The sequence below is a fragment of the Streptomyces sp. YGL11-2 genome (assembly GCF_050054615.1).
Taxonomy (GTDB): Bacteria; Actinomycetota; Actinomycetes; order Streptomycetales; family Streptomycetaceae; genus Streptomyces.
This window is the reverse complement of record NZ_JBNHIN010000016.1, coordinates 1-113,154: the sequence shown is the minus strand read 5'-3', so window position 1 is coordinate 113,154 and position 113,154 is coordinate 1. Positions and strand designations below refer to the sequence as shown.

Annotated in this window: 102 protein-coding genes, 1 tRNA gene and 5 pseudogenes (1 of these 108 only partly in view); 33 read left to right on the top strand and 75 right to left on the bottom strand. The window is 71.2% G+C overall.

Annotation, left to right across the window (positions count from 1 at the left end; genetic code table 11):
- Positions 1-66, top strand: the 3' end of a protein-coding gene (locus tag ACO1BR_RS19970; RefSeq protein WP_426796428.1) for a hypothetical protein. It extends 123 nt beyond the left edge of the window; only the last 66 of its 189 coding nucleotides appear in the window; its start codon lies off the left edge, out of view; the stop codon is at positions 64-66.
- 88 nt (positions 67-154) lie between these two features.
- Here the strand turns inward: ACO1BR_RS19970 and ACO1BR_RS19965 are convergent, their stop codons facing one another.
- Complete coding sequence (locus ACO1BR_RS19965; RefSeq protein WP_426796427.1) at positions 155-487, bottom strand: hypothetical protein; 333 nt, start codon at positions 485-487, stop codon at positions 155-157.
- Between the two features lie 258 nt (positions 488-745).
- Between ACO1BR_RS19965 and ACO1BR_RS19960 the strand changes: the two genes are divergently transcribed.
- Together ACO1BR_RS19960 and ACO1BR_RS19955 are read left to right on the top strand one after the other, a co-directional pair.
- Entirely contained in the window at positions 746-943 is a 198-nt protein-coding gene (locus tag ACO1BR_RS19960; RefSeq protein WP_426796426.1) for a hypothetical protein, read from the top strand.
- Positions 944-956: 13 nt separating this feature from the next.
- Positions 957-1,703 (top strand): hypothetical protein, encoded by a 747-nt coding sequence (locus ACO1BR_RS19955; RefSeq protein ID WP_426796425.1) that lies wholly within the window; start codon positions 957-959, stop codon positions 1,701-1,703.
- A gap of 57 nt (positions 1,704-1,760) precedes the next feature.
- Here ACO1BR_RS19955 and ACO1BR_RS19950 read toward each other — a convergent pair whose 3' ends face one another.
- Both ACO1BR_RS19950 and ACO1BR_RS19945 read right to left on the bottom strand, forming a co-directional pair.
- Entirely contained in the window at positions 1,761-2,354 is a 594-nt protein-coding gene (locus tag ACO1BR_RS19950; RefSeq protein ID WP_426796424.1) for a hypothetical protein, read from the bottom strand.
- 266 nt (positions 2,355-2,620) lie between these two features.
- Positions 2,621-2,767: a hypothetical protein gene (locus tag ACO1BR_RS19945; RefSeq protein WP_426796423.1), complete on the bottom strand. Its 147-nt coding sequence runs from the start codon at positions 2,765-2,767 to the stop codon at positions 2,621-2,623.
- A 177-nt stretch (positions 2,768-2,944) separates the two neighbouring features.
- Between ACO1BR_RS19945 and ACO1BR_RS19940 the strand changes: the two genes are divergently transcribed.
- The gene (locus ACO1BR_RS19940; RefSeq protein ID WP_426796422.1) at positions 2,945-3,148 is read left to right on the top strand and encodes a hypothetical protein; all 204 of its coding nucleotides are present in this window, start codon (positions 2,945-2,947) and stop codon (positions 3,146-3,148) included.
- A 294-nt stretch (positions 3,149-3,442) separates the two neighbouring features.
- Positions 3,443-5,128, top strand: coding sequence for a B12-binding domain-containing radical SAM protein (locus tag ACO1BR_RS19935; RefSeq protein ID WP_426796421.1), 1,686 nt, complete (start codon positions 3,443-3,445; stop codon positions 5,126-5,128).
- Between the two features lie 67 nt (positions 5,129-5,195).
- Here ACO1BR_RS19935 and ACO1BR_RS19930 read toward each other — a convergent pair.
- The 4 genes and pseudogenes from ACO1BR_RS19930 to ACO1BR_RS19915 form a co-directional block, all read right to left on the bottom strand.
- Positions 5,196-6,406 (bottom strand): IS3 family transposase gene (locus ACO1BR_RS19930; protein WP_426796420.1). Its coding sequence is split into 2 segments (ribosomal slippage): positions 5,196-6,160 and positions 6,160-6,406, totalling 1,212 coding nucleotides; the frame shifts between segments, so codons are not numbered across the junction.
- A 63-nt stretch (positions 6,407-6,469) separates the two neighbouring features.
- Positions 6,470-6,556, bottom strand: a pseudogene (locus ACO1BR_RS19925) (phosphohydrolase); the annotation flags it as partial.
- A gap of 379 nt (positions 6,557-6,935) precedes the next feature.
- Positions 6,936-7,379, bottom strand: coding sequence for a glycoside hydrolase family 11 protein (locus tag ACO1BR_RS19920; RefSeq protein WP_426796419.1), 444 nt, complete (start codon positions 7,377-7,379; stop codon positions 6,936-6,938).
- Between the two features lie 338 nt (positions 7,380-7,717).
- Positions 7,718-8,542, bottom strand: coding sequence for a GH12 family glycosyl hydrolase domain-containing protein (locus tag ACO1BR_RS19915; RefSeq protein ID WP_426796418.1), 825 nt, complete (start codon positions 8,540-8,542; stop codon positions 7,718-7,720).
- A 494-nt stretch (positions 8,543-9,036) separates the two neighbouring features.
- Here ACO1BR_RS19915 and ACO1BR_RS19910 point away from each other — a divergent pair.
- The 3 genes and pseudogenes from ACO1BR_RS19910 to ACO1BR_RS19900 form a co-directional block, all read left to right on the top strand.
- A pseudogene (locus tag ACO1BR_RS19910) lies at positions 9,037-9,152 on the top strand (IS5-like element ISAs34 family transposase); the annotation flags it as partial.
- 1,467 nt (positions 9,153-10,619) lie between these two features.
- The gene (locus ACO1BR_RS19905; RefSeq protein ID WP_426796417.1) at positions 10,620-11,543 is read left to right on the top strand and encodes a C1 family peptidase; all 924 of its coding nucleotides are present in this window, start codon (positions 10,620-10,622) and stop codon (positions 11,541-11,543) included.
- Between the two features lie 110 nt (positions 11,544-11,653).
- A pseudogene (locus tag ACO1BR_RS19900) lies at positions 11,654-11,995 on the top strand (transposase); the annotation flags it as partial.
- Positions 11,996-12,305: 310 nt separating this feature from the next.
- On the opposite strand, the gene ACO1BR_RS19895 reads toward ACO1BR_RS19900, so the two are convergent.
- Entirely contained in the window at positions 12,306-12,521 is a 216-nt protein-coding gene (locus ACO1BR_RS19895) for a DUF6243 family protein (protein ID WP_243627090.1), read from the bottom strand.
- Between the two features lie 832 nt (positions 12,522-13,353).
- Here ACO1BR_RS19895 and ACO1BR_RS19890 point away from each other — a divergent pair.
- On the top strand, positions 13,354-13,722 hold the full coding sequence (locus ACO1BR_RS19890) for an effector-associated constant component EACC1 (protein WP_426796416.1): 369 nt from the start codon (positions 13,354-13,356) through the stop codon (positions 13,720-13,722).
- The gene (locus ACO1BR_RS19885; RefSeq protein WP_426796415.1) at positions 13,719-15,383 is read left to right on the top strand and encodes a caspase, EACC1-associated type; all 1,665 of its coding nucleotides are present in this window, start codon (positions 13,719-13,721) and stop codon (positions 15,381-15,383) included. Before ACO1BR_RS19890 ends, ACO1BR_RS19885 begins: the two co-directional genes overlap by 4 nt.
- 413 nt (positions 15,384-15,796) lie before the next feature.
- On the opposite strand, the gene ACO1BR_RS19880 is transcribed toward ACO1BR_RS19885, so the two are convergent.
- The 5 genes from ACO1BR_RS19880 to ACO1BR_RS19860 all read right to left on the bottom strand — a co-directional run bounded on the left by ACO1BR_RS19880 (position 15,797) and on the right by ACO1BR_RS19860 (position 24,650).
- On the bottom strand, positions 15,797-16,687 hold the full coding sequence (locus tag ACO1BR_RS19880; protein WP_426796414.1) for a TrmH family RNA methyltransferase: 891 nt from the start codon (positions 16,685-16,687) through the stop codon (positions 15,797-15,799).
- A 53-nt stretch (positions 16,688-16,740) separates the two neighbouring features.
- The gene (cobA, locus tag ACO1BR_RS19875; RefSeq protein WP_426796413.1) at positions 16,741-17,979 is read right to left on the bottom strand and encodes a uroporphyrinogen-III C-methyltransferase; all 1,239 of its coding nucleotides are present in this window, start codon (positions 17,977-17,979) and stop codon (positions 16,741-16,743) included.
- A 240-nt stretch (positions 17,980-18,219) separates the two neighbouring features.
- The gene (cobT, locus tag ACO1BR_RS19870) at positions 18,220-22,368 is read right to left on the bottom strand and encodes a nicotinate-nucleotide--dimethylbenzimidazole phosphoribosyltransferase (RefSeq protein ID WP_426796412.1); all 4,149 of its coding nucleotides are present in this window, start codon (positions 22,366-22,368) and stop codon (positions 18,220-18,222) included.
- Positions 22,369-22,604: 236 nt separating this feature from the next.
- The gene (gene cbiE, locus ACO1BR_RS19865) at positions 22,605-23,834 is read right to left on the bottom strand and encodes a precorrin-6y C5,15-methyltransferase (decarboxylating) subunit CbiE (protein WP_426796411.1); all 1,230 of its coding nucleotides are present in this window, start codon (positions 23,832-23,834) and stop codon (positions 22,605-22,607) included.
- Between the two features lie 180 nt (positions 23,835-24,014).
- The gene (locus ACO1BR_RS19860) at positions 24,015-24,650 is read right to left on the bottom strand and encodes a GNAT family N-acetyltransferase (RefSeq protein WP_426796410.1); all 636 of its coding nucleotides are present in this window, start codon (positions 24,648-24,650) and stop codon (positions 24,015-24,017) included.
- A 514-nt stretch (positions 24,651-25,164) separates the two neighbouring features.
- On the opposite strand from ACO1BR_RS19860, the gene ACO1BR_RS19855 reads away from it, so the two are divergent.
- Complete coding sequence (locus tag ACO1BR_RS19855) at positions 25,165-25,299, top strand: hypothetical protein (RefSeq protein WP_426796409.1); 135 nt, start codon at positions 25,165-25,167, stop codon at positions 25,297-25,299.
- A gap of 80 nt (positions 25,300-25,379) precedes the next feature.
- On the opposite strand, the gene ACO1BR_RS19850 is transcribed toward ACO1BR_RS19855, so the two are convergent.
- The 3 genes from ACO1BR_RS19850 to ACO1BR_RS19840 all read right to left on the bottom strand — a co-directional run bounded on the left by ACO1BR_RS19850 (position 25,380) and on the right by ACO1BR_RS19840 (position 28,121).
- The gene (locus tag ACO1BR_RS19850; protein WP_426796408.1) at positions 25,380-26,237 is read right to left on the bottom strand and encodes a MetQ/NlpA family ABC transporter substrate-binding protein; all 858 of its coding nucleotides are present in this window, start codon (positions 26,235-26,237) and stop codon (positions 25,380-25,382) included.
- Positions 26,238-26,328: 91 nt separating this feature from the next.
- Complete coding sequence (locus tag ACO1BR_RS19845; RefSeq protein ID WP_426796407.1) at positions 26,329-27,063, bottom strand: methionine ABC transporter permease; 735 nt, start codon at positions 27,061-27,063, stop codon at positions 26,329-26,331.
- The gene (locus ACO1BR_RS19840) at positions 27,060-28,121 is read right to left on the bottom strand and encodes a methionine ABC transporter ATP-binding protein (protein WP_426796406.1); all 1,062 of its coding nucleotides are present in this window, start codon (positions 28,119-28,121) and stop codon (positions 27,060-27,062) included. The genes ACO1BR_RS19845 and ACO1BR_RS19840 overlap by 4 nt, the downstream gene beginning before the upstream one ends.
- 619 nt (positions 28,122-28,740) lie before the next feature.
- Here ACO1BR_RS19840 and ACO1BR_RS19835 point away from each other — a divergent pair.
- Positions 28,741-29,109, top strand: coding sequence for a hypothetical protein (locus ACO1BR_RS19835; RefSeq protein ID WP_426796405.1), 369 nt, complete (start codon positions 28,741-28,743; stop codon positions 29,107-29,109).
- 4 nt (positions 29,110-29,113) lie between these two features.
- Positions 29,114-29,572 (top strand): hypothetical protein, encoded by a 459-nt coding sequence (locus ACO1BR_RS19830; RefSeq protein ID WP_426796495.1) that lies wholly within the window; start codon positions 29,114-29,116, stop codon positions 29,570-29,572.
- A 61-nt stretch (positions 29,573-29,633) separates the two neighbouring features.
- Here ACO1BR_RS19830 and ACO1BR_RS19825 read toward each other — a convergent pair whose 3' ends face one another.
- Entirely contained in the window at positions 29,634-30,119 is a 486-nt protein-coding gene (locus ACO1BR_RS19825) for a GNAT family N-acetyltransferase (protein ID WP_426796404.1), read from the bottom strand.
- 204 nt (positions 30,120-30,323) lie between these two features.
- On the bottom strand, positions 30,324-31,499 hold the full coding sequence (locus ACO1BR_RS19820) for a glycerophosphodiester phosphodiesterase (protein WP_426796403.1): 1,176 nt from the start codon (positions 31,497-31,499) through the stop codon (positions 30,324-30,326).
- 301 nt (positions 31,500-31,800) lie between these two features.
- Here ACO1BR_RS19820 and ACO1BR_RS19815 point away from each other — a divergent pair, with 301 nt between their 5' ends.
- A complete protein-coding gene (locus ACO1BR_RS19815; RefSeq protein WP_426796494.1) occupies positions 31,801-32,469 on the top strand; it encodes a lysophospholipid acyltransferase family protein in 669 nt (222 codons plus the stop codon).
- A gap of 89 nt (positions 32,470-32,558) precedes the next feature.
- Here ACO1BR_RS19815 and ACO1BR_RS19810 read toward each other — a convergent pair whose 3' ends face one another.
- The 6 genes from ACO1BR_RS19810 to ACO1BR_RS19785 form a co-directional block, all read right to left on the bottom strand.
- Positions 32,559-34,529, bottom strand: coding sequence for a bifunctional metallophosphatase/5'-nucleotidase (locus ACO1BR_RS19810; RefSeq protein ID WP_426796402.1), 1,971 nt, complete (start codon positions 34,527-34,529; stop codon positions 32,559-32,561).
- A gap of 254 nt (positions 34,530-34,783) precedes the next feature.
- The gene (locus ACO1BR_RS19805; protein ID WP_426796401.1) at positions 34,784-36,412 is read right to left on the bottom strand and encodes an MFS transporter; all 1,629 of its coding nucleotides are present in this window, start codon (positions 36,410-36,412) and stop codon (positions 34,784-34,786) included.
- On the bottom strand, positions 36,409-36,960 hold the full coding sequence (locus ACO1BR_RS19800; RefSeq protein WP_426796400.1) for a TetR/AcrR family transcriptional regulator: 552 nt from the start codon (positions 36,958-36,960) through the stop codon (positions 36,409-36,411). The genes ACO1BR_RS19805 and ACO1BR_RS19800 overlap by 4 nt, the downstream gene beginning before the upstream one ends.
- Positions 36,961-37,147: 187 nt before the next feature.
- The gene (gene argH, locus ACO1BR_RS19795) at positions 37,148-38,581 is read right to left on the bottom strand and encodes an argininosuccinate lyase (protein ID WP_426796399.1); all 1,434 of its coding nucleotides are present in this window, start codon (positions 38,579-38,581) and stop codon (positions 37,148-37,150) included.
- Positions 38,582-38,712: 131 nt separating this feature from the next.
- Positions 38,713-39,915: an argininosuccinate synthase gene (locus ACO1BR_RS19790; protein ID WP_426796398.1), complete on the bottom strand. Its 1,203-nt coding sequence runs from the start codon at positions 39,913-39,915 to the stop codon at positions 38,713-38,715.
- A gap of 140 nt (positions 39,916-40,055) precedes the next feature.
- The gene (locus ACO1BR_RS19785; RefSeq protein WP_426796397.1) at positions 40,056-40,451 is read right to left on the bottom strand and encodes a DUF488 domain-containing protein; all 396 of its coding nucleotides are present in this window, start codon (positions 40,449-40,451) and stop codon (positions 40,056-40,058) included.
- A gap of 153 nt (positions 40,452-40,604) precedes the next feature.
- Between ACO1BR_RS19785 and ACO1BR_RS19780 the strand changes: the two genes are divergently transcribed.
- Positions 40,605-40,678, top strand: a tRNA-Pro gene (locus ACO1BR_RS19780).
- Between the two features lie 118 nt (positions 40,679-40,796).
- Here ACO1BR_RS19780 and pstS read toward each other — a convergent pair.
- From pstS to ACO1BR_RS19730, 10 genes are all read right to left on the bottom strand, one after another.
- Positions 40,797-41,948 (bottom strand): phosphate ABC transporter substrate-binding protein PstS, encoded by a 1,152-nt coding sequence (pstS, locus tag ACO1BR_RS19775; RefSeq protein WP_426796396.1) that lies wholly within the window; start codon positions 41,946-41,948, stop codon positions 40,797-40,799.
- Between the two features lie 117 nt (positions 41,949-42,065).
- Complete coding sequence (locus tag ACO1BR_RS19770) at positions 42,066-42,608, bottom strand: arginine repressor (protein WP_426796395.1); 543 nt, start codon at positions 42,606-42,608, stop codon at positions 42,066-42,068.
- 7 nt (positions 42,609-42,615) lie between these two features.
- Positions 42,616-43,860 carry an acetylornithine transaminase gene (locus tag ACO1BR_RS19765; RefSeq protein ID WP_426796394.1) on the bottom strand — a complete coding sequence of 415 codons (1,245 nt, stop codon included), beginning with the start codon at positions 43,858-43,860 and terminating at the stop codon, positions 42,616-42,618.
- The gene (argB, locus tag ACO1BR_RS19760) at positions 43,857-44,795 is read right to left on the bottom strand and encodes an acetylglutamate kinase (RefSeq protein WP_426796393.1); all 939 of its coding nucleotides are present in this window, start codon (positions 44,793-44,795) and stop codon (positions 43,857-43,859) included. The genes ACO1BR_RS19765 and argB overlap by 4 nt, the downstream gene beginning before the upstream one ends.
- Entirely contained in the window at positions 44,792-45,946 is a 1,155-nt protein-coding gene (gene argJ / locus ACO1BR_RS19755; RefSeq protein WP_426796392.1) for a bifunctional glutamate N-acetyltransferase/amino-acid acetyltransferase ArgJ, read from the bottom strand. Before argJ ends, argB begins: the two co-directional genes overlap by 4 nt.
- A gap of 180 nt (positions 45,947-46,126) precedes the next feature.
- Complete coding sequence (argC, locus tag ACO1BR_RS19750) at positions 46,127-47,155, bottom strand: N-acetyl-gamma-glutamyl-phosphate reductase (protein ID WP_426796391.1); 1,029 nt, start codon at positions 47,153-47,155, stop codon at positions 46,127-46,129.
- Between the two features lie 174 nt (positions 47,156-47,329).
- Entirely contained in the window at positions 47,330-48,070 is a 741-nt protein-coding gene (locus tag ACO1BR_RS19745) for a VOC family protein (protein ID WP_426796390.1), read from the bottom strand.
- Positions 48,071-48,292: 222 nt separating this feature from the next.
- On the bottom strand, positions 48,293-48,709 hold the full coding sequence (locus tag ACO1BR_RS19740) for a VOC family protein (RefSeq protein WP_426796389.1): 417 nt from the start codon (positions 48,707-48,709) through the stop codon (positions 48,293-48,295).
- Positions 48,710-48,719: 10 nt separating this feature from the next.
- Positions 48,720-49,175 (bottom strand): helix-turn-helix domain-containing protein, encoded by a 456-nt coding sequence (locus tag ACO1BR_RS19735; RefSeq protein ID WP_426796388.1) that lies wholly within the window; start codon positions 49,173-49,175, stop codon positions 48,720-48,722.
- Positions 49,176-49,239: 64 nt separating this feature from the next.
- The gene (locus tag ACO1BR_RS19730; protein WP_426796387.1) at positions 49,240-50,082 is read right to left on the bottom strand and encodes an SDR family oxidoreductase; all 843 of its coding nucleotides are present in this window, start codon (positions 50,080-50,082) and stop codon (positions 49,240-49,242) included.
- 141 nt (positions 50,083-50,223) lie between these two features.
- Here ACO1BR_RS19730 and ACO1BR_RS19725 point away from each other — a divergent pair, with 141 nt between their 5' ends.
- On the top strand, positions 50,224-50,829 hold the full coding sequence (locus ACO1BR_RS19725; RefSeq protein ID WP_426796386.1) for a GOLPH3/VPS74 family protein: 606 nt from the start codon (positions 50,224-50,226) through the stop codon (positions 50,827-50,829).
- Positions 50,830-50,871: 42 nt separating this feature from the next.
- On the opposite strand, the gene ACO1BR_RS19720 is transcribed toward ACO1BR_RS19725, so the two are convergent.
- Positions 50,872-52,419 (bottom strand): N,N-dimethylformamidase beta subunit family domain-containing protein, encoded by a 1,548-nt coding sequence (locus ACO1BR_RS19720; protein ID WP_426796385.1) that lies wholly within the window; start codon positions 52,417-52,419, stop codon positions 50,872-50,874.
- Positions 52,420-52,664: 245 nt separating this feature from the next.
- Positions 52,665-52,856 (bottom strand): DUF1059 domain-containing protein, encoded by a 192-nt coding sequence (locus ACO1BR_RS19715; RefSeq protein WP_159504762.1) that lies wholly within the window; start codon positions 52,854-52,856, stop codon positions 52,665-52,667.
- Positions 52,857-52,981: 125 nt separating this feature from the next.
- On the opposite strand from ACO1BR_RS19715, the gene ACO1BR_RS19710 reads away from it, so the two are divergent.
- Both ACO1BR_RS19710 and ACO1BR_RS19705 read left to right on the top strand, forming a co-directional pair.
- Entirely contained in the window at positions 52,982-54,085 is a 1,104-nt protein-coding gene (locus ACO1BR_RS19710; protein ID WP_426796384.1) for a class I SAM-dependent methyltransferase, read from the top strand.
- Positions 54,086-54,208: 123 nt separating this feature from the next.
- Positions 54,209-55,012, top strand: coding sequence for a LuxR C-terminal-related transcriptional regulator (locus tag ACO1BR_RS19705; RefSeq protein WP_426796383.1), 804 nt, complete (start codon positions 54,209-54,211; stop codon positions 55,010-55,012).
- A 356-nt stretch (positions 55,013-55,368) separates the two neighbouring features.
- Here the strand turns inward: ACO1BR_RS19705 and ACO1BR_RS19700 are convergent, their stop codons facing one another.
- Positions 55,369-55,821, bottom strand: a complete 453-nt coding sequence (locus ACO1BR_RS19700) for a GNAT family N-acetyltransferase (protein ID WP_426796382.1) — start codon at positions 55,819-55,821, stop codon at positions 55,369-55,371.
- 76 nt (positions 55,822-55,897) lie between these two features.
- A complete protein-coding gene (locus ACO1BR_RS19695; protein WP_426796381.1) occupies positions 55,898-57,364 on the bottom strand; it encodes a PLP-dependent aminotransferase family protein in 1,467 nt (488 codons plus the stop codon).
- Between ACO1BR_RS19695 and ACO1BR_RS19690 the strand changes: the two genes are divergently transcribed.
- Positions 57,363-58,310, top strand: a complete 948-nt coding sequence (locus ACO1BR_RS19690; protein WP_426796380.1) for a DMT family transporter — start codon at positions 57,363-57,365, stop codon at positions 58,308-58,310. The two genes, ACO1BR_RS19695 and ACO1BR_RS19690, sit on opposite strands and share 2 nt — an antisense overlap.
- A 187-nt stretch (positions 58,311-58,497) precedes the next feature.
- A complete protein-coding gene (locus ACO1BR_RS19685) occupies positions 58,498-58,707 on the top strand; it encodes a DUF1918 domain-containing protein (RefSeq protein ID WP_426796379.1) in 210 nt (69 codons plus the stop codon).
- Between the two features lie 39 nt (positions 58,708-58,746).
- Here ACO1BR_RS19685 and ACO1BR_RS19680 read toward each other — a convergent pair whose 3' ends face one another.
- A complete protein-coding gene (locus ACO1BR_RS19680; protein ID WP_426796378.1) occupies positions 58,747-59,946 on the bottom strand; it encodes a glycoside hydrolase family 10 protein in 1,200 nt (399 codons plus the stop codon).
- A gap of 143 nt (positions 59,947-60,089) precedes the next feature.
- Here ACO1BR_RS19680 and ACO1BR_RS19675 point away from each other — a divergent pair, with 143 nt between their 5' ends.
- Positions 60,090-60,983, top strand: a complete 894-nt coding sequence (locus ACO1BR_RS19675) for a 3-hydroxybutyryl-CoA dehydrogenase (protein ID WP_426796493.1) — start codon at positions 60,090-60,092, stop codon at positions 60,981-60,983.
- A gap of 486 nt (positions 60,984-61,469) precedes the next feature.
- Here ACO1BR_RS19675 and ACO1BR_RS19670 read toward each other — a convergent pair whose 3' ends face one another.
- The 16 genes from ACO1BR_RS19670 to ACO1BR_RS19595 form a co-directional block, all read right to left on the bottom strand.
- Positions 61,470-62,813, bottom strand: a complete 1,344-nt coding sequence (locus tag ACO1BR_RS19670; RefSeq protein WP_426796492.1) for a benzoate/H(+) symporter BenE family transporter — start codon at positions 62,811-62,813, stop codon at positions 61,470-61,472.
- A 2-nt stretch (positions 62,814-62,815) separates the two neighbouring features.
- Entirely contained in the window at positions 62,816-63,775 is a 960-nt protein-coding gene (locus ACO1BR_RS19665; RefSeq protein ID WP_426796377.1) for a hypothetical protein, read from the bottom strand.
- A 1-nt stretch (position 63,776) separates the two neighbouring features.
- The gene (locus tag ACO1BR_RS19660) at positions 63,777-65,015 is read right to left on the bottom strand and encodes an ATP-grasp domain-containing protein (protein WP_426796376.1); all 1,239 of its coding nucleotides are present in this window, start codon (positions 65,013-65,015) and stop codon (positions 63,777-63,779) included.
- Positions 65,016-65,046: 31 nt separating this feature from the next.
- Positions 65,047-66,498 carry an FAD/NAD(P)-binding protein gene (locus ACO1BR_RS19655; protein WP_426796375.1) on the bottom strand — a complete coding sequence of 484 codons (1,452 nt, stop codon included), beginning with the start codon at positions 66,496-66,498 and terminating at the stop codon, positions 65,047-65,049.
- Positions 66,495-67,985: a cation:proton antiporter gene (locus ACO1BR_RS19650; RefSeq protein WP_426796374.1), complete on the bottom strand. Its 1,491-nt coding sequence runs from the start codon at positions 67,983-67,985 to the stop codon at positions 66,495-66,497. The genes ACO1BR_RS19655 and ACO1BR_RS19650 overlap by 4 nt, the downstream gene beginning before the upstream one ends.
- 1 nt (position 67,986) lies before the next feature.
- On the bottom strand, positions 67,987-69,138 hold the full coding sequence (locus tag ACO1BR_RS19645) for an acyl-CoA dehydrogenase family protein (RefSeq protein ID WP_426796373.1): 1,152 nt from the start codon (positions 69,136-69,138) through the stop codon (positions 67,987-67,989).
- Positions 69,135-69,608, bottom strand: coding sequence for a YbaK/EbsC family protein (locus ACO1BR_RS19640; protein WP_426796372.1), 474 nt, complete (start codon positions 69,606-69,608; stop codon positions 69,135-69,137). Before ACO1BR_RS19640 ends, ACO1BR_RS19645 begins: the two co-directional genes overlap by 4 nt.
- Entirely contained in the window at positions 69,595-71,193 is a 1,599-nt protein-coding gene (locus ACO1BR_RS19635) for an amino acid adenylation domain-containing protein (protein WP_426796371.1), read from the bottom strand. The genes ACO1BR_RS19640 and ACO1BR_RS19635 overlap by 14 nt, the downstream gene beginning before the upstream one ends.
- A complete protein-coding gene (locus ACO1BR_RS19630) occupies positions 71,190-71,948 on the bottom strand; it encodes a thioesterase II family protein (RefSeq protein ID WP_426796370.1) in 759 nt (252 codons plus the stop codon). Before ACO1BR_RS19630 ends, ACO1BR_RS19635 begins: the two co-directional genes overlap by 4 nt.
- 6 nt (positions 71,949-71,954) lie before the next feature.
- Positions 71,955-72,215 carry an acyl carrier protein gene (locus tag ACO1BR_RS19625; protein ID WP_426796369.1) on the bottom strand — a complete coding sequence of 87 codons (261 nt, stop codon included), beginning with the start codon at positions 72,213-72,215 and terminating at the stop codon, positions 71,955-71,957.
- A gap of 14 nt (positions 72,216-72,229) precedes the next feature.
- Entirely contained in the window at positions 72,230-73,183 is a 954-nt protein-coding gene (locus tag ACO1BR_RS19620) for a chlorinating enzyme (RefSeq protein WP_426796368.1), read from the bottom strand.
- 291 nt (positions 73,184-73,474) lie between these two features.
- Complete coding sequence (locus ACO1BR_RS19615; RefSeq protein WP_426796367.1) at positions 73,475-74,554, bottom strand: pyridoxal phosphate-dependent aminotransferase; 1,080 nt, start codon at positions 74,552-74,554, stop codon at positions 73,475-73,477.
- A gap of 64 nt (positions 74,555-74,618) precedes the next feature.
- On the bottom strand, positions 74,619-76,196 hold the full coding sequence (locus tag ACO1BR_RS19610; RefSeq protein WP_426796366.1) for an amino acid permease: 1,578 nt from the start codon (positions 76,194-76,196) through the stop codon (positions 74,619-74,621).
- Positions 76,197-76,230: 34 nt separating this feature from the next.
- Positions 76,231-76,554, bottom strand: coding sequence for a branched-chain amino acid transporter permease (locus ACO1BR_RS19605; protein ID WP_426796365.1), 324 nt, complete (start codon positions 76,552-76,554; stop codon positions 76,231-76,233).
- Positions 76,551-77,294 (bottom strand): AzlC family ABC transporter permease, encoded by a 744-nt coding sequence (locus ACO1BR_RS19600; protein ID WP_426796364.1) that lies wholly within the window; start codon positions 77,292-77,294, stop codon positions 76,551-76,553. The genes ACO1BR_RS19605 and ACO1BR_RS19600 overlap by 4 nt, the downstream gene beginning before the upstream one ends.
- The gene (locus tag ACO1BR_RS19595; RefSeq protein ID WP_426796363.1) at positions 77,287-77,916 is read right to left on the bottom strand and encodes a 2OG-Fe dioxygenase family protein; all 630 of its coding nucleotides are present in this window, start codon (positions 77,914-77,916) and stop codon (positions 77,287-77,289) included. Before ACO1BR_RS19595 ends, ACO1BR_RS19600 begins: the two co-directional genes overlap by 8 nt.
- Before the next feature lie 1,008 nt (positions 77,917-78,924).
- Between ACO1BR_RS19595 and ACO1BR_RS19590 the strand changes: the two are divergent.
- Positions 78,925-79,185: pseudogene (locus ACO1BR_RS19590) on the top strand (IS110 family transposase); the annotation flags it as partial.
- A 735-nt stretch (positions 79,186-79,920) separates the two neighbouring features.
- Here the strand turns inward: ACO1BR_RS19590 and ACO1BR_RS19585 are convergent.
- Positions 79,921-80,826 carry an EamA family transporter gene (locus ACO1BR_RS19585; protein ID WP_426796362.1) on the bottom strand — a complete coding sequence of 302 codons (906 nt, stop codon included), beginning with the start codon at positions 80,824-80,826 and terminating at the stop codon, positions 79,921-79,923.
- 105 nt (positions 80,827-80,931) lie between these two features.
- On the opposite strand from ACO1BR_RS19585, the gene ACO1BR_RS19580 reads away from it, so the two are divergent.
- Positions 80,932-81,861, top strand: a complete 930-nt coding sequence (locus tag ACO1BR_RS19580) for a LysR family transcriptional regulator (protein WP_426796361.1) — start codon at positions 80,932-80,934, stop codon at positions 81,859-81,861.
- A 412-nt stretch (positions 81,862-82,273) separates the two neighbouring features.
- On the top strand, positions 82,274-82,531 hold the full coding sequence (locus ACO1BR_RS19575; protein ID WP_426796360.1) for a hypothetical protein: 258 nt from the start codon (positions 82,274-82,276) through the stop codon (positions 82,529-82,531).
- 21 nt (positions 82,532-82,552) lie between these two features.
- Here the strand turns inward: ACO1BR_RS19575 and ACO1BR_RS19570 are convergent, their stop codons facing one another.
- From ACO1BR_RS19570 to infC, 9 genes are all read right to left on the bottom strand, one after another.
- On the bottom strand, positions 82,553-83,083 hold the full coding sequence (locus ACO1BR_RS19570) for an NUDIX domain-containing protein (protein WP_426796359.1): 531 nt from the start codon (positions 83,081-83,083) through the stop codon (positions 82,553-82,555).
- A gap of 48 nt (positions 83,084-83,131) precedes the next feature.
- On the bottom strand, positions 83,132-84,469 hold the full coding sequence (locus tag ACO1BR_RS19565) for a transcriptional regulator (protein ID WP_426796358.1): 1,338 nt from the start codon (positions 84,467-84,469) through the stop codon (positions 83,132-83,134).
- Between the two features lie 443 nt (positions 84,470-84,912).
- Positions 84,913-87,438 carry a phenylalanine--tRNA ligase subunit beta gene (gene pheT / locus ACO1BR_RS19560; RefSeq protein ID WP_426796357.1) on the bottom strand — a complete coding sequence of 842 codons (2,526 nt, stop codon included), beginning with the start codon at positions 87,436-87,438 and terminating at the stop codon, positions 84,913-84,915.
- A complete protein-coding gene (gene pheS / locus ACO1BR_RS19555; RefSeq protein WP_426796356.1) occupies positions 87,438-88,562 on the bottom strand; it encodes a phenylalanine--tRNA ligase subunit alpha in 1,125 nt (374 codons plus the stop codon). The genes pheT and pheS overlap by 1 nt, the downstream gene beginning before the upstream one ends.
- A 148-nt stretch (positions 88,563-88,710) precedes the next feature.
- Positions 88,711-89,883: an ATP-binding protein gene (locus ACO1BR_RS19550; protein ID WP_426796355.1), complete on the bottom strand. Its 1,173-nt coding sequence runs from the start codon at positions 89,881-89,883 to the stop codon at positions 88,711-88,713.
- 83 nt (positions 89,884-89,966) lie between these two features.
- The gene (locus tag ACO1BR_RS19545; protein WP_426796354.1) at positions 89,967-90,821 is read right to left on the bottom strand and encodes a TrmH family RNA methyltransferase; all 855 of its coding nucleotides are present in this window, start codon (positions 90,819-90,821) and stop codon (positions 89,967-89,969) included.
- Positions 90,822-91,005: 184 nt separating this feature from the next.
- Entirely contained in the window at positions 91,006-91,389 is a 384-nt protein-coding gene (rplT, locus tag ACO1BR_RS19540) for a 50S ribosomal protein L20 (RefSeq protein ID WP_426796353.1), read from the bottom strand.
- 107 nt (positions 91,390-91,496) lie between these two features.
- The gene (rpmI, locus tag ACO1BR_RS19535; protein ID WP_016576627.1) at positions 91,497-91,691 is read right to left on the bottom strand and encodes a 50S ribosomal protein L35; all 195 of its coding nucleotides are present in this window, start codon (positions 91,689-91,691) and stop codon (positions 91,497-91,499) included.
- Positions 91,692-91,813: 122 nt separating this feature from the next.
- The gene (gene infC / locus ACO1BR_RS19530; protein WP_159504726.1) at positions 91,814-92,497 is read right to left on the bottom strand and encodes a translation initiation factor IF-3; all 684 of its coding nucleotides are present in this window, start codon (positions 92,495-92,497) and stop codon (positions 91,814-91,816) included.
- Positions 92,498-92,852: 355 nt separating this feature from the next.
- Between infC and ACO1BR_RS19525 the strand changes: the two genes are divergently transcribed.
- Entirely contained in the window at positions 92,853-93,236 is a 384-nt protein-coding gene (locus ACO1BR_RS19525; RefSeq protein WP_426796352.1) for a DUF1844 domain-containing protein, read from the top strand.
- Between the two features lie 75 nt (positions 93,237-93,311).
- On the opposite strand, the gene ACO1BR_RS19520 is transcribed toward ACO1BR_RS19525, so the two are convergent.
- The 4 genes from ACO1BR_RS19520 to ACO1BR_RS19505 all read right to left on the bottom strand — a co-directional run bounded on the left by ACO1BR_RS19520 (position 93,312) and on the right by ACO1BR_RS19505 (position 97,449).
- Positions 93,312-94,073 carry an aquaporin gene (locus ACO1BR_RS19520; RefSeq protein WP_426796351.1) on the bottom strand — a complete coding sequence of 254 codons (762 nt, stop codon included), beginning with the start codon at positions 94,071-94,073 and terminating at the stop codon, positions 93,312-93,314.
- Between the two features lie 102 nt (positions 94,074-94,175).
- Entirely contained in the window at positions 94,176-94,916 is a 741-nt protein-coding gene (locus tag ACO1BR_RS19515; protein ID WP_426796350.1) for an SseB family protein, read from the bottom strand.
- Between the two features lie 59 nt (positions 94,917-94,975).
- Positions 94,976-96,142 (bottom strand): type VII secretion-associated serine protease mycosin, encoded by a 1,167-nt coding sequence (gene mycP / locus ACO1BR_RS19510; protein WP_426796349.1) that lies wholly within the window; start codon positions 96,140-96,142, stop codon positions 94,976-94,978.
- Complete coding sequence (locus ACO1BR_RS19505) at positions 96,139-97,449, bottom strand: hypothetical protein (protein ID WP_426796348.1); 1,311 nt, start codon at positions 97,447-97,449, stop codon at positions 96,139-96,141. The genes mycP and ACO1BR_RS19505 overlap by 4 nt, the downstream gene beginning before the upstream one ends.
- A 272-nt stretch (positions 97,450-97,721) precedes the next feature.
- Between ACO1BR_RS19505 and ACO1BR_RS19500 the strand changes: the two genes are divergently transcribed.
- Positions 97,722-99,041 (top strand): amino acid deaminase/aldolase, encoded by a 1,320-nt coding sequence (locus tag ACO1BR_RS19500; protein ID WP_426796347.1) that lies wholly within the window; start codon positions 97,722-97,724, stop codon positions 99,039-99,041.
- Positions 99,042-99,172: 131 nt separating this feature from the next.
- Here ACO1BR_RS19500 and ACO1BR_RS19495 read toward each other — a convergent pair whose 3' ends face one another.
- The 4 genes from ACO1BR_RS19495 to ACO1BR_RS19480 form a co-directional block, all read right to left on the bottom strand.
- Complete coding sequence (locus ACO1BR_RS19495; protein ID WP_426796346.1) at positions 99,173-100,459, bottom strand: haloacid dehalogenase-like hydrolase; 1,287 nt, start codon at positions 100,457-100,459, stop codon at positions 99,173-99,175.
- 77 nt (positions 100,460-100,536) lie between these two features.
- The gene (locus tag ACO1BR_RS19490; RefSeq protein ID WP_426796345.1) at positions 100,537-101,337 is read right to left on the bottom strand and encodes a 3-oxoacyl-ACP reductase; all 801 of its coding nucleotides are present in this window, start codon (positions 101,335-101,337) and stop codon (positions 100,537-100,539) included.
- Between the two features lie 73 nt (positions 101,338-101,410).
- Positions 101,411-102,790 carry an aldehyde dehydrogenase family protein gene (locus tag ACO1BR_RS19485; RefSeq protein ID WP_426796344.1) on the bottom strand — a complete coding sequence of 460 codons (1,380 nt, stop codon included), beginning with the start codon at positions 102,788-102,790 and terminating at the stop codon, positions 101,411-101,413.
- 9 nt (positions 102,791-102,799) lie between these two features.
- Complete coding sequence (locus ACO1BR_RS19480; RefSeq protein ID WP_426796343.1) at positions 102,800-104,167, bottom strand: glutamine synthetase family protein; 1,368 nt, start codon at positions 104,165-104,167, stop codon at positions 102,800-102,802.
- Positions 104,168-104,240: 73 nt separating this feature from the next.
- Between ACO1BR_RS19480 and ACO1BR_RS19475 the strand changes: the two genes are divergently transcribed.
- The 3 genes from ACO1BR_RS19475 (at position 104,241) to ACO1BR_RS19465 (ending at position 107,410) form a co-directional block, all read left to right on the top strand.
- Positions 104,241-104,960 carry a FadR/GntR family transcriptional regulator gene (locus ACO1BR_RS19475; protein WP_426796342.1) on the top strand — a complete coding sequence of 240 codons (720 nt, stop codon included), beginning with the start codon at positions 104,241-104,243 and terminating at the stop codon, positions 104,958-104,960.
- Between the two features lie 157 nt (positions 104,961-105,117).
- A complete protein-coding gene (locus ACO1BR_RS19470; RefSeq protein ID WP_426796341.1) occupies positions 105,118-106,671 on the top strand; it encodes an amino acid permease in 1,554 nt (517 codons plus the stop codon).
- Between the two features lie 40 nt (positions 106,672-106,711).
- Positions 106,712-107,410, top strand: coding sequence for a gamma-glutamyl-gamma-aminobutyrate hydrolase family protein (locus ACO1BR_RS19465; RefSeq protein WP_426796340.1), 699 nt, complete (start codon positions 106,712-106,714; stop codon positions 107,408-107,410).
- 74 nt (positions 107,411-107,484) lie between these two features.
- Here the strand turns inward: ACO1BR_RS19465 and ACO1BR_RS19460 are convergent, their stop codons facing one another.
- Positions 107,485-108,048: a helix-turn-helix domain-containing protein gene (locus ACO1BR_RS19460; RefSeq protein WP_426796339.1), complete on the bottom strand. Its 564-nt coding sequence runs from the start codon at positions 108,046-108,048 to the stop codon at positions 107,485-107,487.
- A gap of 139 nt (positions 108,049-108,187) precedes the next feature.
- Here ACO1BR_RS19460 and ACO1BR_RS19455 point away from each other — a divergent pair, with 139 nt between their 5' ends.
- The 3 genes and pseudogenes from ACO1BR_RS19455 (at position 108,188) to ACO1BR_RS19445 (ending at position 110,840) form a co-directional block, all read left to right on the top strand.
- Complete coding sequence (locus tag ACO1BR_RS19455) at positions 108,188-109,312, top strand: aryl-sulfate sulfotransferase (protein ID WP_426796338.1); 1,125 nt, start codon at positions 108,188-108,190, stop codon at positions 109,310-109,312.
- A gap of 3 nt (positions 109,313-109,315) precedes the next feature.
- Positions 109,316-110,044, top strand: a pseudogene (locus ACO1BR_RS19450) (solute carrier family 23 protein); the annotation flags it as partial.
- A gap of 85 nt (positions 110,045-110,129) precedes the next feature.
- Positions 110,130-110,840: a solute carrier family 23 protein gene (locus ACO1BR_RS19445; protein ID WP_426796491.1), complete on the top strand. Its 711-nt coding sequence runs from the start codon at positions 110,130-110,132 to the stop codon at positions 110,838-110,840.
- Here ACO1BR_RS19445 and ACO1BR_RS19440 read toward each other — a convergent pair.
- The gene (locus tag ACO1BR_RS19440) at positions 110,837-111,706 is read right to left on the bottom strand and encodes a LysR family transcriptional regulator (RefSeq protein ID WP_426796490.1); all 870 of its coding nucleotides are present in this window, start codon (positions 111,704-111,706) and stop codon (positions 110,837-110,839) included. The genes ACO1BR_RS19445 and ACO1BR_RS19440 overlap by 4 nt on opposite strands.
- Before the next feature lie 166 nt (positions 111,707-111,872).
- Between ACO1BR_RS19440 and ACO1BR_RS19435 the strand changes: the two genes are divergently transcribed.
- Entirely contained in the window at positions 111,873-112,997 is a 1,125-nt protein-coding gene (locus ACO1BR_RS19435) for a TDT family transporter (RefSeq protein ID WP_426796337.1), read from the top strand.
- The last annotated feature ends 157 nt before the right edge of the window (positions 112,998-113,154 follow it).

Genomic DNA, 113,154 nt, shown 5'->3' with positions numbered 1-113,154 from the left:
ACCAGCATCGACGAACTGCTCGTCAAAGCGACGAATTTGGCTGACAGCCGACATGCAGGGTTGTGACGGGTTCCCCGCTTCTTCCCATACACGCACGCGTAGAGAGATTCGGAAAACCCAGCACAACCCTGCACTCCCACCCCCTCAGGCTTATTCAGGCCGGCTTAAGGGCGTTCTGTTGGATCGTGAACATCACGTACTCCGCGGGGCGGGTCGGGGCGATAGCAATGTCGCACGTCACGATGCCCTTGGCCTGGGCGGCCGGCGGGTTGTTCTTCTCGTCGCACTGCACCGCGAACGCTTCCTCGGGAGAGCTGCCCTTCAGCACCCCCTGCTGCCACTTGCCGTGCAGGAAACCGCCCACGCTCTCCTTATGAGCCGCCAGCGTCTCCGGCGTCACCTCGGAGCCTTCAAAGGGGACCGACTCCTCGATTCCCTCCTTCAGTCCCTCCACCACGACGTCATGTCCTCCCGGGATATCCACCATGCCTTGCCCTCCTCCGTCTCGACACACCACTCGACTGGAGCGATACCTCCCCTCAAGGCGAAACGAGCGAACGAAGACCACCCGACTGTGTGACGCAGGTCTCCGCCTTGACGCCGTCCCCCTCACAGAGACATCCCTCCCCCGCCGAATGTCGTTCCGCGTCGTTCCGCGTCTCGCGCGCGAGGCCGTATCCGCCCCGCCCGCGCGACCGGTCGCGCCATACCCCGCGCGCGGGAGACCGATTGGAGTCCAAAGACCGTGACCAGTAGGAACCGCCCCGCCGCCGTTCTCGCCCTCGCCCAGGGACGCACGAACGGACAAGCCCCCAAAGCCGCCGGAGTCTCCGGCCGCACCATCCTGCGATGGCTCGACGACCCCGCGTTTCAGAACGAAGTCGCCGACACCCGCACCGAGTTGCTTCGCCTCGCTGTCGGCCGCCTCGACGAAAGCCGTTGACCCACTTGCACCCATGCCCGCGCTTACCGGCCCCGATCACACCGCCGCCAACACCGCCACCCACCGACTCACCCAGACCCGCAAGACCGAGCTTGTCGAGCTGGGCCGCCGCCTGTCCGACGACCTCGCAAAGGCACACACCTTCCGCGACCCCGACCTGACCGACGAAGCCAACCAGCGCCGCCGCGCCGAAATGGAGCGCGCCGCCCGCAAGCAGGCCGCCGCCGACCTCGACCGCATCCAGCGCGAAACCGACGCCGCCGCCACCCTGGTACGCACCGTCGCCAACAATGCCACCGCCACCCCGGCGGCCGGCGCGGCCGAACAGCTCCTCACCGAGACCCAGCAGGCCCGCGCGTGGGACCGCGCCCGCGCACTGCTCACCGCCGGCCGCACCCTGTCCGAGGTCATCAAGGGCGCCGACCGCGACACCCTGAACGCGCTCCGCGCCGAACTGCCGACCTACCTCGCCACGCAGCGCACCAAGCCGCAGGGTCTTGCCAGCGCCGACTTCACCGAACCGGACCCCAGCCGCGCCGTGCCCGCCGTCGAGCGCTCCCTCGTCGACCGCCTGCCCAAGCCGCAGGGTGCCGCGCTGCGGGCTCGCCTCGACCTCGACGCCCTCGAACCCGGCCTACGTGAAACCCCCGCCGGCCTGCGCCGCGAAGTCGACGGCACCACCGACCCAAGCAACGGCCTCCGCAGCGCCATCGCGGCCCGCCTCGCCGACCAGCAGGCGGCCCCGTTCCCCAGCACGTAGGCCACCTCGACACCACCCCGCGGGCCGGCACGGCCCCCGCCGACCCCGGCGCGGCCACTACTCGACGATGTCCTGGATGCTGATGATCCCCCGTGCGAGCAGAACCCGTCGGATGCGCTCAGCGATGTTGAGGCCCAGACGGTTATCGAGGGTTTTGTACGTCTCGAGCAGATAGAGCCCCTCCTCTTTGTTCGCCACGAGAGATTCGGCGCCCGGAAACGTGATGGCCCGGAACTCCTCCTTCAGAGTGGAGAATTTCTTCCACAGATACGGGGCAATATCCGGGTTCTGCAGGAGGTACTCGTTGATCTGGACACGGTAGAAGCGCTGCAAACGGCGCGGCGTCAGCTCACCAGGGTCGATTTTCGACTGCAGGCTCAGGTCGTCGCGGACGTCGAACTCCTTGTAGATTTGCTCAACGTTGATCTTCTCGCCGTTCATCACGAACTCGCCGAAGACTTTGTTGCCGGAGCCGACGACGGCGGTCTGGATGGCGCAGAACAAAAGGATCTTCATGCCCCCCTTGGCCATGATGGTCTTGAGGATCTCCGAGTCCGAGTAGCTGTCCGTGGAGACGGGCTGGAAGCCCCGGAAGTCGCTGATGGCGACCAGATCCTTCAACTGCTCCTTGTCAAAGTATTGCTGTGTCATGGCTGGGTGACTCCCTGTCCTCGTCCCTCGGTGTGCACGCTTCGGCTCGTCGGCGAGGCCGATTCCTCGCGGCCTACCCGGGGGCCCGGCCGGGTAGGCCGAGCCGAGGGTGGATTCAACCAGTGGGGGGAACGGTGGCTTGACCTCGCCTGCCTCGGACTAGACGACGGGACCGTGGGCAACACCCCGGCCGGGCACATCCGCATCGGCTACACCCGCGCCAGGGACGACAAAACCCCGCCCAGGACCCCGTGGGTGACGCCCGCTCAGCCCCGGCCGCCGACGGAGAAGTCGCGGGCGTCCATGAGGACGGGGGCGTGTCCAGTCAGGAGTGATACGGCGTCGGCCAGCACCCTGCGGCTGCCCTCCCGCGAGCTGTGGTCGGTTAGCAGCACGATCTCGTGAGCTGTCATGCCCTCATCCAACGAGTCGTCCAGCCAGCGATCAAGACGCTCGGTGTCGCGGGCCGGCCCAGCCTCGGCGCGCAGGCGTCAGAAACTCGGCGCCGGCTACCGCAAAGCCGCATTGTGGGTGGGAGGCAGTGGGTAGGAAAGACCGTGCAGGGATCACATCTCCCGGAAGGAGCGAGCATGACGGCATTCGGGAATGCACAGCAACCGGCGGAGGAGACAACGGCGCAGCTTGGTGAGCTCACCGCTCCCGACACCGCTCGGTCCACGGCAGGCGACGACCTCGCCGAGGGAGGGCTCGTCGGCGGAGGGTTCGATGCTCCCGAGGCCGAGGTGGTAAGCCTGGGCGACGCCAGCTACACCAAGATGGGCGCATGGCTCTAGGGAAATTAGCGGGGTGCAGGCACAGTGGGGCCTCCACCACGCCACCTCGTCTGATGCGCTGGAGGGTGCAATGGTATTGCGCTGCGCGCGTCCCGTACTCGACGAATGCGGGCAGGTGTATATCGCCGGGGGCGGGCCGGAAGGCGAGTGTCTACGACTGAATGCATCGGCGTCCCGGCTCTGGCGCAGCGTGGTCGGTTCCCTGAAGGACACTGAGATGGCGCGCCTGCCCGAGTCGTCCCGGCGGTTGCTCCAGACGCTGCTGGATCGGGGCGTCCTCGTCTGGAGGAATGCATGACGAACGCCATGTGGTCGGCCGCCACGACGGCTGCGAGGGACGGCATCGCCCTCGTCAACCCATCCATCGGTTATGCCGGCCGCCGAAAGTCCCGGCCTGTCGGACTCGCCTATATCGGCGCATATCTGCATCGACACGGCTTCGAGGCAACCGGATTCGACTTCGGCGACAGCCTTGAGGACCCGGCCGACCTATCCGAGCGACACAGCCTTGACCAGTTCTCCCTCGTCGGATTCTCCGTCTACAACGAGTCGTTCGCCGCCGCACTGGAGCACGCGGCTTGGATCAAGCGCCGCAATCCTGGGGCGCGCATCGTGCTCGGCGGCCCGCATGCCACCGCCATGCACACCGAGATCATGCGGGATTGCCCGGACGTCGACGCCGTAGTCCGTCGCGAGGGAGAAAAGCCCCTGCTCGACCTCGCTCGCAAGGGAACTGACGCTCCCTGGTGGGACGTTCCGGGGACCACCGTACGGCTGCCCTCCGAAGAGATCCGAGCCAATCCGGACTCGCCGTTCCTCGACGATCTCGATGGCTTGCCCTTTCCGGACTTCCCGTTCGTCCACGACTCCGGCTATCCGCCACTGACTTATTTCAACCCCGCGCAGGGGACACTCCTTCCGGCGATCGCCATGAACTCCAGCCGCAGTTGCCCGTACAACTGCTCCTTCTGCGGCGTACTGATCATCGGCCGCAAGTACCGGGTGCGGTCCGGCGAGTCCGTGGTAGCCGAAATGGCCCACTTCCGGGCCGTCGACGGCATCGACTACAAACACGTCTACTTCACCGACGCCAACTTCTTCGTCCGTCCCCAGCGAGCCCTGCAGATCGCCCAGGCCCTGCATTCCTACGACCCGGAGATCACCTTCAGTTTCGCCACCCGCGTCAACCAGTTAATCAAGCACCAGGATTCGCTGCCGGATCTCAAGGAGCGGGGTCTGCGCTTTGTCGAACTGGGTATCGAGAGCGCCTCGCCCCACGTCCTCAACCGACTCGCCAAGGGAGTCGAGCCGGCGGACAACCTGGCCGCGGTGAAACTGCTGAACCGCCACGGACTCGGAGTGGTCCTGGACTTCATCATGATCGACCCACAGACCACGGTCGAGGACCTGCGCGCCAACCAGCGATTCCTGCGCGCAGGCGGATTCTACGACTACGCGCCACACGACCACCTGTACACCAGTCTGGCACTCCACGCCGGCACGCCGATGCGGAACCACTACGAGCAGCGACGTGGTACTGCCTTCGGCCTATCAGAGTTGCCGCCCATCGCCACGCTCATCGAGGACCCGGCCACCGCACGGTTCCACCAGGCCCTCGAATGGTTTCGGATCACCTACCAGCCGGCCGTCGACCTCGTGCTGGCAAAGGCCGAGGCACTCCTGCAGACCCGGACTCGCCGCCGCGTCGACCATCCGGTAACACCGGACGAACTCGCCCTGCAACTGGACGTCGTAGCCATCCGTCACGCACCCAACCTATTCTTCGACAACGCTCTCGACGACTGCGAGCGCCACAGCAACAGCGGCACCACCGATTTCACCACCCTGCTACCACACTCAGGAACCGGCTCCCCCTCCCTGCGCGAACTGCTACTACGCGGCGCCCGGCACATCGACGCCCTCGCCCCAGAGTCCGGCGATGCCACGGCTCGCACGCACACGCTCCTGACGGAACTGTGAAGTCGAGTGACCGCCGGCAGTACCACCACTGCGGATGAGGTTGATCCCCGGTAGTGGACACCGGGTTTCATGCGAGGAGTGACAGCGTACGTGACGTGATCATTTGCTGTTCGAACTCGGCTGGTGTGAGGTAGCCGAGCGCGGAATGCCGGCGGCGCTGGTTGTAGTACGACAGCCAGCGGAACAGCTCCAGCCGAGTCTGCGCCTTGGAGATCCAGCGCCTGCCGTGGAGCAACTCGCGCTTGAGGCCCTGGAAGAACGACTCGGCCAGGGCATTGTCGTAGCTCGAACCGACCCGGCCCATGCTGCGCCGGATGCCATGCCGACGGCACACCTCGGCGAAGGCGGCCGCACTGTATTGGGTGCCCCTGTCGGTGTGAAAGACGACGCCGTCCACCTGACCGTCGCGGGTGGTCACGGCCATCTCGATCGCGTCGGTGACCAGGCTGGTGCGTATGTGGTCGGCGATCGACCAGCCCGCCACCTTCCTTGAGCAAATGTCAATCACCGTGGCGAGGTAGAGCCAGGCCGATCCGACGGCTATGTAAGTGATGTCGCCGCACCACCTGGTGTTCAGTGTGTCCGCGGTGAAGTCGCGCATCACCAGGTCCGGCACGGGCGGCGCGGCCCTGTCCGCGATCGTCGTCCGCTTCTTTTTCCGCAGATGTCGCCCGGCGATGTGGTTGATCCGCATCAGCCGGGTGACGCGCTTGCGGTTGATCCGATGCCCACGGGCGCGGAGTTCGGCGTGGATGCGCGGGGCGCCATAGGCGCCTCGGTGCTCGGCGTGGATGGCGCGGATCTTGCTCACGGTCCGTTCCTCCTCGGCCTGGCGCTCGGCACGGGACTGCGCGGTGGCCAGGTGCCCGTAGTAGCCGGAGCGGGAGACTCCGAGCACCCGGCAGATCCGCTTGACGCCGAAGTCGGCGCAGTGGTCGGAGATGAAGTCCCAGCGGCGGGGGTTCACTTCACCTCCCGAGCGAAATAGGCAGCTGCTCGACGCAGGATCTCGCGCTCCAGCTGCCACTCCTTCTCCGCCTTCATTAGCCGGGGGTTCTCGGCCCTCAGCCGGGCCAGCTCCTCCGCCTCGCTTGTGGCGGGATCGCGGCGTCCGGGCGCAGCCTGGGCCTCGTCCTTGCGGACCCACGTCCGCAGCGACTCCGCGGTGATGCCGAGATCCGCGGCCACCGCCGCGTACGTCCGCTTCCCGGCCGCGGCGCGGTAGAGCGCGACGGCGTCCTTCCTGAACTCCTCCGGATGCGGAGACTTGCGTCCCACCTGGACATCCCTCCCTGGACCATCAAGATCCATTGTCAGGCTGTCCACTCCAAAGGATCAGCCTCAGAACCGCTCCTCAACCCGATCCACGACAGCATGAATCTCGGGGGCAGCTCGCTGAATGAAGCGACCGACGACCGTATCGGGCCCGACTGCTACCGCCTCGTCGGCGAAGAAAAGCTTGCGCGCACGCTCGCCGACGAAGTGCTAAGGGCGGGAACGGACTTCGACGGCACCGAGCGCTCGCCGATGCTCAAGGCCGAAGCCCGCGTCATGCTGGGCGTCACGGCGGCGCGTGAGGGCGACTTGTAACAGGCACTCATCATGAGCGAACGGGCCCTTGAAGGGGACCGGCAATCGGTGCCGTCGCTCATCATGGCCAGCCGTGAACTCGCTGCCGAGATGCGGCGGTGCAGCTCAGAGCCAGCGGCGCAGGACCACCTAGCGCGGCTTCACTCGCTGGCTGAATATAAGCCAGGCTTCATGCCTCACTAAAGAAAGTGAAGCGGTAGCACTCATCCTCGACTTGTCACTGTGCCCATATATGCTCCTTCCGTGGGCCTATAAGCCCCCAGTTGTCAGTGATGTAGTACTCCACGAGTGGGTCTGTCGTCCACCCATAGAAAGACAGGTATGCGTTGCCGGACAGGCTGAAGCTGCCTGAGTAGTTCACACTCATGCGTCCGCCGGTGCTCCAGCCCGTACCGGAGGTGAAATTGCCGCAGTTGGTCCATGAGGTGCTGTAATTGCCGCCGTATCGCAAGGACATGGAGGTCGCCCCGCCACCATCGGTCCAGAATGAGTAGTAGTGGCCGTCGTTGGTGCCGGTTTGATTGGACGTGATGGTGGTGTCGGCGTTGGCGGTGCCGGAGAGCATCGTCGCCGACGCCCCCACGACCAGCGCCAGCGCGCTGGCACGGCCGATGAAACTCCTGCGGTTGATCGGGTTGGCGAGGGTGTCGTGCTCGTCCATGCTTCCTCCGCGATAGGGCTCGCCGGGCCCGTCGGTGGCCAGGACGCCGTCGACCGCGCGTCCGCGTCACGCAAGTGGCAGGGTTTGACCGGTAGTTCCGCTATCGACGACCGGAGGATCAGGTCGCGCGGGTAACCCGGATCGATAGTGGTTGAGGTCTGTCAACGGGGCACCGTTACCGGAGCCGTCGGTGTCCAGGCATCTGCCCGTATGAGGGTTGGTAACGGTGCCGTTAGCTGCAGTCCATTTCTGTTTCAGCCGCCGCAGCAGTCCCACGGCTGGACGGGTGTGCCGTCCGTCGTGCCGGAGCCGCTGACGTCTGGGGAGCGTCCGCTGCTCTATCTCACGTGCGCGCTGGATGTATCGCTGCCGTTAGGGGTGTAGGAGAAGTTGTTCACGGCCAGGCCGGGGCCGCCGACCCATGGTTCGAAGCCGAACTGCACGCTGGTCATGTACCAGGAGGGCTGCATGTAGCCCCGTGTGATCGAGTCGTTGGTGAAGTCTTTGATGTTCACCGTGAGGTCGTTGGTGGGCTGTTGGCGGACGTAGGAGACGGTGTTCCAGGCGGGGTTGCTGCCCTGGCGGGCATACCACACATCCCAGTTGGCGCCCGCCAGCTTGACGGTGCCGACCTTTGAGCCGAACGGCTGTGGAGGCCCGGAGTGGTTGGCCCAGATCATCAGCTCCTCACCGTTGTTCTGGCCGGTGGGGTTGGAGTTGGTGTCGAACCAGATGTCGTAGGAGGCGTCCCACTGGCCGCTGTTGGGGGTGGTGAAGTTCACGCTGGACTGCGGGGCGGTGAAGGACGACACCTGTTGCGGCAGGCCGTTGCCGCTGGAGCATTTGCCGAAGTGGCAGCCTGCGTAGATCGACGGATAGGCCGCCGGCGCACCGCTGCCCGCCAGGTTGTGGTCGCCCGTGGTGACGTTGAAACCGGCGTCGGAGACGCCGATGCACTGCGGGACCGAGTCGCCCCACTCGTCGTTCTGGACGATGTACTTTCCGCCCGACACCGCCATGCTGCCGAACATGTCGCAGAGGGTGGTGGTGCCGGCCGACGCCGACGGCGCCACCACCAGCCACGTCGCGGACAGCAGCGCAGCAGCCAGCAGGGCCATCAACACCCCGACCCTGTGCCGCCGACGGATGAGTAACCTTTTCACGGTGGTCCTTTCGAAACCTGAATGCAGCTATCGCATCTATGCCGCTGAAGGTTCAAGGAAGAGAGCCATAGGGGCACTCCCGTTGAGCCGCGACAAGGTCCAGCGCAGGCAAGACAGACAGCTGCACGTCGCGGCCTGACGCGAACTGCCAGGGAACAAAAGCCAGTCGCGTGGTGTCCAGGAGCGGTCCCCTTGGCGCTGCACCTCATCAAGCCAGCACTTGCTTCCAGGTGTCAACAAGCCTGCATTATTCACTCCTTAAATGGCCCTTAAGCGAATCATCGGGGTTGCCGTCCCGGTTGAGGGCTTGCAGTTGGTCGGGGCTGCGGTCTGCTGGTAGGAGCGGCTGGGCGACGGCCGCGCCCGAGGGATCTGCCGGTTGAGGCATGGGAGTTGATCTGAACGATCGTTGCGGCGCGGAAGGGGCGGCATCTGGGTCGGTCGGTGGGCACGAGGCCGGTACGAGATGTGGGTGGCTGAAGGCCGCCGCACTGGGGCGGTCGCGCACACGCCCCGGTGCGTCGCCGCCGATAAGACGTATTCCTCCCGGGCGAACCGTGCCTACCTGCGCAGACGCCCCATCAAGGCCGTCATCCCGGAGAAGCCCGACTTAGGCGAACGCCACGCCCCCGCCCTCCTGGCACAAGCCGCCAAGATCCACAGCAGCCGTGGGTCGCAGCCGTGTCCCACTCCTCCGCGGCCTCGGGCTGTGGCCAACGAGGCCACGCCCCTCCATCGTCCTCCGCGCCGCTGAGCTCGTCGACTGCTGCAACCTGAGGAGTCCTCCCTCCTTGCGTCTCGCCGTCCGCACGTGGACCGGCGCACTGCCGCGCGCCGGCGCTCGGCGCTGGTGCGTACGTCTTCGACTGGGCTGCCGAGACTGTCGGGGGCGGTTCCGCGGTGAGGATCGTGTCCTGTTCGAGGACGTACCGGACGTCGTAGCCGTGCGCGTCCAGGCTGACCACGATGGCATCGACGTCGCCCGCCCCCAGCAGGCGGTACATCTGGCACGTCCGCCCTCGGTGTAAGTCAAGCGCCTGGAGCGGACCTTGGTGGCGAGCGCCGCGTCGGCGTCCTTCATGCGCATGCCCAACCCCATGAATGAGAAAAGGGAAGGAAAAAAGAAGGAAGCTCAGCCAGCTCTGGGCGCGCTTTCCAGCGGGCCAGTCCCGCACCTCGATCCCGTCCTCTTCCGACGGCGGCGTCCACCCTGCCCAACCGGTCACCCCGACCGCGTCTTCCCTGGTCACGGAATTGAACCCACAGCCGGCGCCACCCCCCACGCCGCCAGCACCGCCCTGTCGACGAGAGCGAACACCCCCAACCCCACTACCTCACACCAACACACTTGAAATCTTTGGAACATTCACGTCGTCCGGGTACCAACTGCCCGCTGCCCGAAGACTTTCGGCCATTGACACCCGATGCGTGAGCCGCATAACTTCCTGCCCCAATCGGCCTGCCGAACAGAAGTTCCACCGGCATCACCGCCGGACTCTCCAAGATCGGCAGTCCGTCGCTTCAGGCTCCTTACCCCCACACCCATGGGAGCCGCCCAAGCACCACGACCGCCCCCGGCGGCCGTCAGGCACGGGCTGCTGCCATACGCAAGGAGACTCCATTGCGGACCTCGCCTGGATCCCCACCGCGCCACCCCGGCGCACCCGCCGCCGCACCCCTGCCCCTGGCCGCGGCCACCCCTGGTGCCGTCCCAGAGATCTGCCGCCCCGCGCGATAGCCACGCGCTCCCCCGGCCCACCGCTCCGCAGCCGGGCTACGTACCGCCGACCGGATCACCTGCTGAACTCGCCCTCTGCGCAAGGTCATTGAAAAGCGGCTCCGTGCCGCAGGACAGCAGCTCCGGCGGGTCCGCCTCAGCCACCGCGGTGCGACACGCATCGCAACGGTTTCGTACGAACCCCAACCTCCGCGACCCCGTACTCCCGCGCCCGGCACGGCCGGATCCCAGGCGTACCCAGCCGCCCCGCCCATCCAAGCTCCGCCGGCCGGACCCGGCTGGCGGCTCATGACCCGCACCGGGTCACAGAACCTCCGTCCCTGAGGAGACACCCCCCACATGACCCCCTCGCACAAGAAGAGAACGACCACGAAAGCCCGCACCGCCATCGCCATGGCCGCCGCCGGCGCCATCGCCGCCCTGTCCGCCGGCATCGCCTCGGCCTCAGGCACGTTCGACACCCCCGCCGACACACACCACCACTACGCGCTCGGCGCCAAGCTGCCCTCCGGCGGCAAGGCCAGCGCACTCGCCACGCACACCTCGGTCGTCTCCCGCCTCGCCGCCCTCTCGCCACACAAGGGCGGCGCGCCCCAGGACGTGCGGGACAGCGTGGACCTGAGCCAGTACGCGATCGCCCCAGGCAATCAAGGCAGGGTCGGCTCCTGCGTGTCCTGGGCCATCGACTACTCCGGCTACAGCATCCAGGAGAAGCAGCAGGGCATCTCCGGCGGCCCGCAGGCACCCATGTACACCTATGCCCAGATAGCCAAGGGCAACGACCAGGGCAGCACCCCGGACGACACGTTCAGCATCGCCGAGTCGCAGGGAGTCGACTCGAAGTCGGACTACACCCAGGGCGACTTCGACTTCACCACCCAGCCGACCGACGCCGAGCGCCAGAACGCCGCGCACTGGAAGCTGTCGGGCCACACCCAATTGCACACCGGCAACCAGATCCAGGCCGACGTGAAGCAGGCCCTCGCCGACGGCGAGCCGGTCGCCATCTCCCTCCAAGTGCACCAGAGCTTCCAGGACATCACCCAGCAGACGGCGGCCGACTACTCCTACCAGCCCGGCGGCGCCGAGGACCCCGTCCTCGGCGGCCACGAGATCACCATCGTCGGCTACAACAACCAGGGCGTCCGCGTCGAGAACTCCTGGGGCAGCAACTGGGGCGACGGCGGCTACATCAACCTGTCGTGGGACTTCCTGGCCAACCAGGTCCAAGAGGCCAACGCCATCGGCAAACTCGTCAAGTAGCCCCGGCAGTTCCAGGCCGACGCCCATGCGAACGTGACCGATCCCTCACCTGCCTATCCCTGGCATACGGAGCCCGCGGTGGTGTAGGCGGGCCCCGTACTGCTTCCGCGATCGTCGTGGTCAGGTGCCCCCTTCCCGGCAACCGCAACGACTGCAAAGCATGGGAAGAATCCGGAGCCAAGGCCGCCGTCGGCAACACCATGACGATCGCTGACGGCGGCTACCCGGGCACCGGCCTTGTGATGCCCCACAGGCGCCGCAAAGGCGAGGAGTTGCCCAGCTGGAAGCAGGTGCACAACAAGTCCCACAAGCAGGTCCGCGCCCGCGTCGAGCACGTCTTCGCCCGCATGAAGACCTGGAAGATCCTCCGCGACTGCCGCCTCAAAGGCGACGGCGTCCACCACGCCATGCTCGGCATCGCACGACTGCACAATCTTGCCCTCACCGGATAGACAAACGGGCGGATCAGCAACCGACCTCGCCCGCACCGGTTCGAAGATCAGTTACGGGACAACCCATAGCTGCGGTGTCGCCCGGGCTGGGCACGGGGAACGCGCTGGTGGTGACGCTCCTGGTGCAGCTCGGGGTGGTGGCGGTGACGGGGCTGCTGAATCTGCGGCTGCCCCGGGTGGTCGGCTGAGACACGGGTGGTCGGCCGAGAGTTGATCGGGGCCGGCCGCGCCCGGTACGGCAGCAGGGCCCGGACCGCGCGTCGCGGTCCGGGCCCTGCCCCGTGCGGTGCCGCCCTGCTGCGGCGGTGCGTCAGCTCTGTGCGGTGTCGTCGCCCGCCTGCCCGGCGCCCTCAGCTGCGCCTGCCTTCTCGCGCATCTTGCGCACCAGCTCCGCCTTCTGGTCGGCTGCACCCTGGCGGTCGAGGTTGCGGTGCGGACCGTTGTTCTGCCGTTCGGCGCGGGACAGCTTCTTGCGCTGGCCGCCGCCCATGCCCACGGGGTTGTTGATGTTCTTGCTCACGGTCACGGGTTCTCCCGGTAGTGATGTGAAGTGGTCTACGGATTCATCGGTGGGGGACGGGCGGCGACGTCGAAGGACGTCAGCAGGGGCCCATCACGCTCTCACTCGTAAATCGGCGTCTGGAAGAACATGACAAAGACGTTACCTGGTTCCGCCGGCCCCGCACACCAACCTTTTCGCCGCCCCGGCGTCGGCTGGGCCTTCGGCGGGCGCCCGGGGTCAGCCGTTTCCTTCCGGGAATCTCAGCACAGCCAGCACCCGCCGGTGGTCGCCGCCCGCCTGGGGCAGGTCCAGATGGGCGTTACTGGGCCCCCGTGGGCGTTGTCAGTGGTCGCGAGCATACTGACGGCATGAGAGATCATCTCACTTGCGCCCCGCCGTTACGGGACAACCTTTAGGCAGCCACTTTGGGGCGAGCCTCTAAGATCATGGCCCCAACATCGTGCTTTACCGGGCAGGTCCGCAGACTGCCCGGAACTGCCGACGCCAGCCGAGCGCCGGCGCGCAGGGCGGGCGCAGAAGCCGAACCGAACTCCTAAAGCGGATGTCGCAGGTTCGAATCCTGCCGAGGGCATCAGCGAAGAGGCCACCTAGAGACGTCGCTAGGTGGCCTTTTGCGTTCACGGGCCTGGCGACGGCGCGGGGCAGTCACTGGCCATTGGGGACGCCCTTCGACGCCAAGCCAGCCAGCCCGGGGGACACCGAAGACCTCTAGACCTGCCTCCCGGGGAATACAGTTCGCATGCGCTTAACAACGCAGAGTCATCGGCGCTGCCCATTTCGGGCGGTCTATGTGCAAGCTGATGCGCGTTCAATTCATACCCGGCAAGATACCTCTGTGGTGAATCCAGACTCTCAACTGCTGTGGATCCGTACTGACAACGGAGCTGACGAACTGCGCTCCCTGCTGGCTTGGTTGCAGTGGGACGATGCCTTGCGCGGGCGGGTCCGGCTCGAACACGCGCCAGTTGGTTCCGGCGAGATGGGCGGGCTAGTCGATGCGCTCACAGTAGTTCTTGGCTCCGGCGGGATCGGAGTGGCGTTGACGAGCTCATTGACCGCATGGATCTCGCAGCGACGTTCGGATGTCAAGTTGACAGTAACTGCACGCGACGGGCGGAGTGTTGAAGTCGACGCCAAGCGGGTCGACGCCCAAGCACTAGCGAGAGGCATAGAACGAATTTTGCGTGCGGAGGAAGGGTCGTGACCCGTTTCCCTGATCCGGCCCGTTCGCGAGCCGTGTTGATCGGCGCCAGCACGTTTTCGGAGGCGGGTGGGTTGCCCTCCATACCGGCCGTTTCAGCCAACCTAGATGGCCTTCGTGCGGCGCTCACCAGCTCAACAACCGGATCCCTCGCTGCCGAGTACTGCACACTCCTCAGAGATCCCGCAGCGACGTCAGTGATCGGTCAAGCCCTCGCGCAAGGCTCGGAAGCCACAGACGTGCTCTTCGTGTACTACAGCGGGCATGGGCTGGTCGATGAGCGCGGCAGACTGTACCTCTCGCTGTCCTCCACGAAGCCCGATCAATTGCGCTGGACAGCGCTCCCCTTCGACTTCCTCCGGGAGGAGCTCGCAGCCAGCCGGGCAGAAATTCGGGTACTCATTTTGGATTGTTGTTTTTCAGGTCGCGCGGTCGAGGCAATGTCGGATCCCGACCGAGCGATAACCGGGCAGATCGACATCGCTGGCACCTACACGATGACCTCGACGACGGCGAATGCAACCGCCTACGCGCCGGCGGGCGCAAAATACACAGCCTTCACTGACGCCTTTCTAAGGGCGTTGCGTAGCGAAGAATACGAAGAATCGTTCAAGGACGAAAAATACAAAGAATCGCTCACGTTGGATGAGATCTTCCGGGAGATGGATATTCACCTCCTTGAGCGTGGGCATCCTCGCCCTCAGCGCCGCGCAATCAATTCCGCGGGAAGCCTGATACTGACCAAGAGTCGCCAAGTCGACGCACCTCTGAATAATATCTATCCTGGGCGCCGATTCAGCACACGGCGTCAGGCACACGAGGCGGGGGTGCATCGCCCACTACATTCCGGAATCGGTGGAACCAGAAAGACCGGCGCAGAATCCATCATCCTCTCCGGCGGCTATAAAGACGACGAGGACCATGGTGATGTCATCATCTACACCGGTCACGGCGGATTAGACCAGGCCGGAAACCAGGTTAGAGGTCAATCCCTGGACGACTCCGGCAACGCCGCCCTGGTGACCAGTTACCTCGAAGGGCTCCCGGTCCGGGTTATCCGCGGCTGGCAGATCGCGTCACGCTATGCGCCCAGTAAGGGCTACCGGTACGACGGCCTCTACCGTGTGACCAGCTACGGCAGCAAGACCAGCCTCGATGGATTCTTGATTTGGCAGTTTCGGCTAGAAGCATGCGAGGGCACTCCGCTCCCGAAGATGAAACAACAGGGCGACCTTAACGATATGGTGGAGCCCAAGATTGAACGCGTAACCGCGCGAAAAAAATTGGAAGGCATCGATCAGCCCGAACGAGTTGTGCAGCGAATCGTTCATAGCAACTCGACGCATCGCCAGGTCAAGGAATGGCACGATAACCGATGCCAGGTCTGTAGTGTGCGTATCGAAGTGCCTGGCGGGAGCTACAGCGAAGGCGCACACCTTCAGGCTTTGGAAAGTCCGCACAACGGTCCGGACACAGCTGGCAATGTGCTCTGCCTCTGCTCAAACTGTCATGTGATGTTGGATGCCGGCGCCATCGTCATTAACGATGATCTCAGCGTCATCCGGGCTGGCGAGGAGGTGGGCACCCTGAATACGCACCCTCAGCACACCATCGACCTGGAGTGTGTGAAGCAGCACCGCAACCGATGGAGTGACATGGAGTGACGCAGTTAGACGGATGCCCACACTCGACGTCAACGGGGCGGGACGTCAGCACATCTCGACGGAGTCCGGCACACGAGCCGACGCCATGTAGACGGATCCGCGCGGTCTGACAACGGGCACTGGCGCGCACTTCTAAAGTGGTAATCACCGTGCCGATGCCATACGTCGCGGGAGTGCCGACAGGAGTGCCCGCGAACTGGCTTCGTGGGGCTCCCTGTCGAATACGTGTCGAAGTTGGTCTGGCATGCAGCGCTCGCCTTAAGAAAGAGCCAGGTCAAAGCGGTGCGATCGGTGAACTGCACCGGTCTCTTCTAAGGCCGAGGCACTGGCTGGGCAGACGGCTGGTTGCCTCACCCGTAGCCAGCACACAAACACCGACGATCTTTTGAGGCTCGTTTTGCGGCGGTGGGGGCTTACTGAAGCCTCGTCGCGTAGAAGGCCACAGCGGAGGCTGCGGCGACATTGAGGGAGTCCACTCCTGCGGCCATCGGGATCCGGACCCATTCATCGGCCGCGCGCAGGGCGTCGACCGACAGTCCCTCGCCTTCTGTGCCAAGCATCAGGGCCAGCTTCTCGTACCGGCGGGCGGCCAGTTCGTCAATCGTGATCGACTTCTCACCGAGGCACAAGGCAGCCGTCACGAAGCCGTGCCGGCGGAACAGCTCGATGTCCTTCGGCCAAGAGGTCAGCCGGGTCCAGGGAACGTGGAAGACAGCGCCCATCGACACCTTCACGGCCCGCCGGTAGAGAGGGTCGGCGCAGCGCGGCGTGAGGAAAACAGCGTCCACACCCAGAGCAGCTGCGTTGCGGAAGGCAGCCCCCAGATTCGCGTGATCAACGATGTCCTCGAAGATGGCGACGCGCTGACCTGCACTCCTTTGGAGACCCAAAGGCAACATGGCGCCGATGTTGGTGTGGTCGTTGACGGCTTCCATGACCACGATGCGGCGGGTGGCGCGCAGCAGTTCGGTGGCGTCCGGCAGCGGTTTGCGCTGCATCGAGGCGAGCGCCCCGCGGTGGACGTGATAGCCCGTCACCCGCTCGGCGAGGTCGGGGCTGACCGCGTAGACCGGGGCCGGGACCTCGTCGATGACATCTCGCATGACGTCGACCCACTTGGCCGAGAGCAGCATGGAGCGCATCTCGTACCCGGCGTGCCGGGCGCGACGGATGACCTTCTCGCCCTCGGCGATGAAGAGCCCTTCGGCGGGCTCGCGCCGGCGCCGCAGCTCGACGTCGGTGAGACCGGTGTAGTCGCGCAGCCGCGGGTCGTCCGGGTCCTCGACGGTGATGATTTCTGCCACGGGGAGATAGTGCCTTGTCGGTCTCGGGATTCCCACGCCGGGGAGCGGATCGGTCAGCTGAGGGAGGTGGGGCCGGCGACGGTGACGACGTCTCCGATGACGATGACGGCCGGCGGGCGGACGCCTTCGGCCCGCACGGTCTCGCCGAGGGTCGCCAGGGTGGCGTCGACGCGGCGCTGGGAGGCAGTGGTGCCTTCCTGGATGACCGCGGCGGGGGTGTCGGCGGCGCGGCCGTGCTCCACGAGCTTGGCGGCGATGGCGCCGCTGTTCTCCACGCCCATCAGGACGACGAGGGTGCCGCGCAGCTTGGCGAGCGCGGCCCAGTCCACCAGCGAGCGCTCGTCGTCGGGGGCGACATGGCCGCTGACGACGGTGAATTCGTGGGCGACGCCGCGGTGGGTGACGGGGATGCCGGCGGCGCCGGGGACGGAGATGGTGCTGGAGATGCCGGGGACGACCGTGCAGGGGATGCCGGCGGCGGCCAGCGCCTGGGCCTCTTCCATGCCGCGGCCGAAGACGAACGGGTCGCCGCCCTTGAGACGGACCACGGCCTTGCCGGCCTTGGCATGCTCGATCAGGGCGTTGTTGATGGCCTCTTGGGCCATGAAGCGGCCGTACGGGATCTTCGCCGCATCGATGACCTCGACGTGCGGCGGGAGTTCGGCGAGCAGATCGCGCGGCCCGAGCCGGTCGGCGATGACCACGTCCGCCTCGGCGAGCAGTCGGCGGCCCCGGACAGTGATCAGGTCGGGGTCGCCGGGGCCGCCGCCGACCAGGGCCACACCGGGGGTGTGCGGGCGGCGGTGGTGCGGGGCGGCGAGGCTGCCGTCCCGCAGGCCCTCGACGATGGCGTCGCGGACGGCGGCGGAGCGGCGCGGGTCGCGGCCGGTGAGCACGGCCACGGTGACGCCCTCGCTGCGGCCGGTGGCCGGGGTCCAGGCGGTGGCGGCCTCGGCGTCGTCGGAGCGTACGCACCAGACGCGGCGGTCCTCGGCCTCCTGGGAGGCGGCGGCGTTGGCCTCGGGGTCGTCGGTGGAGATCAGCGCGTACCAGGCGCCTTCGAGGTCACCGGCCCGGTAGCGGCGGCGCTCCCAGTGGATCTCGCCGGTGTCGGCCATCGCCTCGACGGAGGGGGTGGCGGACGGGGAGATCAGCAGGACGTCGGCGCCCGCGGCGATGAGCGAGGGGAGCCGGCGCTGGGCGACCTGCCCGGCGCCCAGGACGACCACGCGGCGGCCGGACAGCCGCAGTCCGACGGGGTAGGCGGCGTGTTCGGAGGCATGCTCGGCCATGGTGGTACGGCTCCTTGTGCGGATGGTGCGGGTTCGGCGTCCGGCTCAGTCGCTGCGGCACTGGAGCGGCTGATGAGGGGAAACGGGCCCGGGAGGCGCTACGGCCCCGGCCCACAGCCTAGGGCCTGTCGGCCAACCACCGTCGTCCGCCCGGGGCACGGGCGGCGGGAGGTTGACGACAGGCCCGGGGGCTGCGGGCCGGAGGTCGTGCGGGGGCGGCCTGGTGACGGCCGGTCCCGGTCAGCTCTTCTCGGTGACTCCGGCGGAGTCGAAGGTGGCGACCTCGTGCATGGCGCGGGCGGCGCTCTGCACGACGGGCAGCGCGAGCAGCGCGCCGGTGCCCTCGCCCAGCCGCAGGTCGAGGTCGACGATCGGGCGCAGGCCCAGCTTGTTCAGCGCCGCGACATGGCCCGGCTCGGCGCTGCGGTGGCCGGCGATGCAGGCGGCCAGCGCCTCCGGGGCGATGGCCCGGGCCACCAGGGCGGCGGCGCCGGCGCTGACGCCGTCCAGGATCACCGGCGTACGCAGCGAGGCGCCGCCGAGGATCAGGCCGACCATGGCCGCGTGCTCCAGGCCGCCGAGCGCGGCGAGGACGCCGACCGGGTCGGCCGGGTCGGGCTGGTGGAGTTCCAGGGCGCGGCGGACGACCTCGACCTTGCGGGCGTGCGTCTCGTCGTTGATGCCGGTGCCGCGGCCGGTGACCTCGGCCGGGTCGACGCCTGTGTAGACGGCGATCAGGGCGGCCGAGGCGGTGGTGTTGGCGATGCCCATCTCACCGGTCAGCAGCGCCTTGTTGCCGGCGGCCACCAGGTCCCGGGCGGTCTCGATGCCGACCTCGATGGCCTTGAGGACCTCTTCCTGGGTCATCGCGGGGCCCTGGGTGAAGTCGGCGGTGCCGGGCCGGACCTTGCGGGGCAGCAGGCCGGGCGTGGCGGGGAGTTCGCCGGCCACGCCGACGTCGACCACGCACACCTCGGCGCCGACCTGGTTGGCGAAGGCGTTGCAGACCGCGCCGCCGCCCAGGAAGTTGGCGACCATCTGGCCGGTGACCTCCTGGGGCCAGGGGGTCACGCCCTGGGCGTGGACGCCGTGGTCGCCGGCGAAGATCGCGACCGCGGCCGGCTCCGGGATGGGCGGCGGGCACTTGCGGGACAGGCCGCTGAGCTGCGCGGAGATGATCTCCAGCATGCCCAGTGCCCCGGCCGGCTTGGTCATCCGCTTCTGCCGCTCCCAGGCTTCGCCGAGCGCCTTGGCGTCCAGCGGGCGGATGCCCTGGAGGGTCTCCTGGAGGAGGTCGTGCGGGTCCTCGCCCGGCAGCGCGCGCCGGCCGTAGGTCTCCTCGTGGACAACCCAGGACAGCGGGCGGCGCTTGGACCAGCCCGCCTGGAGCAGTTCGGGCTCGTCCGGGAACTCGTCGACGTAGCCGACGCAGAGGTAGGCGACGACTTCGAGGTGTTCGGGCAGGCCCAGTTCGCGGACCATCTCGCGCTCGTCGAAGAAGCTGACCCAGCCGACGCCGAGGCCCTCGGCGCGGGCGGCGAGCCAGAGGTTCTCGACGGCGAGCGCCGAGGAGTACGGAGCCATCTGCGGCTGGGTGTGCCGGCCGAGGGTGTGCCGACCGCCGCGGGTGGGGTCGGCGGTGACGACGATGTTCACCGGCGTTTCGAGGATCGCCTCGATCTTCAGCTCGCGGAACTGCTTGGCGCGCGCCTTGGGCAGCGACTTGGCGTAGGCGTCGCGCTGCCGCATGGCGAGCTGGTGCATCTTCTCGCGGGTGTCGTCGGACCTGATGACGACGAAGTCCCAGGGCTGGGAGTGGCCGACGCTGGGGGCGGTGTGGGCCGCTTCCAGGACGCGCAGCAGCACTTCGTTGGGGATCGGGTCGCCGCGGAAGCCGTTGCGGATGTCGCGGCGTTCGCGGATGACGCGGTGTACGGCGGCGCGCTCGGAGTCGTCGTAGGCGGGGGCGGCCGGGGTGGCGACGCGGGTGGTGTCGCCGTCGGTGGCCTCGTCGGCGGGTGCGACGGGGGCCTCGTCCCCGGAGACCGCCGGGGAGTGGTCCTCGCCCTCGCCGAGTTCGACGAGTTGGGCGTTGTCCTGCTGGTGCGGGCGGGGGGTGCCGTCGTGCGCGGCATCGGCGGCGGGGGCGGCGTCGGCCGCGGCGGCCGCCGGTGCCGGCTCGGCGGCGGCCGGCTGCGCGGCGTCGGGTGCGGCCCCGGCCGCCGGGACGGGCTCCGCGCTCGCCTGGGCCGGGATGTGCAGGACCACGTTCTCCGCCGCTGCGGCGGGCGCGGCGAGGACGTCCGCGGTGGGCTGGTCGGCAGCGGCGGGGGCGGCATCCGGGGCGGGCTCGGCGGCCTGCGCCGCGGCGGGCTGTGCGGCGCCGTCCGTCGGGACCTCCGCCGGGGCGTCGGCCACTGCCGGGGCCTCGGCGGCGGCCGTGTCGGGCTGCGGCTCGGCCGGGGGCTGTGCGCCCTCGGGGGCGGCCGGCGCCGCCGGGGCGGGCGCGGCGGTCTGTCCAGCCTCGGCGGTTACGGGGGCCGGCGCGGACTCCGCCGCCTGTGCCCCGGGCTCCTCTATGACGGCCTGGTGCTGGGGCGCGGCGCTCTCGGCTGCGGGCAGGGCGATGGGGCCCTGCGGCGCCGCCGCGGCGTCCGGCTCGCCTTCGGGGGCGACCGGCTGGGCCGCGGCGACCGGTTGGGTGTCCGTGGGCTGCCGGGCCTCGGCCGGTGCGCCGGACTCGGCCTGGGCGGGCTGGGGTTCGGCCACGGGCTGGGACGCGGCCGGGGCCGCCTCGGCGGCGGCCGGCTGCGCGACGTCCTGCGGGGCGGCGGCGTCCTGCGGAACCTGCTCCGCATGGCCGGGCGAGGCCGCCGGATCGGCATGGTTCGCGGGCTGCACCACGGTCTCCGCCGCTGCCGCTGTTGTTTCCGCCACTGCTTCTGCCACCGCCTCCACCGTTGCTTCCTGCTGCGGCTGCGCGGCCGCTACGGGGACGTCCTGAGCGGGGAGTTCCTGGACCGGCGCGGGGGCGGCCTGGACCGGAGCCTCCTGGACGGGGGCTTCCGGAGCTGCGGCCTCCACCGCCGGGTGCGGCGGCTGCTCCACCGCCTCGGCCGGAGCCTGCGCCGGCGTGCCCAGAGGGGCACTTGCGGCGTCAGCCGGCTCCGCGGCTTCCACGACGACCGCGGAACCCGAGGCATCCACCACCACGGCCGCGACCGCCGCCGCGGCGCCCTCGGCGGGCACCGGCTGCACCGGAGTCTGCGGCTGGGCCTGGGCCTGCGGCTGCGCCGCGGGCAACGCGCCGTCCGGCTGGGTCTGCTGGGGCTGCGGGGCCGGCTCGACGGCCGGTACCGCGCCCTGTTCGGCGGCCGCGGCGGCCTCGGTGGGCACCGGAGCCGCGGCGGCGACCGCGTCCGCGTCGCCCGGGGTCTGCGCGGCCTCCGGCACGGGGACCGACACCGCCTGCGCGGACGCCTCTCCCCACGGCTGCACCTGCGCCGGGACCTGGGACGGAATCTCGCCCAGCTGCGGCCCGGGCAACGGGCCCTGCCCGGCGGCCCCGTAGGACTGCTCGGCGTACAACTGGCCGTCGTAGGGCTGCTGGACGTAGGCGGGGGCACCCGCGGGCGGCGTCGCGTACCCGGCGTCCCCGTGGGCGCCCTGCTCCGGATAGGGCTGAGCCGACCGGGCGTCAGCGGGCTGTGCCTCTGCGGGCTGGTCGCCCACCGTCACGGCCCCCGGTGCCTGGGGGGCCTCGGCCGGTACGTCGAGGTACTCGGGGCCGCCGGACACCTGGGCGGGCTGCCGGGGCGTGGCCTGGGTCGTCTCGGCCGGGCCGCGGTCGGCCAGCGAACGGACCACACCGCCGGTCGCGTCCGGGACGGGCGGGCCCATGTGGAGCGGACGGCGCGGTGCGGCGGCGGGCTGGGCGGCGGCCCGTGCGCGCGCCTGCGGCTGGGGGGCCGCGGGCTGCGGGATGCGGACGGCGCCGAGGTCGACGGAACCGGAGTCGCGACCGCCGCTCTCGTGGTCGCCGACGGCCGCGTGCTCGGCGGCCGGTGCGGGGACCGGCTCGTAACCGGCGGCCTGCTGGGGGGCGGCAGCCGCGTCGAACGGCCCGCCCTGCTGCGGTACGGCGTGCGGCTGGGCGGGCTGCGGCATCTGCTGGGCCGGCTGCTCGCTCCAGGCGCCCTGGGCACCCGGCATCAGCAGCAGGTCGTCGTCCTCGGGGACGGTCCCGGCCGCGTCGTGGTAGGGGTAGTCGCCCGGCTGCTGCGTCGGGCCGGCGTCGGCAGGGGAAGGAACGGCCGGCTGCGGCTGCCCGCGATGTCCGCCTGCGTTCTCCGGCTGTCCCTCGCCCGGGACCTGGCCGGTGTCGGTCATGCGTACCCCTCGCCCATTGGTAGTGCTCCTTCCAACCGCTCGTGCGACCCGCTCGACCGGTGCGCACCGACGCCCCGATAGCTAGAACGAGCGAGCGCGCCTCCCGGCACGTCCGCCCTCAAGTGCTTCATTTTCGTCCAAAACCACGGCAATTTCCGGATATTGGCGTACGAAGCCGAACGCGGAACGGCGGCGCAACGATCCGCCAGCCTACCTCGCGCGGGTGGGCTCCCAGGTCACGGGTGAGGAACGCGATAGCCGCTCAGCAAAAACACCACAGAGCGTTCACGTTCGACCCAAACGGAGGTGTCCAGTTCTACCGACTGAAGGAGGGCGCACTCGACTTCGTACCCGCCGTCGGCGAGCGCCCGGCCCAGCGCCTCGGCCTCGTCGCGGGTCGCGGCGTGGGTGACGATCCGTTCGGGACGGCGGGCCGCGCAGGCGGTGACCACGTCCACTCCCCCGGCGCCGATGCGCACCACGTCGGGCTCCGGCAGGTCCTCCAGGATCTTCGGCGCGCGGCCGTGGACGACCTGGAGTTGGACGCCGAGCCGGCGGGCGATGGCGACGGTGCGCCCGCAGGCGTCCGGGTCGGCGTCGACCGCGATGACGGCGGCGCCGAAGCGCGCGGCCTCCGCGGCGGCGGCGCCGCTTCCGGAGCCGATGTCCCAGACCAGGTCGCCCACCCGCGGCCCGAGTCGGGCGAGTTGTGCGGTGCGCAGCTGGACGGACTCGCCCTCGCCGAGCGCCCCGCCGTACGCGCGGTCCGGAAGTCCCCAGCCGCGCGGCCCGGTCGGATGGCCCGCTTCGCCGCCGGGGGTGCCGGCGATCCAGCCGGTGCCCTGGGCGGCGGCGCCGGCGGGCGATCCGCCGACGACGATGACGACATTGGGGTCGCGCCATACGTGGTCGGCGGCCTTGTCGGATGTGAGGACCGTCACCCGTTCTCGTTCGGTGCCCAGGTCCTCGCAGATGACGAAGGTGCGGTGGACGTCGCCCAGCAGCAGGGCGAGTTCGGCGGGGCCGGCGCCGGGCGAGGTGAGCACGGCGACCTTGGGGTGGGCGCGGCAGACGTTGACCGCACGGCGCAGATCGCGGCTGTGGGCGACGACGATCTGGGCGTCGTCCCAGGGCATGCCGGCCCGGGCGAAGGCGGCGGCGACGGAGGAGACGGCCGGTACCACCTCGACCTCCAGGCCGTATTCGGGGGCGCGCAGGGTGCGTACCACGCCGAAGAAGCCGGGGTCGCCGTCGGCGAGTACGACGGCGGTGCCGCGGTGCTGGGCGATGCGGCGGGCGGCCAGGGTGACGCTGCCGAGGCGGATCCGCTCGGCGGCGGGCGGGACTTCGGGGAGCGCGAGATGGTGCGCGGCTCCGGCCACCAGCGTCGCGGCGCCGAGGGCGGAGCGGGCGGCGGCGGTCAGCGGGGAGCCGTCCCATCCGATCACCGTGACCCGGTCGGCCATGCTCGTCAGTCTCCTGGGGCTGGTGGGGGGCGCGGGCGGGGGGCCGCCTGCCGGTGGTGGTGCGACGGGCGCTGGGGGTGCTGGTCGGTGCGGTTCGGTGCTGGTCGGCGCAGTGCGCGCGGTTGTTTCAGCAGGCCGAGGGTACCCCGATGCACAGGGTCCGGAGGGGCTGCGGGGTGGTCAGTTCCACTCGGGGTGGGCGAAGCCGTTCGCGTCGGCCATCCTGCCGGGGAGGCCGTCGAGGTCCTCGGGCAGCAGGCTCCATACGATCAGGTCCGTGCGGATGTCCGTCCAACCGCCGTCCTCCGTCCGGCTGCGGGCTATCCACGCGTTGCGCAGCACGCCCTCGCTGATGCAGCCGATCTTCTGGGCCACCTGCTGGGCGGCGGTGTTGTCGGCGGCGGTGCGCAGTTCGATGCGCTCGAATCCCGCGTTCCGGAAGAGCCACTGCGCGACGGCGAGCACGGATTCCGACGCGTAGCCCTCGCCGCGGGCCCACGGCGCGGTGACGTAGCGGATCTCGGCGCTGCGGAGCCGCCAGTCGGTGTGGTCGAGGACGATGGAGCCGACCAGCCGCTGGGTGAGGAACTCGGTGACGGCCAGGGCGATGCCGCGGCCCCGGGTGCGGACGGCGGCGGCCCCGCCGGTGGCCCAGGCGCGGGCGTCGGCGAGGGTGTACGGGTGCGGCAGCGCGGTCCAGGCGGCGACCAGCTCGTCGGACATCATCTCGGCGAGGGCGGGTACGTCGGCCTCTTCGAAGGGGCGCAGCACCAACCGCTCCGTGCTGAGCGAGATGTCCGGAAAGGTGGATGTCATGCCGATGCTCCAACGCCGTTGACTGGGGTGTTCCGGGACGTCACGGGCCGTTTTCTCCGTGAGGTCGCGGGCCGTCCTGACCGTCTTGAATGCACCAGCATGCAGCATCCGCCCACGGACGTGCCACGCGCCCGGGCCCGCGGGCGCAGCCGCGGCTGCCACCGTTCGCCGCACCTGGTCACTGCCGGGGCTCCCCGCTTGCTCCGGCGCCGTGGCTGCCCCTGACAGTTGCTGTGACCGCTGCCGCGACCGCCCTCGGGCCGCGCGGGCGGCTGCGGTTGCTTGCCCTGGGTGGCCTGGGTGGCCTGCTTGCCCTGGGCGCTCCGGTCGCCCCGTTCGCCCCGGCGCCCCGGTCGCCCCGGCGCCCTGCTCGCCCCGTTAATCGGCTCGCCCCGCCCCCCGCCCCCAACCTCCCCACCACACCCGCCCACCCCCCGAAGGGGGGTGGGCGGCGGGGAAAAAAGCAAGAGGTACGGGTGGGCGGCGGGGAAAAGAGGAGCGCGCCCTCATCTACGTGGAGGGCCCCCTCATCCGCATGGAGAACTTCCTCATCCACACGGAGAACTCCCTCATCCGCATGGAGAGCTTCCTCGTCCACGTGGACAGCGCCCCCAACTACGCAGACATACGTGGACATAGATGGAAGTAGCCTCCGCACCCCGCCCCGCCTCCGTGAACAGCACCCCCCGCCCCACCCCGTCGGTGCCTCAGCTCCCGACGGGGCCGGCCTCAGCTCTTGACAGGGCCGAAGGCCGGGATGACCGAGCCGTCCTTGTACTTGTCCTCGATGAACTTCTTGACCTCGTCGGAGTTCAGGAGCTGGGCGAGCTTCTTGATCCGCGGGTCGTTCTCGTTGCCCTTCTTGACGGCCAGGAAGTTGGCATAGGGGTTGCCCTTCGCCTTCTCCAGGGCCAGGGCGTCGGTGGACGGCTTGAGGTGCGCGCCGACGGCGAAGTTGCCGTTGATGACGGCGGCGTCGACGTCGTCGATGCGCGGCGCGGTCTGCGCGGCCTCCAGCTCGGTGATCTTGACGCCCTTGTTGTCCTTGACGTCGGTCAGCTTGGCGTCGGAGCCGACACCGGGCTTGAGGGTGATCACACCGTTGTCGGCGAGCAGCTTGAGCGCACGGCCCTCGTTGGAAGGGTCGTTGGGGACCGAGACGGTGGAGCCGGCCTTGAGGTCGGAGAGCTTGTGGATCTTCTTGGAGTAGATGCCGAGCGGCTCGATCTCGACGTTCACGACCGGGACGATGTGGGTGCCGTTCTCCTTGTTGAAGGTGTCCAGGAACGGCTTGTGCTGGAAGAAGTTGGCGTCGACCTGGCCGTCGTCGGTGACCTTGTTGGGGATCTTGTAGTCGTTGAACGGCTTGACGACGAGCTTGAGGCCCACCTGCGGCGCCAGCTTGTCCTTGACGTAGTCGAGGATCGTGGCGTGCGGAGTGGGGCTGGCCGCGACGACCAAGGGGGCGTTCTTGTCGCCCTTGTCGCTGCTCGCGGTGGTGTCGGACGGGGCGCTGCAGGCGCTCGCGCCGAGGGCGACCGCGGAGGCGGCGGCTATGGCCGCGGTGATCTTGATGGTGTTACGCACGAAGAGTGCCTCTTTCTTGTGCACACGGGGGTTCCCGTGTGGGGTACGCCCGGCAAAGGGTCCGGGCTTCGGGGTGCGGGTGGTGCGGGGGTCAGGCGGCCTCGGTGACGGCCGCCGGCTCCTCGGCCCGGACGCGGCGCAGTCCGACGCGTACGGTCGCGGCGCGGCCGCCGCGGCGGGCGAGCCGGCGCACGATCAGGTCGCCGAGCACCTGGACGAGGGTGACCAGGACGATCAGCTCCACGACGGTGGTGATCATCAGCGAGGTCTCGTACTGCTGGTAGCCGTAGGTGTAGGCGAGGTTGCCCAGGCCGCCGCCGCCGACCGCGCCGGCGATCGCGGAGTAGCCGATCAGCGTGATGACGGTGGTGGTGACGGCCGCGACCAGCGCGGGCAGCGCCTGCGGGAGCAGCACCTTGAAGACGATGGTCCAGGTGCCGCCGCCCATCGCCTGGGCCGCCTCGACCAGGCCGTGGTCGACCTCGCGCAGGGCGGCCTCGACGAGGCGGGCGAAGAACGGGATGGCGGCGATGGCCAGCGGGACGACCGCGCCGGTCGGGCCGATGGAGACGCCGACGACGAGCCGGGTGAAGGGGATCAGCACCACGATCAGGATCAGGAACGGGAAGGACCGCCCGATGTTCACGATCGCGCCGAGGACCTTGTTCACGACGACGTTCTGGAGCATGGCGCCGCGGTCGGTCAGATGCAGCAGTACACCTACGGGTATGCCGACGAGCACCGCGTAGAACGTCGACCACCACACCATGAAGAGGGTGTCGAGCGCGTTGTCGTACAGCAGCGGCTGCATGTCGTTCCAGCTCACTTGGCGCCTTCCTTCTGGAGCGGGGCGGTGGCGGTGCCGGCGGCGCCGGTCTCGGCGTCGCCGACGACGTCCACCTGGAGACCCTGCTCGCGCAGGAAGCCGATGGGGACGACGTTGTCCTCGAAGCGGCCGGGGAGTTCGATCCGCATCCGGCCGATCTGCTTGCCGCCGACGGTGTCCATGGCGGCGCCGAGGATCGAGATGTCGACGTTGTAGGTGCGCGCGAGTTCGGACACCACGGGGCGGGTGGCGGCCTCGCCGTGGAAGGTGATGTCGACGACCGTACGGTCCTCGGCCGAGGGCTCACCGCCGACCGGGAAGAGTTCCCGGGCGAGTTCGGAGCCGGGGGTGGCGAGGAGTTCGGCGACGGTGCCCTGTTCGACGACGCGGCCGTTCTTCATCAGCGCGGCGGAGTCGCAGATGGTCTTGACGACGTCCATCTCGTGCGTGATGAGCACGATGGTCAGGCCGAGCTGGCGGTTGAGGTCGCGCAGCAGTTGGAGGATGGAGCGGGTGGTCTCCGGGTCCAGGGCGCTGGTGGCCTCGTCGGAGAGCAGCACCTTGGGGTCGCCGGCCAGTGCCCGGGCGATGCCGACGCGCTGCTTCTGGCCGCCGGAGAGCTGGGCCGGGTACGCCTGGGCCTTGTCGGCGAGGCCGACCAGGTCCAGCAGTTCCAGGGCCTTGCGGGAGCGCTCGCGGCGGTCGACCTTGAGGATTTCCAGCGGCAGTTCGACGTTGTCCTGGACGGTGCGCGAGGACAGCAGGTTGAAGTGCTGGAAGACCATGCCGATGTGGCTGCGCGCGGCGCGCAGGGCGGCGTTGGCGCGCTTCTGGTTGCCGGCCAGCGCCGTGAGGTCCTGGCCGGCCACGGTGACCGTGCCGGAGGTGGGGCGTTCCAGGAGGTTGAGGCAGCGGATGAGGGTGGATTTACCGGCGCCGCTCTGGCCGATGACGCCGTACACCTCGCCTTCGCGGACGTGCAGATCGACGCCGTCCAGGGCGGTGACCTCGCGGTCTCCTGAACGGTAGACCTTGGTCAGGCCCGTTGTGGTGATCACAGGGAATTCCGTCACTGTCGAGTGCTCGGCGGCTCGCCCGCCGGGCACGGGGCATTCTTGCGAGTGCGGCAGAGGGGAACGCGGAGCGGCGGCGGGCGCGGGGCCCGGCTCCGGGTTCCGGTGACGCGGGGCGGCCGGTGGCGTCTGTGGGGTGACGTACGGCGCATGGCAGCGGGTCTCGCTTCGGGGCGCGAGGCTCAGGCGGGGGCCCTCAGCGGTCACACATTCGACACATGCAACGAGCACCGGGCGCGTTGGACGCCTCGGTCGCAGGGGTGCGGTAGCTCGTCGTGGTCATGTCGGCCAGTAAACCAGACAGCGGTGCGACCCCTTCAAGCCTGTCCGCATATCGGACATCGCTGATCGCAGGGTGGACGGCGCAGCGCTCCGCGCCGCCGCCCCCGGCCGGGCGCCCGTGGCCTGCGCGGACGCCTCCGGCGGCCCGGGACGACGTAAGCCGACTCCCGCCCTGCCACAGGGCGCGCTGTGGCCAACGCCACGGCCGGCGCGCCGCCGGATGCCGCGGCGGGGCCGGGCGCGGCCCGCCACGCGCCGCGGATTAGCATCGGCCCATGCCCCACAACCCCATGGCGCGCGAGCGCGTCGCCCGGAGGCCCCGGTGATCGACGCGCTGACGATCGCGGTCGGCGTGGCCGCTCTCGCCCTGGCCGTCTGGTGCGGCTTCGCGGCCTACCGCGACCAGCCCACCAAGGACTGGCACTTCATCGGCATGGCCGTCGTGTCGCTGCTCTGCATCGTCCAACTGGTCATCGCCTTCGTGCAGTTGGCGCGCGGCCAGTCGCCGGACAAGGGCACCGCGCTGTTCGTGTCGTATCTGCTCGGGGCCGCCGCCTGCGTACCGGCGACCGGGTTCATGTCGCTCTCGGAGCGCACCCGGTGGGGTTCGGCCACCGTCGCGGCGGGCGCCGTGGTGCTGGCCGTACTGGAAGTGAGACTCTTCGACATCTGGGGAGGCGGCAGTGCCTGAGGCAGTGCCCGAGACCACGACGAGCGCCGCGGCGCAGGACGCCCAGGGCGCGGCCCCGGCCGGGAGGCTGTCGCTGGGCACCGGCCCGGGGCGGCTGCTGGTCACGCTCTACGGGATCTTCACGGTGGCCGCCGCGTCCCGCTCGCTCTACCAGCTGATCGCCCAGTTCGACCGGGCCCCGCTGGCGTACAGCCTCTCGGCGGTCTCCGCGGTCGTGTACGGATTCATCACGTTCTCGCTGGTGCGGGGCGGTGAGGGCGCCCGCAGGGCGGCGATCGCCTGCTGCCGGCTGGAGCTGCTGGGGGTGTTCGGCATCGGCACCTGGACGCTGGTCGACTCGGCCGCGTTCCCGGACGCCACGGTCTGGTCGGACTACGGGATGGGCTACCTCTTCATCCCGGTCATCCTGCCGGTCACCGGTCTGATCTGGCTGCGCCGGGCCCGCGCGAAAGCGGCGGCCTGAGCGGCGCGACGGCTGCGTCGGAGGTACGGGCCCGCCACCGGCGCGGGCCCGTCCCGGCGTCCTACGCTCCGGTGAGCTGCTTCTCCAGCGTGACCACGCTCAGCCGGCCGGTGCGCCGCTCGGTGCCCACCGGCGCGTAGCCGTGGCTGCGGTAGAGCCGGAGGTTGCCCTCGCTGCGGTGGCCGGCGCGCAGGCGGTAGCGCTTGGCGGAGCACTCGGCGGCGAGCCGTTCCTCGACGGCGGCGAGCAGCCGCCCGCCGAGGCCGTGCCGCTGGAGGCGCGGATGCACGATCAGTTTGGCGATCTTCGCGGTGCCGTCGGCGTCGACCGTGCCGCGGACCGATCCGACCACCTCCTGCCCGAGTCTGGCCACCATCACGCAGCCCTCGCCGAGTTCGGCGCGCAGGGCGTGCAGCGTCTGGCTCAGCGGCTCGATGGCGTAGTCGTCGTAGAGCGCGGCCTCCGTCTGGTAGCAGAGGTACTGGAGTTTGAGGATCTGTTCGGCGTCGTCGTCGGTCGCCGCAGAGATGGTCACGCTCGTGCCCATGCGCGTTTGCCTCCCCTTTTCGGTTCGCTGCTCGCTTCCGGAGTCCCCGCAAATCAGGCGCGGCAATCTCCGGCGCGAGCATTCTGCGCAGGCATTTGGGACAAGCGGAACGGACCGGCGCCAAGCTCCCCTGTGACATTCCCAACTCAGATGAGTACGGGGGCCGATGGGGCGGCATGGCGCCGGTCCGGGACGCGCGGGCGCTCAGTGCCGGCGGAACTCCTCGGCGGCCAGCACCGCGGTGTCCGGGTTGTCGGAGAACAGGCCGTCGATACCGGTCGCGTAGAGCGCCTTGAAGTACGCGAGCGAGTTGCCGTAGTCGCCCGGGTTCTTACCGACCCGGAAGTCCAGCGGCAGGAAGTTGTTCTCGTTCCGCACGGTGTACGGGGTGAGGAACAGCCCCGCGGCGTGCGCGTCGCGGACGAGGGTCGTGGGCTTGCCGAGCCTGCCCTTGTCGTCCTGCGCGATGATCTGCGGCAGCCAGGGGCCGATGCCCTGGGCGAAGCCGGCGATCCACTTGAGCCCCTCGGGCTTGAGGAGGTCGGCGGTGGTGCGCGGGTCGCCGGACTCGACGAAGTCCCAGGGCCTGACGGACGGCTCGTCGAGCAGGACGACCTTCGGGCACTTCACGCCCAGTTCGCTGAGCCGGCGGAGACTGCTGGGCTCGAAGGACTGCAACAGGTTGGGGGCGTGCGCGGTGTGCCGGCCGTACCGGCGCAGCAGCTTGGCGAGCGGCTCCTCGATGCCCAGGCCCAGCTTGCGGAAGTAGGTGGGGTGCTTGGTCTCGGGGTAGATCCACACGGGTCGGCCGCGGCGGCGCCCCTCGCGCTCGGCCCACTGGAGGACCTCTTCGAAGGTGGCTATCTCCCAGTGCCCGTCGTAGAGCGTGTTGTGCTGGCGGACGTCGGGGATGCGCTCCTTGGCGCGCAGGGTCTTCAGCTCGGCGAGCGTGAAGTCCTCGGTGAACCAGCCGGTGATCTTCTTGCCGTCCACGGTCTTGGTGGCCTTGCGGCCGGCGAACTCTCGGTGGTCGGCGACATCGGTGGTGGCGGAGATGTCCGGCTCGTGCCGGCAGACCAGGTGACCGTCCTTGGTGGGGACGAGGTCACCGGCCTCGATGACGTCCGCGCCCATGTCGAGGGCGAGTTGGTAGGAGCCGAAGGTGTGCTCCGGGCGGTAGCCGCTGGCGCCGCGGTGGCCGATGACGAACGGGACGGGCAGCTGCCGCGGCCGGCCGGCGGTACCCGCAGGGGTCGGGCCCGCCGGGTTCGTCCGGCCTGCCGCGTCGGCCTGCCCGGCGGTGGCGAACACCGCCGCGCCCGCCCCCAGGGCCGCTGCCCCCAGCACCGTCCGTCGTCCCGGCTGCTGCCGCATCTGCATTCCTGCGCTCCTCGCTCTGCGATGTCCGGTGCCGTACCGGACATTTCGGGGTGGTCAGCCCTATAAAGGCGTCCCGCACGGCGTCTCGTACACCGTCCGGGACCGCCCCGATCGTAGGCACGGACGGGTGATGCCGGGGAGACGTCCGGAGATACCGGAGGGAACATGGAAGTAACGCACGTCAACTCTGCGTATCGGCCTGGTGAACCCGATGTGCGAGCAGGGGTAACCCGCGAGTATGGTCCTGGGCGGCAGAGAACTGCGCTCCCTTGACCTGTCCAGCCACGACCCGGAGGACCCGTTGTCCCGCATTGTGCTGAAGGCGATTCTCGGACTGGTGATGCGTGTCCTGTTCCGCCCGAAGGTCGAGGGCATCGAGCGCATCCCGGAGACCGGCCCAGTGATCCTGGCCGGCAACCACGTCACCTTCATCGACTCGCTGTTCCTGAGCCTGGTGGTCAAGCGCCCGGTGTTCTTCATCGGCAAGGACGAGTACGTCACCGGCAAGGGCGTCAAGGGCCGCCTGATGGCCTGGTTCTTCACCACCGCCGGCATGATCCCGGTGGACCGCGACGGCGGGCACGGCGGGGTCGCGGCGCTGATGACCGGCCGCCGGATCCTGGAGGAGGGCCACGCCTTCGGCATCTACCCGGAGGGCACCCGCTCCCCCGACGGCCGGCTGTACCGCGGCCGTACCGGCATCGCCCGGCTCGCCCTGATGACCGGCGCCCCGGTCGTCCCGTTCGCCATGATCGGTACGGACAAGGTGCAGCCCGGCGGCAAGGGCCGTCCGCACATCGCCCCGGTGACGGTGCGCTTCGGTGAGGCGCTGGACTTCTCGCGGTACGACGGCATGGACCGCGACCGCTATGTGCTGCGGGCGGTCACCGACGAGGTGATGAGCGACGTCATGGAGCTGTCCGGCCAGGAGTACGTCGACATCTACGCCACCAAGGCCAGGGTCGCCTGACCCCTGCCCCTGACCACGACGCCGGGCCCCCTTCCGTATACCGCGGGACGGGGCCCGGTGCGTGTCCGGACCGTCGGCGGGCGCTCCGGTCAGCAGGGCACCCGGAAGCCACCGGGGGCGCGCTGGCCCTCGGCGCCGCCGGTCAGCGCCGCCCGGAGGGCCGCCTCGGGCCGCGGGATGTTTCCGCCGACCACGTGGAGGAGCTGCTGCTCCACGGCGACGATGCCGGTGCGGGCGCCGGGGACGTGCGCGTTCTTGACCGCGACGCGGTTCAGCGGGGCCGGCGCCAGGTGCTTCCTGGTGCGGACGAAGGCGACGAAGCTCTCGAAGTCGCGGCTGTGCCGGACGGGTTCGGTGAATCCGGTGAAGGCGCTGAAGCCGTCCTGGTTGATGAGGGTGTAGGAGGGGGCGGCCAGGCGGTAGGTGCGCGCGCGGTCGAGGGCCTTGCCGTCGATGAAGACCTCGGCGGGGTCGATCCGGCGGCCGACCTTGCCCGTGGCGTCGAAGGTGTAGCGGACGTTGCCGGAGACGGCCAGCGGGGCGAAGGCCAGGCCGCCGCTGTGGGCCGGCGCCCACTGCTCCTCCAGGGCGTCGTGGATCTGCTGTCCGGTGACGGTGACGGTCATGATCGGGTCGCCGAAGCCGACCGCGTTCCACGCCTGCCCGAAGGTGATGACGCCATCTGCCTCCTCGTCACGTTCCAGGTCGGCGGAGATGATCGCGGAGCCGACGCGCGGTGCCACCGCGATGACGGCGAGTTCGGCGGGGACGTTGCGGTGGGCCGCGGGGTCGTCCATCGGGCCGTGCGGCTGCGCGCCGGCCCACAGCGCCCAGTCGGCGACGAGGTCGCCCATCGTGGACTCCCCCGCGGCGTTGCGCTGCCGGGTGAAGGAGGCGGACTGAGTGCCGATCCGGGTGCGGGCGCGCCGGGCGCCGTAGCCCGCCCAGTAGTCGGCGATCGACTGCAGCTCCTTGTCCGGGGCCACATCGCGGGTGTTGGGGTGGTTGACCGCGGTGGTCAGCGAGCGGATGACCTTGCCGGTGCGGCGGTCCAGTCGCAGATTGATCTCGTTGATGATCTGGCCGTAGCAGCCGGCCTCGACGAACGGGCGGGGGGCGCCCTTGGGGTCGGGCAGCATCATCGTGAAGGCGCAGTGCCAGTGGCCGGTGACGATGGCGTCGATGTCGGCGGAGGCGCGCAGCGCCAGCTCGTAGGCCGGGCCGGACGGGTTGCTGCCGCTGGAGAAGTCGCTGCCGGCCACCGCGCCGTCGTGCATGCTGAGCACGATCGCGTTGACGCCGCGTGACTTCAGTTCCGTGGCGCAGCGGTTGGCGGTCTCCAGCTCGTCCAGCGTGCGCAGGCCCGGCTGGTAGGAGCCGGGGAAGGACTCGGTGCCGATGGCCGTCAGGTGGATGAAGCCGATCGGCAGTTTGCGGCCGTGGCCGGCGTCCACGTGCACGATGTTGTACGGCGGCAGCACCCGCTTGCCGGTCTCGTGCCACACCATGTTGGCGCTGTAGTACGGGAAGTTCGCCCCGCGGAAGCGGTGGCCGGTGGAGTCGGTGAAGGAGTCGTCCCGGCCGACGACCCGGAAGGACCTGCCGCGTTCCATATGCGACGTCAGAAACGTCGCGGACTTGTCGAATTCGTGGTTGCCGGCCGAGGCGAAGTCCAGGCCCATGGCGTTGAGGGCCTCGATGGTGGGCTCGTCGGCGAAGGAGGAGGCGTCGAACTCCCAGCCGGAGAAGAGGTCTCCGGGGGCGAAGAAGATCGAGTTGTGCCGCCCGGCGCGCAGCCGCTCCAGGTGGGCGGCCATGTAGGCGACGCCGCCCACGGTGTAGCGCTTGCCGCCGGCGCCGGTGATGACGGAGTTGGCACCCGGCGCGCCCTGCAGGTAGCCGTGCAGATCGGTGATGTTGAGGAGCTGGACGTCGACGTACTCGTCGGCGGTGGCCGCGTCACGGGCGTGGCCGGTGGCGTAGGCGTTGCTGCCGATGGCGCTGGCGGTGGCCATCGCCCCCGCAGCGGTGAAGAAGGACCGTCGTCCGATGTCGCGCACTCTGCGTCACTCTCCTGGGCGGGGCCGACCGTTGGGGGGACGACGGGAGAGTCAAACGAGCCGCACGGGACATCCGGCCACGAGGACGCATACCGGGCATGAACGGCGAGGGACAGTCGCCCCCGGGGGCGTGTCCCGTGGATCATGGCGGGTGTCCACCGCCGCGATCCACGGGACACGCCTGCACGGGGCCAGGGGGCCCGGCGCTGTCCCTCGTTCGCCTGCCGGGTCCGCCCTTACGGGTGTCCGGGACGCTACGGGAGTTCGGCCGGGCCGCCGGCCGCGGAGCCGGATCCGGTCACCGGCGCGGCGGCGTCCGGCGCGGGCTGCGCCTGGGCCGGGCTGTTCGCCAGCTCCTGGCCGCGGAGCAGGAACCACGCGGCCACCGCGGCGCCCAGCAGCACCACCGCGCCCACCCCCGCGGCGGTGTCCACGCCGTTGACGAAGGAGTCCTGAGCGGCCTTCAGCAGCGCGGCGCCCTGATCGGCGGGGAGTTGGCCGGCCGCCTCGACGGCGCCGCCCAGCGACTCGCGGGCGGCGTCGACGGCGTGCTCGGGCACCCCGGCCGGGGTGCCGAAGCCGCGGTAGATGCTGGTGACGATGGAGCCGAGCAGGGCGATGCCGAGCGCGGCACCGAGTTCGTACGCCGTCTCGGAGACCGCGGAGGCGGCGCCCGCCTCCTCCTTCGGGACACTGGAGAGGATCACGTCGGCGGTGACGGTGAACGCGAAGCCCGCGCCGACGCCCACCACGAAGAGGATGACGGACAACGCGAGGGTGCCGGTGTCGCCGTGCAGGGTCATGCACCCGGCGAGCGAGAGCCCGACCACCGCGAGGCCGCCGGCCACCACGACGCGTACCGTCAGCCGGCGGGCGACCCAGCCCGCGGCCAGGCCGGCGCCCACCGCGCCCACCGCGGCCGGGAGTTCGGTGAGCCCGGCGTTCAGCGGCGTGCGCGACTGCACCATCTGGAGGAACTGGGAGAGGAAGAAGACCAGCCCGGACAGCCCCAGGATGGTCAGCAGGTCCGCCAGCACCGCGCCGGAGAACCCGCGGTGCTGAAAGAGCTTCATGTTCAGCAGTGGTGAGGCGAGGGTGTGCTGGCGCCGGACGAACACGATCAGCGCGAGGACGCCGATGACGGCCGCCAGCCCGATGTCCCAGCGGAAGCCGTGGACCGCGGCCTCCTTGATGGCGTAGACGACGGCGACGATGCCCACCAGCGACAGCAGGACGCTGGGAACGTCCCACGGCCCGGGATCCGGATTGCGCGACTCCGGGATCACCTTCGCCCCGACGACCACCAGCAGCGCCATCACCGGAAGGTTGATCAGGAAGACCGAACCCCACCAGAAGTGGCCCAGCAGAAAGCCGCCGAGGACCGGCCCGACGGCGGTACCGGCCGAGGCCATGGCGCCCCAGATGCCGATCGCCAGGCTGCGTTCCTTGGGGTCGTGGAAGAGGTTGCGGATCAGCGCGAGGGTGGACGGCATCAGCGTCGCGCCGGCCACGCCCTGGAGTGCCCGGGCGGCGATCATCATCTCCGGGGTGGTGGCGTACGCGGCGACCACCGACAGCGCGCCGAACGCGACCGAGCCGACCAGCAGCAGCTTCTTCCGGCCGATCCGGTCGCCGAGGCTGCCCATGGACACCAGCAGACCGGCGATGACGAACGAGTAGATGTCGCCGATCCACAGCAACTGGGTCCCGGACGGCCGCAGATCCTCGCTCAGGAACGGGGTGGCGAGGCCGAGGACGGTGACGTCGACGCCGACCAGCAGCACCGCGAGGACGAGGACCGAGAGCGCGAGCCAGCGGCCCGGCCGGGGCTGGTCGTCCACATGAGCCGAACCGGCCCGTCCTGACGCTATGGTCTCGCTCATTTCTCCATGCTCCGTCGGATGCCACCGAGCAGCAGCTCGGCGATCGAGTGGTTGAGGTCGTTGCGGGCGACCCGCCCTTCGTGCACCGCCCAGGCGCCCGCGCCGATGAGTCCGTAGAACGCCTCGGTGAGCCAGGCCGAGCTGAGGTCGACGCGGAAGTCGCCCTCTTCCTGGCCGCGGCGGAACAGCTCGGTGATCCGCGCGTCGAGCCGGGCCCAGCCGGCGTTGATCTCGCCGCCCTCGAAGAGCTGGTTCTCGGTGAAGAGGAAGGCGAGAACGCCGGCGACCGGTTCGCTCGCGCGGATCAGCCGGCGCAACGCGTCGGCGGCGTCCCCCTCGGTGAGCCGGGCGGCGTCCATCGCCTGCGCCAGCTGCTCGATCCCGTGCTCCTCCAGGGCCCGGATCAGCGCGTCCCGGCCCGCGAAGTGCCGGTGCAGGGTCGCCCGGCTGATGCCCGCGGCGCGGGCGATCTCGTCCATCGAGGTCGTCGCCCGGCGGGTGAGCAGCGCGGCGGCTTCCTTCAGTACCTGTTCACGATCGACGGCCATGAGACACAGCCTAACCGAATGAGACACAGATGTCTCACAGAGGGAGAGGTGCCGACGTGGCGCCGGCGTGCGCGGCGCGTCCGGGATCGCCGCCGCCCGTCTCGCGAAAGCACCGGCACGCGGATACGGCGAAGGCCCCCACCCGGTCGGGTGGGGGCCTTCGCCGTACTCCGTCGTCGGGTGCCGGTCAGGGCCGCTTCTTGGCCGCCGCCCACTCCTGCTGCCGCACCAGGTCGGCGCGTACCTCGGCGAGCTGCACCGCCACAGCGGACGGTGCCGTGCCGCCCCGGCCGCTGCGCGAGGCGAGCGCACCGGGGACGTTCAGCACACCGCGGACCTCGGGCGTCAGATGCGGCGAGATCTTGGCGAACTGCTCGTCGGTGAGCTGGTCCAGCTCGATGCCGTGCGCCTCGCACTCCTTGACGCACTCACCGGCGACCTCGTGTGCCACCCGGAACGGCACGCCCTGCTTGACCAGCCACTCCGCGATGTCGGTCGCGAGCGAGAAACCGGCCGGCGCCAGCTCCGCCATCCGCTCGCGGTTGACGGTGAGGGTGGCCATCATCCCGGTGAACGCCGGGAGCAGCACCTCCAGTTGGTCACAGGAGTCGAAGACCGGCTCCTTGTCCTCCTGGAGGTCCCGGTTGTACGCGAGCGGCAGCGCCTTGAGGGTCGCCAGCAGCCCGGTCAGGTTGCCGATCAGCCGGCCGGACTTGCCGCGCGCCAGCTCGGCGATGTCCGGGTTCTTCTTCTGCGGCATGATCGACGAGCCGGTGGAGAAGGCGTCGTGCAGGGTCACGAAGGAGAACTCCTTCGTGTTCCAGATGATGACCTCCTCGGCGATCCGCGACAGGTTGACCCCGATCATCGCCGTGATGAAGGCGAACTCGGCGACGAAGTCCCGCGAGGCGGTGCCGTCGATGGAGTTGCCGACCGAGCCGTGCTCGAAGCCGAGGTCCGCGGCGACCGCCTCCGGGTCCAGGCCGAGCGAGGAACCGGCCAGCGCGCCCGATCCGTACGGCGAGACGGCGGTGCGCTCGTCCCACTGCCGCAGCCGCTCGGCGTCCCGCGACAGCGACTGCACATGCGCCAGCACATGGTGGGCGAAGAGCACCGGCTGGGCGTGCTGGAGATGCGTACGGCCCGGCATCGCCACGTCCGGGTGCGCCTCGGCGAGGCCGACCAGCGCTTCCTGGAGGTCGGCGATCAGCCCGCCGATGATCCGGGCGTGGTCGCGCAGGTACATCCGGAAGAGCGTGGCGACCTGGTCGTTGCGGGACCGGCCGGCCCGCAGCTTGCCGCCGAGGTCCGGACCGAGCCGTTCCAGCAGCCCGCGCTCCAGGGCGGTGTGCACGTCCTCGTCGGCGACGGCGCCGGTGAACGAGCCGTCGGCGACGTCGCGTTCGAGCTGGTCGAGGCCGGCGAGCATCCGCGTCAGCTCGTCCTCGGTGAGCAGGCCCGCCGCGTGGAGGACGCGGGCGTGCGCACGCGAGCCGGCGATGTCGTACGGCGCGAGCCGCCAGTCGAAGTGGACGGACGCGGACAGCTGGGCCAGGGCCTCGGCGGGACCGTCGGCGAACCGGCCGCCCCAGAGCCGTACCTCACCGCTGTTGCTGCTCACTGCTGCTCCTCAAGGCTGTGGATGTGCCGCCGCCTCCCTGCGAGGGCGGGGAGGCGGCCGTCGTACGAAAGTAACGAGCCGGGCCCGGACTCGGCCACGCCGGGCCCGTCGGGGTCCGCCCGCCGGGTCCGTCAGGCCCCGCCCGACAGATCACGTCGTGCGGCGATCTTGCTCGACATGCCGAAGAGCTCGATGAAGCCCTTGGAGAGCGACTGGTCGAAGGTGTCGCCGGTGTCGTAGGTCGCCAGGTTGAAGTCGTACAGCGACCGGTCGGACCTCCGGCCCGTGACGACCGCGCGGCCGCCGTGCAGGGTCATCCGGATGTCGCCGGACACGGCCTCGTTGGCCTCGTCGATGAAGCCGTCCAGGGCCCGCTTGAGCGGCGAGAACCACAGGCCGTCGTAGACCAGCTCGCCCCAGCGCTGCTCGACCTGCCGCTTGTAGCGGGCCAGTTCGCGCTCGACGGTGACGTTCTCCAGCTCCTGGTGCGCGGTGATCAGGGCGATCGCGCCCGGCGCCTCGTACACCTCGCGGGACTTGATGCCGACCAGCCGGTCCTCTACCAGGTCGATCCGGCCGATGCCCTGGACGCCGGCGCGCTCGTTCAGCTCCTGGATCGCCTGGAGGACGGTGACCGCCCTGCCGTCGACGGCGACCGGGACACCGGACGCGAAGGTGATGACGACCTCGTCGGCCTCGCGCGGGGTGGCCGGACTCCGCGTGTACTCGTAGACGTCCTCGATCGGCGCGTTCCAGATGTCCTCCAGGAAGCCGGTCTCCACGGCCCGCCCGAAGACGTTCTGGTCGATCGAGTACGGCGACTTCCTGGTGGTCGCGATCGGTAGGTTCTTCTCCTCGCAGAACGCGATCGCCCGGTCCCGGGTCATCGCGTAGTCACGGACCGGTGCGATGCACTTCAGGTCCGGGGCGAGGGAGGAGATCCCCGCCTCGAAGCGCACCTGGTCGTTCCCCTTACCGGTGCAGCCGTGGGCGACGGTCGTCGCGCCGTGCTTCCGCGCGGCGGCGACCAGGTGCTTGACGATGGCCGGCCGCGACAGCGCGGAGACCAGCGGATAGCGGTCCATGTAGAGGGCGTTGGCCTTGATCGCCGGGAGGCAGTACTCGTCGGCGAACTCGTCCCTGGCGTCCGCGACCTCGGCCTCCACGGCACCGCAGGCGAGCGCGCGCTTGCGGATGACGTCCAGGTCCTCGCCGCCCTGGCCGACGTCCACGGCGACGGCGATGACCTCGGCGCCCGTCTCCTCGGCGATCCAGCCGATGCAGACGGAGGTGTCCAAGCCGCCTGAGTAGGCGAGTACGACGCGCTCGGTCACGGGCTTCTCCTTACGGTGCATGCGCTGGTAGGCATAAGTATGCACTCGACCGTATGTTTCGTCAATGGCGCGGGAAACGTGCGGGCCGGCGGCACACCACCGGCCCGGCGCGGGCGGCCCGACCCCCTGTCCGGCACGGACTATTCACCCTCCCGCAGCGCCTCCAGCAGCACCGTCACATGACTGAGGGAGAGGTCCCTGGTCGCGGTCAGCAGCGTCACCGGACCGTCCGCCGCCAGCTCCCGCAGATGCCGCAGCGCCGCCCGCGCACGCTCCTCCGCCAGCTCGTCGCGGTACCGCGCGGCGAACTCCTCGAACCGCTCCCCCTGGTGCCGGTACCAGCGCCGCAGCTCGGACGAGGGTGCCGCGTCCTTGCACCATTCGGTCAGCCGGGCATCCTCCTTGGCCAGCCCCCTGGGCCACAGCCGGTCGACCAGCACCCGGGCCCCGTCCGCCGGCTCCGGCGTGTCGTACACCCGGCGCACCCGGATGTCATCGACGGTTGACAGACCACCCTTATGGGACTTTGCAGGCATAACCCCATCGAAACACGGCCGTCCGGGCCCCGCAGGGGGCCGACGGACATCCCCTGCCCTCCTCGACGGGGCCCCGCTTTGGATTCATGGGCCGGGACAGGGTAGTTTTTCTTCTGCACGCCCGGCCGGGAACACTCCGGCCGGTTCGAGCACCGGGACGTGGCGCAGCTTGGTAGCGCACTTGACTGGGGGTCAAGGGGTCGCAGGTTCAAATCCTGTCGTCCCGACGGTGTCGTTGCAGGTCGAAGGCCGTTTCCGAGTATCGGAAACGGCCTTTTCCCGTGGGGTTTTCCCGTGTGGCGCGGCCGGCTCGCGCCGGAGTGCTTCAGCGCGGGCGCCCGGACGTCACGACAGTTTGCCGATCTCGCCGCGGACCCGGTCCATGACCTTGGCCGGGAGGGTCGCGTAGCCCTGGAAGGTCAGGTTCTCCTGGCCCTTCTGGCTGGCGATGTACGCCAGGAACGCCTTGGTGGCGGGCCAGGTCGCCGGCTTGTTGCCCTTGTCGCAGACGATCTCGTAGGTGACCACGTCGATGGGGTAGGCACCGGCGTCCTTGGTCGCGTAGTCGAGGTCGAGGAGCACATCGCCGCCGGTCCCGACGGTCCGGGCACCGGCGATCGCCTGGGATGCCGCGATCACGTTGGGGTCGGCGGGGGTGGGCGCCCCGGTGTCGACCGAGACCGTGCGGATCATGCGGTCGACCGCGTAGGGCAGCTCGACGTAGCCGATCGCGCCCTCGGTCCGCTGGACCTGGGAGGCGAGGCCCGCGGACCCCTTGGCGGACTTGCCGCCCTTGCCCGTCCAGTCCTTGCTGTGTGCGTTCGGCCAGGCGTCCGGGGCGGCAGCGTGCAGATACGCGGTGAAGTTGTCCGTCGTCCCGGAGGAGTCGGAGCGGTGGAACGGCTGGATCGGCGTCGCCGGCAGCTTGGCGTCCTTGTTCCGCTGGGCGATCGCCGGGTCGTTCCAGGTCGTGATCTGCCCGCTGAAGATCTTGGCGAGGGTGGGGGCGTCCAGGACCAGCCGGTCGACCCCGGGGACGTTGAAGCCGACCGCGATCGGCCCGCCGACCATCGGGAGGTGGATCGCCTGGCCGCCGTCGGCGCAGACCTTCCGGGACCGGGCGACCTGGTCGGCGGTCAGCGGGGAGTCCGACCCCGCGAAGGCGGTCCTGCCCGCCAGGAACTGGTCCTGGCCGGCGCCGGAGCCGTTACCGGTGTAGTCGATCCTGGTGTCCCCGCAGGCGTGCGTGTAGCTCTTGATCCAGAACTTCATGGCGTACTGCTGCGCCGTCGAGCCGGAGGCCAGCAGTCCGGCCGCCTTGCCGCAGGCGATGCCGTTCGCGCCGGCAGTGGCGGTAGCCGGCTTGGTGGTGCCGGGCGACGAGCCGGAGGAGTGGGAGCCGCCGTTCGAGCCGCAGGCGGTCAGCGCCAGGGCGCCGGAGATGACCGCCACCCCGGCCGCCCTGACGTACGGCCGGCCCTTCCGCTGGAGTTTCACGCGCTGGTGCTCCTTCCCGCGGACCGGGCTCGGCCGGCGCGGCAGAGGGTAGTGAGACCTCCGTCACTATATGCACATGAATCGGAACTATGGGTGATTTCCGGCGGAACGGGTGCGTCAGTGGGCCTTCTGCGCCAGGCGCAGCAGATGGTCCGCCAGTTGCTGGCCGCCCGCCGGGTCGCGGCTGATGAGCATCAGGGTGTCGTCGCCGGCGATGGTGCCGAGGATGTCGTGAAGCTCGGCCTGGTCGATGGCGGACGCCAGGAACTGGGCTGCGCCCGGTGGGGTGCGCAGGACGACGAGGTTGGCGGACGCCTCGGCGGAGATGAGGAGTTCGCCGGAGAGGCGGCGCATCCGCTCCTCCTTGGCGGACTCGCCCAAGGGCGCTCGGGGCTTGCGGTCGCCGCCCTCGCTGGGCACCGCGTAGATCAGCTCGCCGCCGGTGTTGCGGATCTTCACCGCGCCCAGTTCGTCCAGGTCGCGGGAGAGCGTCGCCTGGGTGACGGAGAGCCCGTCGTCGGCGAGCAGCCTCGCGAGCTGGCTCTGGGAGCGCACCGGCTGCCGGTTGAGGATGTCCACGATCCGGCGGTGGCGGGCGGTGCGGGTCTGCGGTACGGCCTGGCCGCCGTTGTGCGACTCGTTGTCCTGCGGCACGGTCATCGTTGCGTCAGTCTCCGGATCGTTGGTCCCCGTCGGCCGCTTGCCGGGCCGTGTTCAGGACGCCGGGAAGCTTCCGGAGGAAAGTGTCCGCCTCCTCGTCCGAGACGATCAGCGGCGGGGCGAGCCGGATGACGTCCGGCGCGACCGCGTTCACCAGAAGGCCCGCGTCCTGAGCCGCCTGCTGCACCTGCGGTGCGAGGGGCTCGGTCAAGACGATACCCAGGAGCAGACCGGCCCCGCGGACCTGGCCGATCAACGGGTGCCCCAGCGCCTCGGTCCCGGCACGCAGCCGCTCGCCGACCCGCTTGACGTGATCGAGGACGCCGTCCGCCTCGATGGTGTCCAGGACGGCGAGGGCACCGGCGCAGACGACCGGGTTGCCGCTGAAGGTCGAGCCGTGCAGGCCCGGGGTGAGGAGGTCGGCGGCTGGGCCGAAGGCCAGCGTGGCGCCGATGGGCAGTCCGCCGCCCAGGCCCTTGGCGAGGGTGATGACGTCCGCCTCGACGCCCTGCGCCTGGGATTCCAGCCAGTGCCCGGTGCGGCCGATGCCGGTCTGGATCTCGTCGAGGACGAGCAGGGTCCCGGTGGCCGCGGTGATCTCGCGGGCCGCCCGGAGGTAGCCGGGCGGCGGGACGACCACGCCGTTCTCGCCCTGGACCGGCTCCAGGATGACGAAGGCGGTGTCGGTGGTGACGGCGGCGCGCAGCGCCTCGACGTCCCCGTACGGCACGTAGTCGACCTCGCCGGGCAGCGGGGCGAACGGGCCCTGCTTGGCGGGCTGTCCGGTGAGCGCGAGGGCGCCCATGGTCCGGCCGTGGAAGCCGCCGACGGTGGAGACCATGTGGGTCCGTCCGGTCAGCCGGCCGATCTTGAAGGCGGCCTCGTTGGCCTCGGCGCCCGAGTTGGAGAAGTAGACCCGGCCCGGGCGGCCGGCGAGCCCGAGCAGCCGCTCGGCGAGGGCCACGGTGGGCTCGCTGACGAAGAAGTTGGAGACATGGCCGAGGGTGGCGATCTGGTCGGAGACGGCGCGGACCACCGCCGGGTGGGCGTGGCCGAGCGCGTTGACCGCGATACCGCCGAGGAAGTCGAGGTACTCCCGGCCGTCGGCGTCCCACACCGTGACGCCCTCGCCGCGGACCAGCGGGAGGCGCGGGGTGCCGAAGTTGTGCATCATGGCGCCCTGCCAGCGCTGGGTGAGCCCCTCGTTGGTCACCGGGCCCCCGTTGGCCCGGGTTGCTGCCGACCCGCTCATTCCGTCCCCTCCTGGGTGCCGCTCGTGCCCGGTTCCGGCGCGGGGTCCGGCACCACCATGGTGCCGATGCCCTCGTCCGTGAAGATCTCCAGCAGGATCGAGTGCTGGACCCGCCCGTCGATGACCCGGGCGGTGTGCACACCGTTGCGTACGGCGTGCAGGCAGCCCTGCATCTTCGGGACCATGCCGCTGGCCAGATCGGGCAGCAGCTTCTCCAGTTCGCTCGCGGTGAGCCGGGAGATCACCTCGTCGCTGTGCGGCCAGTCCTCGTACAGCCCCTCGACGTCGGTGAGCACCATCAGGGTCTCCGCGCCCAGCGCCGCCGCCAGCGCGGACGCGGCGGTGTCGGCGTTGACGTTGAAGACGCCGGACGCGTCGCCCTCGTCGCTGCTGCGCGCGATGGACGAGATCACCGGGATCCGCCCGTCGTCCAGCAGGGCCCGCACCGCGCCGGGGTCGATGGCGGTGATCTCGCCGACCCGGCCGATGTCGACCAACTGCCCGTCGACGTCCGCGTAGTGCTTGGTCGCGGTCATCAGGTGGGCGTCCTCGCCGGTCATGCCGACGGCCAGCGGACCGTGCTCGTTGAGCAGCCCGACCAGTTCGCGCTGCACCTGGCCGGCCAGCACCATCCTTACGACGTTCATCGCCTCGGGCGAGGTCACCCGGAGCCCGCCCCTGAACTCCGACTCCAGGCCGAGCAGTTCCAGCTGTGCGCTGATCTGCGGCCCGCCGCCGTGCACGACGACGGGCCGCAGCCCGGCGTGCCGCAGGAACACCACGTCCTGCGCGAAGGCGCGCTTCAGTTCCTCGTCGACCATCGCGTTGCCGCCGAACTTGACGACGACGGTCTTGCCGTGGTGCCGGGTCAGCCAGGGCAGCGCCTCGATGAGCGTGCGGGCCTTGGGGAGCGCGGTGTGCTTGCGAGTGCTCATGAGGAGTAGGCGCTGTTCTCGTGGACGTAGTCGGCCGTGAGGTCGTTGGACCAGATGACCGCGGACTCGGTGCCGGCGGCGAGGTCGGCGGTGATCCGCACCTCCCGGTAGCGCATGTCGACGAGGTCGCGGTCCTCCCCCACCGAGCCGTTCTTGCAGACCCAGACGTCGTTGATCGCGACGTTCAGCTGGTCCGGCTCGAAGGCGGCGGAGGTGGTGCCGATGGCGGAGAGCACCCGGCCCCAGTTGGGGTCCTCGCCGTGGATGGCGCACTTGAGCAGGTTGTTGCGCGCGATGGACCGGCCGACCTCGACCGCGTCGTCCTCGCTGGCCGCGTTGACGACCTCGATCCGGATGTCCTTGCTGGCGCCCTCGGCGTCGCCGATCAGCTGCCGGGCCAGGTCGTCGCAGACCGTGCGGACCGCCTCGGCGAAGGCGTCCCGGTCCGGTACGACACCGGAGGCGCCGGAGGCCAGCAGCAGCACCGTGTCGTTCGTGGACATACAGCCGTCGGAGTCGACCCGGTCGAAGGTGGTGCGGGTGCCCGCGCGCAGCGCCGCGTCCAGGTCGGCCGCCGGCAGATCGGCGTCGGTGGTCAGCACCACGAGCATGGTGGCGAGGCCGGGCGCGAGCATCCCGGCGCCCTTGGCCATCCCGCCGACGGTCCAGCCGTCCTGGCCTGACTGGGCGGTCTTGTGGATGCTGTCGGTGGTCTTGATGGCGATGGCGGCCTTCTCGCCGCCGTGCTCGGTCAGTTCGGCCGCGGCCCGCTCGACTCCCGGCAGCAGCTTGTCCATCGGGAGCCGCAGTCCGATCAGCCCGGTGGAGGCGACCGCCACCTCCCCGGCGCTGTGCCCGTCGAGCACCTCGGCGACCTTCTCGGCGGTCGCGTGGGTGTCCTGGAACCCGAGCGGACCCGTACAGGCGTTGGCGCCACCGGAGTTGAGGATCACCGCGGAGACCCGGCCGCCCTTGAGGACCTGCTCGGACCAGACGACCGGCGCCGCCTTGACCCGGTTCGAGGTGAAGACACCGGCGGCGGCCAGGCGCGGCCCGTTGTTCACCACCAGGGCGAGGTCCGGGTTCCCGTTCTCCTTGATCCCGGCGGCGACACCCGCCGCGGAGAATCCCTTTGCTGCCGTGACACTCACGGCGCCTCCTTGTTCGCTTCTTCGCCCGCGCAGCTCAGCAGCGCGGCCTTCGTGGTCATCTGCGGCCCGGAGGCCGCGCGTGCGACGCTCACAGCGCCCCCTTGTTCGCTTCTCCGCCCGCGCAGCCCAACGGCGCGGCCTTCGTGGTCATCTGCGGCCCGGCGGCCGCGCGTACGACGCTCACGGTGCAACCCCCGTCGCCGACAGTCCGACACTCTCGTCGAGGCCGAGGGCGATGTTCATGGACTGGACGGCGCCGCCCGCGGTGCCCTTGGTGAGGTTGTCGATGGCGCTGATCGCGATGATCCGGCCGGCCGCCGGGTCGTACGCCACCTGGATCTGCGCGGCGTTGGAGCCGTGGACCGAGGCGGTCGCCGGCCACTGGCCCTCGGGCAGCAGCCGGACGAACGGCTCGTCGGCCAGCGCCTTCTCGTACGCGGCCCGCACGGTCCCGGCGTCCGTCCCGGGCACGGCCTTCGCCGAGCAGGTGGCGAGGATGCCGCGGGACATGGGCGCGAGGGTCGGGGTGAAGGACACCGTGACCCGCTCGCCGGCCACCGCGCTGAGGTTCTGGATCATCTCGGGGGTGTGCCGGTGCCCGCCGCCGACGCCGTACGGGCTCATCGACCCCATGACCTCGGAGCCCAGCAGATGCGGCTTGAGTGCCTTGCCCGCCCCCGAGGTGCCGGTGGACGCGACGATCACGGCCTCCGGCTCGGCGAGACCGGCGGCGTAGGCGGGGAAGAGCGCGAGCGAGACGGCGGTCGGGTAGCAGCCCGGGACCGCGATGCGCTTGGTCCCCTGCAACGCGGCCCGGCCGCCGGGCAGTTCGGGCAGGCCGTACGGCCAGCTGCCCGCGTGGTCCGAGCCGTAGAACGCCTCCCAGTCCGCGGCGTCCCGCAGCCGGAAGTCCGCGCCGCAGTCCACGATCAGCACGTCCGGCCCGAGCTGCTCGGCGACCGCCGCGGACTGCCCGTGCGGCAGCGCGAGGAAGACGACGTCGTGGCCGGCCAGCGCCTCGGCGGAGGTGGGGACCAGTTCCCGGTCGGCCAGCGGCACCAGGTGCGGCTGCAGCGCGCCCAGGCGCTGGCCCGCGTTGGAGTGCCCGGTCAGCGCCCCGATCTCGACCTCCGGGTGCCCCAGGAGCAGGCGCAGGACCTCACCTCCCGCGTATCCGCTCGCACCGGCGACTGCTGCTCGTACCGTCATGGACCCTCCTCCGTGATGGCATGACTATACGGAGCTCAGCAGTTTTATGCAATGAGGTGCGTCAAGGTCCGTCGGGGGCGACTGTGGCTCACGAGACGCCGCAGCCCGACCCGCCGGGGTCATGGCGCCTGAGCACACAAGGCTCACGTGTCGGGGTGTCGTCGGGACTCCGCGTCAGGGCAGGGCGAGGACGCAGAACTCGTGGCCCTCCGGGTCGGCCAGGCACGTCCACGGGACGTCGCCCTGGCCGAGGTCGAGGTCGGTGGCGCCGAGGGCGCGCAGCCGGGCCACCTCCGCCGCCTTGTCGTCGCCGGGGTACGGCAGCAGGTCGAGATGGACGCGGTCCGGCACGGTCCGCACGTCGGGCGTGCGGAGGAACTCGAGATACGGGCCGACACTCTTGGCGGAGCGCAACACCGCATGGCCGTCGGTCACCTCGTGCAGGGTCCAGTCGATCGCCTCACCCCAGAACCTGGCCATGGCCCGCGGATCCGCGCAGTCGACCACCACCGCGGCGATCGGCCCGGTGTCCCGGTAGACCTCCCGTGGCTCCAGCACGCAGAACTCGTTGCCCTCGGGATCGGCGAGGACCGTCCACGGCACCTTGCCCTGGCCCACGTGGGCGGGCGTCGCGCCGAGAGCCCGGAGGCGCGCGACCAGCTCCGCCTGATGGGCCGCGGAGGTGGTGGCGAGATCGAGGTGCACACGGTTCTTCGTCGTCGTCTTGGGTTCCGGGACGGGAACGACGTCGATGCCGACGCCGACCGGGTCCGGCCAGACGGTGCCGCCGGAGGGCCCGGTGTAGGTGGTCACGCCCGGGCTGTGAGCGTCCCAGCCGAGCGCCTCCGCCCAGAACCGGCCAACCGCCGGGGCATCACAAGCCTTGATGTTCACCTGAACAGGTCGCAGTGCCATGCCGGCGATCCTATGCACCCGCTCCGCAGCGAGGTCCGCACCGTCGCCAAACAGAGATCGACTCGCTCACCGGCCGCATGGGATGGCTCGCCGACCGGAGCGCGCAGCCCCGCCGGGTGACGTCGCGGGACCGCCCGGGCTGCGGCTGCGGCTGCGGCCGGGGCACCGCGACGGGTGACGGGACGCGACGAACGCCACGCGCAGGCGACGTACGGAAAGGGGTCAGCGGGTGCGGGGCTGGGTGAAACGGAGCATGTTGCCGGCCGGGTCGCGGAAGGCGCAGTCGCGGACGCCGTAGGGCTGGTCGATCGGCTCCTGGAGGACTTCGCCGCCGGCGGACCGGATCCGTTCGAAGGTGGCGTCGCAGTCGTCGGTGGAGAAGATCACGCCGCGCAGGTTCCCCTTGGCCAGGAGTTCGGCCATCGCCTGCCGGTCGGCCGGGGAGGCGTTGGGGTTGGCGAGCGGCGGTTCGAGGACGATCTCCACGTCCGGCTGGGCGGGCGACCCGACGGTCACCCAGCGCATCCCCTCGAACGCGACGTCGTTGCGCACCTCCAGGCCGAGGACGTCGCGGTAGAAGGCGAGCGCCTTGTCATGGTCGTCGACTGCGATGAAGCACTGCGAGAGCTTGATGTTCATGCCTCCGACGCTACGAGGCGGCGGCGGAGTCCGCTTCTCCGATCCTGACCGGTTCGCCGGCCCCGACCGGCGCGCCGTTCCTGACCGGTCGCGTGAGGATCTTGGCGACGCACGCCGGGATCGCGGCGCCCGCCTCGTGGCGGCGGGCCCGGTACGCGCTCGGGGTCTCCCCGACCAGTGCGGTGAAACGCGAGCTGAACGACCCCAGGGACGTACAGCCGACCGCGAAGCAGACCTCCGTCACGCTCAGGTCGCCCCGCCGCAACAGCGCCTTGGCCCGCTCGACACGGCGGGTCATCAGGTAGCTGTAGGGCGTCTCGCCGAAGGCGGCGCGGAAGCTGCGGGAGAAGTGCCCGGGGGACATCAGGGCGATGCTCGCCAGCGACGGGACGTCCAGCGGCTGCGCGTAGTCGCGGTCCATCACGTCCCGCGCGCGGCGCAGCCTGACCAGGTCCTCAAGTGTCACGCGCACCAGCATCGCACGGCGCCGGACGCCGCCCGGCCGGCTGCCGCCGGGGCCGGTGCGGGGGTCAGTGCTCCTGGGCCGTGGGGCGCACCATGATCTCGTTGATCGCGGCGTGCGAGGGCTGGGTGACCATGAAGGCGAGGGCGCGGGCGATGTCCTCGGCCCGCAGCCAGGACTCCTGCGCCATGCCGCGGGCCGCGGCCAGCCCGGCGCCGGTCGCCATCTCCGTCGAGGTCAGCCCCGGCTCGACCACGCCCACCCGCACACCGCGTCCGGTCACCTCCTGGCGCAGAGCCTCGCTGAACGCGCACACCGCGTGCTTCGTCGCCGAGTACACGCTGTTGCCGCGGCGCGGCACGCGGCCCGCGACCGAGCTGACGGCGACCAGGTCGGCGACCCCGCGCGGACCGTGCGCCGCCGCGCGCAGCAGATGCGGCAGTGCCGCCCGCGACAGGTGCAGAACGGCCGTCAGGTTCAGGTCGACCATCCGGTCGAGGTCCTCGGGGTCGACCTCCTCCAGTGCCCCCATCGCGACGTAACCGGCGTTGTTGACCAGCACGTCCAGCCGCCCGAAGCGCTCGGCGGCCTCCGCGACGCTGCGCCGGGCGCGGGCGCCGTCCCGCAGATCGGCGGTGATGCCGGCGCACGAGCCGCCCTGCGCCCGGATCGTGTCGGTCAGCTCCGCCAGCCGCTCGGCGCGCCGGGCCACCAGGACGAGCGCCGCGCCCTCCCGGGCCAGCGCCAGGGCGGTGGCCGCCCCGATGCCGCCGGACGCGCCGGTCACCAGCGCCACACAGCCCGCCAGCGGTAGGCCCGGGGCCGCGGCGCCGACGTTCGCGGAGTTCTCGGCGGCCCCGGCGTTCGCGGTGTTTCCGGTGTTCTCGGCGTTCGTGCCCGTGGGCCCCATGGCGGCAGCTTGCACCCGGCGGCCCCGGAGCGCCTCCCGGCGCGGGCGGGAGCGGTGCGGGATGCAGCCGCCGCCCGTGCTCCGTAAGGTCGTAGAAGGGGGTGCAGGGCGGGCGGAGGTCGCCTCTCGTCGGGAGCTGCCATGACCACACCGCGGGATCTGTTGCTCATCAGCCTGGAGCTGACGCCCCGGCATCCTGTCGAGCGGGGCGATCTGTCGCTCGCGCTCGCCGCAGCCGAGGTGATCGACCTGCTCGGCGTCGAAGCCGTCCGGCTGGACGGCGACCGCATCGTGCCGGGCTACCTGCCGGGACTCTCCGACCACCTGCTGGCCACGGCCGCGGAGTCGCTGGTCCGGGACGCGCCCCACGAGACCGTCGACGACTGGCTGTGGCGAAGGGGCCGCGGGCTGGCCGAGGCGTATCAGGCCGTCCTGGAGGACGAGGGTCTGCTCACCCGGCAGCGTCACCGGGGGCTGCCCTTCCGGAAGGGGGTGGCAGTGCCGGTGGACTCGCCCGCCCGGTGGCGGGCCGCGGACCGCTGGGCGGCGCAGGAGCCGGTGCTCATGGCACTCGCGGCGGCGCTCGGGTACGGCGCGGAACCGGCCGAGCAGACGCCCGGCGTGGTCGACGAGGCGGTGACGACCGTGCTGGCCACGGTCAGCGACGCGCTCCAGGAGCTGGCGGCGGTACGGCAGCGGCGCGCCATCGAAGAGGCCGCGTTCGAGAACATCTGGCGGGGCGAGTGACGGACCGGCGGGGCGGCCTCCTCGGGTGAACGGCCCGGCCCCTCACGTCCCGTAGACGCTGCCGGTGTTGCGGCGCGGCGCCGGGCGGTGCTTGGCCGCCGGGCCCGCGGCGAAGGCGTGCAGCAGGTTCTCCGTGGTGCGGGTGACGAACGCTCCGGCGCGGGTGTCGATGCCGTGGTCGCGGCCGTCGTCGGCGGTGCCCGCCATGAGCGCCTCGACCCAGCGCATGGTGCCGGTGGCGAAGACGCCGGCACCGCTGGGGACCGTGTAGTAGGCGGAGTCGGCGTGGCTGGGGCGGCCCTGGCAGACGAGCGGGGAATGGGCGATGATCTCCAGCTCGGCGGGGGTGGGGGCCTCCGGGGTGACCCGGTCGTACTCGACGCCGACCAGGTGCGGGAAGGAGTCGCCAGGCCGCACCCCGGTGCCGGTGAAGAGCCAGTGGTCCGCGGCGTGCACGACGTACGGGGCGTCGGTCGGGTAGCCCTCGTAGAAGACGCCGGTCAGCGCGGACTCCGGGTCGGCGGCCGGCGGCTCGCGGAAGTCGTGGGTGGGCGGCTCGCGGTGGGCGGCGAAGCCGGGGTCGGCGCGGTAGTCGGTCTTGTAACAGGCGACCGTGCGCAGCGGTCCGGTCGGGCCAGACTCCAGGCGCACGCGGCGGAAGCAGGCGTTGGCGCCGAGGAAGGCGAGGTTGGTGCCCGCGTCGCGGGCCCGGGTGACATGGTCGCGCTGCTGCGGGGTCCAGTATTCGTCGTGGCCGAGGGAGAGGGCCGCACTCGCGCCGTGGAGGGCGGCCGGGTCGCGGTGGACGTCCACGGACGTGGTGTAGGCGAGCGGGAGGCCGAGCCGTTCCGCGAGGACGACCAGGGCGCGCTCGTAGACCAGGAACTTCTCGGCGCCGGTGGCGTCGTAGGGGCGGTCGAAGGCGACGGCCAGCGAGCGGCCGGCGTAGGAGCCGTCCTCGCCCTGGTAGAGGCTGTAGCCGCCCCAGGTGTTGTACGCCTGCCAGGTCGTCACGGCGTGCATCAGGACGGTGCGGCCCGCGGCGGCGGCCGAGCGGACGATCAGCGGGACGTAGCGCTGGTGGCCGTGCTCGGCGTCGAGGCGGAGCAGGTAGGCGCCGGGGGGCCAGCCGTCGGTGCGGACGGCGGTGCTGCGCGGCCAGTCGGCCCGGACGGTACGGGTCTTGGGCAGCAGCCGGGGGTCCCGTTGGCGCCGCCCGGCCAGCCGGTCCGAGCGCCACACCAGCCGGGCCTGGGCGCCGCCGTACCAGCCGACCCGGTAGGCGGAGACCCGGTAGCCGGGCGCGGTGGTGGAGACATGGAGCCCGAACTCCTCGCCGGGCAGGACGCTCACCCGGTCGGTATAGCCCGAGATCGCGTCGGGCGGTCCGGTGGAGCGCAGCCGCCAGTCGGGGCTGCCGGGGCGGTTCCGCTCGGCGGTGAGGGACGGCTGGTCGCCGGTGGCGGGCGCGGACCGGTTGTGCTCCTCGGCGTCGCAGCCGGTGAGGCCCGCGGCGAGACCGGCGGCACCGGCCGCCGCGGCGCCGAGGAAGTGCCGGCGGTCCAGGCCGCCGTCCGTGCGGTCGTTCATCGGATCGCTCCCGTCGGATCGCCGGTGCGCGGTGCCGGCGGCCCGGCCCCGGTGCCCTCACGGCCCCGGTGTCCTCGCGGGCGCTGGTCGCCGGGCCCGCGGTCCTCTCAGCACGATGCTGCGCCGCCGCGGGCCGCCGGACGACCCCGGCGGGCCCGAATGCGCGGTGGGCGGCCCCGGAGGGTGCACGGCTGTGCCCGGCCGCCCGTGAGGACGCCGGGCACGAGGCTGCCGCCGCGGGCGGCTCAGGCGTGCTGCGGCATCTCGTTCTTGAGGGATGACCGGATCTGCTCGCGCAGCTCGGGGCCGTCCGTGTGGCCGTGGACGGATACCGCGTGCTCGCTGGCGGCGCGGACCACTTCCTCCTCCTCGCCGGCGATGACGAGGGTGCAGTGCGTCTCGCTCGGGTGATCCCGGCAGTCGATCTTCTTGCGCATGATCCACCTCCTCACCTCCAGTGTCGGCCCGGCCGCGGCGCGCCGCCGTCCGTATACGGGGAATCGCGTATGGCGCTGCGGCCGCCGGAGCTGGTGCAGTGGAGGCAGGCGAGGAGGTGACGGCCATGGCGACGTCCGCCCATGTCGCGCCCGGCGGCGCCCGGGGCGGCGACGCTGCCCGGGACGAGCAGGTGCAGGACTTCCTGGAGCGGGTGATCACCGACGGCGGGGCCGCGGTCGCCGGTCTGTGCACCTCCCTCGGCGACCGGCTCGGCCTGTACGGGGCGATGGCCGGCGCGGGTCCCCTCACCTCCGCGGAGCTCGCCGCCCGCACCGGGCTGGTCGAGCGCTACGTCCGCGAATGGCTGGCCGCGCAGGTCGCCGGCGAGTACGTGACGTACGCGCCCGACGCCGGCACCTACCTCCTGCCCGACGCGCACGCCGCCGTCCTGGCGGATCCGGAACTGCCCAGCTACGTAGCCGGGTTCTTCACCATGCTCCAGGCCCTGTACGCCACCGAGGACGCCCTCATGGACGCCTTCCGCACCGGCGAGGGCGTGGGCTGGGAGGAGCACGGGCCGGCGCTGTTCGCGGGCACCGCGAAGTTCTTCCGGCCCGGCTACACGACCGCGCTGGTACCGGAGTGGCTGGCCTCGCTCGGCGGTGTGGTGGACAAGCTGGAACGCGGCGCGAAGGTCGCGGACGTCGGGTGCGGCTACGGCTACTCCACCGCGCTGATGGCGCGGGCCTTCCCTCGGTCGCGCTTCGTCGGGTACGACTTCCACCGCCCGTCCGTCGAGGCGGCCCGCGGCGTCGTGGCCGAGCAGGGCATCGCCGACCGGGTCCGCTTCGAGGTCGCGACGGCCCAGGACTTCCCCGGTGAGGACTTCGACCTGATCACGTTCTTCGACTGCCTGCACGACACCGGCGACCCGGGCGGCGCGTTGCGGCACGCCGAGCACGCGCTGGCCGAGGACGGCGTCTGCATGATCGTGGAGCCGAACGTGTCGTCGCACGACGAGGAGAACGCCAACCCCATCGGCCGGGTGCTGACCGCGGCCTCGGTCGCCGTCTGCCTGCCGTCCGCGCTGGCTCAGCACGGTCCGCAGGCGCTGGGAAACCACGCGGGTGAGGAGGCGATGCGGGGCATCGCCGACGCGGCCGGGCTGCACCACTGGAGGCTCGCCGCCCAGAGCCCGGTCAACCGCGTCTATGCCGTCGGGCGTTGACGCGCCCGACGCCCCCGGCCGGTCTTCCCCCGGCCGGCCGGGCGGCCTCGGCCTCCGGGGCGGCCTTCCGGGCCGTCCCGGACCGGCCTTGACCCCGGCAGCCGTGCTCGGCACGCTGGTCGTATGAGCGCTGCCGCGGAGGCCGGCCTGCGGCGCATCCTGTCCGTCGTGGACCTGCTGATCGACGCCGTGGACGAGGAGTCCCTCGTGCCGGCGCTGCTCCCGCTGCTGCTCGGCGCGCTGCCCGGCGACAGCGTCATCTGGTCGCCCCGGCCCGACCTGCTCCACCCGCGGCGCACGCTCCCGGACGACCTGCTGAGCCAGGACGTCCTGGAAGCCTTCGACCGGGAGTGGCGGACCGACTCGTTCGTGCGGCACACCCGCCTCGGCAGCGGCACCCCGATGCGCCGCTCGACCCTCCAGACCCGCGCCGAGTTCCACGCGATGCCCGCCTACACCGACGTCTACCGGCCGTTCGGCGCCGAGCGGCAGCTCGCCATGTCCTTCCCCGCGGGCTATGCCGCCGGCGTACCGCGGCGGGTCTGCGTGGTGGTCAGCCGCGACGCGCACGGCAGCGACTTCGGCGCGGCCGACGTGATCGCCGCCGGCCTGCTGCGCACCCGCCTGAGCCATGTCCTCAACCGGCTGGCCCCGCCGGCCCCCGCGCCCGATCTGATCACCCGGCGGGAGTCCGCCGTACTCGGCCTGCTCGCCCACGGCCTGACGAACCAGCAGATCGCCCGCCGCCTGGCGATCAGCCCGCGCACCGTCGACAAGCACCTGGAGCACGCCTACGCGAAACTCCGCGTCGGCGGCCGGGTGGCGGCGGCGAACGCCTGGCTGATGCGCGGCACGGACCCGGTCCGCGGCATCGGGGCCTTACGGGACGCCGGGGCCACCGCCCCCGGCAGCCGTACGGCGGGCTGAGACGGGCATACGCGCTGCCGCTGCCCCTCACCCGCGGCGTCCCCGCCGCCGGCGATCCGTCCTCGACGGCCGCCCGGAACACCGCCCGCACCAGCCGGTGCTTGACGCTGCCGGTGGGGTGCGCCGACTCGTCCTTGAGGTGGATGTCGACGTCCGGGAGGGCGGGCAGGCGCAGCGGGAGCAGCGGCGTCGGGGCGCCGCCCTCCCCGTCGGCGGCGAGGCGGCGCAGCGCCACCGTGGCCCAAGTGCCGTGATTCGGGGACGGGTTCGCAGCCATGGACCGGTCTCCAGGTCATGTCCGCGGCGCCGTTCACCCGTGCGTCTCCCGGGCGAAGGGCGTGCGCGACGCCGGCCGGTCAGATGCTGATCGGCCCCGGGTCGATCAGCCCCATGGTCATCCACTGCTCCGGTGCCGTCAGCGTCCGGAAGCCGACCTTCTCGTAGACGCCGTGCGCGTCCTTGGTGGCGAGCGTGAGCCGGGACAGCCCGAAGGGGCTCAGGTGCGCGGCGATCGCCTCGACCAGGCCGGTGCCCAGGCCCTTGCCGCGGTCGTCGCGGCAGACGTAGACGTCGCAGAGCCAGGCGAAGGTGGCATAGTCGGTGACGATCCGGGCGTACGCCGTCTGACGGCCCGAACTCTCCTCGTAGAGACCGAAGTTGAGCGAGTTCGCGAGGGCCCGGTCGTGCATCTCGCGGGTGCGGCCCAGCGCCCAGTAGGTGTCGGCGGACAGCCAGTCGTGGACCAGGTCGGCGTCCAGGCGCGCCGGGTCGGTGGAGATCTCGTAGCCGTCGAGGGCGTGATCGGTCATGCCGGGAGGTTGGCAGAAGGGCGGGCCCGGAGTCGAACCGGTGGACGAAGCGGCCCGCCCCCCTGCGGGCCGGCGCTCATTCCACCGGCACCCCCAGCTCCCGGCAGGCCACCCGGAGCCGGCGGACGCCCTCCGCCAGTTCGCCGGTGCCGCCCGCCGACGCGAAGCTCAGCCGCAGATGGGCGGCGGGCGGTTCGGCGGCGAAGTACGGGCGGCCGGCCGCGACCGCGACGCCCGCACGCAGCGCCGCGCCGGTCAGCGCCGCCTCGTCGGTGCCGTCCGGCAGCCGCAGCCAGAGGTGGTAGCCGCCGGGCGCCGCGGGGTGCCCGAGCCCGCGCGCGGCGAGGCCGGGCAGCTCCCGGTGCAGCGCGGCCAGCACGGTCTGCCGACGGTCCGTCAACTCCTGTGCGATCGACCGTAGATGGCGGGGCCAGGCGGGCGACCCGACGAGTTCCAGCGCGGCCTCCTGGAGGGGCCCCGGCACGAAGAAGCTGTCGACGACCTGAATGGCGCGCAGCCGGTCCAGGACCGGGCCGCGGGCCGCCAGTGCCCCCACCCGCAGGCTCGGCGAGGTGGCCTTGGTGAGCGAGCGGACGTGGACGACGGTGCCGTCCGTGTCGTCCGCGAACAGCGTCGGCGGCAGCGCGGGCGCGTCGCCGTGGACGAGCAGCCGGGCGAAGTCGTCCTCGATCACGAACGCGCCGGCCGCGCGCGCCACCCGCAGCACCTCGCGCCGCCGCTCCCCGGCCAGCACCGCGGCCGTCGGGTTCTGGAACAGCGGCTGGCAGACGAACAGCCGGGCGCCGCTGGCCCGGAAGGCGTCGGCGAGCAGATCGGTCCGCACCCCGTCGGCGTCCATCGGCACCGGTACCGGGCGCAGCCCGGAGGCGCGGGCGACGGCCAGCATGCCGGGGTAGGTCGGGGACTCGACGAGCACCGGGGCGCCGGGCGCGGCGAGCGCGCGCAGCGCGGCGGTCAGCGCGCTCTGGCCGCCGGCGGTGATCAGTACGTCACTGGCCGCCGGCCCGCCCCGGGGGCCGCCGATCTCCCGCGCGAACCAGGCGCGCAGCTCCGGGACCCCGTCCAGCGGCGGCCGGTTCCAGGCGCCCGGCCGCCGCCCGGCCCGCGCCAGGGCCGCGGCGAGGGCGCGTTCGGGCTGGAGGTCGGGGTGCAGATAGCCGCTGTTGAGCTCGATGACGCCGGGCGCGGGGGCGGCGAGGGTGGCCAGCACGCCGGACGCGTCGACGCTGCGCGGGACCTGGTCGCCGGCCGGTTCGGCGCTCAGCGCGATCTCCTGCCAGGAGGTGTCGACCGGCCCGGCGGCTTCGCTGCGGGGCTCGGCGCGGAAGGCCCCGGCGCCGGGGCGGGTGACGACCAGGCCCTCGGCGACCAGCTCGGCGAGGGCCCGGGAGACGGTCACCGGGCTGACCCGGTGCCGTTCGACGAGCACCCGGCTCGACGGCAGCTTCTCACCGGGTGAGTAGCGATTCAGCTCCGTACGGAGGATCGCGGCCAGTTCTGCACCACTGCTACGCTCTTGCATGAGAGCCAACGATAGCGCTACCACCCTCGATGCGATAGCGGTCACCGCCCCGGAGCCGCCGCGCACCCCGCAGCCCGCGGCGGCCGGCACGCCCCGTTCCGGCGCCCTGCTCGCCGCCCTCGGTGTCGCCGCCTTCTCGCTCACGTTCCCGGCGACCGCCTGGGCACTGGAGGGCATGGGCCCGTGGACCGTGGTGATGCTGCGCAGCGTGCTGGCCGCGGCGCTGGCGGGCGGCTGCCTGGCGGCCCGCCGGGTCCGCGTCCCGGAGCGGCGCCACTGGGCGGGCATCGCCGTCGTGGCCGGGGGTGTCGTCCTCGGCTTCCCGCTGCTGACCACCCTCGCGCTGCAGACCTCCACCACCTCGCACGCCGCCGTCGTGGTCGGCCTGCTGCCGCTCACCACCGCCACCTGCTCGGCCGCACGGACCGGTGCCCGGCCCTCCCGGATGTTCTGGATCGCCTCGCTGGCCGGCGCCGCGGTGGTCGTCGGCTTCGCCGTGCAGCAGAGCGGCGGCGCGCCGAGCACCGGCGATCTGTACCTCTTCGCGGCGCTGCTGGTGTGCGCGGCGGGCTACACCGAGGGCGGGCGGCTGGCCCGCCACATGCCCGGGTGGCAGGTGATCGGCTGGGCGCTGGTGCTGGCGCTCCCGGTGACCGCGGTCGGCACGGCGGTGGCGCTGCCGGCCGAGCCGCCGCACTTCACGGCGCACGCGGTCGCCGGTCTGCTGTGGCTGACGGCCGGCTCGACGTTCCTGGGCATGGTCGTGTGGTACCGCGGGATGGCCGCCATCGGCGCCCCCAGGGCGAGCCAGATCCAACTGGCGCAGCCGCTGCTGACGCTGGTCTGGTCCGTGGTGCTGCTCGGCGAGCGGCTGCCGCCGGCCGCGCCCGCGGCGGCGCTGGCGGTCCTGGCCTGCATCGCCGTCACCCAGCGCGCACGGTGCTGAGCGGGTCCGGGGCCGGGCGCCGCGCCGCTCTCCGGGTGCGAGCGGCGCCCCCGGACGTAAACTTGCGGCGATGGCGGGTTACGCCGTCCGGGCCGTCCCAGGTCCGTCATCCGCTGACCGCCCACCGCCCGGCCGTCGCGCAGTCGGCCGTCCGGTCGTACGGCCACCCGACCCGGGAGGACACCAGATGCACGCGAGTAAGGGTGACAGGCTGCTGGTGCACGGCAGGACCGTCGGGCATGGCGACCATGTCGTCGAGATCGTCGAGGTGCTGGGTGCGAACGGCGAACCGCCCTTCCGCATCCGCGACGAGAACGACCACGAGACGATCATGTGGCCCGGCCCGGACTGCGTCGTCCAGCACGCCAAGACAAGCCGCACCCACACCACCGCCTAGCGGCGCCGCCCGCCACCCCGGCCGCGCGGCGCGCCCTCCCTACCGTGTCGCGCCGCCGTAGTGGTCCCGGACGACCCGCGCCAGCGCGCCCAGCGGGTCCCGGACCACGTCCTTCGCCGAGAAGTAGACATGGCCGCCGATCTGCGGGTAGCGGCGGGCGAAGGCGACATGCCGGGAGAGTTCGGCGGGGTTCCGCCAGGCCGCGGGGTCGGCCGTCCGGCCGACCTTGTACAGCGCCTCGCCGATGTAGACGTCGACCTCGGTGCCGGCCGCCGTCCGGGCCCACCACGACACCAGCTCCGCGTAGTCGGCGGCCGGGAAGCCGAGGGGCCAGTACACCTGCGGCACGATGTAGTCGATCCAGCCCTCCCGCACCCACCTTCGGGTGTCGGCGTAGAGATCGTCGTAGGTCTGCACCCCGGCCTCGGTCCGCGAACCCTGCGGGTCCGTGGTGCGATTGCGCCAGACCGCGAACGGGCTCACCCCAAACCGCACCCGCCGCCCCAGCCGCTCGCTCATCCCCCGCACCAGGCGGTCGGTGTTCGCCCGCCGCCAGTCACCGCGGTGCGCGAAGTCCGCGCCGTACTCCTCGTACGCCGCGTCGTCGCAGAAGGACTCGCCGGCGACCGGATACGGATAGAAGTAGTCGTCGAAGTGCACCCCGTCGACGGGGTAGTGCCGCACCGCGTCCAGCATCGCGTCCTGCACGAACCTGCGGACCTCCGGCAGACCGGGGTTGTAGTAGAGCTTGCCGCCGTACGGGACCACCCACCGCGGGTGGCGGCGCGCGGGGTGGCCGGGCGCCAGCCGCCCGGGGTCGGCGTGGTTGGCTACCCGGTACGGGTTGAACCAGGCGTGCAGCTCCAGATCGCGCCGGTGCGCCTCATGGACCGCGAAACCGAGCGGGTCCCAGCCCGGGTCGCGGCCCTGCGTGCCGGTCAGACACTGCGCCCAGGGCTCGTACGGTGACGGCCACAGCGCGTCGGCCGTGGGCCGCACCTGGAAGAACACGGCGCCGAGCCGCCGTTCGACCGCCACGTCCAGCAGTTCCACCAGTTCCCGCTGCTGCTCCGCGCGCCGCAGCCCCGGCTTCGAGGGCCAGTCCAGGTTGGCGACCGTCGCCAACCACATCCCCCGCATCTCGCGCCGGACCACCCCGTCCGCGCCCGCCTTCGTACCCGGCGCCAGCAGCCAGGAGGCCGCTCCCGCCGCCGCCGCTCCGAATCCGCGCCGTGTCATCCCTCGCACCAATAGCCCCAGTTCATCCGTTTCATCCTGTTCCGAAGGCTCAGAATGCCTGCCCCGGCGCCCTCGTCCCAGCACCTCGCGGAGTAACGTCGGAGCCGAGGCGGGCGCCGGACCCTTACGGCGTACCGCCGGTCCTGAAGATCAGCGAAAGGCACGAGGTGACGGACTCATTCGCCGACATTGCACGCGTCGGAGTGGTCGGCTGCGGCCAGATGGGCGCAGGCATCGCCGAGGTGTGCGCCCGCGCCGGGCTGGACGTCATGGTCGCGGAGACCACCGGCGAAGCACTGGAGCTGGGTCGCACCCGCTTGACCCAGTCCCTCGGCAAGGCCGCCGAACGCGGCAAGATCACCACGGCGGAGCACGACGCGACGCTCGCCCGACTCAGCTTCACCACCGACCTCGGCGAGTTCGCCGACCGCGACCTGGTCGTCGAGGCCGTGGTGGAGAACGAGCAGGTCAAAACGGAGATCTTCCAGGTCCTCGACCAGGTGGTGACCCGCCCGGACGCGATCCTGGCCTCCAACACCTCGTCCATCCCCCTGGTGAAGCTCGCCGTGGCGACCTCCCGCGCGGACCAGGTCATCGGCATCCACTTCTTCAACCCGGCGCCCGTCCAGAAGCTCGTCGAGCTGATCCCGGCCCTGACCACCGCCGAGGAGACCCTCAAGCGCGCCGAGTCGCTGGTCCAGGACGTCCTGGGCAAACACGCCATCCGCGCCCAGGACCGCTCCGGCTTCGTGGTGAACGCGCTCCTCATCCCGTATCTGCTCTCCGCCATCCGAATGTTCGAGTCCGGCATGGCGAGCCGCGAGGACATCGACAACGGCATGGAGATGGGCTGCGCCCACCCGATGGGCCCGCTCAGGCTCTCCGACCTGATCGGCCTCGACACGGTGGCCTCGGTCGCCGCATCCATGTATGAGGAGTACAAGGAGCCGCTGTACGCCGCTCCCCCGCTCCTTCAGCGGATGGTGGACGCGGGGCGGCTGGGGCGGAAGAGCGGGTCGGGGTTCTACTCGTACTAGGGAGTGCGGTGGCGCCGCCAAGTGGCGCTGTTTCAGGGGGAGTTCACCTGGAGCAGCGCCAACGGCGGCGGGCGACCGGGGGTACTCTCGCGTCCCCTCCGGCCCCTCATCCTGGCAGTCGTGCCCGGCCGGCGCGGCCGCCACAAGAACAAACGCCCCGGTGGGCACCTTCAGTAGCTGAAAGTCCCTGAAAAATCCCTGGGAGTTGCTGGTTCGGAGCGGCGTGGCCTGCGTCTTCGAGCCCTGCATCGGCGGCGATGGCTGTCGACGAGAGCGGCGTGCCGCCCTCCCCCGGGCCGGACGTCCCTGTGGGCGCCGCGCGGCGCCTGCCTCTCAGCGGGCAGCCGCCGGTCCGGTATCCGTGAGGTGGTGAGCACGGTGGCGGCGCACCTCTCGGACTGGAGGGCCGGTGTCCTGCTGTCGCCGTGTCACGGCGGCATCGCACAGGGGGCACATGCCGCGAGGGGATCGGCGTGGCAGGGCCCGTCAGCCGGCAGTGTCCCGCGCGGCGGTCTCTTGGCGGTGCGGCCGCTCCCCCTCGGCGCCGTTCGCCGGAACCAGGACGGCTTCCCCTTGCCTGGCTTCCTCGGCTTCCTCGGCTTCCTCTTCTTGCCGCTGCTGGGAGGCGTCCTGCTTCTGGGGCGGTGGCGGAGTGGCCGCCCGGCGACGCCAGTTCAGGACCGCGGCGGCCAGCACACCGGCGAGCAGGCCCCAGAACGTGGATCCGATGCCGAACAGGGTCATCCCCGAGGCGGTGGCCAGGAAGGTGATGACGGCGGCCTCGCGCGTCCGCTCGTCCGACAGCGCCGAGTTGAGCGAGCCGCCGATCGTACCGAGGAGGCCGAGACCGGCGATGCCCATCACCAGGGCGGTGGGCATGGTGCTGAGCAACCACCCCACGACGCCGCCGAAGAGGCCCACCGCCAGGTAGAACACGCCCGCCCAGACGCCGGCCGCATAGCGCTTGCGAGGATCGCGGTGGGCCTCCTCGCCCGTGCAGATCGCGGCGGTGATGGCGGCCAGGTTCAGCCCGAAGCAGCCGAACGGGGCGAGCAGGGCGTTGACGACACCGGTCCATGTGAGCAGGGGCGAAATGGGCGTTCGGTAACCGGCGTTGCGTAGCACCGCGACACCGGGGAGGTTTTGCGAGGCCATCGTCACCACGTACAGCGGCAGGCCCACGCCGACGAGGACCTGCCAGGAGAACTCGGGCCGTACGAAGACCGGTTCGGCGATTTCCAGGTGCAACCCGCGCAGGGACAAGGCCCCTTGGGCCGCGCTCACGGCCACGCCGACGACCAGGGCGGCGATGACCGCGTACCGGGGGAGCCACCGCCTGCCCAGCAGGTAGACCGCGAACATGGGCAGCACCACGACGAGGCTCTCCTGCATCTTCGTGAACAGCCCCGTGCCGAACTGGACGAGCACCCCGGCCAGCAGCGCCGATGCCAGGGAGACCGGGATCCGGTCCATGACGCGTGCGAACCAGCCGGTCACGCCGCTGAGGACGATCAGGACCGCCGAGAAGAGGAAGGCGCCGATCGCCTGCGCCATCGACACCCCGTGGAGTCCGGTCGCCAGCAAGGCGGCACCGGGCGTGGACCACGCCGTGATGACCGGCGCCTTGTACCGCAGCGAAAGTCCGAGGCAGGTGACACCCATGCCGACACCCAGGGCCAGCATCCAGGAGGTGAGCTGCTTGGGTGTGGCCCCCGCGGCCTGCGCCGCGGTGGCGACGATGGCCACGGAGCTGGTGACGCCGATGAGGACGGCGAGGAATCCCGCGGTGACCGCGGTGGCGGGTGCGGCCGAGCGGAGGCGCGAAGTCACAGTCAAGAGTTGTCCTTGTTCCCCACGGATGCCAAAGAGCGTTCGGATGGCCGGCTCGTCGCGCGCTCACCGCTCTGCCGGGGTGTCGCAGACACGGCGGCGAGGACGACCAGCAGCCCGGTGAGCGCCAGACTCGCGATGTCGACGCTGCCGCCCCACAGGGTCTCGGAGAGGTACGTCATGCCGGGCAATGTCGTCAAGATTGTCATGGCCGCCATCGGATGCGCACGTTGTAGGCCAATTTGGAGGATGAAGAGCGGGATGGTGATGGCGACGATGCCGAGCAGGGGGATCAGGACCAGGGGGACACCGCTGTCGTGCGGCGATCCGCCCTGCAGCAGGAAGAGGACACCCGCTCCCAGATAGGTGAGGTGGAAGCGGTGCGCGGTCACGGTGACCGGATGAGTGCCCAGTCCGCCCAACTTCTTGGAAACCAACGCCAGGCCGGACGCCCCCACTCCAGCGACGGTGACCAGGCCGAGGCCGGCCAGCGCCTCCCAGCCGATGTCCGCGCCGCCGGTCAGACTCCACGCCAGGGCCCCGCCGGCAGCGGCGAGCGCCACCGCCGTACCCCACACGAGCGGGGTGGGCCGCTCCCCCGCCCGGAAGACGAGCGCGAGCACGACCAGCGCGAGCGGGCCGACCGCTGTCTCGATCCCGCTGGCCAGCGTCGCCGGGATCCAGGCGAGGGAGACGTAGAAGCTGAGGAAGGTCGTGGCGGTGACCAGATTCATCAGCCACATCAGCCGGTTCGTACGCCGCCGCTCGACCGGGCCGGGGAGCACGACCTCGGGTCGGCGCCGTCCCCGGCGGACCAGGTGCACCGCGGTGAACAGCAGGGCAGACATGAAGAATCCCGCACAGGACAGCAGGAGGCTGCCGCTCGGGGTGAGCCGCCCCGACAGATAGCCGAAACACCCCGCCTGCATCAGCACCGACACCGAGATCAAGATGGCCGACATGTTATGCCCCGTCCTCCCCGACCCTGAAGAAGTCACCGGCGTCCTCGATCTCGTGCAGCGACTCCAGCACGCTCTCCAGCAGCGCCGCGTCTTCATGGACGAGGAAGGCGATCCCGCACGCCCCGGTCGTCAGGTAGCGGTCGCGAAGCGTCTCGCCCACCTGGGGGATCCGGGCGATGCTGTGGAAACCGGGCATGCGCCGTAGCGCCCGCAGACCGTCGACGGCCTCCAGGACGCCCTCGCGGTGGGGTCGCAGGAAGACCTTGGCCACGGTGCGGGCGGGCCCGTAGGGCAGGGCGTAGCGTCGCTCGAACTCGCCGGGTCGCAGGAAGCGTTCGACGGTGAGGTGCTGGTGGCTGTAACCGAACGCCGCATGGTAGGGGTCCGGGGCAAGGCACGGCCCCATCACCCGCGAGTTGACCTCGACCAGGCGCGGCCCCTCCGCAGTGAGCATCACCTCGGTGTGCGCGGCGCCTTCGCGCACGCCCAGCGCGTCCAGGCAGGCGAGGACGTATTCCACCAACTCCCCCTCCCTGCCCGCGCTTTCCGGGCGGGAGATGATGTGGCGCAGCATGGGGGCGTTGTCGGTGTAGTCGATGCGCTCGGCGTACAGCTCGGTCAGCAGATGGCGCCCCTTCAGGCTGACCGTGTTGACGATGTACTGGGTCCCCTGGAGGAACTGCTGGACGAGGACTTCGTGGTTGATCTCGCCCATGAGGTTGCGCGAGCCGGTGATGGCGGCGTAAGCGGCCTCGGCCGTCTCCCGGTCGGGGCACACCGTGCACCCGTCGCTTCCGGCGCTGTTGACCGGCTTGACGATGAGCGGGTAGCTGTCACCCCAGCCGTCGAGGACCTTGGACAGCTGCTCGGCAGAGGTCACGGTCTCGGTGCGGGCGTGCGGCAGGCCGGCCGCGCGCAGTGCCTCGACCATCCGGTGCTTGTCGCGGCGCGCCGGGCTGAGCGCGAGGTCGTTGTGGTCGGTGCCGAGCAGCCCGGCCAGCTGGTCCGCGGGGGCGACCCCGAACTCGCTGGCGCCGATGACGGTGTGCACGCCCAGCCGGGCCAGCTCTTGGGCGGTCCGCTCGGCGTCGTCCATGAGCAGCCGGGTGGCCGCGGTGGTGTCCGCCTCGTAGTCGTGGCGCAGATCGTCCGTGTAGACGTGCACACAGGGGGCGCCCTCCTCCCGGAAGGCGGTGGCGAGGTCGGCGCCGGTGGATACGGGATTGACGAGTGCTATCACGGAGTGGACCTTTCGAGGTTTCGGTGGGCTTCTAGGCGGTGGAGCCGGGGGCGGCGGCGGTGGGCTCCGCGTCGAGGCTCAGGCCGACGACGCGAGCCTGCTGGGCCGCGGCCCGGAGGTAGTTGACGATGGGCACGCGCGTGCCGGCGGCAGAGCCCACCGCCCACACCCGCTCCGGGGCACCCTCCGGGTCGCGCAGGACCCGGAGGTCGGGCGCAACCTGCGCCACGCGGGCGCCAGGGGCCGGCGGCGCACCGATGCGCAGCTCGCCGTCCGGGCCTACGGAGAGCGTGGGCGCCTCGAACCCGGCCGCGCTCACGACCCAGTCGACGTGCTCGGACCGGCCGTCGGGCCAGGTGACCGTCCAACCGTCGGGGTGCGGGTCGATGTGCCGCGGAGCGGCGTCGGCGACGGTCAGCAGCCCCGCGTCCAGATGGGACAGGAGCCGGCGGGCGTTGTCGAGGGGGATGGACGAGATGTAGCGGGAGATCGCGGTGCGGTGCGCGGCGAGTACCTGCCGACGGGTGCCCTCCGGCTGAGCCGGCAGGGCGTGGTTGATGCCGTCGATGACCTCCGCGATGGCGTCCTGCCACGGGACCCGGCCGGCCGCGGCCAGCTCCGTCTCGCGCCGCAGCCGCTCGTGGGCACGGCCCGGGCCGCCGAGTTGCCGGCGCAGCGGCTCGCCGCCCCCCAAGGTCCGTACGAGCCGGATCAGCGGCCGCACCAGTTCTGCCACGCTCGCACCCCGGGCGAGCTGCCGCTCCCACTGACGCCCCAGCCCGGCCGAGGTGTCGCGGCACAGCCGGGTGCGTACGGCCGGGAGCTGGCCCGAGGGAGAGGCCATCACGCTGCGCCGTCCCGCCCGGCACAGGGTGAGCACCGCGTCGATCGCGGAGAGCTTGGTGCCCAGGACGAGTACCTTCGCGTCCGCGGGGATGGCACGCAGGCGGCGTACCGGGTACGGGCTGGTCAACAGCCGTGGGGCGGTGGCCGGTGCGCGCAGGGCTGCGGGCAGGCGCGGTGCGGTGCCGCCCAGGGCGAGCACCACGTCGGTGGCGTCCACGCTCGTACCGTCTTCCAGGCCGACGCGGTAGTCGCCGGGATGTCCGCCGACCGACCGGGCCCGTCCGCGGACGTGTACGACCTTGATGCCGTCCCGCTCGGCCGCGGCCCGGTGGCGCAGAAAGCTCTCACGCGTGTACTGGGTGACGAGGTAGCGGGGCACGAAGTCCTCGCGATGGACGGGCCATCCGCGCGCCGCGAGGTAGGACAGGAGCTCCGATTCGCCCTCGGGCCGCAGCGAGGTGACGTCGACCGACGTGTTGCACAACAGCATCGGTCCGCCCGACCCGAAGGCGGGGGCGCAGCCGATGTCGTTGGGGGCGATGAGACAGATGGCGGCGATGTCGCGTGCCTGGGTGAGATGGAGAAACGTACTCACCGCGGCAGGACCGCCGCCGATGACGGCAACCTTCCTGCTCACCGTGTGCCTCCTGCACTCAAAGGGCTCATCTCTCTCTTCTTGGACTCGTCCGGTACCCCGGTGGGGAGTTGACGGCGCGGGAAACAGTCGAGCAGACGGAGCAAGGGGCTCGTCATCACTGTGGTGACCAGGGCCACCAGGGTCAGTACGGCCAGCATGCCGCGGTCGATGAGGCCGGCCTGGTACCCGATCTGGATCACGACCAGCTCCGTGAGCCCCCGGGCGTTCAACAGCACGCCCAGGACCAGCGCGGGGCGCCGCTCCATGCCCGTCAACCAGGCACACAGTCCCGGACCGGCGATCTTGCCCACGGTGGCGACCAGGAGGAGGCCGGCGAACACCATGGCCGTGGAGGCGTCCCAGCGCAGTGCGCTCAGGTCGGTGGTCAGGCCGAAACCGAAGAAGAAGAACGGCAGCAGCACGGTCTTGGCCAGGTCCGTCAGACGGTCGGCGATCGCGGCGCCGCGGCCACGGACCGGCCAGGCGAGTCCGAAGAGCAGCGCGCCGATCAACTGGTGCACGCCCAGGGCGGCAGTCAGCGTCGAGGATGCGGCGACGCCGACGACCAGGAGGACCGTGACGCCGGGAGCGCCCCGCCCGTCCTCCCGCTCCGGTATCCATCGGGCCAGCCCGCGCCGTAGCGGCCACAGGAAGAACACCGCTACGGCCGCGGCGCCCAGGCCGTTCACCACCAGACCGGGCACGCCGCCACCGTGGGCGAAGGCCACGATCGCCGCGACCACCAGCCAGCTTCCACCATCTCCGATCGCGGCGGCGAACAGGGCGAGTTGGCCCGGCTGGGAACGTGTCAGTCCCAGGTCGTCGAGGATTCTGGCGAGTACGGGGAAGGCCGTGATGCTCATCGCACAGCCCACGAAGAGGACGAAGGCGAGCGCGTTCCCCGCGGTTCCGGTGAACGCACCGACCATGGGCACGGCCGCCGCGGTGCCCAACCCGAAGGGGACGAGCAAGGACGCCAGGCTCACGAGGACGGTCCGGCCCACGGCGCCTCGCAGCCGCATCCCGGCGAGCTCCTGCCCGACGCCGAACATGAAGAGTGCCAGCCCGAGTTGTGACAGGCCCTCCATCAGACGCACCGCCTGCTGGGGGAACAGCCATGCGGTGACCTCGGGGGCCAGACGGCCGAGAACCGAGGGCCCCAGGGCAAGACCGACACAGATCTCCCCCACCACCCGTGGCTGGCCCAGTCGTTGGGCGCCCGCCCCGCCGGCCAACGCCGTGGCGAGCACGACGGCACAGGCCAGCAGGAAGTGGCCCGTGACATCCAGCCGGTGCGCGGGCACGAGGCGGTGGACGCCTTCCGGACCGCCTCCCCACACCCACCCGCCGACGCCGCAGATCACCATGGCCGGCAGGATCACCGTCACAGCGGCGGCGACCCACACCCGCCGCCGGGAACGCGGCCGGGCGGCGCCGGCCGTGTCGGCGGTGGGGGTCGGCCGTTCCGTGGTCAGCTCTGGTGCCATATCAGTGGCTTTCGAAGATCATGTCGCGGAGCAACTCGCTCGCGCCCGCGGCGATGGTGCCCGCCATCGCGTCGCGGTACAGGCGCGAGGCTGCCGCGTCGTCCAGGTAGCCCCTGGCCCCGTGGTACTGGACACAGGTCTGGGCAGCCGTCACCGCGAGTTCCGTCGCCTTGAGTTTGAGCACCGAGGCGGTGCGGGTGTCGAGCAGGCCACGGCTGTGGAGCCAGGCGGCGTGGTAGGCGTAGTTCCGTACCAGCTCGAAGTCACCGGTCAGCTCGGCGACCTTGTGCCGGACCGCCTGGTGCGCGGCGAGTGGCACGTCCTTGACCTGGTGCTCGCGCACGAAGCGGTGGAGCAGTTCCAGGCAGTATCCGACGCCGCCGACCGCGAGCAGCCCCGCCACCAGCCGTTCGAAGTCGAGGCCCGTCATGAGGTGCATCAGGGCGAAGTCGCGGCGGCCGATGAGCCTGTTCGCCGGCACCAGGACCCCGTCGAAGTCCACGCGGCACACATCGGCGCTGTGCCAGCCCGTCATCGGCTGCGGGGTGTGGGTGACGCCCGGGGCATCGGCGTCGATGACCAGCAGGCTGGCCCCGCTCAGGCCCCGGCTGCCCGTGGTCTCACGGGTCTTGACCAAGGTGACGTAGAAGCCGGCCCGGGAACCGTTGGCCACGTAGTACTTCTGGCCGCTCACGCGGTAGCCGTCCGCCCCGAGCACCTCGGCGCGGGTGCTCAGGTGGCGCAGGTCGGTTCCGGCCCCGGCCTCGCTGATGGCGAGCGCGGCGATCCGCTCGCCCCGGGCAACCGCCGGCAGCAGCGTCGCCCGCTGCTCCTCGGTGCCGAACATCCGCAGGTAGGACGTGGCCATGTAGGCGTGCACGCCGACGGCGGCCCGTACGCCCGCGTAACCGGTGCGCCCGAGCTCTTCGAGGAGGACGGCGCTGTCGAGGAAGTCGTCCCCGCCGTGGGCGAGTTCGAGCAGGCCGTGTGCGCCGAGGGCGCGCCAGCCGTCGGCGTCGATGGCCCGCTGCCGTTCCCAGGAGTCGGCGTACGGAAGTACCGCGTCGGCCAGCTGGTTCCGTATCCGGGTGCGGATCTCGTCGTGTTCGCCGGTGAGATGGGGTAAGGGCGTGCGGCCCGTCGTCGTGCTCAATTGACCGCGACCACCTGGTGCTCGGGGAGGATCTCCGTGATCTTTCCGGGGATCTTGAAGACCGCGTGCGGTGTGCCGGCCGCCGCCCACGTCTCGTCGAAGTCCAGCAGGTCCCGGTCGACGAGGAGGGTCAGTTCCTCCTTGTGCCCCAGGGGCGGGACGCCGCCGATGGAGTACCCGGTGACCCGCTTGACGAAGTCGGCGTCGGCCTTGCCGACCGTCCTGCCGAGCTGCTGGGCCACCACCTTCTCGTCCACGCGGTTGGGGCCGCTGGCGAGGACCATCACCGGCGCCCCGGTCACCGTGTCCTTGAACACCAGTGACTTGACGATCTGCCCCTTCTCGCAGCCCAGCGTGCGCGCCGCGTCGTCGGCGGTGCGGGTGGAGTCCGGCAGCTCGACGACGGTCAGGTCCAGGCCGCGCTCGCGCAGCGTCTCCTGGAACTGCCGGGCCCGCTTACTGATGGTCATGGTGTGGCTCCTGTTGGTGCGTGGTCGTGAGAGTGGCGAGCAGGGCCTTGCGGTTCACCTTGCCGGTACCCGACAGCGGAAGGCTTTCGCGCAGGTGGATGCCGGCGGGGACCATGTACTCGGGGAGGCTGCGGCGCATGTGCTCCCGTATCGACTCCGCGGTGCAGCGCTCGGCACGGGGTACGACGAAGGCCACCAGCTCCTTACCGCCGGCGGCGGCCGGGGCGACGGTGACGTGGCTCTGCTTGACGTCCGGGTGCAGGCCGATGTGATGCGCGACCTCGCCCAGCTCGATGCGGAATCCGTTGATCTTGACCTGGTCGTCGAGCCGGCCCTGGAAGACGAGGTTCCCGTCCGCCGAGAGGTAGGCGCGGTCGCCCGTCCGGTAGAGCCGCTCCCGGACGCCGTCGATCTCGTACTCGACGAACTGCCTGCGCGTGACGTCCGGCAAGCCCAGGTAGCCCGGGGACAGGCCGGGGCCGGCCAGCAGGACCTCCCCGGTCTCACCGGGGCCGCAGAGCCTGCCGTCGTGCACGACATAGGCGCGCGTGTTCTGGATCGGCCGTCCGATGGGCAGGCTCGATTCCGCCGGCTCCAGAGCGCGCACGGGGTAGTAGGTGGCGAACGTGGTGCACTCGGTCGGTCCGTAGACGCTGACCACCCGGTCCGGGCCGTATGCGGCGAGGGCCTTGGCGATGTGGGTGAGCGAGTGCGCCTCGCCGCCGGTGAGGACGGTCTCTACGTTCTCCAGTGTCTTCGGCGCCTCGTCCACCACGGTGTTGAACAGTGCGGTGGTCAGGAAGACGGTGCTGACGCCGTGCGTGTCCACCACGCGTTTGAACTCCGAGAAGCGCACGAAGGCGGAAGGATACAGCACGCACCGGCCACCGACCAGCAGCGCGCCCCAGATCTCGAACGTCGCCGCGTCGAAGGAGACCGGCGCGAGCTGGAGCAGCGTCGTCTCCTCGTCCAGCCGCGCGAAGCGCGCCCCGAACACCAGGCGGGTGATGCCGCGGTGGCGGATCGGCACGCCCTTGGGCCGGCCCGTGGAGCCCGAGGTGAAGTTGATGTACGCGATGTCGTCGGGCGAGACCTGGAGGTCGGGGTCGGCGGGGTGGCCCGTCAGCGCGTCCTTGTCCACTGTCGTCACCCGGCAGTGGGAGAGGCGCTCGGCGAGGGTGCTGCCCGGTGCGGTCACCACCCGCGAGCAGTCGGCGTCCGCCAGCAGGCCGAGCAGCCGCTCGTCCGGCCAGGACGCGTCGAACGGGAGGTAGGCGGCACCGCATTTGACCACGGCGAGCAGGGCGACGATCAGCTCCACGGACCGCTCCAGGCTGACCCCGACCGTCTCCCCCGGGCGCAGACCGTCCTGGCGCAGCCGGTCGGCGAGGCAGTTCGCCAGCCGGTTCAGCTCGCCGTAACTGACCGTCGTACCGCGGTGGATGAGGGCGGTCGCCTCGGGTCGCCGGGCTGCACAGCCCTCGAAGAGTTCCTTGACGCTGCGGTCATCCGGGTACGGCGTGGTCGTGCGGTTGAGTTCGCGGTGCGGTGCGAGCGCCGCTTCGACGTGCGTCAGCGTGCTCATCCGGCCTCCTGTAGGCGTGTGTTGATGACGTCCAGCACCTGCGAGGCGTGCGTTTCGAGGAAGAAGTGGCCCCCGGCCATCTCCAGCACTTCGCTGCCCTGCCGGCCGAACCGCTGCCAGCCGACCGTGCTGGGGTGGTCGTCGATCGGGTCCGTGCGCCCGTACATGGCGGTGACGGGGAGGTGCAAGGCCGTCCCGTGGCGGTCGTGCCACAGTTCCGCGAGTCGGATCTCGGCGTGGATGGTCGGCAGGAAGAGCCGCATCATGGTCTTGTTGTCCAGGATTTCGGCGGGGGTGCCGCCCATCTCGCGCAGGGCCTCGATGAACCCGCTGGGGGACATCTCATGCATATAAGGCCGGCGTTGGGGGTGGTCCGGGCTCCGGGAGCCGGACACGAAGAGCCGGCGCGTCATACCGGGAAACGCCTCGGAGGTCAGCTGGGCCATTTCGTAGGCCAGGCGCCCCCCGAAGCTGTGGCCGAAGAAGGCGTGTGGGCGGGCGAGGTGGTGCGCCAGCGCGCCCATGGTGTCCTGGAGCAGGGGTTCCCAGTCCTGATAGGGGGCTTCTTTGATGCGGTTTCCCCGGCCGGGCAGCCTGACGGCGAGAAGTTCTATGTGGTCACTTAAGCCATCCGACCACGCCCTGAAAAGATCGGGGCTGCCTCCAGCATAGGGAAAACAGATCAGACTGACACTCGGCCGCTTGACGGCCGGCTTGATGGTGATGACCCACTTGTCGTCGTCAGGCTGCATCATTACGACCTAACCCTCGACCGAGCCGGCGGCCGACTCGATGTTGGCAAGGATGGACTTTGCGATGTCGCGGACGCGGCTCCTGGCGAACAGGTCGTCCGGAGGCAGCGCGTCCTCGCCGTACTTCTCCTCGGCCTGGGCGATGATCCGCATGGCGGCCAGTGAGTTTCCACCGGCCTCGAAGAAGTCGGCGTGCACGTCATCGGCACGAAGTCCGATCTCCTGGCATACGGCGAGAACCCAGCGCTCGACGTCTTCCTGTGTTTCCATGATGCTCACGACTTTCAGCCCTTCTGGCGCACGGGGAAGCGGAACCCGTTGACGGTGCTGTCGACGAAACGGTTGTGGTCGTATGCGTTCTGGCCGGAGACCAGCACGTTCCCGAACTTGTCCAGGCTCGCCTTGCCGCCGAACTCCTCAAGTCCCTCGGAGTACGGGTAGACGCGTACCTGGGTGGGCAGGTAGCGGCCGGCGAAGCCGAGACGCATCTGGTCGGTGAGGCCGTTGTGCGGGTGCGAGGCGTGCATCAGCGTCGACCAGAAGATGATGAACTGGCCCTGCCGCATGACCTGCGACGCCGCCTTGGACTCGTCCGGCTTCCAGTTGGGGTCCTTCTGGAGCTGCCGGTAGTCGTAGCCGAAGAAGCCACGCCGCACGCCGTCCTTCTCCACGTTGTTGATGGCGCTCGAGTCGTACTCCATGGCCTTGGACTCGTCGTAGTTCATGGAGGTGTGGCTGCCGGGGATGAACTGGAGACAGCCGTTCTCCACGGTCGCGTCGGTGAACGCGGTCCACACGGTGATGGTGCCGCCGAACTCCGCGTCCTCCGGCCACAGGATCTGCGGGTACTTCGAGCCGGCGACATTGGAGAAGTTGTCCGCCTGGTGCCAGTCAGTGCCCTCGTCACCCGGGTACTTCGGGAAGAACTCGGATCGCCAGCACATGGTGTCGGGGCCCAGGATGCTGGACACCCGGTCCACGATCTCCGGGCGGGTGATGTGCTGCGCCAGGAAGTCGACGTCCAGGTGGCGGTCGTAGTTGGCCAGGTTGGTGTTGCCGGACACCGCCTTGTCCTGGTTGTAGATGGCCTTCTTGGTGTTCAGAAGTTTGGGACGGAGAGCCTGGAGGTTCGCCTCCATCTCGTCCTTCTCATAGAGGTCGAACGGGCCGATAAAGCCGTCCTGGTGGAACTGCTTGAGCTCCACCTCACTGAGGGAGAATTCCGTACGCTCGGTCATTACTCATCTCTCGCAATCTGCGGCCGGAGCGGCCGCGAGGAATTTGCTGATGTGGCGGTGACTGCCGCATTGCGATGGGCGGACGAAAAGAAGTGGAATTACTGCGTCCGCCAATCCAGTTCAACAGGGCGAGGTGATCTTCGTCAATACCTTCGGCGAATCGACGAAATATTTTTGGCGCAGGGGTGGGACACATGAAGAGCCCGCCCGGAGGTGGCTTCGGTACGACGTGGGAAGAGGCCGAATGCCGCGATGCTTAGCCCGGTTCGGCCTCCGCACCACCGCACCTGATCAGTGTTCGACGGGCATGCTGGAAAGCACCTTGCCCAGTCGGTTGAGCCCTTCGTCGAGGACCTCCGCCGGACGGGCGTAACTGACCCGCAGGCCCGCCTCGGAGCCGAAGACCTCCGCGGGCATCACCAGCACGCGCTCCTCGTCGAGCAGCCTTTCCACGACCGCCTGAGAGGTGGCCGACGTGCGGAGGTTGAACCACGCGAAGGGCGTGCCGGCCGGGGGCACCAGCCGCACGTGCGAGGCGTACTCGTCCGCGAACCGGGTCAACCGGCCGAGGCCGGCGTCGACGAACTCGCGGTATCGCCGCACATGCCGCTCGCGGTCCGTGAGCACATCCACCGCGACGCGTTCCCACACCCAGGAGTTCGACACCGTGGTGTACCGCTTGTAGTTGACCATCGCCGAGATGATCTCCGGTGCTCCGACGGCCCATCCGATGCGCAGCGCGGGCAGCCCGTACACCTTCGAAAGCCCCGACACCGAAAGGGCCTTGGGGTAGCGGTGGACGATGGAGTCCGCGAAGTCCAGGAGGTACTCCTCATCGTTGACCACGACGAGGTCGTGCGCGCGTGCGACATCGAGGAGGACCGTCCAGTCCTGTTCGGTGAAGCAGTACCCGGAGGGGTTGCCCGGGCTGTTCAGCACCAGCAGCTTCGTCCGCGGAGTGATCAGCCGCGCCAGGGCCTCGGCGTCGAAGGGCTCGCCCGGGCGCATCGGGAGCACGGACACCTCACAACCGATGTGGGCCGGCACCTCCCACGACTGCTGCCACCCGGGGCTGGTGGTCACCACGTGGTCACCGGCGGTCAGCAGGCTGCGGTAGAGCAGGTAGAGGGCCTCCTGCGCACCATGGGTGATCACGATGCCGTCGCCGGCTCCCGACCGCTGGTACAGACCGGCCACGGCTTCCCTGAGTTCCGGCTGGCCCCGGTCGAGGCTGTAGTCCAGCTCCCAGTCAGGGTCGAGCGTGAGGTCCCGCAGCCGCTGGAACTGCACCCCGCTCTCGGCGAGGTCGATGTCGTAGCGGCCGTGTGCTTCGGTGAAGAGCCACTGCTGGATGGAGTAGGTGGCGATCAAGTTTCTGCTCCTGTCGGGAGATTGGGTCGGGAAAGGGACCAAGGAGGTCCGGGCGTGGCGGGAGCTACCCCCGCACCGGGGTGTCCGCGGCGCCGGCCGCCGGCTCGGCCCCGGCCTCGGCGGCCGGTTGGGCCCCGGCCGTGGCGCTGTCCGCCGCGCGCTGCCGCTTGCCGAGGACGGAGTGGCGCATGCCGTAGGCGAAATAGACCACCCCTCCGATGACCATCCAGACCAGGAAGCGCACCCAGGTCAGCACGCTCAGGTTGAACATCAGCCACAGGCAGGCCAACGCGGCGAGGATGGGGACCAGCGGCACCAGCGGGGTGCGGAAGCCACGGGGCAGGTTCGGCCGGGTCCTGCGCAGGACGATGACCCCGATGGACACCAGGACGAACGCCGACAGTGTGCCGATGTTCACCATCTCCTCCAGCTTGTCAGCGGGGGAGAGCCCGGCGATCGCGGCCACCACGACGCCCACCAGGACGGTGGCCCGTACGGGTGTGCCCCTGGACCCGGTCACCGAGAGCTGTCGGGGCATGAGTCCGTCACGCGACATCGCGAAGAGCACCCGGGTCTGGCCCAGCAGCGTCACGATGGTGACGGTGGTCAGGCCGACGAGTGCGCCGATCGCGATGACCGTGGCCGCCCAGTGAACCCCGAGATCCTCGAACGCGGTGGCCATGGTCGCCTTGGTGCCGTCGGGCTTGGACTTCAGCGCCGTGTACGGGCGCATACCGGTGACCACGAGGGAGACCGAGATGTAGAGCACGGTGACGATGGCGAGCGCGGCCAGGATTCCCCGGGGCATGTCCCGTTGCGGGTTGCGGGTCTCCTCGGCGGCGGTGGCGACCATGTCGAAGCCGATGAACGCGAAGCACAGCAGGGAGCCGGCGGCCAGTACGCCGAAGATTCCGTACGTGCTGGTCTGCCCACCGAACACCAAGGAGAAGAGCGACTGGTTGCTCCCGCTGTTACCGGCGTCGGGGGTGGCGGACGGCGGAATGAACGGCGAGTAGTTGGCCGGGTCGATATGGCTGATGCCGACCACGATGACCAGCAGCACCACGGTGATCTTGATGGCGGTGATGACCTGGTTGACGCGTGAGGACAGCTTCGTACCGAGGGCCAGCATGGTGGTCAGGACGGCGACGAGCAGGACCGCCGGCCAGTCGACGTGCACGCCGGCGAGGTTGAGGGACGTGGGCAGGTGCGCGCCGGTGACGAGATCGACGGACTGCTGGAGATAGGTCGACCAGCCCTTGGAGACGACCGCGGCCGCCAGCGCGAACTCCAGGATGAGGTCCCAGCCCAGGATCCAGGCTATGGATTCGCCGAAGACGACGTAGGAGAACGTGTACGCACTGCCCGCGACCGGAACGGTCGAGGCGAACTCCGCGTAGCACAGGGCGGCCAGCCCGCAGGCCGCGGCTGCCAGCAGGTAGGAGACGGACACCGCGGGACCCGCCATGTTGCCGGCGGTACTGGCGGCGAGCGTGAACACGCCGGTCCCGATGACGACGGCGACCCCGAAGACCGTCAGGTCCCAGGCCCCCAGGACTTTCCGTAACTTGGACCGCGGCTCGTCGGTGTCGGCAATCGACTGCTCGACTGTCTTGGTGCGGAAGATGTTGTTGCGCGCCATTGGATTCCATCGGATGTGAAAGGAGTTGCGGGGCTCAGCCAAGAGTCCGGTTGAGGACGAGGTACATCGCGGTGCCGGCGACGATGGCCAGCAGTGGATTCCTCCGCCAGTGGTAGACCGACGAGGTCGCGGCGATGCCCGCGAGGCTGGGCAGCCCGTACGGGGACTGGGTGAAGTCCGTGGAGCTCACGGTGTAGAAGACGAGGATGAGCATCACGCCACCGGGCATGGCCACACCGAAGTAGCGCATGATGTCGGTGTCGACGACCCGCCGCAGGGCTACGAACAACAGGCCGCGCAGCGCGAACGTCACACCCGTGATCACCAGGATGGCGCTCAGTATGGAGATGCCGGTCATGTGCCCTCCTCCCCTGCGGACCTCTTCCGCTGGAGCAGGTACCAGCCGAGCAGCATCGCGACATAGACGGTGAGCGCGACCGCCAGGAAGCTCCGCTCACCGACGCCGAGCGCGACGAACCCCGCTGCCAGCCCCATCAGGGTGGGCGCGGAATCCTTGCGCTTGTAGAAACAGTCCTGCGCGAGCACCACGAACAGCGCCGTCAGGACGAACGACAGCCCCTGGATGGACGACGGCAGGGCGAAGGACAGCAGCGCTCCGATGATGCTGCCGCCCACCCAGTAGGCGTGGCTGAGGAGTTGGATGAAGGTCAGCCGATTCGCGGTCATCTCCTGCCGCGGGATCGTGGCCAAGAGCGAATACGTCTCGTCGGTCAGGGCGAAGGCACCGTAGAGGCGTCGCCCCCAGCCCCGCAGCAGCTGCATGGGAAAGGACAGGGCGTAGAAGACGTGCCGGAAATTCACCGCCAACGTCATCACCGCGACCTGCAGCAGCGGAGTTCCCGCCGTGATCAGGCCCACGGCGAGGAACTCCATCGACCCGGCGAAGATCAGTGCCGCCGACAACGGTGCCCAGTACCAGTCGAGCCCGCTGTTCACCAGCAGGATCCCGAACGCGGCTCCGAGCGGGGTGTAACCCATGGCCACGGGGATGGTGTCACGCACCGCGCGCCCGAAGTCGGCGCGCGGCGACGAGGTGCTCCCGGCCGGCTCGACGCCCCGGGTCGCGGCCTCAGTCATCGACCTTGACGGTCACCACGATCACGTCGCGCCGCGCCTGGCCCGGGAGTTTCGGCGTGAAGGGAGAGACGTAGTGCTTGACCGCCTTGTCGTCCAGGATCAAGGTCTCCCCGGCATTCATGACACGGTCGAAGACGATGATGTCCTCGCTCGTGGCGTCGGCGATCATGGACGTGCCGCCGTTGACGTTGTGCTGGGCGATCGCGTTGACCACCACGTAGTCGAAACCGTCGTGGTGAAAGCCCTCCGGCGCCGGATATCCGGTGTGCGTGTCGTCGGCGGTGACCCGCATCTGGTGGACGCCGATGGTCAGTTCCTCGCCGTCGAACATCCCGCGCAGGTGAGCATCCGCCATCAACTGCTCGACGAACTCCCGGGCCTCGCGCCCCAGCGGTGCGAACCTGCGCTGCATACCGCCGGCGTATGTGTTGATGTCCGAACTCTGAAAGAAATCGCCTTCCTCGACCCATAGGATCTCGTCGCCCTTTACCCGTCCTTCACCGAAGGACCGGTAACGGAAAACGAAGTCACCCTTGAGGTAAGGGTCTGCACCAAGCCTGTCGAAGCTGTCCAGCAGCGGCTTGGAGATCTTATCGATGCTGTTGCTGACCGTGTAATACATGAGGTTCCTCCGGGCGCCATCTCGCTTGACGGCGACGGTGGTTAAAGATTGAAAGGAAACGTCGACACGGGAAGAGGATTGCCTTGCGGAGCGCCAACATCGCCGATCCGTCCCATGGAATCCCACACAAGGAAATCTGCGCGCACGCGGGCGACTGGCCACAACATGTGACATCGCCCCAGGTGACGGCCCTTGGCGGGGATGCGTGAAGACCACAACCGGCTCCACAGGGGAGCCAATGTACGTGAACCGCGGCGCCATTGAACACCAGTTCACCGACGGCTTGTTGGAGCTCTAGCGCACAGTCATGTCCGCCGCGCTCCTCGGCCTTCACCACAACCGGCGTTGACAGTAGCCCCTGCGATCAAGATCGACAAGCGGTTAGGTCCGGGGTGCGCGACCGAGCCCCTTGCGGCACCGGGCCATCGGAACCGCTTCCCGCATCGAGATATGGATCACACAGGGACCCTCTTGATCTGGGCTTTTGCACTCGGTTTGACTTCCGGCCAGTGGACCGACCGGCCCGGCACGCTCCGGACAGCACCAAAGAGTTCATCAGGGGGAAACATGAAGCGCCATAAGCTGCCGTTATCCAAGCGCAGTTATCCGACTCACTCCGGCCTGCCCGCTTCTCCGAAGCGGCTTGGGTTCCTGTTGACCCACCGGGCTGAACGGACACCGGACCGGGAAGCACCGCTGTTCCACGGCCGCCACACGACGCGGCTCCACTTGCGGGCCCGCGGCCGGCACGTGGGTGGACTTCCTCGCGAGCCGGCGCGGCCCCTGTGCGATCTCGTCGGGCCCGTGCACGGTGGACGACGTCCCGACGGCGCCCGGGTGCGGTGTCCTCACGGAGAAAAGTGCGCCCGAGACGTACAACGACGTCGCGACGGCCCACCACAGGCCCCGGATGCCCTCGGCCAACTTCCCTGCCGATCAAGGGCGTTGCACACATCGCAACCTGACGGCTGCGCCTGGACACCGCCAGACGTCCGCTCCGCCCCCGTCGTGTTCGACGACGTGGGCGTCCTCCTCGGCCTGGACGTCGGCAAGAGCACCCATCACGGACACGGCCTGACTCCCGCCGGCAAGAGGGTCTTCGACGAGCAACTGCCCGAGAACGAGCCCAACCTGCGGGCCGTGCTCGACAAGCTCACGGCGAAGTTCGGCACCGCCCTGGTGATCGCGGACCGGCCCGCCTCCGTCGAAGCCCTCCCGCATACGGTCGCCCGGGAAGCAGGCTGCGAGGTCACCGTTCCGGGACGTGCCAGGGGCTCGACGACCAGACCGCCGTGGTCCCGGGCACCGGCACCCTCAACATCGTGCTCCCCTTTCTGGACCGCTGGCTCGCCGCCGTTCACGAACAGCACGTACCACGAGGGAGACACTGGTCAGATGCGCCCAGGGGCGGTGACGGCCGCAACTGGTCGATGTGCTCGACCACTTCCTCCAGCGCGGTTTCCCTCCATCGGCGGTCCGCCGACGCCACCGAACCGCCGACATGCCGCTTCCCGGGAGCCGGGCCGGCCTGCCCTGTTCACGGAACAGGCTCACCCATCGCCTCACCGACCCCGCACCGCAGCCGAGTTCGGTGGCCTTCGCCCGATCCCGGAGCGGATCGCACGGATCGTGGAGGGGGACGCGGGCCGTTGCCCGGCGGTATGGCTCTGATCGACGTCAACAATCCCCGACGCTGGAGGACCGGTGGCGACACAGCCTCTTCGCCCCGGCTGACCGCGCACTGACACCCGCCCCGAACGTACCGCCCTCCACACCTTCGTACGCACCGGTTCGGACCACGGCGCACCGCCTCTGATCCGTCACGTGCGCAGTACGACAGCTCACCCGTGGCTCCGCCTCGAAGCCGCCGACGACGACGGCCGCCTGATCAAGAACCCCGGCAAGGCTCACCGGACGGCCAAGGCACCAAACCCTCGGAAAGGAGGCCCTGTCGGCAGAAAGGCCGGCTCCCGGAATTCTGGCGGCCCGCCGGTTCCGCGGTCCTCAGGGAACTCTGGCCGTGACGGCCGAATTCCCTGTTTCCCTCGGCGTCGTCTTCCTCGGGCGGCGCAGCATTCCGATCGCGATGCCGGTGATGACCAGAGCGGTGGCGCACCACGTCAGTGCGGTCATGCGCTCGCCCTGGAAAATCGAGGCGGATGCGAGACCGAATACCGGAACGAGCAACGAGAACGGCGCCACGGTCGGGGCGTCGTAGGTACGCAGGAGATAACCCCACGCGGCGAATCCGAACAGCGTTGCCCCCCACGCCACATAGAGCGCGGCACCCACTCCGCCGAGGTTCAGATGGTGCAGTGCCCGCAGGTCCGCGTCCCGGCCTTCGAAGAGCACGGAGATGAGCGCCAATGGGAGGGGTGGCACGACGCTCACCCAGACCATGAACCGGAAGGCGTCCGGCGGACCCGCCTTCCGCATCGCGATGTTCGACAGGCCCCAGCACGCCGCCGCGCCCACGACCAGCAGGAACCCGGCCGTCGTACCGGCCGTCGAGTCCATCCCGGCCAGCACGATCCCCACCGTGGCGATGGCCGTGCCGGCGATCTGCACCCGTCGGGCGCGCTCCTTCAGCAGCACCGCGGCGAAGAGCACGGTGAACACCGTCTGGCCCTGGAGCACCAGGGAAGCCGGCCCCGGGGGCAGCCCCTCGTGCATTCCGAGGAACAGCATCCCGAATTTCATGATGCCGAGCGTGATACCGACCGTGACAACCCAGCGCCAGGGGACTCCGGGCGGCCCGACGAAAAAGACCGCCGGCAGCGCGGCCAGGAGGAAACGCAGTGCGGAGAAGAGCAGTGGTGGAAAATCGCGCAGCCCCACGTCGATCACTACGAAGTTCGTGCCCCATACGGCGGCGACGGCCACCGCGAGGGCAACGTGTACGGGCTTCATGCCAACGGCTCCTGAGGACACGGCTTTTCGGGATGCTCCATCACAACAGCCGCCGTCCGTAAGGGCCAGCGAGGGTTTCTGAAGGTGGGGTATTAGCATCGCTTCATGTTCGACCTCATTCGCCTGCGCGCGCTGCGCGCCGTGGCCACCCACGGCACGATGACGGGCGCGGCCTCGGCCCTGGGCTACACGCCGTCCGCCGTCTCCCAGCAGATCGCCAAGCTGGAGCGCGAGAGCGGCGCCGTACTGCTCGACCGGCAGGGCGGCAGGGTGGAGCTCACGCCCGCGGCCTGGCTGCTGGTAGAGGCGACGGACGAGGTCGTGGCGGTGCTGGAGCGGACCCGCGCGCGCCTGGAGGAACAGCACGGCCGGCCCACCGGGCGGCTGGTGCTGGCCGCGTTCCCCACGGCCTGCCGCGGCTTCGCCGCCGCCGCGCTCGCCGGCCTCGCCGGGCGCCACCGCGCCCTGGACTGCCGGCTGGTGGAGTCCGACCCCCACCGCGCCATCAGCCTGGTCGTACGGGGAGAGGCGGACCTCGCGGTCGTACACGACTGGCACAACACGCCCCTCACGCTGCCCGCCTCGCTGTCCGTCGCCGAGTTGGGCGAGGACATCGCCGACGTCGCCCTGCCCGCGGGGCACCCGCTCGCCGGCCGGGACGTGGTGACCCCGTACGACCTGAAGGGAGAACGGTGGATCGGGCAGGGGGCCGGAGCCATGTGCCATGACTGGCTGGTGCGTTGCTTCTCCGACCTCGGCGTCGCACCGGATATCGCCTACCAGATCGAGGAGTACGAGTCCCAAGTGGCGCTTCTGGCCGCGGGGTTGGGGGTCACGATGCTGCCCCGGCTCGGCCGCGGCGCCCTGCCGCCCGCCGTTCGCGTCGTCCCGATGCAGCCCCCGCCGTCCCGTCGGCTCTCGGCCGTCTGGCGCGCCCGGACCGACCGCAGGCCCGCCCTCCACGCCACCTTGGCGGCGCTGCGCGCACACTGGCCGGGGACGGACGCCGACCAGCCGGCCCGAGAAGCCGGGTGACCATCGCCCCGGAGCGGACCCCCTGCCACATGGACCCCGTGGTGGCAGGTCTGCCCCGCCACCACGGGTCCACCGGCCCGTACCGGGCCATGCAGGTGGGGGCCGTCCGCCCGCCGCTCGGGGGAAAGTTCGGCGGGCGGATCCGGCCGGCGGGCGCCCGACCGCCGGCGCCGGCCCCCGTGATGACGAGTCAACTCCCTTGCCGGCGTTCGCAACAGAGTGTGAACGCGCCATCTCGGTGCGCGCGCTTCACACCCCGTGCGAACCGCTCACACTCCGTCATCTCACACGGGGTGTGAATCGCTGACCCGCATATCCCCTCCACACACGCTCCCGCCTTCCAACGCAGCGCAGTTGACTGTTGGGCGCAACCACACCGACCGTCACCAGAAGAAGGAAAGAGGAGCGGACCGTGACCGCCCACCCCGAACCCGACCTGACCGCCGCCGACTTAGCGGAGCTGAGGCGTCTACTCGACGTACGCACCGCCAAGGTCGACGGCCAACTCGCGCTCCAGGCACAGCGATCCGAGCAGTACACGCGTGACGCGGACGAATTGCAGGCCCGCGTCACACGGTTGGAGAGTGGCCGCTGGCCACTACCCTCGATCGCCGCGCTCACGGGGCTCGCGGCACTGGTGGTCACCCTGTGGCAGGCAACCGGGCACTGAGGAGGATGCGGTGGAGGGGGATCAGCCCAGCCGGATGTGATGAAGCATCAGCAGGGCCGCGGCCATGTTCGCGGCCGGCACCTCCCCCCTCCCCACCATGTCGGGGACGAGCTTGAGGGACACCCACTCCCGCCGGTCCGACTCGAAGTCGTCCTGCGGCGAGCCGACGTACTCGCCCTCGTCGGACCAGTAGATGTGGTGCCGCGCGTCGGTGAGGCCGTTGGACGGCTCCACCGAGAGGAGGTGTTGGAGGGGCCCGGGTCGCCACCCGGTCTCCTCCTCCATCTCCCGCGCGGCCGCCGCCGCCACATCCTCCCCGTCCTCCACGACACCGGCGGCCAGCTCCCAGCCCCAGCTGTCGGTGATGAACCGATGCCGCCAGAGCAGCAGCACCTCATTGGCCTCGTTGACCACGGTGGCGACCGCGACCGGCCGCATCCGGATCACGAAGTGATCCAGATGACGGCCGTCGGGTAGCTCCACATCGGCCAGATTGACCCGGAACCAGGGATTCGTGTAGACGGGCTTTTCGCTGAGGTTGTTCCAACGCACGTAACTGCCACCTTCCGCTGTTGGGCCGGCAAGGTGACACGAGCCCGGTCACAGCGGAACGCGCAGCACCTCGTCGATGAGATCGGCAGCCTCGTCCGTCGCGGAGCTCCCGGTCTCCGCCAGATGCTCGCGCACCGCCCGTAGCCGGTCCCGCAGCCGTTGCGACTCCATGCCCCGAGCCCGCTCGGTCATCTGCACGGCATTGGCCACGGCCCGGTCCGCATCCCCTTGGCGCAGCTCGATATGGGTGAGCATGGCCAGCCGGTGAACCCGGCCGCGGTCATGTGCGGGGGTGTCCACGGCGGCGTCCGCCTGCTCCCGTGCGGCCCGCAGGTCACCGAGACTGAGCAGCGCCTCCGCCACTTGTACGTTCACCAGGCCCGGCTGGACATAGCCCGTCTCGTCCGGTTCGAGCCCCGGCCGGATCCGCTCCGCGGCCGCCTCGGCCCGCCGGATGCAGGCCAGCGCACTGGCCCCGTCCCCCAGCCGGGCATACGACTTGGCCTGCATCGCGTAGAGATCCGCGGAGAGCGCCGGAGTGATCTGCGGACCCGCGGCCCGCAACGCCGCCTCCGCGAAGGCGACCGCCTGGCGGTACTCCCGTACGAAGAGGGACTGGTTGACCAGCAGCGCGATCACATACGCGCCGAGTCCGCGGTCCCCGCTGGCCTTGGCCAGCCGCAACGCCTGATGGAAGTAGCGCTGGGCCAGCCCGAGAGCATCCGAGTCGTACGCGCAGATTCCCGCGACGGCGACCAGCCCACCGGTCGCCCGGTGCAGCTGACGTCCCGTCGCATCGCTGTAGCTGCCCCGCAGCAGCGGCGCCGCCTCGGTGTTGAGGAATCCCACGATGCGCGCTCTGGTAGCGATACCACCCGCCTTCCGGTACATCTGCTCGTAGTGGGTCCGCGCCGCCCGCAGCATCTCGATGTCGGCCATCCCGACCCGGGTCAGCCCGTCGCGCGACACGTCGAAGTCCTCCGGCGGGTTCTCCCACTCCCATACGGGAATGACCGCCGAGGTCCCTGTCAGCGCCGGAGCCGCCAGCACGTGGGGCCGCTGCTGCTCGTCGGACCGCCACAACGCGGTGGCCCGCTCCACGAACCCCGAGAGCGGCGTCTCCGAAGCCCGCCGCGCCCCCGGCCTGCTCAGCCCGATGTCGTCCAGCCCCACCGGCCGGCGCAGCCGCTCGCCCAGAATCTCGCAGATCAGATCGGGCACCTGCCCCCGCGGGCGCTGCCCCTTCAGCCACCGCGCCACCGCGGTGTGCTCGTACCGCAGCGTCAGTCCTCGCCGCCGCCCCAGCTGATTGATCCGCGCCGCGAGCCCGGCATGCGAGATACCGGCCTCGTCCAGGATCGCGTCGAGCAGCGTGTTGGGCTCCATACCGTGCCCCCAAGGACGTAACGACTCCGTAAGTCCAGCGTAATCAGGGCGGGTTCACACCCCGTGTGAACCGGACACCGCACAGCCGACCGCCCGGACCCGCATGAGCACGGCGGGAATGCCGCCCAGCGCGCCGGGTCGCCCCCTCCCCCGGCGGATCGCGGACCCCCGCGGCGGGGAAGCCGCCCACGAGCGAAGGCCGGAGGGGATATACCGGAGCCCGCCCGCAGGACCTGGAGCGAACGCCGGGGCATTCGTCATCTGACTGACCAGATGCGCCCGCGCCGTGGGGGCACCTCCCAGCCGAAGGCTGGGGGAGGGTTCCGGTGTGTCCCCTCCGGCCCCACCACCCACCGGTCGTAGGCGCGCGGCGCCAGCCACAACGGACGGGCCCCCGCCCACGAACCGTGGACGGGGGCCAGCAGAGCCGAAGGCCAGGGGCGTCAGCCCCGCAGCACCGCTCCCACCCGCTCGACCGCCACCGCGACCGCCGCATCGCGAGCCGCCGAAGCCTCCTCCGCCGTCAGCGTCCGGTCCTCCGCCCGGAACCGCAGCGCGTACGCCAGCGACTTCTTCCCGGCGCCCACCTGCTCACCGGTGAAGACGTCGAACAGCCGCAGCGACTCCAGCAGCGCACCCGCGCCGTCCCGCAGCGCGGCCTCGACCTCCGCCGCCGGCACCGCCGCGTCGACGACCAGCGCGACATCCTGCGTGGCCACCGGGAACGTGGAGATCCGCGGCGCCATCAGGGCACCCGAGGCCGCCCGCTCCAGCCGGTCCAGGTCGATCTCCATCGCGCTGGTCCGCTCCGGAAGGCCCATCGCCTTGATGACGCGGGGGTGCAGCTCACCGGCGTTGCCGACGAGGATCTCCTCGCCGTCGGCCACCGCGAGCAGCGCCGCGCAGCGCCCGGGGTGCCAGGGGGCGTGCTGGTCCTGGCGGACGATCAGCTCGACACCGGCCTCACGGGCGACGGTCCGCCCGGCCTCGACAGCGTCCGCCCAGCCCGCCGGGTACCCGGCACTCCACCAGCCGGCCTGCTCCCGCGCCCCGGCGAGGACCACGGCGGCCCGCCGCGGCTGCTGCGGCAGCGACGCGTCCAGCGAGGCGATCTCGTCGTCGGTCGGCCGCCGGTCGACGACCAGCCGGCGGGCCGGCTGCTCCTCGCCGGTCGCCCGGAACACCGGTCCGGTCTCGAAGAGCGCCAGATCGTGCGTGCCGCGGCCGAAGTTGCGCCGCAGCGCGCCCAGCAGCCCCGGGACGAGGGTCGTACGGAGGTCGGGCTCCTCGTCCGACAGCGGGTTCACCAGCGTCACCGCGTCGCGCCGCGGGTCGTCCGCCTCGATGCCCAGCTGGTCGAGGACCGCGGACCCGGTGAACGGGTAGTTCAGCGTCTCGACGTACCCGGCGCCGGCCAGCGCCCGCCCGACCCGCCGGTGCAGCCGCTGACGCTCCGTCAGCCCACGGCCGGCCGGCGGCAGCGGCAGCGTGGAGGGCAGGTTCTCGTAGCCCTCCAGCCGGATGACCTCTTCCGCCAGGTCGTTCGGCTCGCTCAGGTCCGGCCGCCAGGACGGCACCGTCACGAACAGCTCGTCCTGCCCGTAGACATCGCAGCCGACCTGCTGGAGACGGCGTACGACGGTCTCGCGGCCGTAGGCGACACCCGCGACCTTGTCCGGGTGGTCGGCCGGGATCGTGATCGTCCGCGGCCCGCGGGGCGAGACGATCTCCGTCACGCCCTCGCCGGCGGTACCGCCGGCGAGCAGCACCAGCAGGTCCACGGTCCGCTGCGCCGCCGCGGACGCCGCCTCCGGGTCCACCCCGCGCTCGAAGCGCTTGGCCGCCTCGGAGGAGAGCCTGTGCCGCCGCGCCGTACGGGCGATGGTGATGGCGTCGAAGTGCGCGGCCTCGATCACCACATCGGTGGTCCCGCGCAGCCGCCCGGTCTCCGGATCGGCGACCGGCGCCGCGATCTCGGTGTTGGCGCCGCCCATCACACCCGCCAGGCCGATCGGCCCGCGGTTGTCGGTGATGACCAGGTCCTCGCCGTCCAGCACCCGCTTGGTGCCGTCCAGCGTCGTCAGCTGCTCACCGGGGGCGGCCCGGCGGACGCCGATCGGCCCGTCCACGGTCTGCCGGTCGTAGGCGTGCAGCGGCTGGCCGAGCTCCATCATCACGTAGTTGGTGATGTCGACGGCCAGCGAGATCGGGCGCATCCCGGCCTTCTGGAGCCGCCGCTGCATCCAGATCGGGGTGCGCGCCTCGGGCTCCAGGCCGGTCACCGTACGGGCGGTGAAGCGGCTGCAGCCGATCGGGTCGGCGACCTTGACCGGGTAGCCGCCGGCGTTCGGCGGCGGCACGTCCAGCAGCGCCGGGTCGCGCAGCGGCAGCCCGAACGCGGTGGCCGTCTCGCGGGCCACACCGCGCATCGACAGGCAGTAGCCGCGGTCCGGCGTGACGGCGATGTCCAGCACCTCGTCGACGAGCTCCAGCAGCTCGATCGCGTCGGTGCCCACCTCGGTCTCCGGCGGCAGCACGATGATGCCGCCGCTGCCGTCGTCGCCCATGCCCAGCTCGTCTCCGGAGCAGATCATGCCGTGCGACGTCCTGCCGTACGTCTTGCGCGCCGCGATCTTGAAGTCGCCGGGCAGCACGGCACCCGGGAGGACGACCACGACCTTGTCGCCGACGGAGAAGTTCCGCGCACCGCAGACGATCTCCTGCGGCTCACCCGTACCGTTGGCCTGCCCGACGTCCACCGTGCAGAAGCGGATCGGCTTCTTGAAGCCCTCCAGCTCCTCGATGGTCAGCACCTGGCCGACCACGAGCGGGCCCTTGAGGCCGTCGCCCAGCCGCTCGACGGTCTCGACCTCCAGGCCGACCCCGATGAGCTTCTCCTGTACGTCGCGCCCGGTCGTCGTCGCCGGCAGGTCGACGTACTCCCGCAGCCAAGAAAGCGGGACCCGCATCAGATCTCCATCCCGAACGGCCGGGTGAACCGGACGTCGCCCTCGAACATGTCGCGCATGTCTTCCACGTTGTGCCGGAACATCAGCATCCGGTCGATCCCGAACCCGAAGGCGAAGCCGCTGTACCTCTCGGGGTCGACACCGCAGGCGATGAGCACCTTGGGGTTGACCATGCCGCAGCCGCCCAGCTCGATCCAGCCTTCGCTGGAGCAGGTACGGCACGGCCGGTCGGGGTTGCCCACGGACTCGCCACGGCACACGTAGCAGACCATGTCCATCTCGGCGGACGGCTCGGTGAACGGGAAGTAGTTGGGCCGCAGCCGGGTCTTCATGTCCGGGCCGAACAGCGCCCGGACCATGTGGTCCAGGGTGCCCTTGAGGTCCGCCATGGTCAGGCCCTCGTCGACGGCGAGCAGCTCGATCTGGTGGAAGACCGGGGAGTGCGTGGCGTCCAGCTCGTCGGTGCGGTAGACCCGCCCCGGGCAGACGACGTAGACCGGCGGCTCGCGGTCGACGAGCGTACGGGCCTGCACCGGCGAGGTGTGGGTCCGCAGCACGACGCCCGACTCATCGCCCTGGGTGCCGTTGCCCTGCACGAAGAAGGTGTCCTGCATCTGGCGCGCCGGATGGTCCGGCACGAAGTTCAGCGCGTCGAAGTTGAACCACTCGGCCTCGACCTCGGGGCCCTCGGCGACCTCGTAGCCCATCGCCACGAAGACGTCCGCGACCCGCTCCATGAAGGTGGTCAGCGGGTGCCGGGCGCCGGCCGGGGTCCGGTCGTAGGGCAGCGTGACGTCCACCGCCTCCTCGACGAGCACCCGCGCGTCGCGCTCCGCCTCCAGCTCTTCCTGGCGGACCTTGAGCGCCTGGTTGACCCGGCCGCGGGCCTGGCCGACGCGCTTGCCCGCGTCCGCCTTGGCGTGCGGGGGCAGGGCGCCGATCTCGCGGTTGGCGAGGGCGAGCGGCGAGCGGTCGCCGGTGTGGGCGACCTTCACCTCGCGCAGCGCCTCCAGATCGGCGGCGGCGGCGATGGCGGCCAGCGCCTCGTCCACCCGTCGGGCGATCTCTTCCGGTTTCAGGGCTTCGACCTCGACAGGGTCGTACGACTTATTGGGTGCGGACATCTCTTCCCGTGCTTCCGGTGGACTGGCTTGGCGTGGCTGCCCGCGTGTGCCCGCGATGCCGGTGCGCCAAAGGTGCCAAAGGTCAAGTCTAAGGGGCGGGCCGCCTGCGGCCCGTCCGCCCCTCGGTGCGGGGCGCCCGCCGCTTCCTCTAGGCCATGAAGGCCGGGGCCGCGACGGGCAGGCTAAATCGGAATTCCGCACCGCCGGCCGGCGCCCGGCCGACCGTGATCGCCCCGCCGTGCGCCTCGACGATGCCCTTGACGATGTAGAGGCCCAGGCCGGTGCCGCCCCGCTTGCTGCCCCGCCAGAAGCGGGTGAATACGCGGCTCATCGACTCCTCCGGGATGCCGGGGCCCTCGTCGCTCACGGTGACGCTCGTGCCCTCCATGCTGGACGCGTCGCCGGTCGTGTCACCGGTCGCGTCCGATGCCGGTCCGACCTCGATGGTGACGGTTCCCTCGCCGTGCCGCACCGCATTTTCCAGCAGGTTGCCCAGCACCTGGTCCACCTTGTCCGGGTCTGCCCACAGATCGGGCAGCGGCTCCATCATCCGGATCAGGAAGCGGTCCGGCCGCTGGCCCGCGGTGGTCTGCGCCTGCACGTGCCGGCGGACCGCGGCGATCATGTCGACCCGCTGCCGGCGGACCTCCAGTCGCCCGGAGTCGATCCGGGAGATGTCCAGCAGCTCGGCGATCAGCCGGGTGACGCGGTTGGCATCGGCGTCCACCGTCTCCAGCATCAGCCGCTTCTGGTCGTCGGTGAAACGCTCCCACTTCTGGAGGAGGGTGGCGGTGAACCCCTTGACGGAGGTCAGCGGCGAGCGCAGCTCATGGGCGACGGTGGCGATCAGCTCGGCATGGCTCAGCTCCGTGCGCCGCCGGGCCTCGGTGCCGCGCAGCGCGATCACCAGCCGCCGTACGGGACCGGTGGGCGCGCTGCGGACGTAGCGGGCGGAGACCAGCACCTCGCGGCCCCCGAGCAGCAGATTGCGCTCGGGCTGGCCGCGGCGGATGGCGAGCCCGCCGTACGGATCGGTCAGCCGCCACCAGCGGCGGCCCTCGATGTCCTGGAGCGGCAGGGCGCGGTCGACGGGGCGGCCGAGCGCGTCCGCGGGGTCGATACCGGTGATCCGCGCGGCGGCGGCGTTGAAGCAGATCACCCGGCCCCGTTCGTCGGCGACGACCAGGCCGTCCGGGAGGTCGTCGGGGCCGAGCCCGAGGCCGCTGCCGAGCGGCTGACCGGCGGTGGCCGCCTCGCGTCCGGGTCCGTCGGACGGGCACCCGTCAGCGGCGGCTGTGGTGGCCGAAGTCCGCATCGTCATCCCCGATTTACCCCCTTCCGGGCCGGAGCTGGCAAGACTACTCGCTCGGCCCGGATGCACCGGCGAGAACGCGGGTACGCCCCTCAGGCGGGTGACACGGAGCGGCAGCCGCCGCTGCCGCGCTGGGCGCGCGCGGAGGCGTAGAGGCACACCGCGGCGGCCGTCGCCAGGTTGAGGCTCTCGGCCCTGCCGTGGATGGGCACCCGCACCACGGCGTCGGCGAGCGCACGGGTCTCCTCCGGCAGCCCCCACGCCTCGTTGCCGAAGACCCAGGCGGTCGGCCCGCCCATGGACCCCGCGTCCAGCTCGGCGTCCAGGTCGCACTCGCCCGCGCCGTCGGCGGCCACGATCCGCACCCCGGCGCCCTTGAGCCCGCCGACCACCTGCTCCACCGGTACGCCGACCGCGACCGGCAGATGGAAGAGCGAACCGACCGACGCCCGCACGGACTTGGGGTTGTACAGGTCCACGGAGGCGTCGGTGAGCACCACCGCGTCGGCGCCCGCGGCGTCCGCGCAGCGCAGCACCGTCCCGGCGTTCCCGGGGTCGCGGACGTTCGCCAGCACCGCGACCAGCTGCGGGCGGGCGGCCAGGATCTCCTCGAACGGCGAGTCCAGGAACCGGCAGACGCCCAGCAGGCCCTGCGGGGTGACCGTCTGCGAGATGTCCGCGACGGTCCGGTCGTCGGCGAAGTGCACCCGCACGCCGGCCGCGTGGGCCGCCGCGACGATCTCCGCGTGCCGCTCGGCGGCCTCGACGGTGGCGAACAGCTCGATGAGCGTGGGCGAACCGTCCCTGCGGTGCGCGATGGCCTCCCGTACGGCCTGTGGGCCCTCGGCGATGAACCGGCGCTCCTTGCCGCGGAAATGGCGGCGGGCCAGCCGCCGGGCGGCGGCGACACGCGGGGAACGCGGGGAGATCAGCTCGGGGGTGCCCATGGGCGGCGGCTCGCTTCTTTCGTTCGGTGCGTGGGCCCCGCTCCGGGGCGGCGGGGCGGGAAAAGCGACGGACCCGCAGGCCGGGGCCTACGGGTCCGCTCTCACAACGTCGTCACACGCCGCGGATCGCGACAGCACATCGCCGTCTACGCCGTCGACGCCGGCAACACGGTCAGGCTGAAATTCAGGCAGCCTTCGGGGCGTTGACGTCGCTCGGCAGCGCCTTCTGGGCAACCTCGACGAGCGCGGCGAACGCACCCTCGTCGTGGACGGCCAGGTCCGCGAGGATCTTGCGGTCCACCTCGATGTTGGCGGCCTTCAGACCCTGGATGAAGCGGTTGTAGGTCATGCCGTTGGCGCGGGCAGCGGCGTTGATGCGCTGGATCCACAGCTGACGGAAGTCGCCCTTGCGCTTCTTGCGGTCGTTGTAGTTGTAGACGAAGGAGTGGGTGACCTGCTCCTTGGCCTTGCGGTAGAGGCGGGAGCGCTGGCCGCGGTAGCCGCTGGCCTGCTCGAGGATCGCCCGGCGCTTCTTGTGGGCGTTGACTGCCCGCTTGACGCGTGCCACTTGTTAACTCCTTGTAGCGGGGCCGTGGTTGTTCGTCACACGGCCCGAATCGACGTGGGGTCCCGGTCCGGTCGGCGCACCCCGCCCGCGCGGCGGGGTGCCCCGGCTCACTTGCCGAGAAGCTTCTTGATCTTCGCGGCGTCGCCCGGGGCCATCTCGGCGTTGCCGGTGAGGCGACGCGTCACGCGGGACGACTTGTGCTCAAGCAGGTGGCGCTTGCCGGCACGCTCACGCAGCACCTTGCCGGAGCCGGTGACCTTGAAGCGCTTGCTGGCACCGCTGTGCGTCTTGTTCTTCGGCATGCGCCGTACTCTCCTCGTCAGTGGCGCTCCCACCGGCACGAGCCGGCACGCGGGAGCGTCAGATGTATCGGTTGTGTCCGGGGCGGGTGCCCCGGCCTGGATCCGGGGCGCTCGCCCAGAGATCACGCCTCGGCGTGCTCCTCGGCGGGCTCCGCAGGAGCCGCACCCTGGCGCTCCGCCTTGCGGGCGGCCTGCGCCTCGCGGGCCTCGGCCATCGCCTCGGTCTTCTTCTTGTGCGGACCGAGGACCATGATCATGTTCCGGCCGTCCTGCTTCGGGTTCGACTCGATGAAGCCGAGCTCCTGGACGTCCTCCGCGAGCCGCTGCAGCAGCCGGAAACCGAGCTCCGGCCGGGACTGCTCGCGACCACGGAACATGATCGTGATCTTGACCTTGTCACCCTGCTTGAGGAACCGGACGACGTGACCCTTCTTGGTGTCGTAGTCGTGCGGGTCGATCTTCGGCCGGAGCTTCATCTCCTTGATGACCGTGTGCGCCTGGTTCTTGCGCGCCTCACGGGCCTTCATGGCCGACTCGTACTTGAACTTTCCGTAGTCCATGAGCTTGCAGACCGGCGGACGGGCGTTCGCCGCCACCTCGACCAGGTCGAGGTCGTACTCCTGCGCAAGCTCCAGGGCCTTGGCAAGCGGCACAATGCCGACCTGCTCGCCACTGGGACCGACGAGTCGCACCTCGGGGACGCGAATCCGGTCGTTGATGCGGGGCTCGGCGCTGATGGATCCTCCTCGGTAGCACCACGCGACGGCCTGGCGGACTGCCGCGTAACGTCTGTTCGGTGTGACCAACCGCGCCGGTACACGAAAAATGCCCCGACGGGACACAGGCGGGGCTCCACATAGATCAGGAGCACCGCCGCGAAGTCTCCGCGGGGCGCAGCCGGACCGAAGACCCGCCAACCCTGAGGTCGGTTCGGGTGGGAGAAGGAGCCTCCACTTGTGGGCCGGTCACATAGGTGTCCGGCCGGTCGCAGCAACCAGAATACACGAGTCAAGGGGTGACCCCCACTCTCGTGCTGACGCACCCCGCGCCCGCAGTGCCCGGACGGCGCCGCCGGAGGCCGCGGGCGCTCCCGCGCACGGGGGTCGCGCGCCGGGGTCATAGGCTGGGGGCGATCCCCTCAGCAGGAAGTGAAGCCTTGACATGAGCGAGCAGACCCCCCAGCAGCGGCACAACGCAGGCGACGCGGCCCAGCCCGACTTCGACACCATGACCCGCGACATCGCCGACGTGCCCGCGGTCGAGGTGATCACGACGGTCGCGGTGCACCTGATGAGCTCGGCGGCGGTCAACCTCGGGCTCGCCGAGGGCGGCGAGGCGCACAAGGACCTGGACGAGGCCCGCAAGCTCATCCACGCGCTGGCCGGGCTGGTCACCGCCGGCGCCACCGAGATCGGCTCGTACCACGCGGCGCCGCTGCGGGACGGTCTGAAGTCGCTCCAGCTGGCGTTCCGCGAGGCGTCGGTGGTGCCGGACGAGCCCGGCCAGGGCCCCGGCGAGAAGTTCACCGGGCCGGTGCACGGCTAGGGTCACCCGCGCACCGACGACGAGCCCCGGCCGCACCGGCCGGGGCTCGTCGTCGTACGGGGCCGTGCCCGCGCCTCAGACGCGGTCGCCGGAGGCCGGTTCGTCGGGGGTCGACTCGCCGGTGGCGGCCTTCTCGGCGCCGGCGGCCTCCTCCTGCGGGTGGGTGATCTGGTGCACCACGGCCGCCAGGGCGCCGCCGATCAAGGGCGCGATGATGAACAGCCACAGCTGCGTGATGGCCGCGCCGCCCGCGAACAGGGCCGGGCCGATGCTGCGGGCCGGGTTCACCGAGGTGCCGTCCAGCGGGATACCGATGAGGTGGACGGTGGCCAGGGCCAGACCGATGGCCAGGCCGGCGAAGCCCGTCACCGCCGTGCTGTGGGTGACCCCCAGCACGACGAAGACGAACAGGAAGGTCATCACGATCTCGGCGACGAACGCGCCGCCGAGGTTGATGTGCACCGCCGACCGGTCGCCCCAGCCGTTCGTCCCGAAGGCCGCGTGGGTCTGCAGCCCCGGTACCTGCTTGGCGACCAGGAAGAGCAGGGCGGCGCCGACGATGCCGCCCAGGACCTGGGCGATCCAGTACTCGACCGCGGTGCGCACGGTGATGCGCTTGGCCAGCAGGGCGCCCATCGTCACCGCGGGGTTGATGTGGCAGCCCGAGATCGGGCCGAGGGCGTAGGCAAGTGCCAGCATGACGAAGCCGAAGGCCAGGGCGATGCCGAAGGTGCCGATGTACTCGCCCGCCAGCACTGCCGAGCCGACGGCGAAGAACACCAGGAGCAGCGTGCCGAGGAATTCGGATACGACCGGGCGGGTCTCCGTGATCTCCATGGGCTCTCCTCGCGTGGATCTTGAGCTCTTCTCGCATTGTGCGGTGCGGGAGACGTCCGCGCCCGTTGGGCGGAGGTCGGCGGCTCGGCGGCGGCGCAGGGATCAGCGCTGGTAGAGCAGCTCCCCGGCCGGGTCTACGGCCTCCGTACCGGGCGGCAGCAGCGCCAGGTCCAGGCCCCGTACGAGACGGGCGCGGAGGGTTTCGTCGGCGGCGAGCGCCCGGGCGAGGCGCTGGGCGGCCTCGGCGGGGACGGCATCAGGGGCGAGGCCCAGGGAGAGGGTGCCGTCGGTCTCGTCGGACGGGGCCAGGCGGGCGCGCAGGACGGCGGGCTCGGCGGCGAGGAGGGTGCGCAGCGCGCCGGTGACGGCGGGGTCGGCGAGCGGGTCGGCGGTCGTCCGGCCCTCGGCGAGGGCGCGCAGGGCGGGGCCGGTGAGCTGGTAGGCGACCGGGCCGGCCAGGTCGACGACGACCGTGTCGGCCTTCTCGTGGGCGGCGGCCAGCAGCGCCTGCCGGAGCGGGACGGCGACCGGGCGGGCGTCCGGGCGCCACCGCTGGAGGGTCTCCATGGAGGTGAAGGCGGGGAGGGCGCGGCGGCCGTCGGGGGCGGTGAGGGTGGGGACGGCCATGTCGCTGGACTTCTCGCGGCGGAGGCCGTCCGCGCCGGTCTCGACCTCGCCGAGGAGGGCCACGACGGGGACGAGGACGCGGGCGCCGGCCAGTGCGCTCAGTACGCGGGGCTCGGCGCCGCGGTCCGCGCCGTACGCCGCGAGTGCCGCCGCCAGGGCCGGATCGGCGGAGCCGTCGTCGTCGGCGAAACCGGGGTCGGGGATGTTCTTCTGCACGTCGCCGAGCGTATCGGCCGGGGTGCGGGGCGCCGCCGGCCGGGGCGCCGGGTGCGGTGTCAGCCGCGGGTGCGGGTACGCCGGATGACGAGGGCGGCGGTCACCAGCGCCAGGCCGATGCCACCGGCGGTCCAGGGGAGCCAGTTGGTGGGGGTGGTGTCGGGGGCGTCGGTGGTGGGGCCGGGGCCGAAGTAGCGGTGGGCGTAGCCGGCGGGGGTGGGCTTCTCGGGGGTGGGTTTGAGGTCGTCGGCGGCCTTCAGGGCGGCGGCGGGGTCGACGAGGCCGGCGCCGAAGTCGTCGTTCCGGCCGCCCTTGGGCGGCTGCTGGGCGGTGGAGGTGAGCAGTTGGCGGATCTGGGCGGGGCTCAGGTCGCGGTGGGCGGAGCGGATCAGGGCGATGGAGCCGGAGACGAAGGCGGCGGCGGGGCTGGTGCCCCAGCCCGAGACGTAGCCGGTGCCGTGGTCGGCCATGAAGATGTCGTAGCCGGGCGCGGCGACGGTGGCGTACCAGTGGCGGGTGGAGAAGGAGGCGCGGGCGCCCAGGTGCGTGACGGCGGTGGCCGCGATGACGCCGGGGTAGGCGGCGGGGTATGAGACGTGGTCGCCCTTCTCGCCGCCGTTGCCGGCGGAGGCGACGACCGGGATGCCCTTGCCCAGGGCGTACTGGATGGCGGCGTCCTCGCGGGGGTCGGGGTGGGCGGACTCGCTGTCGTCGCCGAGGGACATGTTGATCACGTCGGCGCCGTGGTCGGCGGCCCAGCGGATGCCGTCGGCGAGGGCGCCGGCCTTCTGGTCGCGGGCGCGCCGGCGCTGCGGGTCGCTGTCTTCGAGGATCACCCGGACCGGGAGGATCTTGGCGGCCGGGGCGACGCCGAGGACGCCGTCGGCGCGGCCGTCTCCGTGGCCGTGGCCGGCGATGACGCTGGCCATACCGGTGCCGTGCTCGGCCCAGGCGGCGTCGCCGGGGCCGGCGCCGAAGCCGATCAGGTCCTTGGTGGGCAGCACCTGGCCCGCGAGGTCGGGGTGGGTGCCGTCGACGCCGGTGTCGAGGACGGCGACCGTGACGCCCTCGCCCTTGGTGGTCTGCCAGGCGTCCTGGGCGTGGATGGACGCCAGGCCCCATTCCTGGGCCCGGATGGCGTCGGCGCTCGCGGGCACGGACGGCAGCACGGCCAGTGCGGCGGAGGTCAGCGCGACGGCGGCGGCGCGCCGGACGGCCTGGGTCACGGCGCTTCCTCCGTGGGCTGGGCGGGGATTCCGGATGCCGTGCGGAAGGTCGTCTCGACCTTGTCGGCGAGGTCCTTGGCGTCGTGGCCCAGACCGGACTCGCCGGGCGTGGTGGCGGTGCCGGGCTGGGCGGCGGCCTCGGCGGGCTGCGGTTCGGTGATCTCGCGGCCGTCGGCGAAGCCGGAGACGGCGTAGACGACGACGGGGATGTCGGTGAGGACCCGGATGGTCCAGCTGGCGCGCTGGGCCGGGCCGAAGTCCGCGGCGGGCGTGCCCTTGGCGGCCAGCGGCAGCGGCATCAGGTCCGTGCGGGTGGCCAGGTTGTGGGTGCTGAAGCGGGCGTTGAGGTCCATCATCCCGGGCCGGTCGGCGCGGGTGGTCTGGGCGCCGACGGTGATGACGCTGGTGCGGGTGGCGTCGACGTACGTGGCGCGCAGCAGCCGGGCGCAGCCGGCCGGGGCGAGCTCCTTGGCGAGCGGGCCCTCGTAGGCGGCGGAGCAGTCGGTGTCGGGGGCGACGGCGATCCGGGTCCACTGCCGGTCGGCGCCGCCGGGGCCGACGCCCAGGCCGTCGACGACGCGCGGGAAGAGGCTGTCGACGGGGGCGGTGTGCCAGGCGTCCTGACCCTTGGCGAAGGCGGTGTCGGGGTTCGGGATGCCGTTGCCGGTGTCGTCGGTGAGCCAGCTGCCCGCCGCCGCGCCGCCGAGGAGGCCGACGCCGAGGACGAGGCAGGCCGCGGCGGCGAGGGTCCGGGGGGCGGGGCGGCGGCCGGCGAGGCCGGGGAACGGACGGCGCGGTGCGGCGGCCGGGACGGCGCCGGCCGCGGTGGCCGCGGCGGGCGTCGACGGCCAGGTGGGCTGCTGCGGGCTTCCGTGGTCCGGGGGCGGCGGGGTGCCGGGGGCGCGGTCGCCGGGCTCGCTCCACAGGGCCTCGCTGTGCGCCAGGTGGAAGGCGGCGGTGTCGCGGAAGGACGCGGGGCGGCCGGTGGGGGGCGGCGGCGCGGCGGGCGGCTCGGTGCGGGGGCGCGGCGGGGCGCCCGGCGGGGTCGCCGGACGCGGCGGGACCGCGGGGGCCGGGGGCACGGTGGGGGCCGGCGGGGCGGCGGGGGGCAGCGGCTGCCGGGCCGGCGGGGTGGCGGGACCGGACGGTGCGGCCGGCGCGGGGACCGTCGGGTCGGCGGGGACCCGGCGCAGAACGGTGGTCTGCGGGTCCTCGTCGGGCGCGGGGGTCGGGGCGGGGCGGTGCGGCGGCTGCGGGGGTATGGGTGGGGTGTGCCGTGCATCGGCGAAATCGGCGTCGGCGCTCACCAGCGCTCCCCCTCGCACGGTGTGCCCCGGACCCGATACGCAATCGGGGCAGGGTAGCTCGTATCCGGACAACACGCCGCTGACCTGCTGGTTGCGGTGTCGGGCCACTCTACGGGCTGGCGCCGCCACTGCTCCAACCCCTGGCACCTCTGTCCCGCCGTTGTCGCGGATCCGGCGGCGCCGCTGCCGCCCCTTGTGCCGCCCTTTCCGCCGCCCTTGCTGCCGCGGGCGCTCCCCTACCCAGTGGTAGTGCTCTCTGGCAGGCTGCGGCCATGTCCCAGTACTGCGCCGACGCGTATGCCGACAAAGCCCCTCCCCCAGCTCTCAACTCCTCCCCCGCTCTCAACTCCTCCCCCGAGCTCTCCACTTCGTTCGCGCAGGGGGTACCCCCATGCGCGGGGGAGACCTCGGTCGACCGGGCGACCGCGCACCTCGACGCGCCGCTGGCCGTGGTCGACCTGGCCGCTTTCGACGCCAACGCCGCGGATCTGGTGCGCCGTTCGCGGGGCAAGCCGATCCGGGTGGCGAGCAAGTCGGTGCGCTGCCGGGCGCTGCTGGAGCGGGTGCTGGCGCGGGACGGCTTCGCGGGGATCATGAGCTTCACGCTGGCCGAGTCGCTGTGGCTGGCGCGCTCGGGGTTCCCGGACGTGCTGCTGGCGTATCCGTCGGCGGACCGGGCGGGCTTCGCCGAGCTGACCTCCGATGCCGAGCGGGCGGCGGCGGTGACGGTGATGGTCGACGATCCGGCGCAGCTGGACCTGATCGACGCGGCGCGGCCGGCCGGCGCGGGCCGCGGCGAGGAGGTGCGGGTGTGCCTGGAGCTGGACACCTCCTACCGGCTGGCGGGCGGGCGGGTGCGGGTCGGCGCCCGGCGGTCGCCGCTGCGGGCGCCGGACCGGCTGGCCGCGCTGGCCCGCACGGTGGCCCGGCGCCCCGGCTTCCGGCTGGTCGGGCTGATGGCGTACGAGGGGCATGTGGCGGGGGTGGGCGACGCGGTCGCCGGGAAGCCGGTGTTCTCGCGGGCGATCCGGCTGATGCAGGCGGCGGCCCGCAAGGAGCTGGCGCAGCGGCGCTGGGAGGCCGTACGGGCGGTGCGGGCGGTGGCGCCGCGGCTGGAGTTCGTCAACGGCGGCGGGACGGGGAGTGTGCAGCACACCGCGGCGGAAGCGGCGGTCACCGAGATCGCGGCCGGGTCGGGGCTGTACGTGCCGCGGCTGTTCGACAACTTCCGGTCGTTCAGCGGGCGTCCGGCGGCGCTGTTCGCGCAGCCGGTGGTGCGGCGGCCGGGGCCGGGGGTCGTCACGGTGCTGGGCGGCGGCTATCCGGCGTCGGGGGCGGCGGGCGCGGACCGGCTGCCGGAGCCGTATCTGCCCGCCGGGCTGCGCTACGACCCGCAGGAGGGGGCGGGCGAGGTGCAGACGCCGCTGCTGGGGGCGGCGGCGGACGGGCTCTCGGTCGGGGACAAGGTCTGGTTCCGGCACGCCAAGGCAGGGGAGCTGTGCGAGCGGTTCGCGGAGCTCCAACTGGTCGACGGGGACCGGGTGGTGGGGACGGTGCCGACGTACCGGGGCGAGGGCCACACCTTTCTGTAACGGCGTTACGGCGCTACGGCGCAGCGATGTCACGCCGTAACGGTGTCACAGGAGGTCGGCGCCGCAGCAGGCCGGCTGTAACGGCGTCACAGGACAGCGGTGCGGCCCCCGCCGGTACGCGTCCGGCCGGCTCAGCCGTGGATGCGGTCCCGCTGATCGGGGACGACGCTGCCGTCGGGGCGGCGGACCGGGCCCGGGGCGCCGTCGGTGTTGGTGTAGCCCTTGGTGGCGCAGGGGTAGCGGCCGGACTTGCGGGGCAGCGGGTCGATGAACATCGGGTTGACCACCCAGCGGCCGTCCGCGTTGTCGTAGCCGCGGCACATCAGCTCGTCCTTGTTGCGGTTGATGGCCAGGTGGGCGCCGGTGGCGTCGTCGACGAAGGTGACATCGGTGTTGGCGTCGCCGCCGCCCAGCGCGATGCGGTGCGCGGGGTCCTGCCGCCGCCAGGCTTCGGCGCCCTTGACCTTGAAGATCTCCTGGTTGATCCAGCAGCGCTTGCCGTCGATGTACGGGATGACCTCGCCGTGGCCGTCCTTGACGTCACCGCAGCCGGCGATGCCGGTGGTCAGCCGGCCGTCGCGGACGAGGTTGCGTATCCCGATGGTGTGCCGGGCGTCGACGCCGACGCCGCCGGACCACGCCTCGGCGACGGTCTCGGAGGACGCGGAGACGATGTAGACGTCGAACCCGGCCGCCTTGAGGGTGCGGATCAGGTCCTTCTGCTGGGGGTAGTAGCGGATGTAGCCGGCGAGTTGGTGGGTGCCGACGGTCTGCTGCGTACCGATCGGCGCGGCGAGGTTCTCGGCGCGGGCCTTCCTGGCGTACGCGGTCAGGGTGGCAGGCTTCAGGCCGGCGAACAGCTCGGGCACCCAGGCGTATTCGGGGACCGTGCGGCGGTGGTTCCAGTCGCCGGCGAAGGCCGGGGCGCCGCCTATGGTCTTCGCCTCGCCGCGGATCTCCATGATCTCGTCGGCGCAGGCGGTGTTGCGGGAGGTGGGCAGCGGCCGTCCGGGGGCGCCGGTACCGCAGGCCCGGGTCAGCGCCCGGTCGGCGGCCGCGGTGAGCCAGGGGCTGGTGTCCCGCCAGTCGGTGGGCCGGGGCACCTTGTCGTGCCGCAGCATCCAGGCGAGGGTGGCGTCCGAGATGTCGTTCTTGACGACGGTGTTGTCCCAGTCGAAGGCGGCGACGGGGTGCGGACCGTGGTGTCGCGAGCACGTACCGCGCTCGTCGATCATCCGCTGGAGTCTGGCGCGGTTGTCGCCGTACCAGGGGATGTCCGGGGAGAGCTGGGGGCAGCGGGCGCGTTCCGGGTTCGCGGCGGGGGCGGCGGCCGTCGCGGGAACGGTGACGGTGAGCGCGGTGAGGGCGGCGGCCCCGGCGAGGCCCAGGGCGAGGGTGCGGCGCTTGCGGGTGGTCATCTGTCCTCCGTGGTCAGGGGCGGGCAGCAGACGGGACCGGCACCCGGTGGCGCCGGTCCCGATGTTGATCATGGAGGCTACAGGGGCGTGACGTAGGCGCCCGCGATGCCCCCGTCGACGAGGAATTCGGCGGCGTTGACGAACGAGGAGTCGTCGCTCGCGAGGAAGGCGACCGCGGACGCGATCTCCTCGGGCTCGGCGAACCGGCCGACCGGGACGTGCACCAGGCGGCGCGCGGCCCGCTCGGGGTCCTTGGCGAACAGCTCCTTCAGCAGCGGGGTGTTGACCGGTCCCGGGCACAGCGCGTTGACGCGGATGCCCTCGCGGGCGAACTGCACGCCCAGTTCGCGGGACATGGCCAGCACGCCGCCCTTGGACGCGGTGTAGCTGATCTGCGAGGTGGCGGCGCCCATCACGGCCACGAAGGACGCGGTGTTGATGATGGAGCCGCCGCGCCCGGTCTGCTCGAACTGCCGCCGCATGTAGGGCAGCGCGTGCTTGCAGCAGAGGTAGACGGAGGTGAGGTTGACCTCCTGGACGCGCTTCCAGGCGTCGAGGCCGGTGGTGAGGATCGAGTCGTCGTCGGGCGGCGAGATGCCCGCGTTGTTGAAGGCGATGTCGACCGAGCCGTAGGTCTCGAAGGCGGTCCGGTAGAGGGCCTCGACCTGCTCGGAGTCGGTCACGTCGACCTGGACGAAGGTGCCGCCGACCTCCTCGGCGGCGGCCTTTCCGGCCTTCTCGTCGATGTCGGCGCACACGACATGGGCGCCTTCGGAGGCCAGCCGGCGGGCGGTGGCCAGGCCGATGCCGCTGCCGGCTCCGGTGATCACGGCGGTACGGCCGACGAGGCGGCGGCAGACGGCGGTCTGGTCGGTCACTTGGGGGCCTTTCTCTGGTGGTGGCTGGGCAAACGGTCGGCGCCCGGGCTGGGAACGGCTGAGGGTCCGGGGGTCATCCCCCGGAAGCAGCAGCCTCGGTGCTGATGAAGATGTTCTTGGTCTCGGTGAACGCGGCCAGCGCGTCCGGGCCCAGTTCGCGGCCGAGGCCGGACTGCTTGAACCCGCCGAACGGGGTCCAGTAGCGCACGCTGCTGTGGGAGTTGACGGAGAGGTTGCCCGCCGCGACGGCCCGCGAGACGCGCAGCGCCCGGCTGACGTCGCGGGTCCACAGGGAGCCGGAGAGGCCGTAGTCGGTGGCGTTGGCGAGCCGGATCGCGTCGGCCTCGTCGTCGAAGGGGAGGGCGACGGCGACCGGGCCGAAGATCTCCTCGACGGCGGTGCGGTCGTCGGGGCGGCCCTCAAGGACGGTGGCCGGGTACCAGAAGCCCCTGCCGGCCGGGGCCTCGCCGCGGATGGCGGCGGGGGCGTCCTCGGGGACGTAGGACCGTACGCGGTCGCGCTGGGCGGCGGAGATCAGCGGGCCCATCTGGGTGGCGGGGTCGGCCGGGTCGCCGACGGTGAACGCCTTGACGGCGGGCTCCAGCAGCTCCATGAAGCGGTCGTAGACGCCGCGCTGGACCAGGATCCGGCTACGGGCGCAGCAGTCCTGGCCGGTGTTGTCGAGGAAGGAGCCGGGGGCGGCGGCCGCGGCGGCCTCGATGTCGGCGTCGGCGAAGACGATGTTGGGGCTCTTGCCGCCGAGTTCGAGGGTGAGCCGCTTGGTCTGCGCCGCGCAGCGGGCGGCGATCTGCCTGCCGGTGGCGGTGGAGCCGGTGAAGACGACCTTGGCGACGCCGGGGTGGTCGACCAGCGCGGTGCCGGTGACCGGCCCCTCGCCGGGCAGGACCTGGAAGAGGCCCTCGGGGAGCCCGGCCTCCAGGGCGAGTTCGGCGAGCCGGAGCGCGGTGAGCGGGGTGGTCTCGGCGGGCTTGAGGAGGACCGCGTTGCCGGCGGCGAGCGCGGGGGCGGTGCCCCAGGCGGCGATCGGCATCGGGAAGTTCCAGGGCGCGATGACGGCGACCACGCCGAGCGGTTCCTGGACGGTGATGTTCAGGCCGCCGGCCACCGGGATCTGGGTGCCGGTCAGGCGCTCCACTCCCCCGGCGGCGTAGTGCAGCAGGTCCCGGACGTTGCCCGCCTCCCAGCGGGCGTTGCCCAGCGGGTGGCCGGCCTCCCGCAGTTCCAGTGCGGCGAGCGGCTCGATCTGGGCGTCGACGGTGTCGGCGAACCGGCGCAGCAGGCGGGCCCGGTCGCCGGGCGCCACCGCGGCCCAGGCTTCCTGGGCCGCGGCGGCCCGGCGGACCGCCGCGTCGACCTCGGCGGGCGAGGTGGTGGGGACGGTGGCCACCACCTCCTCGGTCGCCGGGTTGAGGATGGTCAGCTCTTGCAGCACGGGCGTTCCTTACATGCGCTCGAAGGAGCGGAAGCGCTCCCAGTCCGTGACGGCGGCGTCGTAGGCGTCCTGCTCGACGCGGGCCATGTGGCGGTAGTGGTCGACGACCTCGTCGCCGAAGGCCGCGCGGGCGATCGGGCTGTTCTCCCACAGCTCGGCGGCCTCGCGGAGGGTGGTGGGGACGTGGGCGGCGTCGGCGGTGTAGGCGTTGCCGGTGGTGGCGTCGGGGAGTTCCAGCTCGTGCTCTATCCCGTACAGGCCGGCGGCGACCATGCCGGCGACCGCGAGGTAGGGGTTCACGTCGCCGCCGGGCAGGCGGTTCTCCAGGCGGTGCGCGCGGCCGTGGCCGACCACCCGCAGGGCGCAGGTGCGGTTGTCCGGGCCCCAGGCGACGGCGGTGGGCGCGAAGGAGCCGGGGCGGAAGCGCTTGTAGGAGTTGATGTTGGGGGCGTAGAGGAGGGTGAACTCGCGGAGCGCGGCGAGCTGGCCGGCGAGGAAGTGCTGCATGGTCGGCGACATGCCGTACGGGCCGGAGTCGTCGGCGAGGACGGGGCGGCCCTGCTCGTCCTGGAGCGAGAGGTGGATGTGGCAGGAGTTGCCCTCGCGCTCGTCGTACTTGGCCATGAAGGTGAGCGCCATGCCCTCCTGGGCGGCGATCTCCTTGGCGCCGGTCTTGTAGATGCTGTGCTGGTCGCAGGTGGTGAGCGCCTCGTCGTAGACGAAGACGATCTCGTGCTGGCCGAGATTGCACTCGCCCTTGGCGGACTCGACGGTCATCCCGGCCGCGCCCATCTCGTTGCGGATTCGGCGCAGTACGGGCTCGACGCGGCCGGTGCCGAGGACGGAGTAGTCGCCGTTCCACTGGTTGGCGGGGGTCATCCCCCGATAGGCGCGCGACCAGGCGTCCTCGTAGGTGTCCTTGAAGAGCATGAACTCCAGCTCGGTGCCGGCGTGCGCGGACCAGCCGCGCTCGGCGAGGCGGTCGAGCTGGCGCCGCAGGATCTGCCGGGGGGAGGCCGCGACCGGGGAGCCGTCGTGCCAGGCGAGGTCGGCGGTGATCAGGGCGGTGCCGGCGTTCCATGGGGTGCGGCGCAGGGTGGTGGCGTCACCGTGCAGCGCGAAGTCGCCGTAGCCGCGCTCCCAGGAGGACATGGCGTAGCCGTCGACGGTGTTGAGGTCGACGTCGACGGCGAGGAGGTAGTTGCAGCCCTCCGTGCCGTGTTCGAGGACGGTGTCGAGGAAGTAGCGGGCGGCGAACCGCTTGCCCTGGAGCCTGCCTTGCATGTCCGTGAAGGCGAGGACGACAGTGTCGATCTCCCCGGTGTCGACGAGGATCCTCAGCTCCTCGACGGAGAGCGGGGGCGTGCGGTCTGCCACGGTGGTGCCTCCTGTCACTGCATCCGGAGGTCATAAGGTAGGCACACGAACCATTGATTGGGAAGGGGTTCCGATGGACGGTGCGGCTGATCGGCTGGCACCTGTGCTGCGGCCGGTGCGGGCGGGCAACGGATTCGAGGAGGCGCTGGAGCAGATACTCCAGATCGTCCGGCTCGGGCTGGTGCCGCAGGGCGAACGGCTGCCCGCCGAGCGGGAGTTGGCCGAGCGGCTGCAGATCAGCCGAGTCACCCTGCGCGAGGTACTGAAGGTCCTCCAGGACGAGGGCCTGGTGGAGAGCCGGCGCGGGCGCTACGGCGGCACCTTCGTACGGGTGCGCCCGGAGAGCCCCGGCGAGGCCGAGCTGCGGCGCCGGATCGACAAGATCGACGTCGAGGACACACTGCGCTTCCGGGAGGTGCTGGAGGTCGGCGCGGCCGGGCTGTGCGCGGCCCACGGACTGTCCGACGACCAGGCGGAGCGGCTGCGCGAGGCGCTGGCGGCCACCCAGGACGCGCCGCTGGCGGACTACCGCCGGCGCGACACACTGCTGCACCTGACGCTGGCGGAGCTGTCCGGCTCGCCGTCGCTGGCCGCCCAGTACGCGGCCGTACGGGCGGGCGTCAACGACCTCCTGGACTGCATCCCGCTGCTGGTCCGGAACCTGGAGCACTCGCAGACCCAGCACGCCGCGCTGGTGGAGGCGGTGCTGGAGGGCGATGCGGACAGTGCGCGCGAGGTGATGCGCGAGCACTGCTGCGGGACCGCCGCCCTGCTGCGCGGCTTCCTGTCGTGAGGCTCGCGAAACCCGCCTGTTACGAGATTTTCCCGCCGGGGTCTTGCGCTCAGCCGACCCTGAGACAAAGGTATCGGCCCATACCTTTATTGCGGGGCTGGTAGCGGTTCGCCGACGGCCGTACCCGCCGCGGATCTTCGAGTCCCCCGGAGGCGTGGTGTCCATCAACGAGCACGCGACGAACCCAGACCACGAACAGCGATCCCCTCAACTGTCCAGCGACGAACAGCGCCTCCACGAGCTGGGATACGCCCAGGAGCTGGCCCGCTCGATGTCGGCGTTCTCGAACTTCGCCGTCTCGTTCACGATCATCTCGGTCCTCTCCGGCTGTCTGACGCTGTACGGCTTCGGCATGAACACCGGAGGGCCCGCCATGATCACCTGGGGCTGGCCACTGGTCGGCCTCATGACGCTGTTCGTGGGCATGGCCATGGCCGAAGTCTGTTCCAGCTACCCGACGGCGGGCGGCCTGTACTACTGGGCGGCGAAGCTGGCCCCCTCGCACGGCCCGGCGTGGTCCTGGTTCACCGGCTGGTTCAACTTCCTCGGCCAGGTCGCGGTGACCGCGGGGGTCGACTTCGGCGCCGCGTCCTTCATGAACGCGCTGCTGGACCTCCAGTTCGGCTTCGCCGCCACCCCGGTGCACACGATCATGCTGTTCGGCATCGTGCTGCTGGTCCACGGCCTGCTCAACACCTTCGGCGTGAAGCTGGCCTCCCTCCTCAGCAACGTCAGCGTGTGGTGGCACGTTTTCGGCGTGCTGGTCATCGTGGGCGCCCTGGTCGTGGTGCCCACGAAGCACCAGTCCGCCTCCTTCGTCCTCACCCACTTCACCAACAACACCGGCTGGCACTCCGGCCTCTACGTCGGACTGCTGGGGCTGCTGCTCGCGCAGTACACCTTCACCGGCTACGACGCCTCGGCCCACATGACCGAGGAGACGCACGACGCGGCCAGGTCCGGCCCCCGCGGCATCGTGATGTCGATCCTGGTCTCCCTGGTCGCCGGCTGGGTGCTGCTGGTCGGCATCACCTTCGCCATCCAGGACTACGACGGCGAGCTGGCCAGCAAGACCGGCGTGCCCCCGGCGCAGATCTTCATCGACGCGCTGGGGGCCACCGGCGGCAAGCTGCTCCTCCTGATCGCCATCGGCGCCCAGTTCTTCTGCGGCATGTCCTCGGTCACCGCCAACTCGCGCATGATCTACGCCTTCTCGCGGGACGGCGCGCTGCCCGGCTCGCAGCTGTGGCACCGCATCAACAAGCGGACGAAGACCCCGACCAACGCGGTGTGGCTGGCCGCCGGCGGCGCCTTCCTGCTGGGCCTGCCGTACCTGTGGAACGCCACGGCGTACGCGGCCGTCACCTCGATCGCGGTGATCGGTCTCTACATCGCCTACGTCCTGCCGGTCATCCTCCGCCTGCTCCAGGGCGACCGCTTCCAGCGCGGGCCCTGGCACCTCGGCCGCTGGAGCAAGCCCGTCGGCGTCATCGCCGTCGGCTGGACGCTGGTCATCTCCGTCCTCTTCATGCTCCCGACCACCAGCCCGGTCACGGCGGAGAACTTCAACTACACCCCGCTCGCCGTCCTCCTGGTCCTCGGCTTCGCCGGCACCTGGTGGCTGGTGTCGGCCCGCAAGTGGTTCACCGGCCCGAAGGTCCAGGGCACGGCGGAGGAGCTGGCCGCCATCGAAAACGAACTGGAATTCTGAAGACCGAGCCGGAACGCACCAGCACCCCATCGGAGGATCCGTGTCCCAGCCCCTCATCGGCATCAGCACCTACCAGGAAGAGGCCCAGTGGGGGGTGTGGACGCTGCCCGCCGCGCTGGTGCCGGCCGGCTATCCGCACCTGGTCCGGCGCTCCGGCGGGCTGCCGGCGCTGCTGCCGCCGGGCGATCCGGAGGACGCCGCGGCGACCGTCGCACGGCTGGACGGGCTGGTGATCGCTGGTGGCGCGGATGTGGCGCCGGCCCGGTACGGCGCACTGCCGCACCCCCGGACCGGTCCGCCCGCGCTGGAGCGGGACGCCTGGGAACTGGCCCTGATCGAGGCCGCGTTGGCGGGCGGCGTGCCGCTGCTGGGCATATGCCGTGGGCTCCAGCTGCTGAACGTGGTGCTGGGCGGAACCCTCGTCCAGCACCTGGACGGCCACGCCGGACCGCCCGGGGTGTTCGCCAAGCACGACGTCGAGCCGGTGCCCGGCACCGTACTGGGCTCCGCGCTGCCGGGGACCGTCGCGGTCCCCACGTACCACCACCAGGCGGTGGACCGGCTCGGCCGCGGACTGCTGGCCTCGGCGTACGCGGCGGACGGCACCATCGAAGCGGTGGAGCTGCCGGACGCGCGGGCCTTCACGCTGGCGGTGCAGTGGCACCCGGAGGCAGGGGACGACACCCGGGTGATGGACGCGCTGGTGGCGGCTGCGGGCGGGGCCTCGCCGGAGGCGTGAGTTCCGTAGCGGTGCAGCGATGACGGGCCGTCAACTGCCCGTGTGGCGTGCGGTGTTCCGCACGCCGCTGCCGCTCATCCCCGGAAGTCGTCCGCCACCCCCACCAGCACCACCCGGCTCTCCGGCGCCAGCGACCGCCAGCGGTGGGTGATGCCGCCGGAGCAGTAGAGCGTGTCGCCGGGGCCGAGTTCGTAGCGGACACCGTCCGCCTCGGCCTCCACCGCGCCCTCGACGACGTACATCAACTCATCGTGCGGATGCCGGAACTCCCGCTGCCAGTCGTGCCGCCCGGTGAACTCCAGGGCGTGCAGCTGCTGCCGGCCGCGGACCAGCGGGCGGACCCGGCCGCCGGCGCCGTCCTCGGGCACCGCCGCGGAGTCGGCGCGCACCACATCGACCGTTCGCGGCCCGTCGGCGGCGGCCAGCAGGCGGACCGCGGTGGTCTCCAGGGCGTCGGCGATCAGCTGGAGCGAGCGCATGCTCGGGCGGGCCCGGTCGTTCTCGACCTGGCTGAGGAACGGGGCGGACAGACCGGTGGCACGGGCGAGGTCGGCCAGCGTCAGTTCCCGTGCGCGGCGGCGTCCGCGCACCGCCGCCCCGACGCGCGGGGCGTCCGCCGCACCCCCGGTTGCGCTCATCCCTCGCTCCTCACCGGCGCCGTCTCCGCCTCTTTATCGGTGCGTTCACACCCCTGCCACACACCGGCCCTAGCGTCTACGCTGTTTGATCCCATCAAACAAAGTTTGACGAGAGCCACTTTGGCGAAGGGAACCCGGCATGACCGCTGTCGATCAAAACACACGCCGCCGCCGCGGCACCGGCCTGATCGCGCTCGACGCAGCCGCCGCCTGCGACGGCTACACCCTCTACGCCCCGCTCACCGGCGGCGGTCAGGTCCTCCTCGTCGATCTGCACGGACGCGTCGCCCACCGCTGGCAGTTGCCGCACCGCCCCGGCCGCCACGCCCGCATCCTCCCCAACGGCAATCTCGCCTACAACGCCACCCTCCCCGGCCAGGACGCGCTCTTCCCGATGTGGCACAAGTACCGGGGCGGGCTGATGCAGGAGATCGCCCCGGACGGCACCGTGCTGCGGGAGTTCACCGACCCTCTCCAGCACCACGACGCCCACCACTACGGCGACGGGCGGATCCTCTACACCGCGCTCGAACCCCTCACCGGCGAGCGGGCGCAGGCCGTCCGCGGCGGCGTCCCGGGCTCCGCGCCGGCCGGCGGCACCGTCTTCGCCGACACCGTCCGGGAGGTCGACGCGGACGGCCGGCCGCTGTGGTCCTGGCGCGCCGCCGATCACCTCGACCGGGACGCCTACGCCCTGCACCCCGACTACTCCCGCGAGCACTGGCCGCTGATCAACTCCGTTCTGCCGCTGGCCGACGGGAACGTCCTCGCGAGCCTGCGGAGCGCCTCCGCGGTGATCGTCGTCAGCCGGGCGACCGGCGAGGTCCTGTGGCGCACCGAGCCGGGGCTGGTCTCCCAGCAGCACCACCCCACCGAGCTGCCCAACGGCAACATCCTGATCTTCGACAACGGCGTCTTCCGGCCCGGCCACGACGTCCCCTACTCCCGCGTCATCGAGGTGGACCGGGCGAGTGGGAAGGTGGTCTGGGAGTACCACGATCCGGCGCGGGAGGCGTTCTTCGCGCCCTTCATGGGCAGCGCCCAGCGGTTGCCCAACGGCAACACCCTGATCACCGACTCCCCCGCCGGGCGGCTCTTCGAGGTCACCGCGGCGGGCCTGCTGTGCTGGGAGTACGTCGTCCCGGAGTTCGGCAGCTACCGCGAACCGGAGGTCGGCGCCCTCTTCCCCACCCAGAACAACGCGGTCTTCCGCGCCTACCGCTACACCGCCGCCGAACTGCCCTGGCTGAAGCGGCAGGCGTGAACGATGGCACCCGCCGACCCCGCACCGCCCGACCCCGCACCGCCCGGCACCGCACCGTCCGGCACCGCCCCGGCCGACGAGCGGCTGCCGCTGCGCCGGCTGCTGCCGCTCGCCGCCCAGCACGTCCTGGCGATGATCGCCTCCCCGGTCTCCACCGCCTTCCTGCTCGCCGGCGGCCTGCGGCTGCCGCCCGGCCGCACCGCCGCGCTGCTGAGCACCACCCTCGTCCTGTGCGGGGCCGGTGCGCTGCTCCAGTCCCTCGGGGTGCTGCGGATCGGGGCCCGGCTGCCGTTCATGATGCTGCCCGGGGGCGCGGCGGCGGCGCTCTTCCTCCAGATCGCCCGGGAGCACGGCGCGGCCACCGCCTCGGGCGCGGTGCTGCTCGCGGCGGCGCTGCTGCTGGCCGTACTGCCGCTGTACGGGCGGATCGTACGGTTCTTCCCGCCGCTGGTGATGGGCACGACCGTGCTGGTCATCGGCATCACCATGGTCGGGGTCGCGGCCCCGATGGCGCTCGGCGGCAGCGGGCTCGCGCTGGTCACCGTCGCCGCCACCGCCCTGGGTCTCCTGCTGCTGCGCGGGGTCTGGCGGCAGCTGTCGGTGCTGCTCGGCATCGCGGCGGGCACCGCCGCAGCCGCGCTCACCGGCACCGCCTTCCGCGCCGTACCGGGCGGGGCGCTGCTCGCCCCGCCCCGCCTCTTCCCGTACGGCGCCCCGCACTTCGACCTGCTCGCCGCACTGCCGCTGATGGTGTTCACCCTCGCCTCACTGGCCGAGGCGACCGGCCAGACGGTGCTCNGCCGTACCGGGTGGGGCGCTGCTCCCCCCCCCCCGCCTCTTCCCGTACGGCGCCCCGCACTTCGACCTGCTCGCCGCACTGCCGCTGATGGTGTTCACCCTCGCCTCACTGGCCGAGGCGACCGGCCAGACGGTGCTCACCAGCGAGGCGGTGGGCCGTACGCCGGACCCGGCGCGCGATGTGCCGCGGACCGCCCGGGCGGACGCGGTGGCCTCACTGGGCGCCGGGCTGCTCGGCGGGACGGTGATGGTGACCAGCGCGGAGAACATCGGCATCGTCCAACTCACCGGCGTCCGCAGCCGGTTCGTGACCGCGACGGCCGGCGCCCTGCTGGTCCTCGGCGGACTGCTGGCCCCGGTCACCCGGCTGCTGGCGGCGCTGCCCGCACCGGTCGTCGGCGGTGCCGCGCTGGTGGTCTACGCGGTGATCGCCGCCATGGGCATCGCCCTGCTCCACCGCGCCGACCTCGGCGACCGCACCTCCGCGGCCGTCGTCGCCCTCTCCCTCCTCGCGGGGCTGCTGCCTCTGCTGGCCCCTCGGCTGTACGCACCGCTGCCGGGCTGGGCACACACCCTCCTCGGCAGCGGCGTACCGGCCGCCGCGCTCACCGCGACCGCGCTGTCCGCGCTGTCCGGCCGACTGGGGGCGGAACGACGGACGGCGGCCTCCGCCGCAGGCCGAGCACCCGGCCCGCCCGGAGTCCGGCGCCGCACGTCCGCCAGCTCCTAGGCCACCCCCTGGGTCAACCCCAGCAGATCGCGGGCCGGGCCCGCCGGGCGCCGGCCGGTCGGCCACACGGCCCGCAGGTCCCGGCCGAGCCGGAGGTCGCGCACCGGGATCTCGACCAGCCGGCGGGCGGTCAGCTCCTCCCGGACGGCGAGTTCGCTCAGCACGGACGGGGCGGCCTCGCTGACCACCGCGGACTTCACGGCGGTGGTCGAGGACAGCTCCAGCAGCGGAGCGGCCAGCCCGCCGAGCCGGGCCAGCGCCGCGTCCAGGACCTGGCGGGTGCCCGAGCCGCGTTCGCGCAGGATCAGCGGGGTGGCGGCGAGTTCCGCGGCGGTCAGTCCCGTGCGCCGCCGGGTCCAGGGGTGCGACGGCGCGGCCACCACGATCAGCCGGTCGTGGCCGATCACCGCCCCGTCCAGGCCCGCCGGCACGTCCAGCCCCTCGACGAACCCGAGGTCCGCCTCGCCCGCCAGCAGCCGCTCGGCTACCGCGCGCGAGTTCCCGGCGAGCAGCGAGACCGCGGTCCCGGGACGCTGCGCGCGCAGCGCGATCAGCCAGCCCGGCAGCAGGTACTCGGCGATCGTCATGCTGGCCGCGACCCGCAGCCGGGAGTCCCGGCGGCCGCGCAGCGCCTGGGCGCCCGCGTCGAACGCCTCGGCCGCCTCCACCACCTGCCGCGCCCAGTCCGTGACCAGCACCCCGGCGTCCGTCAGCCGCGAACCGCGCGGCGAGCGCTCGACCAGCGCCACCCCCAACTGCCGCTCCATGGAACGGATCCGGCTGCTGGCGGCGGGCTGGGTGATGCCCTGCGCCTGGGCCGCCCGGCCCAGGCTGCCGAGCCGGGCGACGGCGAGCAGCAGCTCCATCGCCCCGAGGTCCGGCACCCGGTGGGACAGCGGGACCGCCCCCGGACCTCCGGTCCCGTCCGCCGCCGCGATCCGATCGTCACGCTCACTACCCATAAACCCAGCTTATGCCCTCATAGAGACAACACCCCTGGTGAGGGCCACCCGCACCGGCGACGCTTTTGGCATGGCACCCCTCGCACTCGCACCTTCCCGCAACCCCGCCGCCACCGGCCCGGACACCCCCGGCGGCGCGCCCTCGGTCCGCCATCTCGGGCCGAACTGGTACGCCGCCGTCATGGGCACCGCGATCGTCGCCAACGCCGGCGCGGCCCTGCCGCTCACCGCCCCCGGCCTACACATCGCCTACCGCGCCGTCTGGGCGCTGTCGGCGCTGCTGCTGGTCACCCTGGTGGCCGCGCGCGCCGTCCACTGGGCCCGGCACGGCGACCAGGCCCGCCGCCAGCTGCTGGATCCGGCCGTCGCACCGTTCTACGGGTGCCTGTCCATGGCGCTGCTGGCGGTCGGCGGCGGCACCCTCGCGGTCGGCAAGGACGTCATCGGCACCCCCGCGGCGCTGGCCGCGGACGCGGTGCTGTGGACCGCCGGCACCCTGGTCGGGCTGGCCGCCGCGGCGGGGATCCCGTACCTGATGGTGGTCCGGCACCGGATCGCCGAGGGCAGCGCCTCACCGGTGTGGCTACTGCCGCTGGTCGCCCCGATGGTCTCGGCCGCACTCGGCCCCGCACTCGTGCCGCACCTGCCGCCCGGGCAGTGGCGCGAGGCGATGCTGCTGGCCTGCTACGCGATGTTCGGGATGTCGCTGCTGGCGACGGTGCTGGTACTGCCGCTCGTACTGAACCGGCTGTTCCACCACGGCCCGCTCCCCCTCGTGCTCACCCCCACCCTCTTCCTCGTCCTCGGCCCGCTGGGCCAGTCCACCACCGCCGTCAGCAACCTCGGCGACGCCGCCCCCGGCGTCGTCATCCCCTCGTACGTGCACGCCATGGGCGCGTTCGCGGTGCTCTACGGCGTGCCGGTGTTCGGCTTCGCACTGCTGTGGCTGGCCATCTCGGTGGCGATGGTGGTCCGCGCCGTCCGCAACGGCATGGGCTTCGCGATGACCTGGTGGGGCTTCACCTTCCCCGTCGGCACCTGCGTCACCGGCGCCGCGGGCCTGGCCCGACACACCGGGCTGGCGGCCTTCGACTGGCTCTCGGTGGCGCTGTACGCGGTACTGGTGACGGCGGTGGCGGTCGCGGGCACCCGCACCGCACACGGGTTGCTGCGCGGCCGCCTCCTCACGGCGTAGTGGCGCTGCCGCCCCCCACGTTGTCGCCTTTCCCGCCGTGGGGGTTCTCTCATTGCGCCTTCGGCGCGGGGTGTTGTCCGCTGCGCGGGGCTTTCGGGTGCGGTGGCGGCCCTCCGGGGGTGGTGTGCAGGACTGCTTCGCTTTACGTCCTGCACAC

Coding starts and splice junctions, on each gene's coding strand:
- ACO1BR_RS19765 (WP_426796394.1), bottom strand. CDS start 43,860: ATGAGCGGGTCGGCAGCAACCCGGGCCAACGGGGGCCCGGTGACCAAC.
- ACO1BR_RS19860 (WP_426796410.1), bottom strand. CDS start 24,650: ATGACATCCACCTTTCCGGACATCTCGCTCAGCACGGAGCGGTTGGTG.
- ACO1BR_RS19650 (WP_426796374.1), bottom strand. CDS start 67,985: ATGGCACCAGAGCTGACCACGGAACGGCCGACCCCCACCGCCGACACG.
- ACO1BR_RS19440 (WP_426796490.1), bottom strand. CDS start 111,706: ATGGAGCTGCTGCTCGCCGTCGCCCGGCTCGGCAGCCTGGGCCGGGCG.
- rpmI (WP_016576627.1), bottom strand. CDS start 91,691: ATGCCGAAGAACAAGACGCACAGCGGTGCCAGCAAGCGCTTCAAGGTC.
- ACO1BR_RS19730 (WP_426796387.1), bottom strand. CDS start 50,082: ATGGGGCCCACGGGCACGAACGCCGAGAACACCGGAAACACCGCGAAC.
- pheT (WP_426796357.1), bottom strand. CDS start 87,438: ATGCGGGTCCCGCTTTCTTGGCTGCGGGAGTACGTCGACCTGCCGGCG.
- ACO1BR_RS19940 (WP_426796422.1), top strand. CDS start 2,945: ATGACGGCATTCGGGAATGCACAGCAACCGGCGGAGGAGACAACGGCG.
- ACO1BR_RS19950 (WP_426796424.1), bottom strand. CDS start 2,354: ATGACACAGCAATACTTTGACAAGGAGCAGTTGAAGGATCTGGTCGCC.
- argB (WP_426796393.1), bottom strand. CDS start 44,795: ATGAGCACTCGCAAGCACACCGCGCTCCCCAAGGCCCGCACGCTCATC.
- pheS (WP_426796356.1), bottom strand. CDS start 88,562: ATGTCCGCACCCAATAAGTCGTACGACCCTGTCGAGGTCGAAGCCCTG.
- cobT (WP_426796412.1), bottom strand. CDS start 22,368: ATGACCGACACCGGCCAGGTCCCGGGCGAGGGACAGCCGGAGAACGCA.
- ACO1BR_RS19710 (WP_426796384.1), top strand. CDS start 52,982: ATGGCGACGTCCGCCCATGTCGCGCCCGGCGGCGCCCGGGGCGGCGAC.
- ACO1BR_RS19715 (WP_159504762.1), bottom strand. CDS start 52,856: ATGCGCAAGAAGATCGACTGCCGGGATCACCCGAGCGAGACGCACTGC.
- ACO1BR_RS19565 (WP_426796358.1), bottom strand. CDS start 84,469: ATGGAGCCCAACACGCTGCTCGACGCGATCCTGGACGAGGCCGGTATC.
- ACO1BR_RS19700 (WP_426796382.1), bottom strand. CDS start 55,821: ATGACCGATCACGCCCTCGACGGCTACGAGATCTCCACCGACCCGGCG.
- ACO1BR_RS19785 (WP_426796397.1), bottom strand. CDS start 40,451: ATGCCTGCAAAGTCCCATAAGGGTGGTCTGTCAACCGTCGATGACATC.
- ACO1BR_RS19740 (WP_426796389.1), bottom strand. CDS start 48,709: ATGAACATCAAGCTCTCGCAGTGCTTCATCGCAGTCGACGACCATGAC.
- ACO1BR_RS19920 (WP_426796419.1), bottom strand. CDS start 7,379: ATGGACGAGCACGACACCCTCGCCAACCCGATCAACCGCAGGAGTTTC.
- ACO1BR_RS19635 (WP_426796371.1), bottom strand. CDS start 71,193: ATGAGCACGCTGACGCACGTCGAAGCGGCGCTCGCACCGCACCGCGAA.
- ACO1BR_RS19680 (WP_426796378.1), bottom strand. CDS start 59,946: ATGACACGGCGCGGATTCGGAGCGGCGGCGGCGGGAGCGGCCTCCTGG.
- ACO1BR_RS19520 (WP_426796351.1), bottom strand. CDS start 94,073: ATGGAGATCACGGAGACCCGCCCGGTCGTATCCGAATTCCTCGGCACG.
- ACO1BR_RS19905 (WP_426796417.1), top strand. CDS start 10,620: ATGACCCCCTCGCACAAGAAGAGAACGACCACGAAAGCCCGCACCGCC.
- ACO1BR_RS19610 (WP_426796366.1), bottom strand. CDS start 76,196: ATGGCGCGCAACAACATCTTCCGCACCAAGACAGTCGAGCAGTCGATT.
- ACO1BR_RS19580 (WP_426796361.1), top strand. CDS start 80,932: ATGTTCGACCTCATTCGCCTGCGCGCGCTGCGCGCCGTGGCCACCCAC.
- ACO1BR_RS19550 (WP_426796355.1), bottom strand. CDS start 89,883: ATGACGATGCGGACTTCGGCCACCACAGCCGCCGCTGACGGGTGCCCG.
- ACO1BR_RS19685 (WP_426796379.1), top strand. CDS start 58,498: ATGCACGCGAGTAAGGGTGACAGGCTGCTGGTGCACGGCAGGACCGTC.
- ACO1BR_RS19725 (WP_426796386.1), top strand. CDS start 50,224: ATGACCACACCGCGGGATCTGTTGCTCATCAGCCTGGAGCTGACGCCC.
- cobA (WP_426796413.1), bottom strand. CDS start 17,979: ATGGCCGAGCATGCCTCCGAACACGCCGCCTACCCCGTCGGACTGCGG.
- ACO1BR_RS19705 (WP_426796383.1), top strand. CDS start 54,209: ATGAGCGCTGCCGCGGAGGCCGGCCTGCGGCGCATCCTGTCCGTCGTG.
- ACO1BR_RS19600 (WP_426796364.1), bottom strand. CDS start 77,294: ATGACTGAGGCCGCGACCCGGGGCGTCGAGCCGGCCGGGAGCACCTCG.
- ACO1BR_RS19460 (WP_426796339.1), bottom strand. CDS start 108,048: ATGAGCGCAACCGGGGGTGCGGCGGACGCCCCGCGCGTCGGGGCGGCG.
- ACO1BR_RS19805 (WP_426796401.1), bottom strand. CDS start 36,412: ATGAGCGAGACCATAGCGTCAGGACGGGCCGGTTCGGCTCATGTGGAC.
- ACO1BR_RS19625 (WP_426796369.1), bottom strand. CDS start 72,215: ATGGAAACACAGGAAGACGTCGAGCGCTGGGTTCTCGCCGTATGCCAG.
- ACO1BR_RS19475 (WP_426796342.1), top strand. CDS start 104,241: ATGGACGGTGCGGCTGATCGGCTGGCACCTGTGCTGCGGCCGGTGCGG.
- ACO1BR_RS19690 (WP_426796380.1), top strand. CDS start 57,363: ATGAGAGCCAACGATAGCGCTACCACCCTCGATGCGATAGCGGTCACC.
- ACO1BR_RS19800 (WP_426796400.1), bottom strand. CDS start 36,960: ATGGCCGTCGATCGTGAACAGGTACTGAAGGAAGCCGCCGCGCTGCTC.
- ACO1BR_RS19695 (WP_426796381.1), bottom strand. CDS start 57,364: ATGCAAGAGCGTAGCAGTGGTGCAGAACTGGCCGCGATCCTCCGTACG.
- ACO1BR_RS19435 (WP_426796337.1), top strand. CDS start 111,873: ATGGCACCCCTCGCACTCGCACCTTCCCGCAACCCCGCCGCCACCGGC.
- ACO1BR_RS19500 (WP_426796347.1), top strand. CDS start 97,722: ATGTCCCAGTACTGCGCCGACGCGTATGCCGACAAAGCCCCTCCCCCA.
- ACO1BR_RS19595 (WP_426796363.1), bottom strand. CDS start 77,916: ATGTATTACACGGTCAGCAACAGCATCGATAAGATCTCCAAGCCGCTG.
- ACO1BR_RS19935 (WP_426796421.1), top strand. CDS start 3,443: ATGACGAACGCCATGTGGTCGGCCGCCACGACGGCTGCGAGGGACGGC.
- ACO1BR_RS19745 (WP_426796390.1), bottom strand. CDS start 48,070: ATGGCACTGCGACCTGTTCAGGTGAACATCAAGGCTTGTGATGCCCCG.
- ACO1BR_RS19630 (WP_426796370.1), bottom strand. CDS start 71,948: ATGATGCAGCCTGACGACGACAAGTGGGTCATCACCATCAAGCCGGCC.
- cbiE (WP_426796411.1), bottom strand. CDS start 23,834: ATGGCCGACCGGGTCACGGTGATCGGATGGGACGGCTCCCCGCTGACC.
- ACO1BR_RS19965 (WP_426796427.1), bottom strand. CDS start 487: ATGGTGGATATCCCGGGAGGACATGACGTCGTGGTGGAGGGACTGAAG.
- ACO1BR_RS19825 (WP_426796404.1), bottom strand. CDS start 30,119: ATGGGCACGAGCGTGACCATCTCTGCGGCGACCGACGACGACGCCGAA.
- ACO1BR_RS19770 (WP_426796395.1), bottom strand. CDS start 42,608: ATGACCGTGCCGCAGGACAACGAGTCGCACAACGGCGGCCAGGCCGTA.
- ACO1BR_RS19585 (WP_426796362.1), bottom strand. CDS start 80,826: ATGAAGCCCGTACACGTTGCCCTCGCGGTGGCCGTCGCCGCCGTATGG.
- ACO1BR_RS19545 (WP_426796354.1), bottom strand. CDS start 90,821: ATGGGCACCCCCGAGCTGATCTCCCCGCGTTCCCCGCGTGTCGCCGCC.
- ACO1BR_RS19955 (WP_426796425.1), top strand. CDS start 957: ATGCCCGCGCTTACCGGCCCCGATCACACCGCCGCCAACACCGCCACC.
- argC (WP_426796391.1), bottom strand. CDS start 47,155: ATGACGGTACGAGCAGCAGTCGCCGGTGCGAGCGGATACGCGGGAGGT.
- ACO1BR_RS19620 (WP_426796368.1), bottom strand. CDS start 73,183: ATGACCGAGCGTACGGAATTCTCCCTCAGTGAGGTGGAGCTCAAGCAG.
- ACO1BR_RS19495 (WP_426796346.1), bottom strand. CDS start 100,459: ATGACCACCCGCAAGCGCCGCACCCTCGCCCTGGGCCTCGCCGGGGCC.
- ACO1BR_RS19455 (WP_426796338.1), top strand. CDS start 108,188: ATGACCGCTGTCGATCAAAACACACGCCGCCGCCGCGGCACCGGCCTG.
- ACO1BR_RS19945 (WP_426796423.1), bottom strand. CDS start 2,767: ATGACAGCTCACGAGATCGTGCTGCTAACCGACCACAGCTCGCGGGAG.
- ACO1BR_RS19720 (WP_426796385.1), bottom strand. CDS start 52,419: ATGAACGACCGCACGGACGGCGGCCTGGACCGCCGGCACTTCCTCGGC.
- ACO1BR_RS19605 (WP_426796365.1), bottom strand. CDS start 76,554: ATGACCGGCATCTCCATACTGAGCGCCATCCTGGTGATCACGGGTGTG.
- ACO1BR_RS19665 (WP_426796377.1), bottom strand. CDS start 63,775: ATGTCGGCCATCTTGATCTCGGTGTCGGTGCTGATGCAGGCGGGGTGT.
- ACO1BR_RS19820 (WP_426796403.1), bottom strand. CDS start 31,499: ATGCAGATGCGGCAGCAGCCGGGACGACGGACGGTGCTGGGGGCAGCG.
- ACO1BR_RS19640 (WP_426796372.1), bottom strand. CDS start 69,608: ATGACCATCAGTAAGCGGGCCCGGCAGTTCCAGGAGACGCTGCGCGAG.
- ACO1BR_RS19525 (WP_426796352.1), top strand. CDS start 92,853: ATGAGCGAGCAGACCCCCCAGCAGCGGCACAACGCAGGCGACGCGGCC.